This is a genomic window from Rhodobacter maritimus, assembly GCF_058747975.1.
On record NZ_CM179095.1, the window covers coordinates 1 to 113,101 of the forward strand.

Annotated in this window: 100 protein-coding genes, 2 tRNA genes and 1 riboswitch; of the genes, 51 read left to right on the forward strand and 51 right to left on the reverse strand. The window is 66.4% G+C overall.

Features of this window, described 5'->3' with window-relative positions:
• The 5 genes from dnaA to gyrB all read left to right on the forward strand — a co-directional run bounded on the left by dnaA (position 1) and on the right by gyrB (position 6,671).
• Positions 1–1,359: a chromosomal replication initiator protein DnaA gene (gene dnaA, locus AC4PTO_RS00005; RefSeq protein WP_492730700.1), complete on the forward strand. Its 1,359-nt coding sequence runs from the start codon at positions 1–3 to the stop codon at positions 1,357–1,359.
• A 100-nt stretch (positions 1,360–1,459) separates the two neighbouring features.
• Positions 1,460–2,578 carry a DNA polymerase III subunit beta gene (gene dnaN, locus AC4PTO_RS00010; protein WP_492730702.1) on the forward strand — a complete coding sequence of 373 codons (1,119 nt, stop codon included), beginning with the start codon at positions 1,460–1,462 and terminating at the stop codon, positions 2,576–2,578.
• 52 nt (positions 2,579–2,630) lie between these two features.
• Positions 2,631–3,692 (forward strand): DNA replication/repair protein RecF, encoded by a 1,062-nt coding sequence (recF, locus tag AC4PTO_RS00015; protein WP_492730704.1) that lies wholly within the window; start codon positions 2,631–2,633, stop codon positions 3,690–3,692.
• Complete coding sequence (locus tag AC4PTO_RS00020) at positions 3,689–4,126, forward strand: VOC family protein (protein ID WP_492730706.1); 438 nt, start codon at positions 3,689–3,691, stop codon at positions 4,124–4,126. Before recF ends, AC4PTO_RS00020 begins: the two co-directional genes overlap by 4 nt.
• Before the next feature lie 94 nt (positions 4,127–4,220).
• Positions 4,221–6,671: a DNA topoisomerase (ATP-hydrolyzing) subunit B gene (gyrB, locus tag AC4PTO_RS00025; RefSeq protein ID WP_492730708.1), complete on the forward strand. Its 2,451-nt coding sequence runs from the start codon at positions 4,221–4,223 to the stop codon at positions 6,669–6,671.
• 24 nt (positions 6,672–6,695) lie between these two features.
• On the opposite strand, the gene AC4PTO_RS00030 is transcribed toward gyrB, so the two are convergent.
• Together AC4PTO_RS00030 and AC4PTO_RS00035 are read right to left on the reverse strand one after the other, a co-directional pair.
• Positions 6,696–8,285 carry a fucose isomerase gene (locus AC4PTO_RS00030; protein ID WP_492730710.1) on the reverse strand — a complete coding sequence of 530 codons (1,590 nt, stop codon included), beginning with the start codon at positions 8,283–8,285 and terminating at the stop codon, positions 6,696–6,698.
• Positions 8,282–9,910, reverse strand: coding sequence for an FGGY-family carbohydrate kinase (locus AC4PTO_RS00035; protein ID WP_492730712.1), 1,629 nt, complete (start codon positions 9,908–9,910; stop codon positions 8,282–8,284). Before AC4PTO_RS00035 ends, AC4PTO_RS00030 begins: the two co-directional genes overlap by 4 nt.
• Positions 9,911–10,173: 263 nt before the next feature.
• Here AC4PTO_RS00035 and AC4PTO_RS00040 point away from each other — a divergent pair, with 263 nt between their 5' ends.
• Both AC4PTO_RS00040 and AC4PTO_RS00045 read left to right on the forward strand, forming a co-directional pair.
• The gene (locus AC4PTO_RS00040) at positions 10,174–10,545 is read left to right on the forward strand and encodes a DUF488 domain-containing protein (RefSeq protein ID WP_492730714.1); all 372 of its coding nucleotides are present in this window, start codon (positions 10,174–10,176) and stop codon (positions 10,543–10,545) included.
• 43 nt (positions 10,546–10,588) lie between these two features.
• The gene (locus tag AC4PTO_RS00045) at positions 10,589–11,791 is read left to right on the forward strand and encodes an NnrS family protein (protein ID WP_492730716.1); all 1,203 of its coding nucleotides are present in this window, start codon (positions 10,589–10,591) and stop codon (positions 11,789–11,791) included.
• On the opposite strand, the gene AC4PTO_RS00050 is transcribed toward AC4PTO_RS00045, so the two are convergent.
• Complete coding sequence (locus AC4PTO_RS00050; RefSeq protein WP_492730718.1) at positions 11,788–12,777, reverse strand: AraC-like ligand-binding domain-containing protein; 990 nt, start codon at positions 12,775–12,777, stop codon at positions 11,788–11,790. The two genes, AC4PTO_RS00045 and AC4PTO_RS00050, sit on opposite strands and share 4 nt — an antisense overlap.
• A gap of 325 nt (positions 12,778–13,102) precedes the next feature.
• On the opposite strand from AC4PTO_RS00050, the gene capB reads away from it, so the two are divergent.
• From capB to AC4PTO_RS00085, 7 genes are all read left to right on the forward strand, one after another.
• Entirely contained in the window at positions 13,103–14,851 is a 1,749-nt protein-coding gene (capB, locus tag AC4PTO_RS00055; RefSeq protein WP_492730720.1) for a caprolactamase subunit beta, read from the forward strand.
• A gap of 132 nt (positions 14,852–14,983) precedes the next feature.
• Positions 14,984–17,110 (forward strand): caprolactamase subunit alpha, encoded by a 2,127-nt coding sequence (gene capA / locus AC4PTO_RS00060; RefSeq protein ID WP_492730722.1) that lies wholly within the window; start codon positions 14,984–14,986, stop codon positions 17,108–17,110.
• A gap of 1 nt (position 17,111) precedes the next feature.
• Positions 17,112–17,852, forward strand: coding sequence for an ABC transporter ATP-binding protein (locus tag AC4PTO_RS00065; RefSeq protein WP_492730724.1), 741 nt, complete (start codon positions 17,112–17,114; stop codon positions 17,850–17,852).
• Complete coding sequence (locus AC4PTO_RS00070; protein ID WP_492730726.1) at positions 17,852–18,577, forward strand: ABC transporter ATP-binding protein; 726 nt, start codon at positions 17,852–17,854, stop codon at positions 18,575–18,577. Before AC4PTO_RS00065 ends, AC4PTO_RS00070 begins: the two co-directional genes overlap by 1 nt.
• On the forward strand, positions 18,574–19,482 hold the full coding sequence (locus AC4PTO_RS00075; protein ID WP_492730728.1) for a branched-chain amino acid ABC transporter permease: 909 nt from the start codon (positions 18,574–18,576) through the stop codon (positions 19,480–19,482). Before AC4PTO_RS00070 ends, AC4PTO_RS00075 begins: the two co-directional genes overlap by 4 nt.
• A gap of 3 nt (positions 19,483–19,485) precedes the next feature.
• Complete coding sequence (locus tag AC4PTO_RS00080) at positions 19,486–20,553, forward strand: branched-chain amino acid ABC transporter permease (protein WP_492730730.1); 1,068 nt, start codon at positions 19,486–19,488, stop codon at positions 20,551–20,553.
• A gap of 31 nt (positions 20,554–20,584) precedes the next feature.
• Positions 20,585–21,766, forward strand: a complete 1,182-nt coding sequence (locus AC4PTO_RS00085; protein WP_492730732.1) for an ABC transporter substrate-binding protein — start codon at positions 20,585–20,587, stop codon at positions 21,764–21,766.
• A gap of 78 nt (positions 21,767–21,844) precedes the next feature.
• On the opposite strand, the gene AC4PTO_RS00090 is transcribed toward AC4PTO_RS00085, so the two are convergent.
• From AC4PTO_RS00090 to AC4PTO_RS00105, 4 genes are all read right to left on the reverse strand, one after another.
• Positions 21,845–23,140 carry a TRAP transporter large permease gene (locus AC4PTO_RS00090; protein ID WP_492730734.1) on the reverse strand — a complete coding sequence of 432 codons (1,296 nt, stop codon included), beginning with the start codon at positions 23,138–23,140 and terminating at the stop codon, positions 21,845–21,847.
• A 19-nt stretch (positions 23,141–23,159) separates the two neighbouring features.
• Complete coding sequence (locus AC4PTO_RS00095; protein WP_492730737.1) at positions 23,160–23,681, reverse strand: TRAP transporter small permease subunit; 522 nt, start codon at positions 23,679–23,681, stop codon at positions 23,160–23,162.
• Between the two features lie 16 nt (positions 23,682–23,697).
• On the reverse strand, positions 23,698–24,759 hold the full coding sequence (dctP, locus tag AC4PTO_RS00100) for a TRAP transporter substrate-binding protein DctP (protein WP_492730739.1): 1,062 nt from the start codon (positions 24,757–24,759) through the stop codon (positions 23,698–23,700).
• A gap of 211 nt (positions 24,760–24,970) precedes the next feature.
• Positions 24,971–25,987, reverse strand: coding sequence for an aldose epimerase family protein (locus AC4PTO_RS00105; RefSeq protein WP_492730741.1), 1,017 nt, complete (start codon positions 25,985–25,987; stop codon positions 24,971–24,973).
• Between the two features lie 244 nt (positions 25,988–26,231).
• Here AC4PTO_RS00105 and AC4PTO_RS00110 point away from each other — a divergent pair, with 244 nt between their 5' ends.
• Positions 26,232–26,399 carry a hypothetical protein gene (locus AC4PTO_RS00110; RefSeq protein ID WP_492730743.1) on the forward strand — a complete coding sequence of 56 codons (168 nt, stop codon included), beginning with the start codon at positions 26,232–26,234 and terminating at the stop codon, positions 26,397–26,399.
• Here AC4PTO_RS00110 and AC4PTO_RS00115 read toward each other — a convergent pair whose 3' ends face one another.
• Positions 26,400–27,002, reverse strand: a complete 603-nt coding sequence (locus tag AC4PTO_RS00115) for a peroxidase-related enzyme (RefSeq protein ID WP_492730745.1) — start codon at positions 27,000–27,002, stop codon at positions 26,400–26,402.
• Positions 27,003–27,107: 105 nt separating this feature from the next.
• Positions 27,108–27,848: a type I methionyl aminopeptidase gene (map, locus tag AC4PTO_RS00120; RefSeq protein WP_492733685.1), complete on the reverse strand. Its 741-nt coding sequence runs from the start codon at positions 27,846–27,848 to the stop codon at positions 27,108–27,110.
• 184 nt (positions 27,849–28,032) lie between these two features.
• Here map and AC4PTO_RS00125 point away from each other — a divergent pair, with 184 nt between their 5' ends.
• Genes AC4PTO_RS00125 through AC4PTO_RS00135 form a run of 3 tightly spaced genes read left to right on the forward strand, consistent with a single transcriptional unit; the run spans position 28,033 to position 30,447 of the window.
• Entirely contained in the window at positions 28,033–28,761 is a 729-nt protein-coding gene (locus AC4PTO_RS00125; protein ID WP_492730747.1) for a competence/damage-inducible protein A, read from the forward strand.
• Positions 28,762–28,768: 7 nt separating this feature from the next.
• Positions 28,769–29,494 carry a GNAT family N-acetyltransferase gene (locus AC4PTO_RS00130; RefSeq protein ID WP_492730749.1) on the forward strand — a complete coding sequence of 242 codons (726 nt, stop codon included), beginning with the start codon at positions 28,769–28,771 and terminating at the stop codon, positions 29,492–29,494.
• Entirely contained in the window at positions 29,491–30,447 is a 957-nt protein-coding gene (locus AC4PTO_RS00135; RefSeq protein WP_492730751.1) for an OmpA family protein, read from the forward strand. The genes AC4PTO_RS00130 and AC4PTO_RS00135 overlap by 4 nt, the downstream gene beginning before the upstream one ends.
• 6 nt (positions 30,448–30,453) lie before the next feature.
• Here the strand turns inward: AC4PTO_RS00135 and AC4PTO_RS00140 are convergent, their stop codons facing one another.
• Positions 30,454–31,359: a LysR family transcriptional regulator gene (locus tag AC4PTO_RS00140; RefSeq protein ID WP_492730753.1), complete on the reverse strand. Its 906-nt coding sequence runs from the start codon at positions 31,357–31,359 to the stop codon at positions 30,454–30,456.
• A 214-nt stretch (positions 31,360–31,573) separates the two neighbouring features.
• On the opposite strand from AC4PTO_RS00140, the gene AC4PTO_RS00145 reads away from it, so the two are divergent.
• Complete coding sequence (locus AC4PTO_RS00145; protein ID WP_492730755.1) at positions 31,574–33,592, forward strand: oxidoreductase; 2,019 nt, start codon at positions 31,574–31,576, stop codon at positions 33,590–33,592.
• Between the two features lie 11 nt (positions 33,593–33,603).
• Here the strand turns inward: AC4PTO_RS00145 and AC4PTO_RS00150 are convergent, their stop codons facing one another.
• From AC4PTO_RS00150 to serB, 10 genes are all read right to left on the reverse strand, one after another.
• On the reverse strand, positions 33,604–33,960 hold the full coding sequence (locus AC4PTO_RS00150; RefSeq protein WP_492730757.1) for a hypothetical protein: 357 nt from the start codon (positions 33,958–33,960) through the stop codon (positions 33,604–33,606).
• 15 nt (positions 33,961–33,975) lie between these two features.
• Complete coding sequence (locus tag AC4PTO_RS00155; protein ID WP_492730759.1) at positions 33,976–34,749, reverse strand: DUF6478 family protein; 774 nt, start codon at positions 34,747–34,749, stop codon at positions 33,976–33,978.
• A 41-nt stretch (positions 34,750–34,790) separates the two neighbouring features.
• Positions 34,791–35,489 (reverse strand): hypothetical protein, encoded by a 699-nt coding sequence (locus AC4PTO_RS00160; protein ID WP_492730761.1) that lies wholly within the window; start codon positions 35,487–35,489, stop codon positions 34,791–34,793.
• On the reverse strand, positions 35,470–37,203 hold the full coding sequence (gene ilvD / locus AC4PTO_RS00165) for a dihydroxy-acid dehydratase (protein WP_492730763.1): 1,734 nt from the start codon (positions 37,201–37,203) through the stop codon (positions 35,470–35,472). Before ilvD ends, AC4PTO_RS00160 begins: the two co-directional genes overlap by 20 nt.
• A gap of 73 nt (positions 37,204–37,276) precedes the next feature.
• Positions 37,277–37,912 carry an ATP-binding cassette domain-containing protein gene (locus tag AC4PTO_RS00170; RefSeq protein WP_492730767.1) on the reverse strand — a complete coding sequence of 212 codons (636 nt, stop codon included), beginning with the start codon at positions 37,910–37,912 and terminating at the stop codon, positions 37,277–37,279.
• On the reverse strand, positions 37,909–39,576 hold the full coding sequence (locus tag AC4PTO_RS00175; protein ID WP_492730772.1) for an ABC transporter permease: 1,668 nt from the start codon (positions 39,574–39,576) through the stop codon (positions 37,909–37,911). Before AC4PTO_RS00175 ends, AC4PTO_RS00170 begins: the two co-directional genes overlap by 4 nt.
• Entirely contained in the window at positions 39,576–40,763 is a 1,188-nt protein-coding gene (locus AC4PTO_RS00180; protein WP_492730774.1) for an ABC transporter substrate-binding protein, read from the reverse strand. Before AC4PTO_RS00180 ends, AC4PTO_RS00175 begins: the two co-directional genes overlap by 1 nt.
• 3 nt (positions 40,764–40,766) lie before the next feature.
• Entirely contained in the window at positions 40,767–41,381 is a 615-nt protein-coding gene (locus tag AC4PTO_RS00185; RefSeq protein WP_492730776.1) for a CDP-alcohol phosphatidyltransferase family protein, read from the reverse strand.
• Entirely contained in the window at positions 41,378–43,522 is a 2,145-nt protein-coding gene (locus AC4PTO_RS00190) for a dihydrolipoyl dehydrogenase family protein (protein ID WP_492730778.1), read from the reverse strand. Before AC4PTO_RS00190 ends, AC4PTO_RS00185 begins: the two co-directional genes overlap by 4 nt.
• A gap of 104 nt (positions 43,523–43,626) precedes the next feature.
• A complete protein-coding gene (gene serB / locus AC4PTO_RS00195) occupies positions 43,627–44,499 on the reverse strand; it encodes a phosphoserine phosphatase SerB (protein ID WP_492730780.1) in 873 nt (290 codons plus the stop codon).
• A gap of 151 nt (positions 44,500–44,650) precedes the next feature.
• Between serB and AC4PTO_RS00200 the strand changes: the two genes are divergently transcribed.
• The 5 genes from AC4PTO_RS00200 (at position 44,651) to AC4PTO_RS00220 (ending at position 49,805) form a co-directional block, all read left to right on the forward strand.
• The gene (locus AC4PTO_RS00200; protein WP_492730782.1) at positions 44,651–45,799 is read left to right on the forward strand and encodes a phosphoserine transaminase; all 1,149 of its coding nucleotides are present in this window, start codon (positions 44,651–44,653) and stop codon (positions 45,797–45,799) included.
• Between the two features lie 67 nt (positions 45,800–45,866).
• Positions 45,867–47,462 (forward strand): phosphoglycerate dehydrogenase, encoded by a 1,596-nt coding sequence (serA, locus tag AC4PTO_RS00205; RefSeq protein ID WP_492730784.1) that lies wholly within the window; start codon positions 45,867–45,869, stop codon positions 47,460–47,462.
• 84 nt (positions 47,463–47,546) lie between these two features.
• Positions 47,547–48,290: a metallophosphoesterase gene (locus AC4PTO_RS00210; protein ID WP_492733686.1), complete on the forward strand. Its 744-nt coding sequence runs from the start codon at positions 47,547–47,549 to the stop codon at positions 48,288–48,290.
• 94 nt (positions 48,291–48,384) lie between these two features.
• Complete coding sequence (locus AC4PTO_RS00215; protein ID WP_492730786.1) at positions 48,385–49,560, forward strand: acetyl-CoA C-acyltransferase family protein; 1,176 nt, start codon at positions 48,385–48,387, stop codon at positions 49,558–49,560.
• The gene (locus tag AC4PTO_RS00220; RefSeq protein WP_492730788.1) at positions 49,560–49,805 is read left to right on the forward strand and encodes a hypothetical protein; all 246 of its coding nucleotides are present in this window, start codon (positions 49,560–49,562) and stop codon (positions 49,803–49,805) included. Before AC4PTO_RS00215 ends, AC4PTO_RS00220 begins: the two co-directional genes overlap by 1 nt.
• A gap of 12 nt (positions 49,806–49,817) precedes the next feature.
• Here AC4PTO_RS00220 and pbpC read toward each other — a convergent pair whose 3' ends face one another.
• Positions 49,818–51,857, reverse strand: a complete 2,040-nt coding sequence (pbpC, locus tag AC4PTO_RS00225) for a penicillin-binding protein 1C (protein ID WP_492730789.1) — start codon at positions 51,855–51,857, stop codon at positions 49,818–49,820.
• Between the two features lie 3 nt (positions 51,858–51,860).
• Entirely contained in the window at positions 51,861–57,305 is a 5,445-nt protein-coding gene (locus AC4PTO_RS00230; RefSeq protein WP_492730791.1) for an alpha-2-macroglobulin family protein, read from the reverse strand.
• 124 nt (positions 57,306–57,429) lie between these two features.
• On the opposite strand from AC4PTO_RS00230, the gene AC4PTO_RS00235 reads away from it, so the two are divergent.
• Positions 57,430–59,664, forward strand: a complete 2,235-nt coding sequence (locus AC4PTO_RS00235; protein ID WP_492730793.1) for a response regulator — start codon at positions 57,430–57,432, stop codon at positions 59,662–59,664.
• Between the two features lie 155 nt (positions 59,665–59,819).
• On the opposite strand, the gene recQ is transcribed toward AC4PTO_RS00235, so the two are convergent.
• The gene (gene recQ, locus AC4PTO_RS00240) at positions 59,820–61,868 is read right to left on the reverse strand and encodes a DNA helicase RecQ (RefSeq protein ID WP_492730794.1); all 2,049 of its coding nucleotides are present in this window, start codon (positions 61,866–61,868) and stop codon (positions 59,820–59,822) included.
• 3 nt (positions 61,869–61,871) lie between these two features.
• Positions 61,872–62,165 carry a YggT family protein gene (locus tag AC4PTO_RS00245; protein ID WP_492730796.1) on the reverse strand — a complete coding sequence of 98 codons (294 nt, stop codon included), beginning with the start codon at positions 62,163–62,165 and terminating at the stop codon, positions 61,872–61,874.
• 143 nt (positions 62,166–62,308) lie between these two features.
• On the opposite strand from AC4PTO_RS00245, the gene AC4PTO_RS00250 reads away from it, so the two are divergent.
• From AC4PTO_RS00250 to dxs, 9 genes are all read left to right on the forward strand, one after another.
• Positions 62,309–62,845, forward strand: coding sequence for an acyl-CoA thioesterase (locus AC4PTO_RS00250; protein WP_492730797.1), 537 nt, complete (start codon positions 62,309–62,311; stop codon positions 62,843–62,845).
• A gap of 80 nt (positions 62,846–62,925) precedes the next feature.
• Complete coding sequence (locus AC4PTO_RS00255; protein ID WP_492730799.1) at positions 62,926–64,284, forward strand: MFS transporter; 1,359 nt, start codon at positions 62,926–62,928, stop codon at positions 64,282–64,284.
• A 31-nt stretch (positions 64,285–64,315) separates the two neighbouring features.
• Positions 64,316–65,173, forward strand: a complete 858-nt coding sequence (gene mepA / locus AC4PTO_RS00260; protein WP_492733688.1) for a penicillin-insensitive murein endopeptidase — start codon at positions 64,316–64,318, stop codon at positions 65,171–65,173.
• Positions 65,146–66,045 carry an esterase-like activity of phytase family protein gene (locus tag AC4PTO_RS00265; RefSeq protein WP_492730800.1) on the forward strand — a complete coding sequence of 300 codons (900 nt, stop codon included), beginning with the start codon at positions 65,146–65,148 and terminating at the stop codon, positions 66,043–66,045. The genes mepA and AC4PTO_RS00265 overlap by 28 nt, the downstream gene beginning before the upstream one ends.
• Before the next feature lie 84 nt (positions 66,046–66,129).
• Positions 66,130–66,750 carry a queuosine precursor transporter gene (locus AC4PTO_RS00270; RefSeq protein ID WP_492730802.1) on the forward strand — a complete coding sequence of 207 codons (621 nt, stop codon included), beginning with the start codon at positions 66,130–66,132 and terminating at the stop codon, positions 66,748–66,750.
• Between the two features lie 304 nt (positions 66,751–67,054).
• Positions 67,055–67,984 (forward strand): histone deacetylase family protein, encoded by a 930-nt coding sequence (locus AC4PTO_RS00275; protein WP_492730803.1) that lies wholly within the window; start codon positions 67,055–67,057, stop codon positions 67,982–67,984.
• Positions 67,981–68,217 carry an exodeoxyribonuclease VII small subunit gene (locus AC4PTO_RS00280; protein ID WP_492730805.1) on the forward strand — a complete coding sequence of 79 codons (237 nt, stop codon included), beginning with the start codon at positions 67,981–67,983 and terminating at the stop codon, positions 68,215–68,217. The genes AC4PTO_RS00275 and AC4PTO_RS00280 overlap by 4 nt, the downstream gene beginning before the upstream one ends.
• The gene (locus AC4PTO_RS00285) at positions 68,217–69,083 is read left to right on the forward strand and encodes a polyprenyl synthetase family protein (protein ID WP_492730807.1); all 867 of its coding nucleotides are present in this window, start codon (positions 68,217–68,219) and stop codon (positions 69,081–69,083) included. The genes AC4PTO_RS00280 and AC4PTO_RS00285 overlap by 1 nt, the downstream gene beginning before the upstream one ends.
• Positions 69,084–69,101: 18 nt before the next feature.
• Positions 69,102–71,012, forward strand: coding sequence for a 1-deoxy-D-xylulose-5-phosphate synthase (dxs, locus tag AC4PTO_RS00290; protein ID WP_492730809.1), 1,911 nt, complete (start codon positions 69,102–69,104; stop codon positions 71,010–71,012).
• 135 nt (positions 71,013–71,147) lie between these two features.
• Here the strand turns inward: dxs and AC4PTO_RS00295 are convergent, their stop codons facing one another.
• Entirely contained in the window at positions 71,148–72,065 is a 918-nt protein-coding gene (locus AC4PTO_RS00295) for a LysR family transcriptional regulator (protein ID WP_492730812.1), read from the reverse strand.
• A gap of 131 nt (positions 72,066–72,196) precedes the next feature.
• Between AC4PTO_RS00295 and AC4PTO_RS00300 the strand changes: the two genes are divergently transcribed.
• From AC4PTO_RS00300 to AC4PTO_RS00320, 5 genes are read left to right on the forward strand one after another with little or no spacing between them, the layout of a single operon-like run.
• Positions 72,197–73,123, forward strand: coding sequence for a hydroxymethylglutaryl-CoA lyase (locus AC4PTO_RS00300; RefSeq protein WP_492730813.1), 927 nt, complete (start codon positions 72,197–72,199; stop codon positions 73,121–73,123).
• On the forward strand, positions 73,120–73,959 hold the full coding sequence (locus AC4PTO_RS00305; RefSeq protein WP_492730815.1) for a sugar phosphate isomerase/epimerase family protein: 840 nt from the start codon (positions 73,120–73,122) through the stop codon (positions 73,957–73,959). The genes AC4PTO_RS00300 and AC4PTO_RS00305 overlap by 4 nt, the downstream gene beginning before the upstream one ends.
• A 28-nt stretch (positions 73,960–73,987) precedes the next feature.
• Positions 73,988–75,394, forward strand: coding sequence for an aldehyde dehydrogenase family protein (locus tag AC4PTO_RS00310; RefSeq protein WP_492730817.1), 1,407 nt, complete (start codon positions 73,988–73,990; stop codon positions 75,392–75,394).
• Complete coding sequence (locus AC4PTO_RS00315; protein WP_492730819.1) at positions 75,394–77,187, forward strand: thiamine pyrophosphate-binding protein; 1,794 nt, start codon at positions 75,394–75,396, stop codon at positions 77,185–77,187. The genes AC4PTO_RS00310 and AC4PTO_RS00315 overlap by 1 nt, the downstream gene beginning before the upstream one ends.
• Before the next feature lie 22 nt (positions 77,188–77,209).
• Positions 77,210–79,096: a bifunctional sugar phosphate isomerase/epimerase/4-hydroxyphenylpyruvate dioxygenase family protein gene (locus tag AC4PTO_RS00320; protein WP_492730821.1), complete on the forward strand. Its 1,887-nt coding sequence runs from the start codon at positions 77,210–77,212 to the stop codon at positions 79,094–79,096.
• A 14-nt stretch (positions 79,097–79,110) separates the two neighbouring features.
• On the opposite strand, the gene AC4PTO_RS00325 is transcribed toward AC4PTO_RS00320, so the two are convergent.
• The 5 genes from AC4PTO_RS00325 to mbfA are packed head-to-tail and all read right to left on the reverse strand — an operon-like array spanning position 79,111 to position 82,970.
• On the reverse strand, positions 79,111–79,728 hold the full coding sequence (locus AC4PTO_RS00325) for an HAD family hydrolase (RefSeq protein ID WP_492730823.1): 618 nt from the start codon (positions 79,726–79,728) through the stop codon (positions 79,111–79,113).
• The gene (locus AC4PTO_RS00330) at positions 79,725–80,183 is read right to left on the reverse strand and encodes a YaiI/YqxD family protein (protein ID WP_492730825.1); all 459 of its coding nucleotides are present in this window, start codon (positions 80,181–80,183) and stop codon (positions 79,725–79,727) included. Before AC4PTO_RS00330 ends, AC4PTO_RS00325 begins: the two co-directional genes overlap by 4 nt.
• A complete protein-coding gene (gene fghA / locus AC4PTO_RS00335) occupies positions 80,174–81,004 on the reverse strand; it encodes an S-formylglutathione hydrolase (RefSeq protein ID WP_492730827.1) in 831 nt (276 codons plus the stop codon). Before fghA ends, AC4PTO_RS00330 begins: the two co-directional genes overlap by 10 nt.
• Before the next feature lie 20 nt (positions 81,005–81,024).
• A complete protein-coding gene (locus tag AC4PTO_RS00340) occupies positions 81,025–81,945 on the reverse strand; it encodes an AEC family transporter (protein WP_492730829.1) in 921 nt (306 codons plus the stop codon).
• 47 nt (positions 81,946–81,992) lie between these two features.
• Entirely contained in the window at positions 81,993–82,970 is a 978-nt protein-coding gene (mbfA, locus tag AC4PTO_RS00345; protein ID WP_492730831.1) for an iron exporter MbfA, read from the reverse strand.
• A gap of 153 nt (positions 82,971–83,123) precedes the next feature.
• Here mbfA and AC4PTO_RS00350 point away from each other — a divergent pair, with 153 nt between their 5' ends.
• A complete protein-coding gene (locus AC4PTO_RS00350) occupies positions 83,124–83,297 on the forward strand; it encodes a hypothetical protein (RefSeq protein WP_492730833.1) in 174 nt (57 codons plus the stop codon).
• Here the strand turns inward: AC4PTO_RS00350 and trhO are convergent.
• Positions 83,264–84,199 carry an oxygen-dependent tRNA uridine(34) hydroxylase TrhO gene (gene trhO / locus AC4PTO_RS00355; RefSeq protein WP_492730835.1) on the reverse strand — a complete coding sequence of 312 codons (936 nt, stop codon included), beginning with the start codon at positions 84,197–84,199 and terminating at the stop codon, positions 83,264–83,266. The genes AC4PTO_RS00350 and trhO overlap by 34 nt on opposite strands.
• Positions 84,200–84,300: 101 nt before the next feature.
• Between trhO and pncA the strand changes: the two genes are divergently transcribed.
• Entirely contained in the window at positions 84,301–84,909 is a 609-nt protein-coding gene (gene pncA, locus AC4PTO_RS00360; protein WP_492730837.1) for a bifunctional nicotinamidase/pyrazinamidase, read from the forward strand.
• The gene (gene pncB, locus AC4PTO_RS00365; RefSeq protein ID WP_492730839.1) at positions 84,910–86,217 is read left to right on the forward strand and encodes a nicotinate phosphoribosyltransferase; all 1,308 of its coding nucleotides are present in this window, start codon (positions 84,910–84,912) and stop codon (positions 86,215–86,217) included.
• Positions 86,218–86,222: 5 nt separating this feature from the next.
• On the opposite strand, the gene AC4PTO_RS00370 is transcribed toward pncB, so the two are convergent.
• The 7 genes from AC4PTO_RS00370 to dapF all read right to left on the reverse strand — a co-directional run bounded on the left by AC4PTO_RS00370 (position 86,223) and on the right by dapF (position 93,050).
• Positions 86,223–87,695: an inorganic phosphate transporter gene (locus AC4PTO_RS00370; RefSeq protein WP_492730841.1), complete on the reverse strand. Its 1,473-nt coding sequence runs from the start codon at positions 87,693–87,695 to the stop codon at positions 86,223–86,225.
• 40 nt (positions 87,696–87,735) lie between these two features.
• Positions 87,736–88,221, reverse strand: a complete 486-nt coding sequence (locus tag AC4PTO_RS00375) for an NUDIX hydrolase (protein ID WP_492730844.1) — start codon at positions 88,219–88,221, stop codon at positions 87,736–87,738.
• A gap of 4 nt (positions 88,222–88,225) precedes the next feature.
• Complete coding sequence (locus AC4PTO_RS00380) at positions 88,226–89,188, reverse strand: phosphotransferase enzyme family protein (RefSeq protein ID WP_492730846.1); 963 nt, start codon at positions 89,186–89,188, stop codon at positions 88,226–88,228.
• The gene (locus AC4PTO_RS00385; RefSeq protein ID WP_492733689.1) at positions 89,185–90,447 is read right to left on the reverse strand and encodes an aspartate aminotransferase family protein; all 1,263 of its coding nucleotides are present in this window, start codon (positions 90,445–90,447) and stop codon (positions 89,185–89,187) included. Before AC4PTO_RS00385 ends, AC4PTO_RS00380 begins: the two co-directional genes overlap by 4 nt.
• Positions 90,440–90,862 (reverse strand): alternative ribosome rescue aminoacyl-tRNA hydrolase ArfB, encoded by a 423-nt coding sequence (arfB, locus tag AC4PTO_RS00390; protein ID WP_492730848.1) that lies wholly within the window; start codon positions 90,860–90,862, stop codon positions 90,440–90,442. The genes AC4PTO_RS00385 and arfB overlap by 8 nt, the downstream gene beginning before the upstream one ends.
• 92 nt (positions 90,863–90,954) lie before the next feature.
• Positions 90,955–92,214, reverse strand: coding sequence for a tRNA (N(6)-L-threonylcarbamoyladenosine(37)-C(2))-methylthiotransferase MtaB (gene mtaB / locus AC4PTO_RS00395; RefSeq protein ID WP_492730850.1), 1,260 nt, complete (start codon positions 92,212–92,214; stop codon positions 90,955–90,957).
• Entirely contained in the window at positions 92,211–93,050 is an 840-nt protein-coding gene (gene dapF, locus AC4PTO_RS00400) for a diaminopimelate epimerase (protein WP_492730852.1), read from the reverse strand. The genes mtaB and dapF overlap by 4 nt, the downstream gene beginning before the upstream one ends.
• A gap of 260 nt (positions 93,051–93,310) precedes the next feature.
• Here dapF and AC4PTO_RS00405 point away from each other — a divergent pair.
• A tRNA-Lys gene (locus AC4PTO_RS00405) sits at positions 93,311–93,386 on the forward strand.
• Between the two features lie 162 nt (positions 93,387–93,548).
• Here the strand turns inward: AC4PTO_RS00405 and AC4PTO_RS00410 are convergent.
• From AC4PTO_RS00410 to nrdH, 10 genes are all read right to left on the reverse strand, one after another.
• On the reverse strand, positions 93,549–94,601 hold the full coding sequence (locus tag AC4PTO_RS00410) for a dipeptidase (RefSeq protein WP_492730854.1): 1,053 nt from the start codon (positions 94,599–94,601) through the stop codon (positions 93,549–93,551).
• The gene (locus tag AC4PTO_RS00415) at positions 94,598–95,356 is read right to left on the reverse strand and encodes an ABC transporter ATP-binding protein (RefSeq protein WP_492730856.1); all 759 of its coding nucleotides are present in this window, start codon (positions 95,354–95,356) and stop codon (positions 94,598–94,600) included. Before AC4PTO_RS00415 ends, AC4PTO_RS00410 begins: the two co-directional genes overlap by 4 nt.
• 4 nt (positions 95,357–95,360) lie before the next feature.
• A complete protein-coding gene (locus AC4PTO_RS00420; RefSeq protein ID WP_492730858.1) occupies positions 95,361–96,188 on the reverse strand; it encodes an ABC transporter ATP-binding protein in 828 nt (275 codons plus the stop codon).
• Entirely contained in the window at positions 96,185–97,090 is a 906-nt protein-coding gene (locus AC4PTO_RS00425) for an ABC transporter permease (RefSeq protein ID WP_492730860.1), read from the reverse strand. Before AC4PTO_RS00425 ends, AC4PTO_RS00420 begins: the two co-directional genes overlap by 4 nt.
• Positions 97,087–98,139 (reverse strand): ABC transporter permease, encoded by a 1,053-nt coding sequence (locus tag AC4PTO_RS00430; protein WP_492730863.1) that lies wholly within the window; start codon positions 98,137–98,139, stop codon positions 97,087–97,089. Before AC4PTO_RS00430 ends, AC4PTO_RS00425 begins: the two co-directional genes overlap by 4 nt.
• 3 nt (positions 98,140–98,142) lie before the next feature.
• Positions 98,143–99,732: an ABC transporter substrate-binding protein gene (locus tag AC4PTO_RS00435; RefSeq protein ID WP_492730865.1), complete on the reverse strand. Its 1,590-nt coding sequence runs from the start codon at positions 99,730–99,732 to the stop codon at positions 98,143–98,145.
• 236 nt (positions 99,733–99,968) lie between these two features.
• Entirely contained in the window at positions 99,969–100,943 is a 975-nt protein-coding gene (nrdF, locus tag AC4PTO_RS00440; RefSeq protein ID WP_492730868.1) for a class 1b ribonucleoside-diphosphate reductase subunit beta, read from the reverse strand.
• A gap of 75 nt (positions 100,944–101,018) precedes the next feature.
• On the reverse strand, positions 101,019–103,145 hold the full coding sequence (gene nrdE, locus AC4PTO_RS00445) for a class 1b ribonucleoside-diphosphate reductase subunit alpha (protein WP_492730870.1): 2,127 nt from the start codon (positions 103,143–103,145) through the stop codon (positions 101,019–101,021).
• Positions 103,127–103,585 (reverse strand): class Ib ribonucleoside-diphosphate reductase assembly flavoprotein NrdI, encoded by a 459-nt coding sequence (gene nrdI, locus AC4PTO_RS00450; protein ID WP_492730872.1) that lies wholly within the window; start codon positions 103,583–103,585, stop codon positions 103,127–103,129. Before nrdI ends, nrdE begins: the two co-directional genes overlap by 19 nt.
• A 3-nt stretch (positions 103,586–103,588) precedes the next feature.
• A complete protein-coding gene (nrdH, locus tag AC4PTO_RS00455) occupies positions 103,589–103,810 on the reverse strand; it encodes a glutaredoxin-like protein NrdH (RefSeq protein ID WP_492730874.1) in 222 nt (73 codons plus the stop codon).
• Positions 103,811–103,906: 96 nt separating this feature from the next.
• Positions 103,907–104,099: riboswitch (cobalamin riboswitch) on the reverse strand.
• Between the two features lie 102 nt (positions 104,100–104,201).
• On the opposite strand from nrdH, the gene AC4PTO_RS00460 reads away from it, so the two are divergent.
• The 7 genes from AC4PTO_RS00460 to AC4PTO_RS00490 all read left to right on the forward strand — a co-directional run bounded on the left by AC4PTO_RS00460 (position 104,202) and on the right by AC4PTO_RS00490 (position 110,457).
• A complete protein-coding gene (locus tag AC4PTO_RS00460) occupies positions 104,202–104,342 on the forward strand; it encodes a hypothetical protein (protein WP_492730876.1) in 141 nt (46 codons plus the stop codon).
• A 21-nt stretch (positions 104,343–104,363) separates the two neighbouring features.
• On the forward strand, positions 104,364–105,347 hold the full coding sequence (gene phnD / locus AC4PTO_RS00465; RefSeq protein ID WP_492730878.1) for a phosphate/phosphite/phosphonate ABC transporter substrate-binding protein: 984 nt from the start codon (positions 104,364–104,366) through the stop codon (positions 105,345–105,347).
• 62 nt (positions 105,348–105,409) lie between these two features.
• Entirely contained in the window at positions 105,410–106,186 is a 777-nt protein-coding gene (phnC, locus tag AC4PTO_RS00470; RefSeq protein WP_492730880.1) for a phosphonate ABC transporter ATP-binding protein, read from the forward strand.
• A complete protein-coding gene (gene phnE / locus AC4PTO_RS00475; RefSeq protein WP_492730882.1) occupies positions 106,183–106,974 on the forward strand; it encodes a phosphonate ABC transporter, permease protein PhnE in 792 nt (263 codons plus the stop codon). The genes phnC and phnE (AC4PTO_RS00475) overlap by 4 nt, the downstream gene beginning before the upstream one ends.
• The gene (phnE, locus tag AC4PTO_RS00480) at positions 106,971–107,774 is read left to right on the forward strand and encodes a phosphonate ABC transporter, permease protein PhnE (protein WP_492730883.1); all 804 of its coding nucleotides are present in this window, start codon (positions 106,971–106,973) and stop codon (positions 107,772–107,774) included. Before phnE (AC4PTO_RS00475) ends, phnE (AC4PTO_RS00480) begins: the two co-directional genes overlap by 4 nt.
• Positions 107,775–107,785: 11 nt before the next feature.
• Entirely contained in the window at positions 107,786–108,685 is a 900-nt protein-coding gene (locus tag AC4PTO_RS00485) for an HAD-IIA family hydrolase (protein ID WP_492730885.1), read from the forward strand.
• A 119-nt stretch (positions 108,686–108,804) separates the two neighbouring features.
• Positions 108,805–110,457, forward strand: coding sequence for a peptidoglycan-binding domain-containing protein (locus AC4PTO_RS00490; protein ID WP_492730886.1), 1,653 nt, complete (start codon positions 108,805–108,807; stop codon positions 110,455–110,457).
• A 60-nt stretch (positions 110,458–110,517) separates the two neighbouring features.
• Here AC4PTO_RS00490 and ykgO read toward each other — a convergent pair whose 3' ends face one another.
• Positions 110,518–110,643: a type B 50S ribosomal protein L36 gene (gene ykgO / locus AC4PTO_RS00495; RefSeq protein ID WP_013069105.1), complete on the reverse strand. Its 126-nt coding sequence runs from the start codon at positions 110,641–110,643 to the stop codon at positions 110,518–110,520.
• A gap of 67 nt (positions 110,644–110,710) precedes the next feature.
• Positions 110,711–110,785 (reverse strand) — tRNA-Val (locus tag AC4PTO_RS00500).
• A gap of 151 nt (positions 110,786–110,936) precedes the next feature.
• Between AC4PTO_RS00500 and AC4PTO_RS00505 the strand changes: the two genes are divergently transcribed.
• Positions 110,937–111,800, forward strand: a complete 864-nt coding sequence (locus AC4PTO_RS00505) for an N-formylglutamate amidohydrolase (protein ID WP_492730888.1) — start codon at positions 110,937–110,939, stop codon at positions 111,798–111,800.
• Here the strand turns inward: AC4PTO_RS00505 and AC4PTO_RS00510 are convergent, their stop codons facing one another.
• The gene (locus AC4PTO_RS00510; protein ID WP_492730889.1) at positions 111,801–113,072 is read right to left on the reverse strand and encodes a DNA polymerase IV; all 1,272 of its coding nucleotides are present in this window, start codon (positions 113,070–113,072) and stop codon (positions 111,801–111,803) included.
• Positions 113,073–113,101: the final 29 nt, after the last annotated feature.

Below are 113,101 nucleotides of genomic sequence, written 5' to 3' on the forward strand. Positions count from 1 at the left end.
ATGACCGAGGAAACCTGGGGGCGGGTACGCGATGAACTTCTCAAGTCGGTGGGCAAGAACAACTTCACCACCTGGATCGAGCCTCTTCGCCTGAACGGTCTGTCCGACGGCATCATCCGCTTCGACGCGCCCACCAAGTTCATGCGTGACTGGGTGTCGCGGAACTTCTCGGAACATATCCGGCGCGAGCTTGAAAAGCACGGCGTTGCGGTCGAACGGGTCGAGATTCGAGTGCCCGAGAATGCGCCCGCGCCCAAACCCGCCGCGCCGCGCGCCGCAGCGCCCAGGAAACCCGCGCGCGTGGCCGATGCCGGCGATCTGCCCGGTGCGCCGCTTGATGCGCGGTTCACCTTCGACAGCTTCGTGGTCGGCAAGCCGAACGAGCTGGCCCATGCCGCCGCGCGCCGCGTGGCCGAGGGCGGCCCCGTGACCTTCAATCCGCTTTTCCTTTATGGCGGCGTCGGGCTTGGCAAGACCCACCTGATGCACGCCATCGCGCATGAGCTTCAGACCCGCCGGGCCGATCTGCGCGTCCTTTATCTTTCCGCCGAGCAGTTCATGTATCGCTTCGTGCAGGCCCTGCGCGAGCGTCAGATCATGGATTTCAAGGAGATGTTCCGCTCGGTCGACGTGCTGATGGTCGATGACGTGCAGTTCATCGCCGGCAAGGACAGCACCCAAGAGGAATTCTTCCATACGTTCAATGCGCTGGTCGATCAGCAAAAGCAGATCGTCATTTCCGCCGACCGCGCGCCCGGAGAGATCAAGGACCTTGAGGATCGCATCAAGTCGCGTCTGCAATGCGGCCTGGTGGTCGATCTGCACCCGACGGATTACGAATTGCGCCTGGGGATCCTGCAAACCAAGGCCGAGGCCTATCAGGCGCAATATGGCGGGCTGAAGCTGGCCGATGGCGTGCTGGAATTCCTTGCCCATCGCATCACCACGAATGTGCGGGTTCTGGAAGGCGCGCTGACGCGGCTTTTCGCCTTCGCCTCGCTTGTCGGGCGCGAGATCACGCTGGATCTGGCGCAGGAATGCCTGGTCGATATCCTGCGTGCCTCGGACCGCAAGGTGACGATCGAGGAGATCCAGCGCAAGGTGGCCGAGCATTACAACGTGCGCCTGTCCGATCTGATCGGGCCGAAACGTCAGCGCACCATCGCGCGGCCACGTCAGGTGGCGATGTTCCTGGCCAAGCAGATGACGACGCGCAGCCTGCCCGAGATCGGCCGCCGCTTCGGCGGGCGCGACCACACCACCATCATGCACGGTGTGCGAAAGGTCGAAGAGTTGCAGGATGCGGATCAGCAACTGGCCGAAGATATCAACATGTTGCGGCGGCTACTTGAGTCCTGAGCCTTGACGGCCGCGGCAAAGCGGCCGAATGTCCTGAAAAATCTTGAGCCTGAGCGGAAAACTGGTAGTTTTCCGCTCCCGGCATCTTTGGGGGATGGAAATGAAGATCAGCATCGAACGCGCCGCGCTTCTGAAAGCCGTCGCTCAGGCTCAGTCGGTCGTCGAGCGGCGCAACACGATCCCGATTCTGGCGAATGTGCTGATCGAGGCCGAGGGCGACACCGTTTCCTTCCGCGCCACCGATCTGGATATCGAGGTCGTCGACAAGGCGCATGCGCAGGTCGAACGAGCCGGGGCGACGACGGTTTCGGCGGTGATGCTGCATGAAATCGTGCGCAAACTGCCCGACGGGGCGCTGATCCAGCTGTCCGACGATGCCGCCGCGGGGCGTCTGTCGGTGCAGGCCGGGCGGTCGAGCTTCAACCTTGCCACGCTGCCCAAGGAAGATTTTCCGGTCATGGCAAGCTCGGAATACACGGCGAATTTCTCGGCCAGGGCGGCCGAGCTGCGCCGCCTGTTCGATAAGTCGAAATTCGCAATCTCGACCGAAGAGACGCGCTATTACCTCAACGGCGTCTACATGCATGTGGCGCAGGGCGAGGACGGGCCGGCGCTGCGCTGCGTGGCGACCGACGGCCACCGCCTTGCCCGGATCGACGCGGCCCTGCCCGATGGCGCGCAGGGCATGCCCGGCGTGATCGTGCCGCGCAAGACGGTGGGGGAATTGCGCAAGCTTCTGGACGATGACGATGCGCAGATCGCAGTTTCGGTGTCCGAGACCAAGGTGCGGTTCGCAACACCCGCCATCACGCTGACCTCGAAGGTCATCGACGGCACCTTCCCCGACTATACCCGCGTGATCCCGGTCGGCAACACGCGCCGGCTCGAGGTGGACGCGGCCGAGTTCGCCAAGGCGGTCGACCGTGTCGCCACCGTCTCGTCCGAGCGCAGCCGCGCGGTCAAGCTGAGCCTTGACGAAGATCGCTTGGTGCTTTCGGTCAATGCCCCGGATTCGGGGGCGGCCGAGGAAGAACTGGCCGTGGCCTATGGCGACGAGCGGCTGGAGATCGGCTTCAACGCGAAATACCTGCTTGAGATCGCAAGCCAGGTGGATCGTGAGAACGCGGTCTTCCTGTTCAACTCATCGGGCGATCCGACCCTGATGCGCGAGGGCAACGACACCTCGGCGGTCTATGTCGTGATGCCGATGCGCGTGTGACCCCGTTTCGCGCGGGTCGACATTGCGCCGAAAGGGGTGAAGGGACGGGCCCGTGCTGACCGACCTGACGCTTCTGCAATTCCGCTCGCACCGGCGGGTGGGGTTGCAATTCGATCGCCGGCCCGTGGCGATCTACGGGCCGAACGGCGCGGGCAAGACCAACCTTCTGGAAGCTATTTCGCTGTTGTCGCCGGGGCGCGGACTGCGCCGCGCCGCGTCAGAGGATCTGATGCGCCGCGACGAGGCCGTGGGCTGGAAGCTGCGCGCAACCGTGGACGGGCACGAGATTGAAACCAGCGCGCTGCCGGGCCAGCCGCGCGAGGTTCTGGTGGATGGCAAGGTGGCGCGGCAGGTCGCGCTCGGGCGGCTTTTGCGTGTGCTGTGGCTGGTGCCCGCGATGGACCGGCTGTGGATCGAGGGCGCCGAGGGGCGGCGGCGCTTCCTTGACCGCATGACGCTGTCCTTCGTGCCCGATCATGCCGATGCGACCCTGGCCTATGAAAAGGCGATGCGCGATCGCAACCGCCTGCTGAAGGACATGGTGCGCGATGCGCATTGGTATGGCGCGCTCGAGGCCCGCATGGGCGAAGAGGCGCAGCGCATCATGGCCAATCGCGCCCTTGCGCTGGAACATGTCCGCGCCGCGCAGGAGGGTGCCGCGACGGCCTTTCCCGCCGCCACGCTCGGCATCGAAAACCAGGGCCCCGCAGATCTGGCCGCGGCCCTGGCCGAGGGGCGCGCGCGCGACATGGCGGCGGGGCGCACGCTGGAGGGGCCGCATCGCGCGGATCTGGGCGCGGTCTTCGCCGCCAAGGACATGCCCGCCGCGCATTGCTCGACCGGAGAGCAGAAGGCGCTGCTGATCTCGGTCATGCTGGCGAATGCGCGGGCCCTAGCGGGCGAGGGCGTGGTGCTTCTGCTTGACGAGGTGGCCGCCCATCTCGATGCCGACCGCCGCGCCGCACTTTACGACGAGATCTGCGCGCTCGATGCCCAGACATTCATGACCGGCACGGGTGTGGAACTTTTCGACTCGCTCGGGCCGCGCGGCTATTATCTTGAGGTGACCGAGTCCGGTGGAACCTCGGTTGTCCGTGTGGAGGACCGGCCATGAACCATCCCGTGCAGCGCGTGACCCTGATAACCCTTGGCGTGGCCGATCTGGCCCGTGCCCGCGCCTTCTATCACGCGCTTGGTTGGCAGCCTGCGAGCGCGGCCGAAGGCGTGGTCTTCTATCAGATGAACGGGCTGGCGCTTGGGTTGTTCGGGCTGGCCGACCTGGCCAAGGATCAGGGCCGCCCCGACGCGCCCCTTGGCACCGGCGCCGTCACGCTGGCGCAGAATTTCGATACCCGCGACGCGGTGGACCTTGCCTATCGGCGCGCGCTGGGCGCCGGGGCCACGCCGCTCAAGGCGCCGCATGACGTATTCTGGGGCGGGTATTCGGGCTATTTCGCCGATCCTGACGGCCATGTCTGGGAACTGGCGATGAACCCGTTCTGGCCGCTTGCCCCCGATGGCAGCCTGACGCTGCCAGAGAATGCCTGAGCGATGCCGCGTCACCGCTAAATCTTGTGTCTATCGCGTGACATTGCGCGCCCGAGACCCTATAAGACGGCAACAGCAGACAGGACGAGCGGGCATGAGCGACAAGAGCCAGAAGCCGAACGAATACGGCGCAGATTCCATCAAGGTTCTCAAGGGCCTGGAGGCCGTGCGCAAACGCCCGGGCATGTATATCGGTGACACCGATGACGGGTCGGGCCTGCATCACATGGTCTATGAGGTCGTCGATAACGGCATCGACGAGGCGCTTGCCGGCCATGCCGATTTCGTGCGCGTCAGGATTCATGCCGACAGTTCGGTCTCGGTGCGCGATAACGGGCGCGGGATTCCGGTCGACATGCACCCCGAAGAGGGCGTCTCGGCCGCCGAGGTCATCATGACCCAGCTGCATGCCGGCGGCAAATTCAACAATACCGACGAAGGCGGCAATGCCTACAAGGTTTCGGGCGGGTTGCACGGTGTCGGCGTCTCGGTGGTGAACGCACTGTCGGACTGGCTCGAACTGCGCGTCTGGCGCAATGACAAGGAATACTTCGCCCGGTTCGAACATGGCGAATGCACCGTTCATGTGCATGAGGTGGGCGATGCCCCCGGCGAGAAGGGCACCGAGGTGCGCTTCATGGCCTCGTCCAGAACGACAAGCCCCGAGGGCACGTTTTCCAACCTCGATTACAGCTTCAAGACGCTGGAAACCCGGCTGCGCGAGCTGGCCTTCCTGAATTCGGGCGTGCGCATCATTATCGAGGACAATCGCGGCGCCGAGCTGCTGCAAACCGAGCTGTTCTACGAAGGTGGCGTGCGCGAATTCGTGAAATATATCGACCGCTCGAAAAGCGCGGTCATGCCGGAGCCGATCTATATGACCGGCGAGGTGCGCGGCATCGGCGTCGAGGTGGCGATGTGGTGGAACGACAGCTACCACGAAACCGTGCTGCCCTTCACCAACAACATCCCGCAGCGCGATGGCGGCACCCACCTTGCGGGCCTGCGCGGCGCGCTGACCCGGACCATCAACAACTATGCGCAATCCTCGGGGATCGCCAAGAAGGAGAAGGTGGAATTCACCGGCGACGATGCGCGCGAGGGGCTGACCTGCGTGCTTTCGGTGAAAGTGCCCGATCCGAAATTCTCCAGCCAGACCAAGGACAAGCTGGTCTCGTCCGAGGTGCGCCCGGCGGTCGAGAACCTTGTGAACGAGAAGCTGTCCGAATGGTTCGAGGAACATCCCGCCGAGGCAAGGATGATCGTCGGCAAGATCATCGAGGCGGCGCTTGCGCGCGAAGCGGCCCGCAAGGCGCGCGAACTGACCCGGCGCAAGACGGCGATGGATGTGGCCTCGCTGCCCGGCAAGCTGGCGGATTGCCAGGAAAAGGACCCCGCGCTGTCCGAACTTTTCATCGTCGAGGGTGACTCGGCCGGCGGATCGGCCAAGCAGGGCCGTTCGCGCCAGAACCAGGCGGTGCTGCCCCTGCGCGGCAAGATTCTGAACGTGGAACGCGCGCGGTTCGACCGGATGCTCTCGAGCGACATGATCGGCACGCTGATCACCGCGCTTGGCACAGGCATCGGCCGGGACGAGTTCAATCTGGCGAAGGCGCGCTATCACAAGATCATCATCATGACGGATGCGGATGTCGACGGCGCGCATATCCGAACGCTGCTTCTGACCTTCTTCTTCCGCCAGATGCCCGACCTGATCGAGGCGGGCTATCTCTATATCGCGCAGCCGCCGCTTTACAAGGTCAGCCGCGGCAAGTCCGAGGTCTATCTGAAAGACCAGTCCGCGCTTGAGGATTACCTGGCCCAGCAGGGGATCGAGGGCGCGATCCTGCGCCTTGGCAGCGGAGAAGAGATCACCGGCGCCGATCTGGCCCGGCTGGTCGATGAGGCGCGCGTGGTGCGCCGGATCCTTCAGGCCTTCCCGACGCATTATCCGCAGCACATCATCGAACAGGCGGCGATTGCCGGGGCGCTGGTTCCGGGGCGCATCGACGCCGATGCCCAGGGCGTGGCCGACCGGGTCGCCGAACGCCTCGATGCCGTGGCGGTGGAATACGAACGGGGCTGGGCCGGCCGCCCGACGCAGGATCACGGGCTGCGCTTCACGCGTTCGCTGCGCGGCGTGGAAGAGGCGCGCACGCTTGACGGTCCGATCCTGCGCTCGGGCGAGGCGCGGCGTCTGGCAACCCATACCGACTCCTTGCAGGAAACCTATTCCCAGCCCGCGCGCCTTCTGCGCAAGGACCGCGAGCAGGTGATCCATGGCCCGATCGAGCTTTTGAGCGCGATCCTGCAAGAGGGCGAAAAAGGCCTGTCGCTTCAGCGCTACAAGGGCCTGGGCGAGATGAACCCCGAACAGCTTTGGGAAACCACGCTCGATCCCACCGCGCGCACGCTTTTGCAGGTGCGGATCGAGGATGTCGCCGAGGCCGAGGATCTGTTCAGCAAGCTGATGGGCGACGTGGTCGAACCGCGCCGGGAATTCATCCAGCAAAACGCGCTGAGCGTCGAGAACCTCGATTTCTGATCCCCCGCCCACGGGTGCGGGCGGTCAGGTGCCGCAAAGCCAGACCTTGATCCCAAGCTCTTGCGCAAGTGCCGCGCGGGCCGCCATCGCGCGGTCGGCGCCCTCGGCCGAACTGGCATAGACCACTTGGATATGGTTGGCTTTGTGGCGGGCCATCATCTGGTCGCGGCTGACACCGGTCAGTACGGCGTTCATCATCGGCCATTCGCGGTTCGTGCCCTCGGACCGGCGGCGCAGCTCCTCCGGTGGCAGATCGACCGCCTGCCCGCGCCCGATATCCATGTGCAGCGCGCCGCCCTCGATGAAGATGCGCGACCAGATAATCTCTCCTGCGCGGGCGACGCCGCGCAGCGTGCCGCCCCCGGCGGGAAAGAACATGGGCGGCTGGCGCAGGCTTTCCGAACCCGCCCAGCCACCGGGATGGTGCGCGGGGGGCGCGGCGCCCGAAATCTCGAACACCCAGACGAAATCGTCGCGGCTGCCCGAGGCATCCGCCCCGCCCCAGCGCAGGTCGTGCAGCGTGGTCTCGACCGGCTCGCCAAGGGCGCGGTGCAGCCGGTTGATCAGCAGCCCGTCAAGCGCCGCGCATTCGTCCACCTCGTTGAAATGCACGATGGCCCGGCCCGGACGGATGAGCGATCCGTCCGCGCGGGTGACGGGCGGGCGGTCGTCATTGTTCAGCATCCCCTCGACCAGATCCGAGGCGGGCAGAAGATCCTTCAACCCTTGCTGATACTGGATGCCGATCGCCTCGCAGCCGAAGCTGTCGGCCAGCCGCACGGCGGCGACATACATCCGGCACTGGTCGATCACCTGCGCCTCGGTCAGCTCGGTCGCCGGATCGGTCCCCAGGTGGAAGATCATCCCGCGCGCGCGCATCCAGTCAAGAACGGCGCGGCCCTCGGCCTCGGGCACCTGAAGGGTGGCGTGATACAGGGCCGATTGCGACAGCCGCTCCTTGAAGATGCCAAGTGGCATCAGAAGCTCGTCGGGGATGATCGCGTTATACATCCCCATGCAGCCCTCGTCGAAAACGCCAAGAATCGCCTTGTTGCGCCGCAGATCCTGCGCGATCCCGGCAACGGTTGCGCGGTCTTCGGGGGCAAGATCCGCGTGCTCGAAGGGCCGGACATGGCGGGTGTCATGGCGGATCTTTCCGGTTGCAAGCCATTCGTCCAGCCCGGCGGCGAAGAAGGCGTCGTCGAAGCGTTCGGACCAGAGCGTCGCATAGGGCACGCCCGCCTTGGTCAGCGAGCCGTTGAGATTGAGAAGCCCCACAAGCCCCGGCCACTGCCCCGACCAGTTCGCCACCGTCAGGATCGGGCCGCGATGCGAGGTCAGGCCCGGCAGGACATGGTGCGAATATTGCCAGACCGCCTCGGCCACGATCAGCGGCATTTCCGGGTTCAGCGCGGCAAAGATGTCCATGCCCTCGCGCTGGCTGGCGATGAAGCCATGGCCCTCGGGCTTGACGGGATGGGCGCGCATCAGTTCGTGCCCGCGTTCGGCCAGCACCTCGGCCAGCCGGGCCTCCATCGCGGACTGCGCGGGCCAGCATTGCAGATTGGCGCTTTCGCGCAGGTCGCCGCTGGCGACAAGGGCTATCCTGGTCATGTCTCATCCCCTTCCATCAGTGCGACATAGGCGGCGTAATCGGCCTGCATCCGCTTGAAGACGCTGTATTTCCTGTCGTGATAGGCGCCGATTTCGCCGCCGCGCGGGGCGATCACGCGCCCGCCCCCCGCCATGGCGGCCATGGCCTGCGTCAGGCCGGTTTGCGCGCCCGACGCCACTGCGCCCAGCATCGCGCATCCCAGAAGGACCGGTTCCTGCTGGTCGGGAACCACCACCCGGCAGCCGGTGGCATCGGCGTTTTCGCGCAGGAACAGGGCGTTGCGCGCAAGGCCGCCGCTGACCACAAGGGTATCCACGGCGGCGCCGGCGGCCCGCATCGCCTCGATGATCTGGCGCGTGCCATAGGCCAGCCCCTGCATCGCCGCCAGATAATCCAGCGCCAGATCGTCAGGATCGGTGGAAAGGCCAAGCCCCACCAGCGCGCCCTTGCGCCAGGGTTCCGCCAGCGGCGAGCGGTTGCCGTGGAAATCCGGCTGGACGTGGCGCCGTGCGGTCAGCGTTGCGGTTTCGGCCGCCATGCCCGCCAGATGGGATTCGATCAGATCGCTGATGCGCCGTCCCTCGGCCCCGGCCTGCGCGGCCAGGGGACCAGAGGCCCCGTGCCGCGCGATGATCGTATCCAGCAGTGCCCCCGCCGCCGATTGCCCGCCTTCCAGCGCCCAGAGATCCGGCAGCACCACGCCGAAATAGGGCCCCCAGACGCCCGGCACGAACAGCGCCTTGTCGCACAGCGCGATATGGCAGCTCGAGGTGCCGGCAATCACGGCAAGCCGCCGTTCCGGCAGCCCCTCGGCCATTTCGACCCCCAGCGTGCCAAGGGCGCCGGCATGGGCGTCGATCAGGCTGATCGAGACGGCGGTTCCGGGGCCCAGCCCAAGCTCTTGCGCGGCCTGCGGCGAAAGCCCCCCCGCCCGAGTGCCCGGAGGCGCCATTGCCGCACCGATCGCGGCATGGCCGTCGCGCGCCAGATCGCCAAGCCCGATCGCCGCAAGGAACGCGTCGTCCCAGCCTTCGCCGCCCTGGCCCAGATGGCCCAGATAGGTCCATTTGCACACCGTCGAGCAGAGCGAGCGCAGCTCGGTCCCCGTCGCGCGATGCACCAGCCAGTCGGGCAGATCCCAGAACCGGGTTGCCTGCGCCCATGCCTCGGGCCGCTCGCGCTTCAGCCAGCGAAGCTTGGGCAATTCCATCTCGGGCGAGATGCGCCCGCCGACATGGGCCAGCGGCGCACCGCCGATGGCGTTGATCCCGGCGGCATCGGCAAGGGCGCGATGGTCCATCCAGAGCATCACGTCCTGCCCCTCGGCGCCGTCGGGGTCGATGCTGACCGGAACGCCCCCGGCGCCCGAAACCACCAGCGAACAGGTTGCGTCGAACCCGATGCCCCGGATCGCGGATGCCGGCAGGCCAGAGCCTTGCAGGGCGCCCCGCGTGGCCTGGCAGACCGCCGCCCAGATCCCGGCAGAGCTTTGCTGGGCATAGGTATCGCGCGGATGGGTGGCTGCGATCGGGTGGCTGTCGGTGGCCACAAGCCGGCCCGCCGCATCGAATATGCCGGCCCGGGCGCTTCCCGTTCCCACATCAACCCCGAGAAAGTGACTCATCGCCCCACCCGTCAAATTCCAGCCCTTGGCGGGGGCATTGGCCACATGGCCCGGATCCGCGGCGCCGTGCAACCGGCGCGCGCCTGATCCCTTCCCCCCTTCCTGCGGCAGGTTGCCAGATAAACCGCCCCGCTGACCAGCCCCGGTTTTGCGGGCCTTGTGACGCATCGGGCTGCATTGACGCCCCGATAAATAGGTATGTATCATACCTATTGAAGAAGCCGGGCTGCGCCGGCTTCCCGACCGCAAGGGCGCGGAGCATCATGGGCCATCCGATATACCTCGCGCGGGTCTACGATCCCCCTCAGGCAGGGCAGGGCCTGCGCGTGCTGCTTGACCGGCTTTGGCCGCGCGGGATCTCAAAGGCCGTGCTGAAGGCGGATCACTGGCCGAAAGAGCTGACCCCAAGCAATGATCTGCGCCGCTGGCTGCATGCCGATCCGGCCCGGTGGGACGGCTTCGCCCCGCGCTACCGCGCCGAGCTGGCCGCGGTGCCCGATGCGGTGGCCACCTGCCTTGACTGGTGCCGCGCGGGGCCCGTGACCCTGATGACGGCGGCCAGGGTGCCCGAACACAGCCATGTCGCCGTGCTGCGCGATTACCTTCGGGAACGGCTTGCCGGGGGGACCGCATGAGCGACCCGCGCATCCCGGCCCCGCCCCGTCCGATGGTGGCAAGATGGTAAGCTCGACCGAGCGCATGCGGGCCTGGACCGGCCCGGCGATCCTGAGCTTCGGGTTTCGCCCGTTCTTCCTGCTTGCGGCGATCTGGGCAGCCCTGGCCATGGCGCTGTGGATCTTCATGCTGGCCGGGTATGCACCCTTGCCGACGGCGTTCGATCCCTTCGCATGGCATGCGCATGAATTCGTCTTCGGCTACCTTTCGGCGGTGATTGCCGGGTTTCTTCTGACGGCGGTGCCGAACTGGACCGGGCGGCTGCCGATCGTGGGCTGGCCGCTTGCGGGGCTGGTGGCGCTTTGGGTCCTTGGGCGCGTGGCGGTGGCGGTTTCGGCCGGGCTGCCCTGGCTTCCGGTGATGCTGGCCGATGGCGCCATGATCCTTGTCTTGGGGCTGGCCCTGGCGCGAGAGGTCGTGGCAGGCAGCAACTGGCGCAACCTGCCGGTTCTTGGTCTGCTTGCGGTATTCCTTGCCGCGAACGGGCTGTTTCATGCCGAGGCCGCGTCGGGTGCGGCCGCCTCGGACGGCTACGGCCTCCGGCTGGGGCTGGCGGCGGTTCTGATGCTGATCGCGCTGATCGGCGGGCGCATCATTCCCAGCTTTACCCGCAACTGGCTGGCCGCGCGCAAATCCCCTTGGCTGCCGGCCCCTTTCGGCAGGGCGGATCGTGCAATCCTCGGGCTGACGGGGGCGACCCTTCTGTGCTTCGTGCTCTCGCCCGATGCCGCGGCGCTGCCCTGTCTTGTCGCGGGGGGTGCGCATCTGTGGCGGCTGTCGCGGTGGCAGGGGCACCGGACGGGGGCAGAACCGCTCTTGTGGGTTTTGCATGTGGCCTATGCGATGCTGGCGCTTGGCTTTCTGGCTGTGGGCGCGGCGGGGCTCGGGCTTTTGCCGCAGGCCGGGGCCCGTCATGTCTGGCTTGCCGGGGCGATCGGGCTGATGACACTGGCGGTCATGTCGCGCGCAAGCCTTGGCCATGCGGGGCGCCCGCTGCGTGCCGGGCCGGGGCTGAGCGCGGCCTATCTGCTGCTGCTTGCCGGGGTCTGCCTGCGTTTCGCGGCGGGGCTTGCGCCTGGCCAGGCGTGGCTTTTGCATCTTTCGGCAGCGCTGTGGATCATGGGCTTTGCGGGGTTCGCGCTGATGTTCTGGCCGATCCTGACCCGCCCCCGGGACGGCGCCAAGCGCGTGTCGCGCGCCCGCTAGCGGCCTGCGCCGGTCGCGGCGCGTTCGCGCGCCCGCGCCCTGTAGCCCGAGGGCGTGTCGTTGAACGCGGCCTTGAACAGCCGCGAGAACTGCGCCTGATCCGAGAACCCGAAACGATAGGCAATCTCGGCGATCGCCAGAGACCCGGGAAGTTCCAGCAATTCGCGTGCGGCGATCAGGCGCTGCTCGCGGATATATTGCGATACCGTGCAGTTGGCGTCCGAGAACAGCTCGTGCAGGTAGCGCTTCGAGATGCCGCAGGCCTCTGCGATCGTTTCGGGAGACAGATCGCCATCCGACAGCCGCAGGCGGATCACTTCCTGCGCGCGGCGAAGATGGGCCGCGCGCACGGCCGACCGGGCGCCGGTGTCCCGATCCGACTGGGCATCGAGCGTGAGGCAGAGCAATTCGATCAGATGCCGGCCCAAAATCCGCGATATGCTTTCGTCCGATGCGCCGGCCGGGGCAAGCGGCGCATCCTGCATGACCCGCCGCGCCATGGTGGTGAACAGCCCCCCCATCCCTTCGCGCCCGTTGAAGACATGCGCGCAGAACCGATCCGGGTCGCGCAGCTTTTCCGAAAGCGCGGGCCGGGCAACCTTGAGAACGCACAGGTCGTTCGCATCGGCATAAGAGAATCGGTAGGGCTCGTCCCCACGCTCAAGGATGAAACCGCCCGGATCGCAGCGCACCTCGCGCCCAAGCTGGTTGAACTCGACAGGGGCCACGCGGGGGATGGTGATAAGGTATTCCTCGTCCGAACTGCCGCTGATGTGGCCCGGGCGGCGTTCATATTGCATCGGTTCGGTGCGCAGCCGTGACAGCGATACCTGCCCCAGCCTCTGCCGCTCCAGCTGCCCCGAAAAACGGGCGGGATCGCGAAAGCTCAAATGCAGGGGGAAGTACGCCTCCGAGATGACCTCGCTCCAGCGTCCGGCGCGCTTTGGCGGCGAAACATCCTGCGTGCTTTGCGTAATCAATCCCATGCAAACGCTGCTCCCATAGCATTGCTTTTCGATTCGAAGGCCAGCTTTGCGATTCGCGCAAGGAAATTTCGTGCCGATCCACCGATCATGCGCGGATCGGCAAAAAGCCGTGCGCTCAGCGTCAAATCCCGCAGGAAACTGCACGGATTGACAAAAGAGCGCGCCCTGGGATGCAAGCCCGCACCGCCGCCGCGTGGCAGCCTGATGCGATCAAATCAGATGCCGGATAACCGGCACGGTTTCAGGGAGCTGTTCTTCGCACCTGTCCCGACAAGGGGCTGGCCCTGATGACGTGCCTGAACCCGGCCGCCTCAGGGAGTTGCAGATGAGCAAACGCAAGGTCGATCCTATTACCCTGTCCGTCGTGCGCGGCGTGCTGGAAACCACGCAGCGGGAAATGACGCTGACACTGGAACAAACGGCGCGCAGTTCGGTGTTCAACCTTGCGCATGATTATTCCACGGCGCTGTTCAACCACACACCCGAGATGATCCTGCAAGGGCAGGATATCCCGATCCACCTCGGCTCGCTGATCCCGGCGATGAAATCGGTGGCCAGCTTTTTCGAGGGCGACATCCACGAGGGCGACCTGATCTTGCATAACGATCCGGCCTATGGCGGCAGCCATATCATCGACACCTGCATGTATTACCCGGTCTTCTATCAGGGCGAGCTGGTGTTCTGGACGGTCTGCAAGGGCCACCTGACCGATATCGGCGGCCCGGTGCCTGCGGGCTACAACCCGAACGCCACCGAGATCTTTGCCGAGGGGCTGCGCATTCCCCCCGTCAAGCTTTGGGACAAGGGCAAGCCGCGCCGTGACGTGATGAACCTTCTCTTGACCAACATGCGGGCCCGCCGCGATCAGGAAGGCGATTTCAACGCGTTGATCGGTGCTTGCCAGGTGGGCGCGCGCAATCTTCGCAACCTCATGGACAAATACGGCAAGGAGGTGGTTCAGGACTGCATCGCGGAGCTTCTGGACATGGCCGAGGCGCATATGCGCAAGCTGATCGCAGGCGTTCCCGACGGCACCTATACCGGCACCGCCGTGCTTGAGGATGCGGGCCACGGCTTTGGCGATTTCGACATCACGGCTACCGTCACCATCAAGGGCGATGGCTGCCATATCGAGATCGCCTCGCCGCCGCAGGTGCCCTATTTCATCAACAGCTACGAAGGCAACAGCCACTCGGGCGTCTATCTCGGCCTGATGATGTTCGCGCAGCTGCCACCGCCCTATAACGAGGGGCTCTATCGCTGCGTCACCACCGACATGGGGCCCAAGGGCACGCTGTGTAATGCGAAATCCCCCGCGCCGCACATGAACTGCACCACCACGCCCATGGAAACCCTGACTGATGCCGTGCGGCTTGCCTTCGAACAGGCCGCGCCCGACAAGGTTTCGGCCAGCTGGGGGCATGCCAACGGCTGCAACATTGCCGGCTGGGATAAACGCCATGACGAGGAATATGTGACCATGGTGCTGGCCTCGATCATCTCGGGCGCGGGCGCGACGGCCAGCCAGGACGGCTGGCACGCCTGCGGGCCGGAATGCTGCTTCGGCGCGCTCACCTCGGGCGATATCGAGATGCTCGAACACAGCTACCCGATCATCATCCACCGCTATTCGCTGATGGAGGATTCGGGCGGCGCGGGCAAGCATCGCGGCGGCTCGGGCACCTGCTGGGAGGTCGAACCGCTCGACAGCCCGATGACGCTCATCACCTTCGGCGAAGGGCGGCGCATTCCAGCGATGGGCGCAGCCGGCGCGAAGTCGACCATGATCGCACCCAAGGTCGGTCGGCTCGAGGTCACGCGCGGCGGCGAGACCCAGATCATCACCGACAACGTGATCGAAACCATCCACCCGGGCGAACGTGCGGCCAACCGCAATCCCGGCGGCGGCGGCTTCGGAAACCCGTTCGAGCGCCCGGTCGGCAGCGTTGTCGAAGACGTGCGCAATGGCCTTGTCAGCCTGGAGGGCGCCCGGCTCGATTACGGTGTGGTCATTACCGACCAAGACAGCCTGAGCGTCGATCACGCGGCCACCGCGCGCCTGCGCGCTGCCTGATCCTGACCTGAACCGACCCGGCCCCCTCACCTTTGCACAAATATCCTCGGGGGGTCCGGGGGGCAGACAGCCCCCCGCCACTTCGGCCGCCAAGGGCCGGGGCCGGTGTCCCTGAACCCAAAGGAACCCATCATGCAGAACCAATATCGTCTGGGCATCGACGCCGGCGGCACCTTCACCGATTTCATCCTTGCCGACCGCAAGGGCGAGGTGCGCATCTTCAAGGCGCTCTCCACCCCCAAGGACCCGACTGCCGCAATCCGCAACGGGCTTGCCCTGATCGAAGAGGAAACCGGCATTTCGCCCACCCAGATCGTGTCGAACGCGGATCTATGCATCAACGGCACCACCGTTGGGCTGAACGCGCTGATCACCCATAACGGCGCGAAGACCGGCCTGATCGCCACCAAGGGCCACGAGGACAGCATCGAGATCCGCCTTGGCCACAAGGAGGACGGCTATCGCTACGATCCGGAATACCCGCCGGCCACGATGCTCGTGCCGCGCTACCTGCGTCGCGGCGTCAGCGAGCGCGTGATCTCGACCGGGGCGGTCCACACCCCCCTGAACGAAGACGAGGTGCGCGAGGCCTGCCGCCACTTCATCCGCGAGGGCGTGGAATCGGTGGCGATCTCGTTCGTCTGGTCGGTTCTGCATACCGCGCACGAGCTGCGCGCCGCCGAGATCGTGCGCGAGATGATGCCCGATGTGCACCTGACCATCGGCAGCCAGCTTTACCCGCAGGTGCGCGAATATACCCGCACCTCGACCGCGATCGTGAACGCCTATCTTGCGCCGATCCTGCAACGCTATGTGCAGGCCGTGGATGGCTATTTCCAAAGCCTCGGCGCGCGCCAGCCGGTGCGCTACTTCCAGTCGAACGGTGGGCTGGCGCTTGGCCGGATCGTCACCGACCAGTCGGTTTATGCAATCAATTCCGGCCCCGCCTCGGCCCCGCAGGCCGCGCTTTACCTTGGTGCGCCCTGGGATCTGAAGAACATCATCACCGTCGATATGGGCGGCACCAGCTTCGACATCACGCTGACCCGCGACGGGCAGGCCAATGTGTCGAAGAACATCGACTTCCTGCGCTACCGCATCGGCATCCCGATGATCCAGGTCGAGACGCTGGGCGCGGGCGGCGGCTCGATCGGCTGGATCGACTCGATGGGGCTGATGCAGATGGGGCCGCAATCGGCGGGTTCGGAACCCGGCCCGGCCTGCTACGACCAGGGCGGAGACCGCCCCACCACGACGGATGCGAACCTGGTTCTGGGCTATCTCAATCCCGACGGGCTTGTCGGCGGGCGGCTGCCGCTGAACGTTGAAAAGGCGCGCCGCGCGATCCGGACGCATCTGGCCGATCCGCTTGGCATCAGCGTGGAACAGGCCGCGCATGGCATGTTCACCATCGTCAACAACAACATGGTCAACGCCATCCGCCGCGTCTCGGTCGAACGGGGCTATGATCCGCGCGATTTCGTGCTGAACTGCGCGGGCGGCGCGACGGGGGCGCATATCACCGCGCTTGCGCGCGAAATGGGCGTGCGCAAGGTGATGGTGTCGAAGCTTGCCTCGGGGCTTTGCGCCTTCGGCCAGATCCTGTCGGATGTGAAATACAACTACATGGCCCCCGCCCCCGTGCGTCTGGAAGGGGCCGAGGCTGCCGCAAAGCTCGATGGCCTGTTCAACCAGCTCGAAACCCGCGGCGTGGCCGATCTGCGCGGGGATGATTTCGACGACAACCGCATCTCGGTGCGCCGTTCGCTGGACATGCGCTATGTCGGGCAGGTTCACGAATGCACCGTCGACATTGACCCCTTCCCCATCGACGAACCTGCGCTGGAACGGCTGAAGGCCGCTTTCCACGCCCGCCACGAAGAGCTTTACACCTATTGCGAGCCGCATTCCGCCGTCGAGGTGGTGAATGTCGAAAGCGCGATCTCGGGCGCGGTGGACAAGCCCGCGCGGATGACCATCGCCCCCGGAAACGGTGCGCATTCCGCGCTGCGCGGCACGCGCGAGATGATCTTCGATGCGTCGGGCATCCCGCATGAAACCCCCGTCTATGATGGCGCGGCGCTTGGTGCGGGCGACCGGATTTCCGGCCCGGCCGTGATCCAGGAGGTTACCACGACGCTGGTGATCGAACCGGGCTGGCTGGCCGAACTGGATGCGACCGGGGTCTATATCCTGACGCTGGGCCAGGAGGCCGGGCAGCCCCCGGTGCGGGCTGCAGCCGTGACCGAGGATGCCTGACATGGCCCTCGCGCTGGAAAAGGTGGGGGTCGCCTTCGGCGGCTTCCACGCCCTGAGCGACGTATCGCTGTCGCTGGGGCCCGGGCTGGTCACCGGCCTGATCGGACCGAACGGGGCGGGCAAGACCACTTGCGTGAACGTGCTGACCGGGTTTCAGCGGCCCAGCACGGGACGGGTTCTGCTGGCGGCGAGGGATGTTTCGGCGTTGTCCGCGCATCGGCTGCGCCGGGCCGGTGTGGCGCGCAGTTTTCAGGCCGGGCGGCTTTTCGGCGGGCTCGACGTGCTGGACAACCTTGCCGTGACCGGCGTGGGTCTGGGGCAAAGCCGCCACGCGGCCGAGCTTGAAGCGCTGGAGCTTCTGGACTGGATCGGCATCTCCGATCTGCAAAGCCGCGCCGCCGCTGGCCTGCCCTATACCGATGAGCGGCGCGTGGCGATTGCGCGCGCGCTGATGGGCAAGCCGCGCTTCCTGCTGCTGGACGAACCCGCCGCCGGCATGTCCGAGCCGGAGGCCGAGGATCTGGCCGCCCTGATCCGCCGCATCGCAACCGAACTGGGCATCGGTGTCCTGCTGATCGAGCACAATGTGGGCCTTGTGCTGTCGGTCTGCGCCCATGTCGTCGTGCTGGATGGCGGGCGGGTGATCGAGGCGGGCGACCGTGCCGCGATCCTGGCCAGCCGCGCCGTGCGCGAGGCCTATCTGGGCGCCGATCACAACGCCCCCGAACCGGAGGCCGCCTGATGCCGAAGCTGGGAGTTTTCGACCTTTCCGTCCGTTACGGCAAGCTGACCGCGCTGCGCGACGTGTCCTTTCATGTCGCGGAAGGCGCGCGTCTGTTCATCTCCGGCCCGAACGGGGCGGGCAAATCCTCGCTTCTGGGGGCGATCGCGGGCGAGGTGCGCGCGGCGCATGGCCGGATCGAGATGGATGGCGACATTCTTTCGGGCCGCGTCCCCGAGGCGATCGCGCGGCGGGGCCTTTCGATGGTGCCCGAGGGGCGACGCATCTTCCGCGCGCTCAGCGTGCAGGAAAACCTGATGGTGGGCGTGGGCCTGCGCCGGGATCGCAGCTCTGTCCCTGACGACCTGGCAACGATCTACGAGGCGTTTCCTATTCTGGGCGACCGGCGCCATGCCAATGCCGGGGCCCTGTCGGGCGGGCAGCAGCAGATGCTCGCCATTGGCCGGGCGCTGATGACCAATCCCAAGCTGATGCTGGTGGACGAGCCCAGCCTTGGCCTTGCGCCCAAGGTGGTGGACGAGGTCTATGAGCGGCTTTGCGCCTTGCAGGCCCTGCGCGGCCTCACGCTTGTGATCGTCGAGCAAAGCTCGGCCCGCGCGGCCCGCGTCGGCGGACGCATGATCCTGCTGCGAGGTGGACGTATCGCGGCCGATGGCGATGCCGCCGCCTTTGCCGAGCATGATCTGCTGAAGGAAGCCTATTTCGGAGAGGGGGCCGCGGCATGACCTTGCAACTTCTGTTCGACGCCTTGTCGCTTGGCGGGATCTATGCGGTGGCCGCCCTTGGAATCGCGCTGATCTTCGGGGTGATGAAGCTGGTCAATTTCGCGCATGGCCAGTTCATCGCCTTCGCGGTCTTTGCGCTGATCGTACCCTCGACCGATGCGGTCGCGGTGATGGGGCTGGGGGCGGCCCCCGCGCCGATCCTTGTGCCCGCGATCCTTCTGGTGGGGGCGGCGCTTGCCGTGCTGGCCGAGATGCTGGTGTTCCGGCCGCTGCGCAACGCAAGCCCCGTGGCGCTGATGGTGGCCTCTTTCGCGCTTGGCGTGGTGATCCAGAACCTCTTGCTGGTCGGCTATGGCGGGCGGCCCAAGGCCCTGAGCCTATGGCCCGAACTGGGCAGTCCGGTGCAGATCGCCGGGGCGTCGGTTCCGCTGTTGCAGGTGATCGTGATCGGCGCGGTGCTGGCGGTGCTGGCGGCCCTTGCGCTGATGCTGCGCCATACCCGCATCGGCCTTGAGATGCGCGCCGCGGCCGAGGATTTCGGCATGGCCCGGCTTTTGGGCGTGCGGGCAAACGCCGTCATCTCGGGGGCGTTTGCGCTTTCGGGGGCGCTTGCGGCGGCGGTGGCGCTGGTGCTTGTGGCGCAGACCGGCGTGGCCGATGTGCGCATGGGCGGCCAGATCATGCTGGTGGCCTTCATCGCCACCGTGGTCGGCGGCATGGGCAGCCTTGGCGGCGCGGTCGCGGCCGGCTTCGCGCTTGGCGCGGCCTCTGTGGCGTTGCAGGCGCTTTTGCCCGCCGAGGCCCGGCCGTTCCGCGATGCCTTTCTCTACGCGCTTGTCATCCTTGTCCTGCTGTTGCGTCCGCAGGGGCTTTTCGCCGCTGCCAGTGCCAAACCGAGGGTTTGAACCATGACCGATCTGTCGAATACCGATCACCGTGCCCGGCGCCGGGCGGCGATGACGACACCCGTGATCCTGATGGGGGTTCTGGCGCTTTTCGTGGGGCTTGTGCTGCTGTTCGGGGATCGCTCGCTGGCCCGGATGGCCACCGAGACGCTGATCCGTGTCACGCTTGTCGTGGGGTTCTGGATCTTCGTCGGGAATTCCGGCGTGGTTTCCTTCGGGCATGCGGCTTTTGCCTGCGTGGGGGCCTATGTCTCGGCCTGGCTCACGCTGAAGCCCGCGATGAAGACGCTGCTGCTGGACGGCCTGCCCGACTGGGTTGCCGGGGCCGAATGGCCGGTTCCGGGCGCGGCACTTGCTGCGGGCGGGGCGGCGGCACTGGTGGCGCTGATCACCGGGGCGGCGATCCTCCGGCTGTCGGGGATCGCGGCCTCGATCGCAACCTTCGCCTTCCTTGCGATGGTCAACACGATCTGGGCGAACTGGACGCCGGTCACCGGGGGCACCTCGTCCGTCGTGGGGCTTGCGCGCTATGTCGGGCCCGGCGTGGCGTTTGGCTGGGCGGCGGCGGCGATTGCGGTGGCGGCGGTCTACGGCGCCTCGGCCTCGGGCCTTGCGCTGCGCGCCACCCGCGAGGATGAGGTCGCGGCCGCCGCCTCGGGGATCGACCGCTACCGCCACCGCCTGCTGGCCTATACGGTCTCGGCCTTCTTCTGCGGGGTGGGCGGTGCGCTGATGGGGCATTTCATCGGCGTCATCAATCCCGATGCCTTCTATCTGCCGCTGACCTTCGTGATGCTGGCGATGCTGGTGGTTGGCGGTGTCGGATCGCTGTCCGGTGCGGTGGCGGGCGTCCTTGTCGTCTCGGTCGCGGTCGAGGCGCTGGTGCGGCTGGAGCGCGGCTTCACCATCGGTACGGCGCAGTTCGCGCTGCCCGCCGGATCGCAGGAAATCCTGATCGGCATTGCGATGATCCTTGTCCTCATTCTGCGCCCGCAAGGCCTTTTGGCCGGGCGCGACCTGATGCTGCCCATGCGCCGGATCGCGCGGGGCGGCAGTGGCCCGAAAAACTGATCCGAACCAGAAAAACCAACAGGAGAGAACGATGAAACCGAACCGATTGATGATGGGTGTCGTATTGGCGCTTGGCTGGTCGTTGCCCGCCGCAGCCCAGGACGACATCACCGTGGGCTTCGCTATTGCCAAATCCGGCTGGATGGAGGCCTATGACACCCCCGCCGCCACTGCCGCCAAGATCCGCATCGATGAGATCAACGCGGCCGGCGGGTTGCTGGGCCGTCAGATCCGCGTGGTCGAGGCCGATACCCGCACCGACCGGGCCGAGGCCGCGAAGGCCGGGCTTCAGGTTCTGGACGATGGCGCCGACATGATGGTGGTGTCCTGCGACTACGATTTCGGCGCCCCCGCGGCGCTTGCCGCCGAGGCCGAGGGCATGAACAGCTTTTTCCTGTGCGCCGAGGATGTGAAGGCCGGGATCCAGGGCGTGGGGCCGAACAGTTTTTCGTCCTCGGTGCTGGCCCCGGTGCAGGGCGCGACGATGGCCGAATGGTCCCATGGCCGGCGCGACGCCCGCACTGCCTATGTGCTGGAGGATACCTTCATCGAATACAACAAGGGGATCTGCACCGGGTTTGAATGGATGTTCCCGCGCCTTGAGGGGGCAACGATCGTCGGGCGCGATACGTTCAAGAACGACGATGCCTCGATCGCCAGCCAGATCACCCGGATCAAGGAGCTGGGGGCAGAGCCGGATGTCATCATGCTTTGTTCGGTGATGCCGGGCGCCGCGGCGGCGGTGCGCCAGCTGCGTGCGGCCGGGGTCGGCTCGCTGATCCTCAACGGCTCGGCTGTGGATGGGTCCTACTGGCTTGACGCGGTGCCGGATCTGTCGGGCTTCGTGCTTCCGGTCCAGGGCTCGATCCATGGCGACGACCCGCGCCCCGAAGTCGAGGCCTTCAACCAGGCCTATCAGGCCGCCACCGGCGCCCGCCCGGCCAGCCAGTATGCCTATCCCGGCTATGTGCTGATCGACCTTTGGGCCAAGGCGGTCGCGCGCGCGGGCGATCTGGACGGGGCCGCGGTCACGGCCGAGCTGGAGAAGATGCGCGACGAACCCACGACCTTCGGCCCGCGCAGCTTCACCGATGCGCTGCACCACCAGAACACCGCCCTGATGCAGATCGTCGAGATCACTGGCGGCACACCCGCAAGGGTGGACGAATGGACCCTCTCCGAGCCCGTCCCGCTGGACGTGCTGCTCAACTGAGGGGCCGGTGCCGTCGCCCGCTCCCCTGGGTGGCGGCACCATTTTCGACAGCGCCCCGCGATACGGGGCGCGCGTGCCTCAGACGCCCACCAGCTTCGAGGGCAGCCAGGTCGACACTTCGGGGAAGAGCGCGATCAGCGCCAGCGTCAGCAGTTGCAGGATGATGAACGGCACCACGCCCCGGCACATCTGGCCATAGGTCATGTCGGGGGGCGCGATGGATTTCAGGTAGAAGATCGAAGAGGCCATCGGCGGCGTCAGGTAGCTGGTCTGGATCATCACAAGGACCATGGTCGCAAACCAGACCGGGTCGATCCCGGCGGCCCGGATGAAGGGCGTGAACAGCGGCACGCAGATCAGTACATTCGCCGTCCAGTCCAGCACGAAGCCCAGAACGAAAACGACCAGAAGGAAGAAGACGATCATCCCGGTCTGGCCAAGGCCCGCGCCCTCGATGAACTGACGGATCATCCGCGCGCCGCCATTGGCCGCGAACACGCCCATGAACATCGTGCCCGCCGCCACGATCAGAAGGATCATGGCCGAGATCCGCACCGTGATCTTCAGCGATTCCTGCAACATCCCGGTGCTGAAACGGCGATTCACGATGCACAGAAGAAGCGCGCCGGCCGCGCCCACCGCCGCCGCCTCGGTCGGCGAGGCGATCCCGGCAAGGATCGAGCCCAGCACCGCGAAGATCAGCGCGAAGACGGGAACGAGCGTGACCAGCGTGGCGCGCAGCTTTTCGGCCAGGCCGACCTCGTCCTCGATCTGCGCGGCCGTGTCGGCCTCGGCCGGGCGGATCATGCCCTGAAGCGCGATATAGGCCAGGAACAGGCCCACCATGATCAGGCCCGGAAACATCATGCCCGCCAGAAGCTTGCCGACCGAGATCTGCGCAAGCGAGGCATACATGACCGCGATCACCGAGGGTGGGATCATCGTGCCAAGCGATCCGCCCGCGCAGATCGTGCCCGCGATCAGCCGGTTGTCGTAGCGCGCGCGCTGCATCGCGGGAATGGCCATCATGCCGATCATCACCTCGACCGCGCCGACGACACCCGCGGCGGCGGCAAAGATCGCCCCCATGGCGATCGTGGCAAGCGCAAGACCCGCAGGCAGGCGGCCCAGCCACATGTTCATGACCCGGAAAAGCCGCTCGGCGATGCCCGACCGCTCCAGAAGCGCGCCCATCAGGATGAACATCGGAATCGCCGACAGGATGAAATTCGTCGAGGCCGAGTAGAACGATCCGTAAAGCTGGTTGAAGGCGGCCGGGCCAAAGGCGACAAGGCCGGCCCCGACGGATACGATCACCAGCGAAAACGCGATCGGCAGGCCAAGAAGGATAAGCGCGAAAAGGGCAGGGAACATCAATCCGGCGGTCAGCATCTCAGGCCTCGAGTTTGAAGGCGTCGTCCTGACGCGGCGTGGTGAGGGCGCGGATCCCCTCGGCGGCCAGTTGCAGCGCAAGCGCGCCAAGGCCGATGGTCAGGGCCGAATAGAAGGGCCACATCAGCGGTGCCCAAGGGCTGACGGTTTCGACCTCCTGGGTCAGGTAGGCGCGCCAGGCCCGCCCCCCGGCCACCATGGCCAGCTTGGTGAAGATCGGGCACAGCACCAGAAGGAAGGCAACCCCGTCGATCCAGCCGCGCAGCCGCGCGGGCAGGCGCGCGGACAGGAAGTCGATGCGCACATGGGCATCCTCGCGCAGCGCCTGCGCGGCACCCAGCACGAAAAGCACGCCGGTGCTCATATAGGCCACGTCGAAGGCCCAGAGCGTCGGCGCGCCAAGGGCATAGCGCGCCACCACCTCATAAAGCATGGAGGCGATCAGGATCAGGACCATCAAACGCGAGACAAGTCCGAATGCGGCGGAAATCCCGTCCGCAACCGCAAGAAAGACCCCTTTCATGATCGCCCCCGCCGTCTTAGTTGCCGTTGCGGATGAGGTAACCGCTTTCGGTGGTCCAGCGATCCTCATAGGCCAGATAGTCGGCAAGGATCTCGGCCATCTGGCCGTTGCCCGCCTCTTTCTGTGCCTCGGCGGTCTTCTTGATCCAGTCGACCCCGGCTGCCGAAAGCTCTTGGGCGAAGGCCGGGTCAAGCTCGATTACCTCGGCGTTGCTGGCGCGGAACGTTCCCATGGCCTTCATGTCCTGATCGTAGAAATGCAGCAGGCTTTGCAGGGTGGTCAGTTCGGCCGCGGCCTCGATCTTGGGCTTGAGCGCATCGTCAAGCTGGTCCCAGGTCTCCTGCTTCATCACCACTTCCCACAGGAAGGTCGGCTGGTGCACGCCGGGCGTCACGATATAGGGCGCGGCTTCGTGGAAACCTTCGGGCAGGTTGCCCGAGGGCGGGCCCCATTCGATCGCGTCGACGCCTTTGCGTTCCAGCAGGGTGTAGATCTCGCCCGGCGGCACGACGGTCGGCACCGCGCCGAAATAGTCGCGCATCACCTCGGCCCAGGGGCCCGAGGTGCGGTATTTCAGGCCCTTGAGGTCTTCGGCGTTTTTGATCGGTTTGTTGGCATGGGCCATGATCTCGGATGAGCCGATCCCCACGACCAGGGATTTCATGCCCTCCGCGGCCCGGATCTCTTCAAGCTTTTCCTTGCCGCCACCTTCGTAGATCCAGGTGGAATAGGCTTCGGGGCCCATGCCGCCGGGGAAGCCGGCGAAGATCGCGTTGATCGGGTTCTGGTTGACCAGATAGCTGGGGGTCGAGTGGCCCGCCTCGACGATGCCGTCGCGCACGCCGTCATAGACCTGAAGCGCGGGAACCAGGATGCCCGCGCCGAAGGGCTGGACCTCGACCGCGCCATCGGTCAGCAGATCGACGTTATCGGCGAAGCGCACCAGGAAATTCTCGTAATAGGGCGAACCCTCGGGCACCGAGGTCGGAACCCGCCAAGTCACATCCTGCGCCGAAGCGGCGAAAGCCAGCATCGAGGCCGCACCGGCCAGGCTCAGCAATTTCGAAGGGTAGTTCATTCAGTCCTCCTGTGTCGGTTTGTCGCATGCCCGCTTCTTGCGACGGTTTCTGATTCTTATCGTAGACGCGAAAAATCTTTTTTGTCGACAAGAAAAATACAAACATGCGAGAGCGAGGTCGGGTGTCTTTCCGCCATGCAAAGCTCCGTTCGGGCCGGGTCGCGGCGGACAATTCCTTGAAAGTCGGGTGAAAAATCCGGGGGCTGGGGCACTAGCCGGCCGTGAAGCGCAGGGCAAGGCGGTGGCGATATCTTGCGCCGGGATGCAGAACGGTGCCGGGAAAATCGGCACGATTGGGGGCGTCTGGCCATGCCTGAGGCTCCAGGCAAAGCGCGCAATGCGCCTGAAGGCCCGGAAGGGGCGGCCGGTTGGCGGTGTAAAGCTGAAGCCCTGGCTGATCCGAGATCACGGTCATTGCGCGGCCCGAACCGGGGTCCGACAGGCGGGCCACCGGGCGCGGCGTGCCGTCTGCGGGATCGGGGCAGAAGTTATGGTCATAGCCGCCCTGTGCCGCCAGCCACGCGGCGGCGATGTCCTGCCTGACCGGCTTTGCCACGCGAAAATCGAAGGGGGTGCCGGAAACCGGGCGCGGCGGGCCATCGGGGATGCCGTCGGCGCGGATCGGCAGGTAATGCCCTGCCGCGATCGACAGGCGATGATCCAGCACGGAGCCGCCCCCGGCAAGGTTGAAATAGCCATGGCTCGTCAGCGAAACCGGGCAGGGCTGGTCGCATACGGCCCCGTAGCGAAGCGAAAGCGTGATCCCCTGCGCATCCTCGGACAGGTCGAACCGCGCGGTTGCGTCCAGTGCGCCGGGAAAGCCCTGATCGCCATCGGGGCTGTGCAGCCCGAGGGTCAGCGACAGCGGATGTTCCTGCACCTCCAGAACCGTCCAGATGCGCCTGTCGAAGCCCTCCGCGCCGCCGTGCAGCGTGTTCGCGCCGTCATTCGCATCCAGCAGGACGGTGCGCCCCTCCAGCACGAAGCGCGCCTTTGCGATGCGATTGGCATAGCGCCCGATCGACGCGCCAAGAAGGCTGCGCCCGGTCAGGTGCGCGGCGGGGTCGTCATGGCTCAGCAGGATGTTGGCCAGATGGCCGTGGCGATCGGGGGTCTCGATCCGGTGCAGCGTGGCGCCGATGCTCAGCACCGTCGCCGAGGCGCCGGAGGGCAGGGCAAGGCGGATCGCCTCGGCGCCGCCCGGCAGGGGGCGGCGGGTCACGCCCATGGCCCGCCCCCCGCCGGGCAATCCCGCCCGGCCTTGGGCCCCGCCCGTCGATATGCCCCTGTCCGCACCGTTCACCCCCCGTTTCGCATGGTATAGCCCGCGCAGGGCGCAGCTCACCATGCAAATCGACGCCTGCCTTCGGGGTGCGACCTATGGCGCGGCCTGCCCGTCCGCTCTGGACAAGGCCCCCGGCGCCTGAAATCCTATGCCCATGCGGCAAGGTGCCGTGGAATTGCGAGATGGCATGATCGATTTCCAGAACCCGCTTCTGCGCCCCCTCTGGGTGCGGATCCTGATCGTGGCGGTCCCGCTGATCCTGTCGGCGACGGCCTTTGCGACGGGCTGGGTGTTTCTTGGCGCCGGGCTCGGGCTTGTGGGCGGCTTCGTCTTTCGCCGGCTGTTCCTGCCCTGATTACGCAGCAGGGTCCGGCCCGCGCGCCGGCAGATCGCGGCCGAGCGTGTAGAATTCGTCATTGGGCCGCAGCGAGGCCATGTTGGCGATCCGGTTCGACATCCCAAAGAAGGCTGAGATCGCGCCGATATCCCAGATGTCCTCATCGGTGAAGCCGTGCCCGCGCAGGGCCGCGTGATCGCTGCCTTCCACCGCCCAGGCGGAAAGCGAGACCTTCATGGCATAGTCGAGCATGGCCCGCTGGCGCGGGGGGATGTCGGCCTTGCGATAGTTGATCGCCACCTGATCCGCGATCAGCGGATCTTTCGCGCGGATCCGCAGGATCGCCCCATGCGCAACGACGCAATACTGGCACTGATTGGCATTGCTGGTGGCAACCACGATCATCTCGCGCTCGGCCTTGGTCAGGTTGCCGGGCTTTTCCATCAGCGCATCGTGATAGGCGAAGAAGGCCCGAAATTCGTCCGGGCGGTGGGCCAGGGCCAGAAACACATTCGGCACGAAGCCAGACTTTTCCTGCACCGCGACGATCCGGTCCCGGATGTCCTGCGGCAGGCTGGCCAGATCGGGCACGGGAAAGCGGCTGATGGGATGGGTCGACATGGGGCCTCCTCTTCGGTCGGGTCCGCCCCCGTTTTCCTGCGGGGGATGCGGGGGGTCCGATAGGGATACCCCGATCCCGCCCGTCCTGTCAGGCCTTTTCGCGCCCTAGCCCCAGGTCGGGTGGAACCGCCCCGCGGGGCTGGGCGTGAAGATCTCGCAGCCATCGGCGGTGACGCCCACGGAATGCTCGAACTGGGCCGAAAGGGACTTGTCGCGCGTGACCGCGGTCCAGTCATCGGCGAGCACCTTGGTTTCCGGACGGCCAAGGTTCACCATCGGCTCGATGGTGAAGAACATGCCCTCTTCCAGAACGGGGCCCGAACCCGCGCGGCCATAATGCAGAACGTTCGGCGGCGCATGGAACACGCGGCCAAGGCCGTGGCCGCAGAAATCGCGCACCACGCTCATGCGGTGGCCTTCGACGAATTGCTGGATCGCGTGGCCGATATCGCCGAAGGTATTGCCCGGGCGCACCATCTCGATCCCGCGCATCAGCGCGTCATGCGTGACCTGGATCAGCCGCTCGGCCTTGCGCGACAGGTTGCCCGCCACATACATGCGCGAGGTATCGCCGAACCAGCCGTCAAGGATCACCGTCACGTCGATATTCAGGATGTCGCCGTCCCTCAGCACCTTCGCGCCCGGAATGCCGTGGCAGACCACATGGTTCACGCTGATGCAGGACGCATGCTGATAGCCGCGATAGCCGATGGTGGCCGATGTCGCGCCCAGTTCCCCGACCCGGTTGCGGATGAAATCGTCCAGCACGGCCGTGGTGACGCCGGGTTCCACCAGCGGCGCAACCTCGTCAAGGATCCGCGCGGCCAGATGGCCCGCGGCCTGCATGCCCTCGAAATCTGCCGCATCGTGGATGCGGATGCCGTCTTTGGTCAGGCGGCCACGGTTGTCGTCCACGGTCAATCTCCTGCGCTTGCGGGCCCTAGATAGTCACAAATCGCCGCCTTGGCCAGTGCCGGGCTTTTCGTGCCCTGCCGCAGGCAATATAGGGGATGTGTAACAGGAGACTGCCATGCCCAACCCCACCGCCGCGATCCTCATCATCGGAGATGAGATCCTGACCGGCCGCACGCGCGAGGGAAATGCCCATTACCTTGCCGGGGAACTGGCGAAAGCCGGCATAGACCTGCGGGAAGTCCGCATCGTCGGCGACGTGCATGCAACCATCGTGGCGGCGGTCAGGGAATTGTCGGGGGGGCATGACCATCTGTTCACCTCGGGGGGGATCGGGCCCACGCATGACGATATTACCGCCGATGCCGTGGCCGAGGCTTTCGGCGCCGAGATCGGCGTGCGCGAAGATGCCCGCGCGATCCTTGCCGCGCACTACGCCGCCCGCAACACCGAGTTCAACGCGGCGCGCCTGCGCATGGCCCGCATCCCCGAGGGCGCGCGGCTGATCGAGAACCCGGTATCCGCCGCGCCGGGGTTCTCCATCGGCAACTGTCATGTGATGGCCGGAGTTCCCGGCATCTTTCAGGCCATGGTCGCCTCGGTCCTGCCCGGCCTGAGTGGCGGGCTGCCGCTGGTCAGCGCAAGCTGGCGCGTGATGGTGCCCGAGGCGTCCCTTGCCGCGGAACTGGGGCAGATCGCCGGGGCCATGCCGGATCTTTCGCTGGGCTCCTATCCCTTCGTGGCCGATGGCGCCTATGGCACCAACCTCGTGGTGCGCGGAACCGATCCTGCCCGCGTGGCCGAGGGGCTGGCCCGGCTGCGCGCCGCTTTTCCGGAAGGAGACTGATCGCATCATGTCCGAACATGCCCCGATCTTCGAGGTGATCGACACGACCTGGCCCGCCGCGCGGCATGAGATGGCGGGGGGGTTCAAGGTGCGCTTCGGCGCGGGCGGTGGCAGCCGCGCCAGTTGCGCCAGCCTTGAGGTGCCGCTCGACGCCGCCGATATCGCCGCGGCCGAGGCCGCCCACCGCACGGCCGGGCAGGTGCCGAAATTCATGGTCCGCCCCGGAGAACAGGCGCTGGACGATGCGCTGCACCGGCGGGGCTACAGCCTGTTCGATCCGGTCACGATCTATGCCGCGCCGGTCGACCGGATCGCGGATGCCGTGCCCCCCGTGACGGCCTTCATGCATTGGCCACCGCTTCAGATCGTGCGCGACCTCTGGTCCGAGCTGGGCATCGGCCCCGCGCGCCAGGCCGTGATGGAGCGCGCGGCAGAGCCCCGGTCCGCGGTGCTGGGCCGCATGGGGGACAGGGCGGCGGGGGCCATGTTCGCCGCCATCCACGGCGACACGGCCATGCTGCACGCGCTTGTCATCCTGCCGGAGATGCGCCGCAAGGGGCTTGCCCGTGTAATGATCGTCGAGGCCGCGCAATGGGCGGCCGCGCAGGGTGCTGCGCGCATCGCCCTTGTTGTCACGCAGGCCAACCAGGCCGCAAACCCGCTTTACCGCAGCATGGGGTTTGAGGCGATCGGCGCCTATCATTATCGTCTGGCGCCCGGAGAGACCTCTTGATCCGCGGGCTTTTGCTGGCGCTTGCGCTATGCGCCGGGGGGGCGCAGGCTGCGCGTGCCTTCACGCCCGATCTGCCCGCCAATGCCGAACAGACCGCCGCCACCTCGAGCACAGGTGCGGCCTACCGGCTGCCGGTCGGCCCGTGGACCGCTTCGGATTTCGCGCGGCAGATGCTTGAGGGCGCGCGCACCGACCGCGCCTGGCGCCTTCCGGCCAACAGCCAGAGCCCGACGCAGATCCTTGTGCAACTGCGCGCGCAGATCGCCGCCGCGGGCTACGAGATCCTTTTCGAATGCGAGACCGATGCCTGTGGCGGGTTCGATTTCCGCTATGAGGCCGAGTTTCTGCCCGAGCCCGCGATGCATGTCGACCTGGGCGATTTCCGCTTTCTTTCGGCGCAGAAGGGGCAGGACTACCTGGCGCTGATGGTCAGCCGCTCGTCCGAATCGGGTTTCGTGCAACTGACGGAAGTGTCGGCAGGCCTGATGGCCCCCCCCGCGCCCACCGCGCCCGCGCCGGACGACCTGACCGCCGCGCCGGTGGCCGTGGGCGGCGGGGATCTGACGGCGGAACTGCTGGCACAGGGTCACGTCGCGCTCGACGATCTGACCTTCGAAAGCGGCGCGGATACGCTGGGCGGTGCGGAATTTGCCTCGCTCAGGGATCTGGCGGCCTTCCTGCACGCTACGCCGCAGGCGCGGGTCACGCTGGTCGGGCACACCGATCTGGAAGGCGGGCTGGCGGGCAATGTCGCGCTGTCGAAACGCCGCGCCGAGGCGGTGCGCAGGCGCCTGATCGAGGCGCATGGCATCGCGCCCGCGCAGATCGGGGCCGAGGGGGCGGGCTGGCTTGCCCCGCGCGCGTCGAACCTTACGCCCGAGGGGCGGATGCGCAACCGCAGGGTCGAGGTGATCCTGACCGCCGCACCCCAGGCCGAAGCCGGGGCGGAATAGGGCCGCTTACCAGTTGTCCGGGCCCTTGTCGGCGAAGGTTTCGGCCAGAAAGTCGATGAAGGCGCGAACCTTGGGCTGCGTGAAGCGACCCGGCGGATAGACTGCATAGATCCCCAGCGTTTCCATCGGCAGATCGGGGATCGCCTCTTCCACGAGGCCCTGTTTCATTGCATCGGCGTAAAGGAACGAGGGCAGATAGGCGATGCCCAGCCCCGCGATCGCCGCATGCAGCAGCGACTGGCCGTCATTCACCGTCAGCCATCCCGCCGAGCGGACCTGGCGCCGCTCGCCCGAGGGGGCGGTCAGCTTCCAGACATTGCCGTTCGACTGGTTCGAGTAATGCAGCAGCTTGTGCTCGTTCAGGTCGTCGATCTTCATCGGATGGCCGAAGCGCTGGAAATACGACGGAGAGGCAATCATCCGGCGCGAGGTTTCCGTCAGCTTGCGCGCGCGCAGGGTGCTGTCCTCAAGCTCTCCGACGCGGATGGCCATGTCGAACCCTTCTGAGATCAGTTCGACATAGCGGTTGTTGAGCACCATGTTGACCGTGATTTCGGGATATTCCTGCAGGAAATCGCCCAGCACCGGAGATAGCAGGTTGACGCCGAAATCCGTCGCCACCGAGATCCGCAAAAGCCCCGACGGCGCGCTTTGCATCGAGGTGACAAGCGCGTCGGCCTCGCCCGCGTCGTTCAGGACGCGCCGCGCCCGGTCATAATAGGCCAGGCCGATCTCGGTCGGCGAAACCCGCCGCGTGGTGCGGTTCAGAAGGCGCGCGCCCAGACGTGCCTCAAGCGCGGAGACATGCTTGGACACGGCGGATTTGGAAATCCCCATCTTCTTGGCAGCATCGGTGAAGCCGCCTTGATCCACGACCGTGGCGAAGGCCTCCATCTCTGTCAGGCGATCCATTGTAAGACCTTTGTCAACATTTAAGCAGCTTCCCAAGGTATCGGCGGCAAATCAGGCGCAATTGGGGCCGGGGCCGGACAATACCGGGGAATTCGCAGGCCTTGTCCCGAATGAGGCAACAGCCCGGCACCCGCCGCCAAAGGGGAATGACGCGGCGTTCGGCGTGACACGGCCCGGCCCGCGCGCCACATTGCCACCAGCCAGGGAGGATCGAATGCACCCTTATCCCCATATGTTGTCGCCTCTTGCCTTGGGGCATGTCACGCTGAAGAACCGGGTTCTGATGGGCTCCATGCATACCAACCTGGAAGAGACGGGGGACTGGAACCGGGTGGCCGAGTTCTATGCCGCGCGGGCACGGGGGGGCGTGGCGCTGATGGTCACCGGGGGTATGGCGCCCAACCGCGAGGGCGGGGTGTTTCCCGGCGCGGCGGGCCTGTTCAGCGATGCGGACATGGCAAACCACCGTCTTGTCACCGACCGCGTGCACAAGGCGGGCGGGCTGATCGCCATGCAGATCCTGCATGCGGGGCGCTATGCCTACGGGCCCGATTGCGTTTCGGCCTCGGCGGTCAAATCCCCGATTTCGCCTTTCGTTCCGAAGGAGCTGGACGAAGAGGGGATCGAAAAGCAGATCACCGATATCGTCACCGCCGCCACGCGCGCCCGCGACGCAGGCTATGACGGGGTCGAGGTGATGGGCTCGGAGGGGTATTTCCTCAACCAGTTCCTCGTGCGCCATGTCAACAAGCGCACCGACCGCTGGGGCGGCGCCTATGAAAACCGCATGCGCCTGCCGGTCGAGGTGGTGCGCCGCGTGCGCGCGGCCGTGGGGCCGGATTTCATCGTGATCTACCGCATCTCGCTGATCGACCTTGTTCCCGACGGATCGAGCTGGGACGAGGTGGTCACGCTGGCCCGCGCGATCGAGGCGGCGGGGGCGAGCCTGCTCAATACCGGGATCGGCTGGCACGAGGCGCGCGTGCCCACCATCGCCACTTCCGTGCCGCGCGCGGCCTTCGCCTGGCTGACGGCGCGGCTGCGCCCCGAGGTGGGTATTCCGGTCATCACCTCGAACCGGATCAACACGCCCGACCTGGCCGAGGAGATCCTGGCGCGGGGGCAGGCGGATATGGTCTCGATGGCGCGGCCGTTCCTTGCGGACCCGGATTTCGTGGCAAAGGCCGCATCGGGCCGCGCGGACGAGATCGCGCCCTGCATCGCCTGCAACCAGGCCTGCCTTGACCACACATTCCAGGGCAAGATTTCAAGCTGCCTTGTCAATCCGCGCGCGGGCTTCGAGACCGAACTGGAGATCGTGCCCGCCGCCGCCCCGCGCAGCGTTGCCGTCGTGGGGGCCGGCCCCGCCGGCATGAGCGCCGCGATCACCGCCGCGATGCGCGGCCACCGGGTCACGCTGTTCGACCGCGCCGCGCAGATCGGCGGGCAGCTGACCATGGCGCGGGTCATTCCCGGCAAGGAAGAGTTCCACGGCCTGACGGACTGGTTCGCCACCATGCTGGAGCGCAGCGGCGTCACGCTGCGTCTGGGCGAAACGGCCGATGTCGCGCAGCTTGACGGGTTCGACGAGGTGATCGTCGCCACCGGTGTTGCGCCGCGCGATCCCGCGATTCCGGCAAGCGGCGGGCAGGTCGTGTCCTATATCGACATCCTGACCGGGGCGGTTACTGCCGGGCCGCGCGTGGCGGTCATCGGTGCGGGCGGCATCGGTTTCGACGTGGCCGAATTCCTGACCCAGTCCGGCGAAAGCCCGACCCTGCATCCCGCGGAATGGAGGCGCGAATGGGGCGTGGGCGATCCCGCGCAGACGCCGGGCGGCCTGACCCCGCCGCAGCCCGAGGCGCCGGCACGGCAGGTGACGCTTTTGCAGCGAAAGCCCGGCAAGCCCGGAAAGACGCTTGGCAAGACCACCGGCTGGATCCATCGCGCGGCCCTTGCGGCGAAGGGCGTGAAGATGATCAGCGGGGTGAATTACGAATGCATCACCGCCGAGGGCCTGCATGTCAGCTTCGGCGAGGCGCGTGAAAACCCGACCCTGATCGAGGCCGATACCGTGGTGATCTGCGCGGGCCAGCTGTCCGAGCGCGGGCTGGCCGACCGGCTGATCGCCGCGGGGCGCAAGCCGCATGTGATCGGCGGCGCCGATGTCGCCGGAGAGCTGGATGCGAAACGCGCCATCAACCAGGGAACGCGGGTGGCCGCCGCGCTTTAGGCCCCGTGCGCTCAGGCGCCGGTTTCGACGCAATGGCGCCGGAAGGCGCGCTTGAGCATGTCAAGCTCGGCGCGCAGAAGGTCGACCTCGGCGCGGATGTCATCCTCCAGCGGCACGCCGGTGACGATGGTGAACTGGCCCACACGCGTGCCGCTTCCCTTTTGCGCGACAAGGAAGGTCTGCACGCCGTCGCTCAGCAATTCCGCCGGGATCGGCAGTGACAGCCGCCAGCGGTTGCCCTGCTGCGGCTCGACCGTCAGGCCGGGCAGTGGGCTTTCCAGATGCGAAACCTCGATCTCGGGCCTCGTATCGGCAAGGATCACGGCCTCCCAGTTCCCGGCCCGGATGCGTGACATATGCAGCTTCATCGTGGCTTCCTTCGCTCAGAGTTCGGCGCGGGGACGGCGTGAGAAGGTCAGATCGCGCAGCACGATCTGGTTCATCTGCGGGCCTTCGAAGATCAGGTCGACCCAGGCCTTTTCCACCCGCTTTTCGTTCATCCGGGTATAGGCAAGGTCGAATTCGACCCAGCTTTCGCCCATGCCCTGGGGCAGTTCGCGCACCACCTGCTCGGTATTGGGGCCGTGCTTGATGTTCAGCCGGCAAAAGATCTCGAGCGGTTTTTCAAGCTCGACCGTCATATCAAGCCGCACCAGATGGCTTTTGCGCAGCCCGCTGAGCGCGGAATCGGGCAGATCCAGCACCAGCGACAGGAAAGAGCCGTCGAAGCGGAACACGTCAAGGCGCAGCCCGAAGGGGGCAAGGTCTTCGGCGCGGGTATTGCGGATCTGGCGAAGGGTCAGCTCGGATACCTTGCAATCGTGAAACAGGGTCGCTTCCTGGCCCAGCCGGGCGCGGCTTTCGGCGGCGGCGATGCCCGCGGGTGCGATCGGGCCGCGCCACAGTTCGGGCCGCCATGCCCAGTCGGTTCCAAGCGGGCGCGGGATGCTGTCCGCGCCGATCACCGGCAGGGTCAGGCGCGCATCGGCGACATGCAGGACGCGGTTCAACTCGCGCCGGATCTGCCGGGCGTCGCTGCGCAGCTGGCGCAACTCGGCCAGATCGAGGCCGTGCGCCGCGCGCGCCGCCCGCGACCAGCGTGACAGCGCACGCCTGAGCGCAAGGCGGTCCAGAAAGGAATTCGGGGTCTTCGGCATCTTTACCTGTTCGTCCGGCGCCTGATCGGTCCGGGCAACAGTTAGCGCGGAACGGCGGGTTTCGCAAAGCCCCCTGTGGGCGCATGCCGCACCTGGTTCAGTGCGCGGATCTGTGCGGCGAATTGCCGAAGGATCTGCGCCTGCGTTTCCGGATCGGTCGGCCGGTCCTTCAGCGGCAGCACCGCGATGGACAGGATCCGCCCGTTCACGGCGGTGATCGCACGCCAATAGGCTTCGGCCACGGCCGCACCGCCCATCGGGGCGCTGTCGCTCAGGTGCAGCAAAAGCAACTCTTCCTCCTGGCGGATGTCCAGCACCTCCACCGTGTCGGCATGGCCGTCGCGGCTGAGCGCCGCCCGCCCGGCATCCGAGCGGAAGAACTCGGTCATTTGCGGGTAGCTTTCGGACAATGCGCCGACCTCGGCCCCGGCGCTGACCGCGGCGGTCAGCACGACGGGATGGGCCGGGACCGGGTCCGACGCATTGCCCGAGAGCGCCGCGCAATTGCCAAACAGCACGAAGGCAGAGGCGCCGTCGTCGCGCAGCGTGCTTTGATCCACGCAAAATCCCTGCGGCGCGCCAAGGGTCAGCGCGCGCCCGGCCACCGCCACGGTGCGCGGCGCGGCGGGGTTCAGGCCAAGCCCCGCAGGCATCACGCAGGCCGACAAAAGCCCCGAAAGAACCAGTGCCGCTGCCGCGGCTCGTGCGCCGCTGCGTGCGCTATTGATCCATGTAGACATGTGTTTCCGCCTTCGCCCCGGGATGCGTGACCGCGCCGAAGCGCGTGGGTCCGGCCAGGCGCGCATATTTCCACAGCGCGCCCGAGCCGTAATTCGTGGGCCGCGGGCCGGGCCAGTCGGCCTTGCGCGCGGCAAGTTCGTCTTGCGACAGGGCCACCGAAATCTCGCCCCGGATCGCGTCGATGGTGATCATGTCGCCATTGCGCAGCAGGGCGATCGGCCCGCCATGCGCCGCCTCGGGTCCGACATGGCCGACGCAAAAGCCGCGCGTCGCCCCGGAAAACCGGCCATCGGTGATCAGCGCGATCTTCTTGCCCATGCCCTGACCCGACAGGGCGGCGGTGGTGGCCAGCATCTCGCGCATGCCGGGGCCGCCCGAGGGGCCTTCGTTGCGGATCACGATCACCTCGCCCTCCTTGTAGTCGCGCCGCTGGACGGCGGCGAAGGCCTCTTCCTCGCTTTCGAAGACGCGCGCGGGGCCGGTGAAGACCTGTGCCTCGGGCGCGATGCCCGCAACTTTCACGATTGCGCCTTCGGGGGCAAGGTTTCCTTTCAGCCCGACCACGCCGCCCGTCGCGCTGATCGGCGTTTCAACGGGATGGATCACGCGGCCATCGGCCTTGCGCGTGATCTGGTCCAGCTCTTCGCCAAGGCTGCGCCCCGAGACGGTGATGCAGTCCTCGTGGATCAGGCCGGCCTTGCGCAATTCCTTCAGCACCACGGGCACGCCGCCTGCCTCGTGCAGGTCCTTTGCGACATACTCGCCGCCCGGGCGCAGGTTCACGAAATAGGGCGTGTCGCGGAAGATGTCGCAGACATCGAAGAGGTCGAAGTCGATCCCGGCCTCATGCGCGATGGCGGGCAGGTGCAGCCCCGCATTGGTCGACCCGCCGGTGCAGGCCACGATGCGGGCGGCGTTTTCCAGCGATTTCCGCGTCACGATATCGCGCGCGCGGATGTTCCTTTCGATCAGCTCCATCACCGCCTGCCCCGAGGCATCGCCATACTGGTCGCGGCTTTCGTAAGGCGCGGGCATGCCCGAACTGTTGAGCAGCGCCAGCCCCATCGCCTCGGAGACGCAGGCCATGGTATTGGCGGTATACTGCCCGCCGCAGGCCCCCGCCGAGGGGCAGGCGACACGTTCCAGCACCGCAAGTTCGGCATCGCTCAGCCGTCCGGCCTGATGCTGGCCCACGGCCTCAAACACGTCCTGCACCACGACATCGCGGCCGTCGAGCTTGCCCGGCAGGATCGAGCCGCCATAGATGAACACGCTGGGCACGTTCAGCCGCACCATGGCCATCATCATCCCCGGTAGGGACTTGTCGCAGCCCGCAAGGCCCACCAGCGCGTCATAGCAATGCCCGCGCATCGTCAGTTCGACCGTATCGGCAATGGCATCGCGCGACGCGAGGCTGGAGCGCATCCCCTCATGCCCCATGGCGATGCCGTCGGTGACGGTGATGGTGGTGAATTCGCGCGGCGTGCCGCCGCCTTTCTTGACGCCCATCTTCACCGCCTGCGCCTGCCGGTTCAGCGCGATGTTGCAGGGCGCGGCCTCGTTCCAGCAGGTCGCCACGCCGACCCAGGGCTGGTGGATCTCTTCCTCGGAAATGCCCATCGCGTAGAAATAGGAACGGTGCGGCGCGCGCGCGGGGCCCTCGGTGACATGGCGGCTGGGAAGGCGGGACTTGTCGAAGCGGTGCTGGGTCATGCGGGGCCTTTCGGGGTTGCGGATCGGTCCGGACGCGGCAGGGGCGGCCAGACTGCCATAATTCCGCCCCCTGTCAAAGCGTGACGACCGGTCCCTGCGCCGCGCGGGCATCCTCTGCGTCATGCGTGACCAGCAGGGCGGGGATGTTTTCGCGCCGGACATGCTCGAAGACGAAGCCGCGGATTTCGGCGCGCAGCGCGGCATCGAGCCTGGCGAAAGGCTCGTCGAGCAACAGCGCGCGGGGCCGGGCCAGCAGCGCGCGCATCAGCGCCACGCGCGTGCGCTGCCCGCCCGAAAGGGTGGCCGGGTCACGGGCGGCAAATCCCGCAAGCCCCGCCCGCTCCAGCGCCTGTTCGACCGCTGCGCGCCGTGCCGCCTTGCCCCGCAGGTCCGGGCCCAGGCCGAAGGCAAGATTGTCGCCCACCGACAGGTGCGGAAAAAGATGCGCGTCCTGAAACAGCATGCCCACGCGGCGCTGCTCGGCCGGAAGGGGCAGAAGATCGATGCCGTCCAGCGTGACGCCGCCCGTCGTGACGAAACCGCGCGGCAGGTGGCCACCGATAAAGTCCAGAAGGCTGGATTTTCCGATGCCCGAGGCCCCCATCACCGTGCTGACCGCCCCCGGCGCCACGGTCAGGTCGAGCGGCGCAAAAAGCGGCTGCGTGCCCCCCGGCGGAACAAGCGTGACATGCGACAGGATCAGGCTCATCGGGTAAGTTCTCCGGCAAGGGCGCGGCGGTTGCGGTGCAGGGCGCCCGGCACCGCGATGGCCAGCATGAATGCCGCCAGCGGCAGGATCGCCTGAAGCACGGCATAGACCCCCACGACCCTGCGGTCGGCGCTGGAGGAAAGCGCCACGGCCTCGGTCGTCAGCGTGGCGATGCGCCCCGCGCCCATGAACAGCGTGGGCACATATTGCGCGACAGAAACCGAAAAGCCGATCGCTGCGGCGGTCAGGATCGGGCGCAGCAGGACCGGAAGCTTGACCGCCAGAAGCCGCCGCCATGGTCCCGCGCCAAGCGCCGCGGCCGAACGGATCAGCCCCGGTTCCAGCGCGCGCCAGGGGCCCGACAGCGCCAGCAGCATGTAGGGAAAGACGAAAATGAGATGCGCCCAGATCACGGTGCCGCGGCCCGGCGGAAGGCCCAGATGCAGGAAGGCGATGTTGAGGCCCTGGAGAAAGCCGATCTGCGGGATCAGAAGCGGCGCCGCGACCAGCGCGGTCAGCGGCAGGCGCCGTCCGGCGCGGTCTTCGGCCTCAAGCCAGGCGATGGCCAGCAGGGCGCCAAGCGCCACGACCGCCGCCCCGATCCAGAGCGTTTCCAGCGTGGCGGCGCCCCAGCCCCGCCCCGTCCAGTGCCGCAGCGACCATGTCTCGGGCAGCGCTGCGGGAAAGGGCCAACGCCAGGCCAGCGACCAGAGCATCAGCACCAGAAGCGATCCGCCCGCCAGCCCCGCGCCAAGTGCGCCCGCCAGCCGCACCGCCCCTTGCGGCAGGACCCCGCCGCGCCGTCCGCGCCGCAGCTCGGCCCGGCCGATGCGGGCAAGGGCGCGTTCGGCCAGGTGCCACAGCCCGATCCCGCAGGCGACGATGCCAAGCTGCATCACCGCCGCCGCCGAGGCCGGCAGCGCCATCGCCGGATCGGGGGCCATGTAGCCGCGCAGGATCCAGACCGACAGCGTGGGCGGGTTGGAAGGCCCCAGGATCAGCGCCATGTCCACGACCGAAAGGGAAAACGCCAGCACCACATAGACCGGCAGCCGGATCAGCGGGTAAAGCTGCGGCACGATCACCCGCACCCAGACCGAGGCCGGGGAATGGCCAAGCGCCCGCCCCGCCGCCATATGCGCCGCCACCGGCACGCGCGACAGCGCGGCAAGGGTGATCAGCATGAGAAACGGCACCTCCTTCAGCGCAAGGCCGAGGATCAGCGCCAGCCCCGCCGGATCGCCCGTCGTGGCAAAGGCGGGCGGGGTGGTCCAGCCCGTGGCCCATGGGCTGATCAGCCGCACGATCCAGCCCGAGGGCGCGATCAGGAAGGCCAGCCCGATGGCAAGCGCGGCATGCGGCACCGCCAGCAGCGGCGCGATCAGGCGCATCCGGCGCCCGCCATCGTGCGCCAGCCCCTGTGCAAGCGCAAGCGCCAGGCCAAGCGACAGCGCGGTTGCGCCCAGGCCCGTCCACAGCGTCAGCCGCAGGCCGGTCGCAAAGCCGGGGGCGGCGAATGCGGCGGCCCAGGGGGCGGTGCCCAGCCCGGCCTGCCCGATCGCGGGCATCCAGCCGAACCCTGCCAGAAGCGTGAAACCCAGCCCCGCCACGATCGGCCCGCCGATCCCGAGCGCAACCGCAAGGCCGACCAGCCGCCCCGCCATCACGGCGTGTAGCGTGCAGCCCAGTCCCCGGTCAGGCGGGTCATCCAGCTGGGATGCGGTTCCGGCAGGGTGGGGCCCAGATCGTCCAGCGCGGGCAGGGCGGGGGCGGTGGGCAGGGCCGCGAAGGCCGCCCGTGCCGCCTCGTCCAGCCGTGCCGGATCAAGCACCGGGAAAGAACCGAGCACCGTGATATCCTGCATGCGCGCCTGCGTGGCGGGGTCCAGCAGGAAATCGGCCACCACCATCGCCCCTTCCCGATGCGCCGCGTTATAGGGAATGGCCACGAAAGAGACATTCCCGATCGTGCCGCCCCCGGGCACGAAGACGCGCGCGCTTTCGGGCAGAAGCCCCTGTTCGATCAGGGCGGCGGGGGCGGCGGGATCGAAGAACATGGCGATGTCGATCTCGGCATCGTTGAGCATCTGCGCCTGCACGGATTCGTTCTCGGGGAAGGCGGTGCCTTCGCGCCACATATGCGGGCGCAGCGCGTCATACCATTGCCAGAGCACGTCCGCGGCAACGGCATAGCTTTCCTCGGTCACCGGGGCCTGAAGCGCGGCGGGATCGGGGGCCAGTTCGACCAGCGCCTGCTTGAGGAAGGTGGCCCCCATGAAGTTCGAGGGATGCGGATGCGTCATCCGGCCCGGATGCGCGGCGGCCCAGTCGACGAAACCGGCCATGCTTGCGGGCGGGGTGACGCGGGCACTGTCATGGGCGAAGACGAATTTCGCAAGCCTCCAGGGCGCCTCCAGCCCCTCGACCGGAACGGTGAAATCCAGCGCGGCCGGGGCGCCGGGCGACAGATCGACGAAGCGGGCATTGGGCAGGTCGGCCACGAAGGGGCCATGCAGCAGCCCCGCCTCTTTCATCGCAAGAAAGTTCGGGCCGTTGATCCAGATCAGGTCGACCGCGCCGCCCTCGTCCCGGCCGGCGGCCTTTTCGGCGATGACGCGGCTGAGTGCCTCGGCGGTGTCGGTCAGCTTCACCTGCTCGACCGTCACGCCGTAGCGCTCCTGCACCTGCTGGCCGACCCAGGCGATGAAATCGTTCGTGCGCGGATCCCCGCCCCAGGCGTTCCAGTAGACGGTCTGCCCGCGCGCGGCCGCCAGCACCCCGGACCAGTCGGCAAGGGCGGGGGTGCTGGCGGCAGAGGCGGCGCAGGCAAGGGCGGCAAGCATCAGGCGCATGGGTCATCCTTCATCCGAAAATGCCCGCCAGCCCATGTGCCAGCGGGTCAGGGTGGTCACCGCGCAGGCGGCGGCGAAAACAAGGGCCAGTATCGGAAAGGCCGAGGGCACAAGGCAGATCGCCACGAAGAAGGCGATCGTCTCTGCCCCTTCGGTCAGCCCGCCGAGATAGTAGATGCCCTTGGCGGGATAGCCGTGCGACACGATCCCGCGCCGCGCCGCGATCACGGCGAAGGCCAGGAAGGAAGACCCCGTTCCCACGAAAGAGGCGATCAGGACCGCCGCGGGCAGCGCATTCGCGGCCGGATCGGACAGCGCGAAGCCAAGCGGCACCAGCGCGTAGAACAGGAAGTCCAGCGCCGTATCCAGAAAGGCGCCGCGATCCGTTGCACCCACGATCCGCGCCACCGCGCCATCCAGCCCGTCGGCCAGCCGGTTGAGCAGGATGAACACAAGCGCCGCGCCATGCGCCCCGAAGGCAAGCGCGGGCAGGGCGCAAAGCCCCAGCACGAAGCCCGCGATCGTGATCTGGTCGGCGCGCAGGCCAAGGGCGGCCAGCCGCTGTGCGGGCGGGTGCAGCAGGCTGCGTTGCAGCGGCAGGATCATCGCGTCGATCATCCGCGCCTCCAGCCGTGAAACCGTTCCAGCAGCGCAAGCGCGCGGGCGCTGACATGGGCACGGCGCCATTCCCCCGCGGCGTATTTGTTCGCCTCGGCCAGTGTCGGATAGATATGGATCGTCGAGAGGATCTTGTTCAGCCCCAGCCCCTGTTTCATTGCCAGGACGAATTCGGCCAGCAGATCGCCCGCCTGTTCGCCCATGATCGTGACGCCAAGGATCCGATCCTTGCCGGGGGCCGTCAACACCTTGACGAAGCCCCGGGCGGTGCCGTCGGCGATCGCGCGGTCCAGATCGTCGATGCCGTAGCGCGTGACCTCATGGGCGATGCCCTGCGCACGGGCCTCTGTCTCGTTCAGGCCGACGCGGGCGATCTCGGGCTCGGTGAAGGTTGCGGCGGGGATCACGCGGTTATCGGCCCGGACTCGCCAGAACGGCGCGAAAAGCCCGTTCACCGTGGCAAACCATGCCTGATGTGCGGCGGCATGGGTGAACTGATAGGGGCCGGCCACATCCCCGGCGGCCAGGATGTTGGGGTAAAGCGTCTCAAGGTAGTCGTTGGTTTCCACCACCCGCGCGGCCGGGATGCCCAGCTCTTCCAGCCCATAGCCGTTCAGGCGGGCGGCGCGGCCGACAGCCACGATCACCTCGTCGAAGGGGATGCGGAAGGGGGCACCGCCCTCGGGCTGCACCTCGATCCATTTGCCGCCATCGGTCCCGAAGCCAAGCGCGCGGTGGCCGGTCAGGACGCGCACGCCCTCGGCCTCCAGCGCGGCGCGCAAGGCGTCCGAGACCTCTGGGTCTTCGCGGATCAGAAGGCGGGGGGCCATCTCGACCTGCGTCACGCGCGATCCCAGCCGCTGGAACGCCTGCGCCAGTTCGCAGCCGATCGGCCCGCCGCCCAGCACCACGAGCCGCGCGGGCGCGTGGTCCCGGTCTGCCAGCCGCTCCCACAGCGTGTCCGAGCTGAGCGCGCCCACCTCCCCGATCCCCGGCAGGGGCGGCATCACCGGCGCGGCGCCAGTCGCCAGCACGATGGCGCGCGCGGTCAGCCGCTGCACGCCGTTCTCGCCCGTGATCTCGACCGTCCAGGGATCGACAAGGCGGGCCGTGCCGTGCAGCACCTCGACGCCCATCGCCCGATACCGCTCTGCGCTGTCATGCGGGGCGATGTCGGCGATGACGCGCTGCACCCGCGCCATGACCGCGCGGAAGGAAAAGGCAGGCTCGGCCGGGGTCAGCCCGTAGCGGTCGGCATGGCGCATCTGATGGGCCACGCGCGCCGATTTCAGCAGCGCCTTCGAGGGGACGCAGCCGTAATTGAGGCAATCGCCCCCCATCCGGTGCCCTTCGATCAGCGTGACGCGGGCCTTGACCGCCGCCCCGATATAGGCCGAGACAAGCCCCGCCGCGCCCGCTCCGATCACGATCAGGTTGCGGTCGAAACGGGCCGGGCGGGTATGGCCCGCATAGGCACGACGGCGGCGTATCGCGCCCATGATTCCGCGCGCGATCCATGGAAACAGCGCCAGCAGCGCGAACGCCCCCAGAAGGCCGGGCGAGACGATGCCCGAAAGGCCCTGCAACCGGCCAAGCTGCGTGCCCGCATTCACATAGACGGCCGTGCCCGCCAGCATCCCGAGCTGGCTGACCCAGTAGAAGCGGCGCGCGGGCATCCGCGTCAGCCCCATCAGCAGGTTCAGCGCGAAGAACGGCACCACCGGGATCAGCCGCAGCGAAAACAGGTAGAAGGCCCCGTCGCGCGCCAGCCCGCGCTCGATTGCCGCGGCACGGGCGCCGAGGCGCTGGCTGACCCAGTCGCGCAGGAAGAAACGCGCGGCAAGGAAGGCCAGCGTCGCCCCGATCGTGGAGGCGAAGGACACAAGCACCAGCCCGCCCCAGAAGCCGAAGACCGCCCCCGCCGCCAGCGTCATCCAGACTGCGAAGGGCAACGACAGCGCGGTGATTGCGACATAGGCCAGAAAGAACGCGCCTGCGAACACGCCGGGATGGGCCGTGCGCCATGCCTGCACCCGATCCAGAAGGGCGCGCAGCCCGGCCAGATCCAGCGCATCGCGGCTGACCCAGACCAGCACAAGCACCGCAAGCGCGATCAGGGCGAAAAGCATGGGTTTGCGCATCGTCTTTTCTCTCATCTGGCCGGCCCTGTGCTTGTGGGACACGGGCCAAGTCGTGCGGGCGTGCGGAATTGTTACGCGCAACCCGGTGCGGGCAAGCCGCCCGCTCAGACGAATTCGTCGATGCGATAGCCCTGAATGTAAAGCAGTGCCGTCAGATCGCCGTGGTTGATGCGGATGTCGCATTGCGCCGCGACGCTGGGTTTGGCGTGCAGTGCAACCCCGGCCCCGGCCAGCCCGAGCATGCCCAGGTCGTTCGCGCCATCGCCTACCGCCATCACCGCCATATGCGGCAGGCCGCGCTGCGCCGCGATCTCTTCCAGCGCCTGCACCTTGGCCGCGCGGCCAAGGATCGGGCGGCCGACCTCGCCCGTCAGGTGGCCATCCGCGATCAGCAGGGTATTGGCGCGGTTCTCGTCGAACCCGAGGCTGTGCGCCACATGGCCGGTAAAGGCCGTGAACCCGCCCGAGACCAGCACGCACCACGCGCCATTGGCCTTCATCGTGCGAAGCAATGCGTGCCCGCCGGGCATGAAGGTGATGCGTTCCGCGATCACCCGGTCGATGACGCTTTCGGGCAGGCCCTTCAGAAGGCCCACGCGCTCGGTCAGGGCGCCTTCGAAATCCAGCTCTCCGTTCATCGCGCGGGCGGTGATGTCCTTCACGCGCGCGCCCACGCCCGCCACATCGGCCAGTTCGTCGATGCATTCCTGCTCGATCATGGTCGAATCCATGTCGGCGATCAGCATGCGCTTGCGCCGCCCCTCGCTGCGCTGCACGACCAGATCGACGCCGATGCCTTGCAGGCCCTGCCACACGTCCCAGCGGTTTTCGGGGATCTCGGGCAGCGAGAATTCCGCCGCGACGCCGGGGTTGAGCCATTCCGCCGCGCCCCCCGCCCATGCATCGCGCAGCGATTCTACGGTAACCCGGTCAAGCCCGGCGGTTTTCGGAGAGGTGAGCAGGGTCGCTGTGAACATGAAAGTTTCCGATAGTGGAGGCGCGTGTCGCATTTGTGTTCCGATGCGGCGCATTATCGCAATTTTCCCGCTTGTGCCAGAGCGTGAGGGGCCGTATTTGCGGCAGCGGGACACCCCTCCCCAACGAGGGGCGTTTATCTGGAAGGATACCATGACCGACAAGACGACCCCGGCCGCGCGGCCGGCCAATCCGCGTTTCTCTTCGGGCCCCTGCGCGAAGATCCCCGGTTTCTCCCTCGACATGCTGTCCGATGCGCCTCTGGGCCGGTCGCACCGCGCTGCCGTGGGCAAGGCCAAGCTGAAAGAAGCGATCGAGCTGACGCGCGAGGTCCTCGGCGTTCCGGCCGATTATCGCATCGGCATCGTGCCCGGTTCGGATACCGGCGCGGTCGAGATGGCGATGTGGTCCCTGCTGGGCGCCCGCCCGGTCGAGATGCTGGCATGGGAGAGCTTCGGCGAAGGCTGGGTGACCGACGTGGTCAAACAGCTCAAGCTCGACGCGACCGTGAAGAAGGCGGGCTATGGCGAGATCGTGGATTTCTCCACCGTCGATTTCGACCGCGACGTGGTCTTCACCTGGAACGGCACCACCTCGGGCGTGCGCGTGCCCGATGGCGACGCGATCCCGGCGAACCGTGCGGGCCTGACGATCTGCGACGCGACCTCGGCGGCCTTTGCCATGGACCTGCCCTGGGACAAGCTCGATGTGGTGAGCTTCTCGTGGCAGAAGGTGCTGGGCGGCGAGGGCGCGCATGGCGTGCTGGTCCTGTCCCCCCGCGCGGTGGAGCGGCTGGAAAGCTACACCCCCGCCTGGCCGCTGCCCAAGATCTTCCGCATGACCAAGGGCGGCAAGCTGATCGAGGGGATCTTTGTCGGCGAAACGATCAACACGCCCTCGATGATGGCGGTCGAGGATTATCTGGTCGCGCTGAAATGGGCCAGGGGCGTCGGCGGGCTGAAAGGCCTGATCGCGCGGGCCGAGGCGAATGCCGGGGCCCTGTGGGACTTCGTGGCCGCCAGGCCCTGGATCGCGAATCTCGCGGTTGATCCGGCGACGGCCTCGACCACCTCGGTCTGCCTGAAATTCACCGACGATCGCATCAAGGATGCGGGCGCCTTCGCCAAGGCCGTTGCCAAGCGCCTTGAGAAGGAAGGCGTGGCGCTGGATGTCGGCGCCTATCGCGATGCCCCGGCGGGCCTGCGGATCTGGTGCGGCTCGACCATCGAGACGTCCGATGTGAAGGCGCTTCTGCCCTGGCTCGAATGGGCCTTCGAGGCCGAAATCGCGGCGCAAGCCTGATCCGGAACGGCAGGGCGGCCGATGCCGCCCGCCCCATCAACCCCCATTTTGCACAGGAGCCCAAGAGATGGCCCCCAAGGTTCTCGTATCCGACAAGCTTTCGCCGACCGCCGTCCAGATCTTCCGTGATCGCGGCGTCGAGGTGGACTATCTGCCCGATCTCGGGAAGGACAAGGAAAAGCTGGCCGAAGTCATCGGTCAGTATGACGGCCTGGCGATCCGCTCGGCCACCAAGGTGACCGAAAAAATCCTGGAGAAAGCCACCAACCTGAAGGTGATCGGCCGCGCCGGGATCGGTGTCGATAACGTCGACATTCCCGCAGCCTCGAAAAAGGGCGTGATCGTGATGAACACGCCGTTCGGCAACTCGGTCACCACGGCCGAGCACGCGATCGCGATGATGTTCGCGGTGGCGCGGCAACTTCCCGAGGCCTCTGCCTCGACCCATGAGGGCAAGTGGGAAAAGAACCGCTTCATGGGCGTCGAGGTCTTCAACAAGACCCTGGGCGTGATCGGCGCGGGCAATATCGGCTCGATCGTGATCGACCGTGCACTGGGGCTGCGGATGAAGGTTCTGGCCTATGATCCCTTCCTGTCGGAAGAGCGGGCCAAGGCCATGGGCGTGACCAAGGTGGAGCTGGACGAGCTGCTGGCCAAGGCCGATTTCATCACGCTGCACGTTCCGATGACGGAAAAGACGAAGAACATCCTGTCGCGCGAGAACCTTGCCAAGACGAAAAAGGGCGTGCGGATCGTCAACTGCGCGCGTGGTGGCCTGATCGACGAAGAGGCCCTGGCCGAGATGCTGAAATCGGGCCATGTCGCGGGCGCCGCGCTTGACGTGTTCGCGGTGGAGCCGGCGACGGAATCGCCGCTTTTCCATCTGCCCAATGTCGTGGTCACGCCGCATCTGGGCGCCTCGACCACCGAGGCGCAGGAAAACGTGGCACTTCAGGTGGCCGAGCAGATGTCGGACTACCTTCTGACCGGCGCGGTGCAGAACGCGCTCAACATGCCCTCGGTCACGGCCGAGGAAGCCGCGGTCATGGGCCCCTGGGTCAAGCTGGCGGGTCATCTTGGTGCCTTCGTGGGCCAGATGACGGATGAACCGATCCAGGCGATCAACATCCTATACGACGGCGTGGTTACGGAAATGAACCTGCAAGCGCTGAACTGCGCCGCCATCGCGGGCGTCATGCAGGCCACCAACCCGGATGTGAACATGGTCTCGGCCCCGATTCTGGCCAAGGAGCGCGGCGTGAACATCGCCACCACCACGCAGACCAAGTCGGGCGTGTTCGACGGCTATGTCAAGCTGACCGTCGTGACCGCCGCGTGGGAACGCTCGATCGCGGGCACGGTGTTCTCGGACGGCAAGCCGCGCTTCATCCAGATCAAGGGCATCAACATCGACGCCGAGGTGGGCGCGCATATGCTTTACACCACCAACAAGGACGTGCCCGGCATCATCGGCACGCTGGGGGGCACCCTTGGCAAGCACAATGCCAATATCGCCAACTTCACCCTTGGCCGCACCAAGGAGGGGGGCGATGCGATCGCGCTTCTCTATCTTGATGCGCCGCTCAGCGAGGCGCTTCTGTCCGAGCTGAAGGCGACGGGCCTGTTCCAGCAGGTCAAGCCGCTGGAATTCGAGGTCGCCTGATCTCGAACCTGCCACCGGAATGGTGTAGCATTTCGGCCTCTGCCCCCACCGGGGGCGGGGGTCATTTTCTGAAAAGGGGGCATGATGCGCAGCTATGCCATCGGCGACATCCACGGCCAGCTTGCGCTTCTGCTTGAGGCGCATGAGCTGATCGCGGCGGACCGGGCCGCGCATGGCGGGGCCGATGCGGCGCCGGTCGTGCATATCGGTGATCTGGTCGATCGCGGCCCCGACAGCGCCGGTGTGATCGAGTTTTTGCGCGCAGGCCAGGCCGAAGGGCAGGATTGGATCGTGCTGAAGGGCAATCACGACCGCATGTTCTCGGGTTTTCTCGATGACCCATGGGCGCGCGATCCCGGCCTGCGCTCCGAACTCGGCTGGCTGCACCCCCGGCTGGGCGGCGCGCAGACGCTGAAATCCTTCGGGCTGCGCGAACCGGGCAACCGCCCGCTGGACCAGGTGCACCGCGAGGCGCTTGCCGCCGTTTCTCCGCAGGTGCGGGACTGGCTGAGGGATCTGCCCGTATCGTTCCGGCGGGGTGAGGCGGTCTTCGTGCATGCCGGCATCCGCCCCGGCCTTGCGCTTGCGCAGCAGGAAGAGAACGACCTGCTCTGGATCCGCGACGTATTCCTCAACGACACGCGCGATCACGGCTTTCTCGTGGTGCACGGGCACACCGCTATCTCGCGCGCGCGGCATTACGGGAACCGGCTGAACATCGATTCATCGGCCGGCTATGGCGGGCCTCTGTCCACCGTGGTGATCGAGGGGCGTGATGCATGGCTTCTGGGCTATGACGGCCGCAAGCCCCTTCTGCCCGAGGGCTGAGCCGCCTTGTTACGTCCCGTCATGCGGAACTGTCCGGCTGGCGCGGGGCGGGGGCAGGCGCTAGGCTTGCGCATCTGCATCTCTGGGGGAAATCATGTCCGATATCGTCATCCTCTCCGGCGCGCGCACCGCGATCGGTGCCTTTGGCGGCAGCCTCTCGGGGTTCGCGCCGATCGACCTTGCCACTTTCGCCGCCAAGGCCGCGCTGGAACGCGCGGGCCTTGCCCCCGAACAGGTGGGGCAGGTGGTGTTCGGCCATGTCATCAATACCGAACCGCGCGACATGTATCTGTCGCGCGTGGCCGCCATTCAGGCGGGTATCCCGGTGGGCACCCCGGCGATGAACGTGAACCGGCTTTGCGGTTCGGGCGCGCAGGCGATTGTCTCGGCGGCGCAGATGCTGATGCTGGGGGATGCCGATTTCGCCGTGGCGGGTGGCGCCGAATGCATGAGCCGCGCCCCCTACATCCTGCAACAGGCGCGGTTCGGCCAGAAGATGGGCGATGTGCGCGCGCTTGACATGATGACCGGCGCGCTGAGCTGCCCGTTCGGCACCGGCCATATGGGCGTGACGGCGGAAAACGTCGCGGCCGAGCATGACATCAGCCGCGCCGCGCAGGACGAATTCGCGCTGGAAAGCCAAAGTCGCGCCGCCGCCGCCATCGCCGCGGGCCATTTCCGCGAAGAGATCGTCCCAGTCGAGATCGCCTCGCGCAAGGGCACGGTGGTGTTCGACACGGATGAACACCCCAAGCAGACGAGCCTTGAGGCGCTGTCCGCCCTGAAGCCGGTGTTCCAGAAGGGCGGGTCGGTCACGGCCGGCAATGCCTCTGGCATCAATGATGGCGCGGCGGCGCTGGTTCTGGCGCGGGCCGATGCGGCCAAGGCCGCCGGGCTTGTGCCGCAGGCGCGAATTCTGGGCTATGCCCTGGCCGGGGTGCGCCCCGAAGTCATGGGCCTTGGCCCGATCCCCGCGGTCGAGGCGCTTCTGGCGCGCACCGGCCTGTCGGTTGCGGATTTCGACGTGATCGAATCGAACGAGGCCTTCGCCGCGCAGGCCCTTGCGGTCAGCCGCGCGCTCGGCTTCGATCCGGCGCGGGTGAACCCCGATGGCGGCGCGATCGCGCTTGGCCATCCGGTGGGCGCGACCGGGTCGCTGATCACCGTCAAGGCGCTTCATGCCCTGCGGCGCACCGGCGGGCGGCGCGCGCTGGTCACCATGTGCATCGGCGGCGGGCAGGGGATCGCGCTTGCCATCGAGCGGATCTGATGGCCTTTGCCCCCGAGGACCGGGCCGCCCTTCTGGCCGCGCCCCTTGTGGGCCCCACCGTCCTGCAACGCTTCGAAGAGATCGGCTTCGGCTCTCTCGAGGCGCTTGCGGGCGCGCAGGCCGAGGATCTTTGCCGCCTTGTCGCGGCGCATCTGGGCACGACCTGCTGGGCCAACGCGCCGCGTGCGCGCCAATCGGTCGAGAATGCGATCGCGGCCGCGCAGGCCCGCCTTGCCGGGCGCTAGGGCCGCGCCGCGCTAATCGCCGATGCGGACCTGCGCACTGGCCGAGCGCCCTTTCGCATCCAGCACCGTCAGGGTGACGAAGCCCTGACCGGGCATCGTCAGGACGGTGTCGCGGCTGCGGATCGCAACCGCCACGGGGGCGCCGTTCGCCAGCCATGTGAAGGGCGCGGCCCCCCCTTTCAGCTTGACCGCAAGCGCGCCATCGGGCGCCGCAATCCGGGCGCCGTCGGGCGGGAAGGCCAGTTCGGGCGCATCGGCCTCGGGCCGGGTAAAGGCGGCCTCGCGCGGGCGGAAGCGCTGCAAGGGCGGCGGCAGTTGCGCGTTCGAGACCAGCAGCGTGGCCGGGGGCGGCGGCGGCAGGGGATCGCGGCCGGGTTTGGCGCGCCCGAACAGCTCGAACAGGATCGGGGCGGCCAGATCGCCGCCGAAGGCGCCGGGCACGGCCGTGCCATCGGGCCGGCCCAGCCAGACCCCGCCGACATGGCGCCCGTCGAAACCAAGCGCAAGCGCGTCGCGGTGGCCATAGCTCGTGCCGGTCTTGTAGGCGATCCGGCCCGGCGCCGCGCCCGGCGGGGGCGGCACATGGGCAAGGATGTCGGCCACCTGCCAGGCCGCGACCGGGCCGAAAAGCCGCCCCTCGGGCATCTCCGCGCGCCCCGGCTCGGCCGAGATCCGGATCGGCCGGCCCATCCGCGCAAGCGCCGCATAGCCCTGCACCAGCCCCTCGAGGCTGACGCCAAGCCCGCCAAGGCTGATGGCAAGGCCGGGGCTGTCGCCGGGCAGGCGGGTCTCAAGGCCCGCGCGCCTCAGCGTCGCCATCAGCCGCGCGGGGCCAAGCGCCTCGGTCAGGCTGACCACGGGGATGTTCAGCGACAGGCCCAATGCCTCGCGCAGGGTGACGGTGCCGCGAAAGCGGCGGTCGAAATTCTGCGGATGCCAGCCGCCGAAAGCCAGTGGCCGGTCCTCGATCAGGGTTTCGGGATGGGCAAGCCCGTCATCGAAGGCCAGGGCATAGACAAAGGGTTTCAGCGTTGATCCGGGCGAGCGCAGCGCCTGCGTCATGTCGACAAAGCCCGCGCGCGCGTCATCGGCCCATGCGGCGGCACCGACATGGGCAAGGATCTCTCCGGTCCGGTGATCGGCCAGGATCATCGCGGCCGAAAGCCGCCCGCCCTGCCCGGCCACCGCGCGCGCGGCGAGCCGTTCGGCGGCGCGTTGAAGCGCCGGGTCGATGGTGGTGGCGATGCGCGCGCCGGGGGGCGCCGTGCGGGCCAGCCGCGCGGCCAGATGCGGGGCAAGCGCGGGAAAGGCGCGGGCGGCGGCGGGAACCGGCTCTTGCAGCGCCGCCGCCGCACGCTCCGGCGTGATGGCCCCCCTGCGCGCCAGCCGGGCCAGAACCCGCGCGCGGGCCGCCTGCGCCCGTTCGGCAAAGCGGTCGGGGCGGCGCGCCTCGGGCGATTGCGGCAGCGCGATCAGCAGCGCGGCTTCGGCCGTGGTCAGGCGCCGGGGCTCCTTGCCGAACCATGCCAGCGATGCCGCGCGCACCCCTTCGATATTGCCGCCATAGGGCGCCAGCCGCAGATAAAGCCCGAGGATCGCGGATTTCCCCAGCCGCCGTTCCAGTGCAAGCGCCACGCGCGCCTGCCGGATCTTGCCCGAAAGCGTGCCGGTGGGGCCTTCTTCCAGCAGCCGCGCGACCTGCATGCTGAGCGTCGAGGCGCCCGAGACCACCCGGCCGGCGCGCGCCGATTGCCAGCCCGCGCGCAGCACCGCCAGCGGGTCGATCCCGGCATGGGAATAAAAGCGCCGGTCCTCATAGGCGATCAGCAGGTCGATGAAACCCGGATCGACGGGGCCGGGCGCCAGCCGCCAGCGGCCATCGGCCACGGGGAAGGCACGCAGAAGGCTTCCGTCGCGGGCCAGGACCTCGGACCCGGTGGCCACGTCCAGCGGCGGCAGATCGGTGCGCGCGACCCAATCGTCCAGCGCATCGCGCCCAAGCGCCGCCAGAAACAGCGCAAGCACAAGGGCGAAGGGCGCAAGGCGACGCATCGCCTATTCGATCACGATCCGGCCCGTCGCAGTCTGGGCGCGGTAATCGGGGCGATACATATTCTCGACGCTGGCGGCCGGGTGATGGAAGCTGCCCGGGCTGACCGCACGCACGATATAGGCCAGCCGGAAGGCCCGTCCCTCGCGCCAGTCCAGCGCGGCAAGGAAGCGGTCCTGCCGGAACTCGGTCATGCGGGTATCCTCTTCGACCGACAGCCAGTCGAGCGCGGCGATATCGCCCGCGCGCAGCAGGTTGGGGTTGTCGATCTCGAAGCCCGCGGGCAACGGGTCGGACACCAGAAGCCGCCCCGCGCCCTTGCCATGCGGCGTGACCTCAAGCACCGTCACAAGCCGGCTGCCCTGCGCAAGGCGCGACGGATCGACCGCCACACCCTCGGGCGTGTAATAGCTGCGTGTGATCGTATAGCCCTTGCCGCCCGCGGGTTCCGGCGTTTCGGGAACGCCGGTCGTGGTCAGCGTCAGAACCTGCGCCCGGTCGGAATTGTTGGCGATGGCCAGCGGGTCCGCCGCCCGGCTGTCCGTCACCCGCATCACGGGGGTCTCAAGGGCCACACCGTTCAGCGTGACCCCCTCGGCGCCGGGACGGTCGATCAGGGCATGGGCGGCCATCAGCGTCCATGCCGCTTCCTGCGTGGACAGCCGCCGCCGCGCGAGGCTGTCGGCAAGCGTCCCCCCCACCTGATCGAGCGCGATCGCATCCGACCCCGCCTCGGCCGCAAGCGCCAGAACCGCAGCGCGGTCGCGCAGGGTGGTGCCGTAATCGGCGCGCCAAAGCTGGCCCTCGTCTTGCGGGGCGGCGCCCATCATGCGGGCCGCACGGGCGAACATCGCATCCGCCCGGCCCTGATCGCCGTAAGAGGCAAGCGCCGCCCCAAGTTGTGCCGCCGCAAGGGGCGTTGCGAAATCATCGCCCTTCACATCGGCGTAATAGCGCAGATCGCCCACCGCCGCCGCCCCCTCGCGGGCCAGCACCATCAGCGCATAGGCGATGGCGACCCCGCCGCCATTGCTGTCATCGTCGAAATCGGGGGCATAGTTCACCCGGTTGCGCAGGTTGTCGAGCGCGCTGCGCATCGCCCCGGCGGGGATCGCATAGCCGCGCAGTCCCGCCCGGCTGAGGAAATCGGTGACATAGGCATCCAGCCACAGATCGCCCGACCCGGCCGACCACAGGCCAAAGCCGCCACTGGAATCCTGATTGGTCAGAACCCCGGTGATGGCCGTGTCGATGCGCGCGCGCAGATCGTCGGGGCCGGCCAGCCCCATCGCCCCGGCCACCGCGTCGAAATACAAAAGCGGCAACGCCTTCGAGGTGATCTGCTCGGTGCAGCCATAGGGATAGGCATCAAGCGCCGCAAGCAGCGCGGCCGTGTCGAAGCGTGCCAGCGGGCCGATGGCCAGAACCGTCTGCGCGGTGCCCGGCACGAGGCCCGCAAAGGCCTCCTGGTCCAGCACGAAGGTCGCGCCCGCGGCAAGATCGAAGCGCGACTGGCGCGCCACGGGCGGATCGTTTCGCTCGACCGGAACGGCGAGGTGCTTTTCCAGAAGCCTGCCGTCGGGCGTGGTCAGGGCGATGCGGATCTCTTCCAGCCCTTCACCCGCGCCGGCCCTCAGCGGGACAAAGAGCGTGGCCTTGCCCCCCTCGGCCAGGTCGACACCCGAGGGCACATCGCCAAGCACCAGCCCGTCGGACGAGACATCAAGCCCCATCCGCCCCGCGGGTCCGCTGGCGTGGACGATCTCCAGCAGCACGCGGGCGCTGTCTTGTGGCGCAAGGAAGCGCGGGACCGAGGCGGTCACCACCACCGGGTCGCGCACCAGAACATCGGTGCTGGCCTGTCCCACGGCGCTGTCGGACCATGCCACCGCCATCAGCCGCACCGTGCCGTTGAAGGCGGGCAGCGCGAATTCGGTGCGTGCATATCCGTCCGGACCGACGACAAGCGGGCCCGAGAAATAGGCCACCAGCTCTTCGGTCGGGGGCGGGGCCTGCATTTGCAGACCGCGCGCGGCATCGCCGCCCGAGCGGATGATGCCCTCGGCGCCGGTCTGCCCGTCGATCAGCCGACCATAGATGTCGCGCAGCCCGACGCCAAGCCGGCGCTGCCCGAAATAGTGGTTGGCCGGGTCGGGTGCCTTGAAGGCGGTCAGGTTCAGGATCCCCAGATCCACCGCCGCGATGGTGACATGGGCGGTTTCGCCTGCGGCGACGCCCTCGACCTTCAGCGCGACGGGCAGCGTGGCGCGCGGCTCGGCCTCGGGCGCGATGTCGAAGCCTACGGCAAGCCGGCGCGCGCCGGGGTCCAGCGCGGCATGGGCAAGGCCAAGCGCGCGGTCGGGCGTGCGCTCGGCCGCAGCACCCGCCATCGGGCGCAGGACCGAGGCGGTGACATAGGCGCCGGTGCCCCATTCCTCGGTCACGGGCAGGTCGATCACGTTCTCGCCCGCCTGGACGGGCACGGTCTTCAGCGCGATCACGCGGTTCGACAGCACCGAGACGATGGCCACCCCGTCCGTCGCCGGAACCAGCCGCAGCCTTGCGGTCTCGCCCGGCCGGTAGGCGGGACGGTCGAGCGACAATTCCAGCCGGTCGGGGCTGGCCAGCGTGTCGGCGGGCGCATACCAGCCCGCATCGAACGCGACCGAGCCTGCCGCCATGCCCGGCCCCTCGACCACCAGCTCGTAGCGGCCCCAGCGGACCCCGGCGGCGATCTCGGCGGGCAGGGTTCCGTCCAGCGCCAGCTCGCCTTCGGCGATGCGGCTGCGGCGAGTGACCGGCTCCCAGTTCCATGAGCCGTAGAGCGAATACCACTGATAGCGCGTCTCGATCCGGTTCAGCACCCAATGCGCCTGCATCGGCACGGGCGCCGCATCGGGGCCAAGCGCGATGATCTGGAACCGCGCCTCGGCGCCCTCGGATACCGTGTCGTCCGCGAAAAGCGGCCGGATCCCGATCACCGGCCCGGCGGGCAGGATGACGCGCGTCAGGCTGCGCTCGACCGGCCGGCCAGAGCCTTCGCGCAGGCGCACCGACAGGCGTGCCTCCAGCGGGCGGGCGGCCTCTTCTGCGCCCATCTCGGGCAGGATGGCGGACAGGCTGGCCTGGCCCGCGGTATCGGTGCGGGTCTCGGGCAGCGTCTCGTAGCGCGGCGAGAACGGTTCGTCATGGCGGCCGAAGCGAAAGCCCTCGTGCCCCGGAACGCCCTGGGCGGCGGCAAGGCGCAGATCGCCCTCGGCGGCCAGATCGGCCCCCGGCGCGCCGAACAGGTAGCGCGCCGCGATCCCCACGGCCGGCAGGTCGCCCGCGGCCAGCGGGCCTTCGGGCATCGAGAGGTTGAAGTCGATCCGCTCGGGCAGGAAATCCTCGACCAGAACCCGCGCCGAGGCAAGCGGCGCAGCCTTCACATCGGCCAGCACATCCAGCCGCCATGTGCCGCGCGGGGCGCTGCCCGCGACGGGGAAGGCCACGACATGGCCGCCCGCGCCCGCCTCTTGCGTCAGGGTCCGGGCATATTCCACCCCGTCGGGACGGATCAGCACGGCCGTCAGCGGCAGGCCCGAAAGCGCGCGCATCCTGCCGTCACGGGCAAGGATCGTGGCATGGACGGTCTCTCCGGCCCGGTAGGCGCCGCGATCGGTGGTCAGGAACACGTCGATCGGGGGCGCGGGGGGCAGGCCCTCGACCCCGCGATCCGACAGGTCGAATTCGGCATCGGCCAGCGACAGGAAGGCCATGTCCTCGCCCTGCGACACGCTCAGAAGCGCCGGGGCCGCGCCACCGCTGCCACCCACAAGGCCCGCCTCGAAGCGCGCCACGCCCTCGGCATCGGTCTGCGCCTGCGCCAGAACCGCATTCGCCCGAGAGATCACCTCGACCGTCACGCCCGCGCGTGCGGCGGCATCCGACAGGCCGCGCACCACCACCGTCAGCCCGTCGGTTCCCGAATAGCTTGAAACGCCGAGGTCCGAGATCACGAACCACTGCATCGCGGGCGGATTGTCATAGGTTTCCGCGCCGGGGATCGAGGCCTGAAGCGCATAGATCCCGGCGCCGAGCGGGCCGGTCACTTCCTGGATCGGCAGGCGGGTGGTGATGTCGCGGTTGATCTCGGAGGCGACCTCGGCCGAACCCGTCCAGACCTCTTCGGCCATGCGGTCGGTGAAATACTCCGCCGCCCAGTAATCGAGCGAGCGGGCGAAGTAATCGTCGCGCATCGCGGCCACGAGGTTGCGGTCAGAGATCCGCAGCAGGCGCAGGTCCAGCCGGTCGGCATTGACGGTCTGCACCGGAAGGCCCGCATCGGCCGTGCGCGGCAGAACGTAGGCGCGGCCCGGAAAGCTGACGGCGGGGCTGCGGTCGCGCATATAGGCGGTGATGGTGACATCCTTCGCCATCGCCTCGCCCCCGGCCGAGGGCAGCCCCTCGCGGAAGGTCAAGGCATAGCGCGCGCCGTGCTTCAGGCCGGTGACGCAAAGCTGGTTCGCCTCGGCCTCGACGGCAAGGCCGGGCTCGGGCAACTGCACGAAGCTTGCGTAATCCACGCCCGACCGCACGAGATCGTCGGAAAAGACCGCGCAGATACGCGGATCGGCCAGATCTGATTCCACCTGATGCTCGGTGATGCGAAAGCCGTATCGGGCGATCGCATCGTCAAGGGCGGCGGCAATATCCTCGCGTGGGGAAAGGCGTTGGGCCAGCCGCAGCGCGGGCACCATGTCCTGCGTGCGGCCGGTGCGCTCGGCCGCCCCGGAAAAGACCAGAAGCGCCTCGGCCTGCGCCGCGGCGCCCGGTGCACGCAAATAGCCGTTGAGGGCGGCCGATGCGGCCCGCGCGGCACTGGCACGGCGGTCATTGCCGGCGGCGGCCAGCGTCAGGCGGGCATATTCCAGCCATTGATCGGCACTGTCCCCAAGGTTCAGCAGCGCCCCTTGCAGCCGTACCGCGCCTGCCATGTCGCCCCGCTGGCGCGCCGCGGCCACGGCCGTTTGCAGATCGGCCTCGGACCAGTCGCCGGTCATGTGATCGCGGCCAAGCGCACGGGCCATGGCGAAGGCGCCCGACAGCGCGCCGGGCGGCAGGAAACCCAGATCGGCGGCGCGGGCGCGCGCGCGATCCCCGGCCCCGGCGGCCGCGGCGCGCAGATAGGCCGAATAGGCCCCCTGATAGGCCGAGGCCCCGCTGACCCCCGCCTTGGGAAAGCACGAATTGTTGCGCGCATTGAAGGTGAAGGCCTCGCATTCCGGATTGGCCAGGCACGCCGCCTCGCAGGCCTCGAGCGTGGTATCGAAAAGCTGTGCCAGATCCCGCCCCGCAAGATCGAGCCCCTCGGTGAAGATCGCGCGCCGGGGCGGCACCAGCGCATCGTCCTGCGCATGGGCAGGGGCGGAAAGGCAAAGCGCCAGGAGGGCGGAAAGGATCGCACGCATTGAAAAAGACCTCCTGTTTGCGGGGGCGGAAAAGGGGCGCGGCCATCTTGCGCCAATTAAGCCTTACTTCACACCGTTTTGCCAACCTGCCGCGAATTGCGGAGGAAGGGAACCGGTGGCGGACATGGCAACCAACATCGCCGACAAGCTTGCGCAGGAACGCCGGGCCCGCCTGGCGGCCGAACGCCTGCTGGACCAGAAGCGGCGCGAGCTTTTTGCGGCCAACCAGCAGCTTGCCCTGCATGCGCAGGCCCTGTCGGACGAAATCGTGCAGCAGCGCCAGGGCCTGCAACTCGCGCTGACCGAGGCCGAATCGCTCAAGGGCGAAAACTCGCGCGTGAGGGGCGATCTGGAGCGCGCCCATTCGGTTGCGCGCATCGCGCAGCGCAGGCTCTGGGATGCGCTCGAAACCATCCGCGACGGGTTCGCGGTGTTCGATGCGGACCTGCGACTTGTTGCGGCGAATCGTGCCTACCTGTCCTTCTTCAAGGGCGAAATCGCGGTAGTTCCGGGGGTCAGCTACGATGCGGTCCTGCGGCTGATCGCGGCGCATGGCATGGTGGAGATGCAGGGCCGCGACGCGCCGGACTGGCACCATGAAATGGTGGCCCGCATCCGCAGCACGCAGATCCCGCCCTATGTCCTGCGCACCGCCGACGGGCGCCATATCAGGCTGATCGACCGATGGGCGGCAGCCGGCGATCTGGTCTGCCTTGCCCAGGACATCACCCCGATCATCGCCCGCGAGGCCGAACTGGAAGAGGCCCGCCGCAAGGCCGAGGCCGCAAGCCGCGCCAAATCGGCCTTCTTTGCCAACATGAGCCATGAGATCCGCACCCCGATGAACGGCGTGGTGTCGATGGCCGAGCTTCTGGCGCAGACCGACCTGACCGAGGATCAGCGCCTGTTCGCCGAAACGATCCGCTCTTCGGGTGATGCGCTTCTGACGATCATCAACGACGTGCTGGACTATTCGAAGATCGACGCCGAACGGCTGCGGCTTTACCCCGAGGCCTTCGATCTTGAGCGGTGCCTGCACGAGGTGATGATGCTCCTGCGGCCCTCGGCGCAGGAAAAGGGCGTGACGCTGATGATCGACTACGACATGTTCCTGCCCACGCGGTTCGTGGCCGATCCGGGGCGGATGCGGCAGATCGTGACGAACCTGCTCGGCAACGCGGTCAAGTTCACCGCCGCCGGGCATGTCCTTGTGCGCGTCGTCGGGTTCGAGAAGGCCGACGGGCGCCATGAGCTGCATGTGTCGGTCGAGGATACCGGAATCGGCATCGCGCCCGACCATGTCGAGGAGATCTTCGGAGAGTTCAATCAGGTCGAATGCGAGGCCAGCCGCCGGTATGAGGGCACCGGGCTTGGCCTTGCGATCACGCGGCGGCTGGTCGGGCTGATGGGCGGCACCCTCTGGGTCGACAGCGAGCCCGGAAAGGGCTCGTGCTTCGGATTTCGGGTCGTCGTGCCGGTGGCCGAGCCGGCGGACCCGATCGGCCAGCCGACCCCGCCGATCACGCTGCGCCGCGCGTTGGTGGTGGATGAGCTGCTGATCAACCGCGTGATCCTGGAACGCCAGCTCGAGACCTACGGCCTTGAGGTCGCCCTATGCCATTCCTGCGCCGAGGCGGCCCGGCTTCTGGATCAGGGGGCGACGTTCGACGTGATCCTGGTCGATACGGACACGTCCGGGGTGGGCGGCGCGGGCCTTGCGACGAAGCTGCACGAGATGGGGCAGGATATTCCGGTCCTTCTGCTTGGTGCCGGTGACGGCGGCGCCGAGGGCGGCATGGCCGACGGGCGCATGATCGGCCTGCACAAACCCGTCCTGCGGTCGGACCTGTTCCGCGCGCTTCAGGCGCTCTCCGCGCCCGAGGGGCCGGTCCAGCCCCCCGCCGCGCTTCCCGCCCCGCCCCTGCCCACGCCGCCGTTGCGCGCGATGCGCATCCTTGCGGCAGAGGACAACCGCACCAACCGGCTTGTCCTGCGCAAGATGGTGGAGGATTTCGATATCGAGCTGCATTTCGCGGATAACGGGCAAGAGGCGGTGGCGCTGTGGCGCAGCATCCGGCCCGACCTCATCTTCATGGATATCTCGATGCCGCGAATGGATGGCCGTGCGGCTGCGCGGGCGATCCGCGACGAAGAAAGGCGGCTTGGCGGGCATACCCCGATCTGTGCGCTAACGGCCCATGCGATGGACGATGATCACGCAGAGATCATGGCCGCGGGCATGGATCAGTGCCTGACCAAACCGCTGCGCAAAAGCGCGATCGCGGCCCGGATCGAGGAACATCGCCCGCCCGATGCGCGCCCGCCGCTTCCCGCCCCGGACCAGGCCGCGGCCCCATAAAACCCAAGCCAGATGCGTGATGGTGCGATTGGGACGGCAGCGAGACAAGTGCGTGCCGTCTTCTCGTATCGGATCGAGATATTTCCTAAGCGTTTGATCTTGTTGACGTGTTGCCCGACAAGGATGCGCTGCCGACAGATCGCCGGATCAAGCGCCTAGTCTTCGCAGATGACCGCAAGGAACGCCTCGGCAAAGCGGTCGAGCTTGGGGCCCGTCAGCCCGGTCAGCCGCTCCAGCTCCGCGCGGCTGCGCGGGCGGGCCTCGGCGATCCGGCGCAGCGTCGCGGGGCTGCAACTCAGCAGACGTCCGGTGCCGTCATCGCCGCGCGCCAGTTGCTGCTGCGTGTCGAGAAGGCGGTCGAAAAGGCTGCCAGCCGCGCGTCCGGCCAGTTTTCGCCGCGCGGGATGCATCGGCGCCGGGGCCCCCGCGATCACCGCCAGAAACGCCGCGCCATAACTTTCGAGCTTCTTCGCGCCGACCCCGTTAATCCGCGCCATCGCATCCAGCGTATCGGGGCGGGCTTGCGCCATCTCGATCAGGGTGCGGTCGGGAAAGACCACATAGGCAGGCACGCCGGCGGCCTCGGCAAGGGCGCGGCGCTTGGCCTTGAGCGCCGAAAGCAGCGGCGCGTCCTCCTCGGCCACGAGGGCGCGGATCGCGGGGCGGGCGGTGGCCTTGCGGATCAGGTCGCGGCGCAGGGTGATCTGCGCCTCGCCGCGCAGGATCGGGCGCGCGGTTTCGGTCATCACCAGCGCGCCGTGGCGCGCCGCGTCGGGGCGGATCAGGTCATGGCCCATCATCTGGCGAAACACCGCCTGCCATTGCGCGCGCGACAGATCGCGCCCCACGCCGAAGGTGGGCAGCGCGTCATGGCCGCGGGCGGTGATCTTGTCGGTGGCATTGCCCAGAAGGATCTCGATCAGGTGGCCCGCGCCGAAGCTTTCCTCGGTGCGCAGCGCGGCCGAAAGCGCCTTGCGCACGGCCTCGGTGGCGTCGAACAGCTCGGGCGGGGTGTCGCACAGATCGCAGTTCCCGCAAGGCCCGGTCGCCTCACCGAAAAAGGCCAGAAGACGCTGGCGGCGGCAGCCGGTCGCCTCGGCCAGGCCCAGAAGCGCATTCAGCCTTGCGTGATCGGCGGCCTTGCGGTCGGGGGGCGCGAGGCCCTCGTCGATCTGCGCGCGGCGCAGGCGGATATCGTCGGGGCCGTAAAGCGTGAGGGTTTCGGCGGCCGCACCGTCGCGCCCGGCGCGGCCGATCTCCTGGTAATAGCCCTCGATCGACTTGGGCAGGTCGGCATGGGCGACCCAGCGGATGTCGGGCTTGTCGATCCCCATGCCGAAGGCGATGGTCGCCACCACGATCAGCCCGTCCTCGCGCTGGAATCGCGCCTCGACCACGCGGCGGTCCTCGGGGTCCATGCCGCCGTGGTAGTGGCAGGCCGGATGGCCGTCTTCCTGAAGCGCGCGGGCAAGGGTTTCGGTCTTGGCGCGGGTGGCGCAATAGACGATGCCCGACTGCCCGCGCCGCGCGGCGGCAAAGCCCAGGATCTGGCGGCGCGGCTGGTCCTTCGGCTCGAACGCGAGGTGGATGTTCGGCCGGTCGAAGCCGCGCAGGAAGGTTTCGGGCGGGGTGCCGTCGAACAGCCGGGTGACGATCTCGGCGCGGGTTTCCTCGTCCGCGGTGGCGGTGAAGGCGGCCAGCGGCACGCCAAGCGCCTGGCGCAGCGCGCCGATGCGCAGATAGTCGGGGCGGAAATCATGGCCCCACTGGCTGACGCAATGCGCCTCGTCCACGGCGATCAGGCTGACGCCCGCGCGCCGCAGCAGGCCCAATGCCGCACCCGAGGCCAGCCTTTCGGGCGCCATGTAAAGCAGCTTCAGCCGTCCCTCGTCGATGGCGGCGAAGACCTCTTCGGTTTCCTCTTCGGTATTGCCCGAGGTCAGCGCGCCGGCCGCCACCCCGGCCGCGGCAAGCGCGCGGACCTGGTCGCGCATCAGCGCGATCAGCGGCGAGATCACCACCGTCACCCCGTCGCGGCACAGCGCCGGCAGCTGGAAGCACAGCGACTTGCCCCCGCCCGTCGGCATGATGGCCAGCGTATTGCGCCCCGCGATGACGGCGCGGACGATCTCTTCCTGGCCGGGGCGGAAGCTTTGGAAACCGAAGACCGACGCCAGAAGCGCCTCGGGCGCGGGCGGGGGCATCGCTCAGTATCCGTAGAAGAAGCCTGCATTGTTGATCAGCGCGCGCTGCGCGATGATGATCACGATGAAGGCGACCAGCGGCGCCAGGTCCAGCCCGCCGGTATTGGGCAGCATGCGCCGGATCGGGCTGTAGATCGGCTCCAGCAGGTTGTTCAGGCCATACCAGATCTGGGCGACCAGCGGCTGGCGGATATTGAGCACCTGAAAGTTGATCAGCCAGCTCAGGATGATATGGGCGATCATGATGAACCAGACGACATTCAGGATCAGGTTCAGCGCCTGAAACAGCGTGATCATGCAATACCTCCGCGCAGCAATCCGCACAGAGGTATGCCAGACGCGGCGCGCTTGCAACCGCAAGCCGCCCGCGGCCGTGCCGCAACGTTCAAGGTTGACGCCACCTGCGCGGCATTGCACCCCGGTTCCAGCAGGAGGTCGCCATGTATCCGATTGTCCGTCTGGTCAAGGAAACGCTGAAGTTTCGCAATGCGCCGCCATTGCCGATCCTGGGCACCCATGTGTCCCATCACATCTGCTGGCCTTGGGATATCGACCCGTGGATGGAGCTGAACAACGGCCGCACGCTGACCCTGTTCGACCTTGGCCGGATTCCTCTGGTCCTGCGCACCGGGCTGGTCGGGGTGTTGCGCAGGCAGGGCTGGGGCATTGCGGTGGCGGGCAACACCACGCGCTATCGCCGCCGGGTCCGGGCCTTCCAGCGCGTGGAGATGCGCAGCCGTTGCATCGGCTGGGATGCGCGGTTCATCTACATGGAGCAAAGCATGTGGCGCGGCGGGGAATGTTCCAGCCACATCCTGATCCGTGCCGCCGTCACCGGCAAGAACGGCATCGTCCCCCCGGCCGAGGTGCTGCGCGCGATGGGGCAGGACCCGCAGGGCCCCGAGCTGCCCGGCTGGGTGCAAAGCTGGATCGCGGCCGATGCCGAAAGGCCGTGGCCGCCCCTGGCCGGGGCGTGATCTCAACCCGCGCTTGCATCGGCCCGCGGTTTCGGGCTTGATCGCCCGAAAGGCCGCACAGGCGGCCGCAAGGGGGCCTGATGGTAAGCGCGCGCAAACGGATCTGGGGCTGGTATTTCTTCGACTGGGCCAGCCAGCCTTACAACACGCTGCTGATCACCTTCATCTTCGCCCCTTACATGAAAGAACTGCTCGGATCGGGCAGTGCGGCGCAGACGGTCTGGGGCTACGGTATCGGGCTGACGGGGCTTGCGATCGCGGTGATGGCGCCGTTCCTGGGGGCGGTGGCCGACAAGTCCGGCGGGCGGATCGGGTTCATCTGGATCTTCTCGGCGATGTATGTGGCCGGGGCCTGGGGGCTTTGGTATGCGGTGCCGGGCGATTTCAGCCTGACCTTCATCATGCTATCCTTCGCCATCGGCATGATCGGGATGGAATTCGCCACGACCTTCACCAACGCGATGCTGCCTGACCTGACCAGCCGCGACCAGATGGGGCGGGTTTCGGGCTCGGGCTGGGCGTTCGGTTATCTTGGGGGGATGCTGGCGCTGATCGCCATGCTTGCGCTTTTCGCCGAGAATGCCAGCGGCAGGACGCTGATCGGGATCAGCCCGATCCTTGGCCTCGACCCCGATCAGCGCGAGGGCACGCGCGCCGTGGGGCCGCTGGTTGCGCTGTGGTATGCCGTCTTCATGATCCCGTTCTTCCTGTGGGTGCGCGAAAGGCGCAGGCCCGACGCGGTTCCAGTCCGCAGCGCGATGCGCGGGGCCTGGCCCGAGCTGCGCCAGACATTGGCGCGCCTGCCCTCGAACCGCAGCCTGTTCAGCTTTCTTCTGTCCTCGATGTGCTACCGCGATGCGCTGAACGGGATCTATACGTTCGGCGGGATCTATGCGGCGGGGGTTCTGGGCTGGTCGATCATCCAGATCGGGTTGTTTGGTATTCTGGGCACGATCACTGGCGCGACCTTCGCCTGGCTTGGCGGCAAGGCGGATGACCGCTTTGGTCCCAGGGCGGTCATCATCTTTTGCGTCGTCGCGCTGACGCTTGTCGTGGTGGGGGTGGTGTTTATCTCACGCGAAAGTGTATTCGGAATTGCGGTCGGGGCGAACAGTGCCTTGCCGGATATCGCTTTTTTCGTGATGGGCGGGCTGATCGGCGCGGGTGGCGGGGCGGTGCAGTCGGCCAGCCGCACGATGATGGTGCGTCAGTCGGAACATGACAAAATCACTGAAAGTTTCGGGCTTTACGCGCTGACCGGCAAGGCCACCGCTTTTATCGCGCCGCTGTCCATCGGCTGGATGACACAGGTCTCGGACAACCAGGCCATCGGCATCACGCCGATTATCGCACTTTTCCTTCTGGGCCTGGTTTTGCTAGCCTGGGTCAACCCCGATGGACGCCCGCCGAAGGAGAAGACGACGGATGTTTTTGCATAAGCTTGTTTCTATTGCCGTCTTGCTGGTGGGGATGGGCGCGGGGCAGGTCCAGGCAGAGCAGTTGGCCCGTCACCTGTTCGGCGGCCATGCGCGCCCCTCGCAGCAGGCGCCCGCGCCGATCGGGTTCTATTCCAAGGGATGTGCGGCGGGGCTTGTGGCGCTGCCCGAAACCGGCCCGACATGGCAGGCGATGCGGCTGTCGCGCAATCGCAACTGGGGCCAGCCCGAGATGATCGCCTTCCTTCAGGATCTGTCGGTCGCCGCCACGCGGATCGGCTGGCGCGGGCTTTATATCGGCGATATCAGCCAGCCGCGCGGCGGCCCGATGACGGGCGGGCATGCCAGTCACCAGATCGGGCTGGATGCCGATATCTGGATGCTGCCCCCCCAGCGGCTGGACCTGAGCAGGGCCGCGCGCGAAAAGATCAGCTCGATCTCGATCCGCACCGCGGACCAGACCCGCGTCAATTCCAACTGGACGCCGCAGCACAAGGCGCTTTTGCGCGCCGCGGCGCTGGACCCGCGGGTGGACCGGATCTTCGTTGCCGCGGCCGCCAAGATCGACATGTGCAACTCCACCCCGCGCGGCGACCGGGGCTGGTTGCAGAAGATCCGCCCGATCTATGGGCATAACACGCATTTCCATGTGCGCCTGAAATGCCCACCCGGCGCGGGCGCCTGCGAAACGCAGACACCCTCGGTCGCCGAGCTGTCGAAGGGGCGCGACGGCTGCGACGAGACGCTGAACTGGTGGGTGACGACCTACCTTGAGGAGTTGCGCAACCCGCCCAAGCGCGCCAAGCCGAAGGGGCCGCCGCCGCGCAATGCGAAAACCTACACGCTTTCCGATCTGCCCGGGCAATGTCGCAACGTGCTCGCCTCGCGCTGACGGCGCTTGTCGGGGGGCTGGCCGCGCTTGCGCTGCCTGCCGGACCCGCCCCGCGCGCGGTCTATCTTGGCAGTTATGTCTGGAACGAACCCGCCCCCGAATTCGGCGGCTTCTCGGGCCTTGAGATCGACGCGGAGGGCACCGGCTTCACCACCGTATCAGATCGCGGCACGCTGTGGACCGGGCGGCTTTTGCGCGATGCCGGCGGACGGATTGTCGGGGTGAGTGATGTGGACGGCCCCGTGCGTCTGCGCGACAGCAAGGGAAAGCGGCTCAAGGGGCGCACCGCCGATGCCGAGGGGCTGGCCGTCGCGCGCGATGGCACGCGCTACATCTCGTTCGAGGGCATCCACCGCGTCGCGCGCTACCCGAAAGGCAGGGACGTGGCAGAGCTGATGCCCCGGCCCGAGGCGTTCAAGGCAATGCAGCTGAACTCTTCGCTCGAGGCGCTTGCGATCGACGGGGAGGGCACGCTTTACACCCTGCCCGAGCGGTCGGGGGCGACGGACCGGCCCTTTCCTGTCTACCGGTTCCGCAACGGCGCATGGGATCAGCCCTTCAGCATCCCGCGCGACGGGGCTTGGCTGGCCGTGGGCGCCGATTTCGGCCCAGACGGGCGGCTTTACCTGCTGGAGCGCGATTTCTGGGGCCTTCTGGGTTTCCTCACCCGCGTGCGCGTATTCGACCTGCGCGGTGACCGTCTCGAAGGCGGAGAGGTTCTGGTGCAGACCGGCGCCAGCCGGCACGACAACCTCGAAGGCATTGCGGTGTGGCGCGACGCGGGCGGGGCGATCCGGCTGACGCTGATCTCGGACGACAACCAGCGGTTTTTCCAGCGTACCGAATTCGTCGAGTATCGCCTGACCGATTGACACAAGGGGCGGCAGGGCGTAAGTGCGCCGCGTCCGCGCCCTATGCGGGCCAAGTCTCCGCAACCTTGTCAAAACGGATATCGCATGACCCGTCATCTTCCCGGCATTCTTGCCATGGCCGCGATCGTCGTGGCCTCGAACATCCTTGTGCAGTTCCTGTTCGGCCAATGGCTGACCTGGGGCGCTTTCACCTATCCCTTCGCCTTTCTCGTCACCGATGTGATGAACCGCGTCTATGGCCCCGCGGCCGCGCGCCGCGTGGTTGCCGCCGGTTTTGTCGTGGGAGTCATCTGTTCGCTGATCGGCACGCAGATCGTGGGCGAGTTCGGCCCGCTGGTCACGCTGCGCATCGCCCTTGCCTCGGGCAGCGCCTTCCTTGTGGCGCAGCTGATGGACGTGGCCATATTCGACCGGCTACGCGCGGGGCGCTGGTGGCGCGCGCCGCTGGTCTCGACGCTGGTCGGGGCCTCGCTCGATACCGCGATCTTCTTTTCGGTGGCCTTTTCGGCCGCGCTGATCTGGATCGAGCCGGCCAATGACGTGTCCTGGGCCAATGAGGCCGTGCCGCTTCTGGGCGCGGGTCCGCTGCTGCCGCTTTGGGTTTCGCTGGGGGTTGCGGACTGGCTTGTCAAACTTGTGCTGTCAATTGCGGCACTCGTGCCGTTCAGGGCGCTTGTCACAAAACTATCGCCAAGGGTTGCGTAAAAGTTTTTGACAAACACAAAATATGTGGCAGCCTGTGGATAACGGCAACGCAGTGAAAGGAGGTGGTCCAGTGTCTAGAGTGATATTGGAGAGAGGTGTTGGGACAGTCAGGGGGGCCGTGGCCTGAGGGCAAACCCTAAGGTAAAGAACCTTGGCTGGGACGGCGGATCGACCAGACCCTAACCGGACCATCTCCGTAGATCTCGGGGGCCGCTCGTCAGAGCGGCCCTTCTATTTTGCGCCGGGCCCGATCCCCCGTGCCGCGATGCTTGCCGACCTGCCCGGCAGGCCGTAGCCTGCGCCCATGACAACGCTTTATTTCACCCATGACGCCGGGCTGGCGCATCTGACGCCGGCGGGCCATGCCGAACAGGTCGCGCGGTTGCGCGCGGTCCACGCCGCGCTTGATGCACCTGCCTTCGCCGCGCTGGAGCGCCGCACCTGCCCCCTGGCCGACCCGGCCGAGGTGTTGCGCTGCCACCCGCAAGACCATCTGGACCGGATCGGCCAGCCCGTGGCGGAAGGAGAGGTCGTGCAGCTTGATCCCGACACGTTCCTTTCGCCCGGCTCGCTCGAGGCCGCGCTTCGCGCCGTTGGCGGGGTGAATGCGGCGGTGGATGCGGTTCTGGCGGGTCAGGCGGGCAATGCCTTCGTGGCGATGCGCCCGCCGGGCCATCACGCGGAAACCACCCGGCCGATGGGGTTTTGCCTGTTCGGCACGGCCGCGATCGCGGCGAAACGCGCGCTGGACCATCACGGGATTGCCCGCGTGGCCGTGCTGGATTTCGACGTGCATCACGGCAACGGCACGCAGGATCTTCTGTGGAACGAGCCGCGCGCCTTCTTCGCCTCGACCCATCAGATGCCGCTTTATCCCGGCACCGGCGCGGCCGGGGAAACCGGCGCGCATGGCCAGATCGTGAACGTCCCGCTTGCCCCCGGATCGAACGGCGCCGAGGGGCGGGCGGCGTGGGAGGCCATCTTGCAGCGCGCCCGCGCCTTTGCGCCCGAACTGGTCATCGTTTCGGCGGGATTCGACGCCCATCTTGCCGACCCGCTGGCCGGGCTTGAATGGCACGAGGACGATTTCACCGCCATCACCCACGCAATCTGCGACATGGCGGCGGATTGTGCCGCGCCGGTGGTCTCGACACTCGAAGGGGGATATGATTTGGAAGCCCTTGGGCGCAGTGTTGCGGCCCATGTGGCGGTGTTGATGGAGCGGGGCGGATGAGCGAAATCCAGGACATGAGTTTCGAGGACGCGATGAAAGAGCTGGAGCAGGTGGTCAGCCAGCTTGAGCGCGGCGAGGTGCCCCTCGACAAGTCCATCGCGCTTTACGAACGCGGTGCCGCGCTCAAGGCGCATTGCGCGCGGCTGCTGAAGGCCGCCGAAGAGCGGGTCGAAAAGATCACTCTGGGCGAGAACGGCCAACCGTCGGGCACCACCCCTGTCGAAGGTCTTTGATGTTTCCCGACCGGCTTTCGCAGGTTCAGTCGAAGGTGCAGGCCGCGATCGACGCGGCACTGGATGCGCTGCCCCCGGGGCCGTTGCGCGACGCGATGCGCTATGCCGCGCAGGGCGGCAAGCGCCTGCGCGCCTTTCTGGTGCTGGAAAGTGCCGCGCTGCACGGGATCGGCGACGATCAGGCCATGCCGGCCGCGGCCGCGGTGGAACTGCTGCATGCCTACAGCCTTGTGCATGACGACCTGCCCTGCATGGATGACGACGATCTGCGCCGCGGCCAGCCCACCGTGCATGTGAAATGGGACGAGGCGACGGCCGTCCTGGCGGGCGATGCGCTTCAGACCCTTGCCTTCGATCTGTGCTGCACCCCTGCGCTTGGGCCCGCCGACCGGCGCATCGCCCTTGTGGCGGCTTTGGCGCGCGCGTCGGGTGCCGCAGGGATGGTGCATGGGCAGATGCTTGATATCGCGGCGGAAACCGCCGAAGCGCCGCTTGACCTTGCGCAGATCACGGCATTGCAGGCGGGAAAGACGGGTGCGCTGATTTCCTTTGCCGCACAGGCGGGCGCGGTTCTGGCGGGGGCCGATCCCCGGCCGCTTGCCGCCTATGCCGCAGCCCTGGGGCTTGCCTTTCAGATCGCCGATGACATCCTTGACGTGGAAGGCTCGGAAGAGCTGGCCGGCAAGCGCCTTGGCAAGGATGCACAGGCGGGCAAGGCCACCTTCGTGTCGCTTCTGGGGCTGGAGGGCGCGAAGGAACGCGCCGCCGCCCTTGTGGCCGAGGCCGAGGCCGCGCTTGCCCCCTATGGCGCGCGGTCGGAAAACTTGCGGGATGCGGCGCGTTTCGTTATTGCGCGGCAGATGTAAACCGCCCTTGGAGGGCAGATGGACGCGAAGCCGAAAACCCCGATCCTCGACCGTGTGAAGCTGCCCTCGGACATGAAGGCGCTGAGCGACCGCGAGCTGAAAAGCCTTGCCGACGAATTGCGCGCCGAAACCATCGCCGCGGTCTCCGTCACCGGCGGGCATCTTGGCGCGGGGCTTGGCGTGGTGGAACTGACTGTGGCGCTGCATGCGGTTTTCGATGCCCCGCGCGACAAGATCATCTGGGATGTCGGCCACCAGTGCTACCCCCACAAGATCCTGACGGGCCGGCGCGACAGGATCCGCACCCTGCGCAGCAAGGGCGGCCTGTCGGGCTTTACCAAGCGCTCCGAAAGCCCCTATGACCCGTTCGGTGCGGGCCACAGCTCCACCTCGATCTCGGCCGGGCTCGGCTTTGCCATGGCACGCGAGCTGGGCGGCGATCCGGGCGACGCGATCGCAGTGATCGGCGATGGCGCAATGAGCGCGGGCATGGCCTTCGAGGCGCTGAACAATGCAGGCCACCTGGGCAAACGGCTTTTTGTGGTGCTGAACGACAATGAGATGTCGATCGCGCCGCCGGTCGGTGCGCTGTCAAGCTATCTCACGCGGCTTTATACCGAAGGCCCGTTCCAGGATCTGCGCGCCGCGGCCAAGGGGGCGGTCAGCCTCTTGCCCGAACCGTTTCAGGAAGGCGCGCGCCGGGCCAAGGAAATGCTCAAGGGCATGGCCGTCGGCGGAACCCTGTTCGAGGAGCTGGGCTTCACCTATGTCGGCCCCGTGGACGGGCATGATCTCGACCAGCTCCTGCCGCTTCTGCGCACGCTGAAGGCGCGCGCTACCGGGCCGATGCTGATCCATGTGGTGACGAAGAAGGGCAAGGGCTATGCCCCGGCCGAAAAACGCGCCGACAAGGGGCACGCGACCGCGCGCTTCGACGTGGTGACGGGCGCGCAGGTCAAGACGCCGACGAACGCGCCGTCCTATACCAGGGTCTTCGCCGAAAGCCTGATGCGCCTGGCAGAGACCGACGACAAGATCGTTGCGGTTACCGCCGCGATGCCGGACGGCACCGGGCTCAACCTTTTCGCAGAGCGATTCCCGCGCCGCTGCTTCGATGTGGGGATCGCCGAGCAGCACGCCGTGACCTTCTCGGCCGGTCTTGCCGCGGGCGGGATGAAACCCTTCTGCGCGCTCTATTCGACCTTCCTGCAACGCGGATACGATCAGGTCGTGCATGACGTGGCGATCCAGCGCCTGCCGGTGCGCTTTGCGATCGACAGGGCCGGGCTGGTCGGGGCCGATGGCGCCACCCATGCCGGCGCCTATGACGTGGCCTTCCTTGCCAACCTGCCCGGTTTCGTCGTCATGGCCGCCGCGGACGAGGCCGAGCTGGTTCATATGGTCGCCACCGCCGCCGCGCTGGACGATCGTCCCTCGGCCTTCCGCTATCCGCGTGGCGAGGGCTCGGGCGTCGAGATGCCGGAAACCGGTACCCCCCTCGAGATCGGCCGCGGCCGGATCATCGCCGAGGGCGGCCGGGTTGCGATCCTGTCCTTCGGAACCCGCCTGGCCGAGGTTCTCAAGGCGCGCGAAGCGCTTGCCGCACGCGGCCTTGCCCCGACGGTGGCTGATGCGCGCTTTGCAAAACCCCTCGACCGCGACCTGATCCTGCGCCTCGTGCGGGAGCATGAGGCCTTGATCTGTGTCGAAGAGGGCGCGGTCGGGGGCTTCGGCTCGCATGTCGCGCAATTGCTCTCTGACGAGGGCATCTTTGACCGCGGGTTCAAGTTCCGCTCGATGGTCCTGCCCGACACTTTCATCGACCATGCGTCGCCCGAAGACATGTATGCCGCCGCCGGCATGAACGCCCCGGAAATCGAGGCGAAAGTGCTCGAGGTTCTGGGCGTCGTCGTGGCGAAACGCGCCTGAGCGTGCGTTTGCGCCCAGCCGGGGACGCTCCGCGGGGGATATTTATTTCTCTGAAGAAACGATGCGCGCTTTTTCAGAGCCTCAAATATCCCCGCCGGAGGCTTCCGAGCCCGCCGCTTCGAAACCTGCTGGGTTTCATGCGGGCCTTTGGCCTAGGCGCGAAAGCGTGACCTTTTCCATTTCCATCTGCAAATGCTTGATCAATGCGTCTGCAAAGATCGAGCGAGGCGCTTCGGCGCTGACGATCGCGTAATTGCGGAAAGTCACAGGTTTTGCCAAGGGGCGGATGACGACCCCTGGCAAGACCTGATCGAGAACGGAGAACGCGTCGATCACGGCAGCGCCAAGTCCCTGACCGACAAGCGCGATCAAGGTTTGGCCGAAGCGCGCCTCGATCGAGAAATCCACTGCAAGGCCCGCGTTCTCGAAGGGGCGTGCAAGAATTGCGCCATATGGGTCGGTTCGGGCTATGCCAATTATCGGAAAGGTTGCGATATCCTCAATGGCAACCTCAGTCTCTGTTTCCAGCGGATGGCCTGCCGGGATAAGCGCGACCAGTTGGTTCGTGCCGATCGGTTTGGAAATCAGGCTCGGGTGATCGATCTTGTAGGAGTTCGCCACAAGTTCGCCCCTCTGCAGAAGCAAGTAGTCGATTGATTCCTCGATCTTCACCTGGTTGATGGTCATCCTGAGGTCAGGGAACGCGTTCTTCAGGCGGCGCACGGCCAGTGGCAGGACCCGCTGGCCGATGGAGGGGACCGAGGCGAAGGCGAAAAGCCGGTTCTCGCCGCGCTTCAGCATTTTGATCGAATCCTGAAGATGTTCGACCTTCGAGAAGACCTCGTTGATCTGGCTGAAGATGCCACGGGCATCGTCTGTCGGGGCGAACCGGCCATGGGCGCGCGAGAAAAGACGAAGGCCGAGCTGGCTTTCGGTGTGTTTCATGACCCGGCTGATGCCGGGCGCGGAAATTCCCAGCAGTTCCGCCGCGCCCTTGACGGTTCCGGTAAGCAGGATCGCCCGGATGATCTCGATCTGGCGAAGGGTAAGCATGGGTCCGGTCCAATTGGCTATGCTTCATAAATTAACATTTAGGCAACTACTACGCCAATACTGATATTCGACGTTATGATTTGTAATGCGTATTTTCCTTCAAGCCCCGTTGCGGGCAAGGGAGGAACGCAATGTTTGACCTTCAGGGTGATGTCCTGATCGAGGACGAGTTCCTTCGCGACGGTTTGCAGAACGAAAAGCACCTGTTCTCTGTGGAACAGAAGCTGGATTTTCTGGCCGCGATAGAGGCGGTAGGCGTCCGGCGTATCCAGGTGGGCAGTTTCGTGCATCCCAAGTGGGTGCCGCAGATGGCCGATACCGATGTGCTTTTCGAACGGATCACGCCCCGGGCCGGCGTCACCTATTCGGCTCTTGTGTTGAACAAGGCAGGGCTTGAGCGGGCGCTTGGTGTTGGCGTGAAGCATCTGTCGATCTCGATCTCGGCCTCCGAGACGCATTCGATGAAGAACACCAACCGCACCGTGGACGAGGCGCGCGCCGCCATCAGGCCGACGATCGAGCGCGCCTTGTCGGAAGGCGTGCAGGTGCGTGCGGGGATCCAGTCCGCGCTGGGCTGCGGCTTCGAAGGCCGGATCGACCCTGCCCGTGTCGTCGATATCGCGCGCAGCTTTTCCGATCTGGGTGTGGACGAGATCAATGTCGCCGATACGGCGGGTCTTGCGAATCCCGCGCAGGTCTTTGCGCTGTGCCGCAGGCTGCGTGACGTGGTTGCGCCGGGGATCGGACTGTCGCTGCATTTGCATGACACGCGGGGGTTGGGCCTGGCCAACATGCTTGCCGGGCTTCAGGCTGGGGTCCGCACCTTCGATGCAGCAATGGGTGGACTTGGCGGTTGCCCGTTCATTCCGAAGGCCGCGGGAAATATCGCAACCGAGGATGCGGCGTTCCTTTGCGCCCAGATGGGTCTGGAAACGGGAATCGACTGGAAGGCCTTCGCCGGACCTGTCGCCAGGGCGGAGGCGTCGCTTGGGCGGGTGCTGCCCGCCAAGGCCAGTCACGTATTGCTGCCGCCTTGGGAAATGGAGGTCGTGGCATGACCCATCGCTTTGCGCTTTCCTATCTGACGGTGCCGGGCGTCACGCCGCCGGAGCAGACCTATCTGGCCGCGCGCGCAGGCTATGACATGGTCAGCTATCGCTTGTTCCACCTTGGTGTCGCGGGCGAGCCCGACGTCGACCCGGTTTCGCCGCAGATCATCCGCGAGACGAAAGCGGCGCTTGCCGCGACGGGGCTTGCGTGCTTCGACATCGAGCTGATGCGCATCCTGCGCTCGATCCAGCCCAGGGATTTCGTGCCCGCCTTCGAGGCGGGGGCGGAACTGGGGGCCAGACAGGTTATCTGCTCGGCTTGGACCGATGTGCGCAACGACCGAGCCTTCATTGTCGAGCGGTTCCAGGAAATCTGTGATCTGGCGCGGCCGTTCGGCCTGACCGTCAACCTTGAATTTCCCGCCTTCTCCCGCCTTTCGTCGCTGGATGACTGTGTCGAGATCCTGGAGTTGTCGCGTGCGGCCAACCAGGGGCTTCTGGTCGATACGCTCTACATGCATTTCAACAAGACGCCGCTTTTTGCGCTCGAACGTGTGCCGGAAGAGTGGATCAACTTCATGCATATCTGCGATGCCGACGACGTGGCCTATACCAAGGACGCGATGATCCATACCGCCCGCGATGCGCGGCTTTATCCGGGCGAGGGGGCGATCGACTTTTCGGCGATCAGCTACATGTTCCCCGACCTGCCGCTTGCGATCGAATTGCCGAATGCCGCGCGATCTGCGGCCTATGGCCACGAGGAACACGCCCGGCGCTGCGTTGCTGCCGCCCGCGCCGTCCTGAATCCTGGAATGCAATCCCGAAATGGAACGAAGGGCTGAAAGGCCCGTCGAGAGGAGGAAACAGCTTATGGCCCGTGATCTTACGGACAACGAAATCGCGACGATCGACGAGATGGTCGCCCGCGCCCGCAAGGCGATGGAGCAGATCGCCAATTGGGATCAGGCGCAGGTCGACCGGCTTGCACGCGCGATCGGCTGGCATTGTGGCAACGAAAAGACCTTCGTTCGCATCGCGCAGAAGGGGGTCGACGAAAGCGGTATCGGCGATCGTGCTGGTCGTGCGGGCAAGCGGTTCAAGGTGCTTGGTGTCCTGCGCGATGCGTTGCGTGGAAAATCGGTAGGCATCATCGAGGAGGACAAGGCGAAGGGCCTGACCAAGATTGCCAAGCCCGCCGGTGTCATCGCCTCGCTGATCCCCACGACGAATCCCGAGCTGACCCCGCCGGTGACCGGCATCTATGCCGCCAAGTGCAAGGACGCAGTGATCTTCTCGCCGCATCCGCGCGCCAAGGAGACCACGAACGAGATGGTCGAGGTAATGCGCCATGCCTGCCGCCTGGTCGGTGCGCCCGAAGACCTCTTCCAATGCGTGCGCAAGCCTTCCATCCCGGGCACGAACTACCTCATGGCGCAATGCGACCTGACGTTGGCAACCGGCGGCAAGCCGATGGTGCAAGCCGCCTACTCCTCGGGCAAGCCCGCCTATGGCGTTGGCGCCGGCAACTCGACCATGGTGATCGACGAGACCGCCGACATTGCCGAGGCCGCCGCGAATTCGCGCCAGTCGAAGATGTCGGATTTCGGGTCAGGATGCTCGGCCGATGGCAACCTTGTCATCGTCGACGCGGTCTATGACCAGATGAAAGCCGCGCTGATCGCCGAGGGTGGCTATTTGTGCTCGCCCCAGGAGAAGGAGTTGCTGAAGAAGGCGCTTTGGAACGACGATGGCTCGCGCAAGATCGAGACGGTGGCCGTCGCCGCAAAGGTGATCGCCGATGTCGCCGGGTTTGACCTGCCCGAAGACCGGAAGTTTCTGATGGTCGAACAGGATCAGATCGGGCCGGACCACTTCTTCAGCAAGGAGAAGCTGTCGGTCACCATGGCGCTTTACCGCGCGAAGGATTTTGACGATGCGCTGCGCATGGTGCGCGAGATCTACGAGGTCGGCGGCAAGGGCCATTCCTGCGGCATCTACTCCTTCGACGAAGACCGCATCCTGCGTCACGCGCAGAACGCACCGGTCAGCCGCGTGATGGTGCGCCAGCCGCAGTCGAAGGCCAATGCGGGCAGTTTCTCGAACGGCATGCCGATGACCTCGTCACTGGGCTGCGGCATCTGGGGCGGCAATATCACCAACGAGAACGTGAGCCTGAAGCATTACATGAACGTCACCTGGGTGGCGCGCCCGATCCCGGAGGACCGGCCTTCGGACGCAGAGCTGTTCGGCGAGTTCTACAACACGGAGGTGCTGTGATGCCCCGCGACCTGACCGGCAACAAGGATCTGATGGCCCCCCAGATGGTGCGCTATCTGGAGGCGCGCGGGGTCGAGCATATCTTCGGCCTGTGCGGGCACACCAATATCGCCGTGCTGTCGGCACTGGCGAATTCGAAGATCAAGTTCGTGAACGTTCGTCACGAACAGATCAGCGCCCATGCGGCCGACGGTTATGCCCGTGTGACGGGCAAGGCCTCGGTCCTCTTGTCGCACCTGTCGCCCGGCCTGACCAATGCCGCGACGGGTGTGGCCAATGCCGCACTCGACTGCATTCCCATGGTGGTGATCGCGGGCGATATTCCCAGCTACTACTATGGCCGCCATCCGCACCAGGAGGTGAACCTGCATGCCGATGCCAGCCAGTACGAGATCTACCGCCCCTTCGTGAAGCGTGCCTGGCGGGTCGATACCGCCGAGTTGCTGCCCGAGATCCTGGAAAAGGCCTTCCTTCTGGCGGAAAGCGGCCAGCCCGGCCCGGTGCTGGTGAACGTGCCGATGGACATCTTCTCGGCCGAGGTCGATGTCGCGCTATGGGACCGGCTGAAAGCCAACACAAAGGCGCTGACCAAGCCCTCGATCGATGACGAGACCGCGCGGGCGATCATCTCTCGCCTCGCCGATGCGCAATCTCCGGTGATCTATGCCGGCGGCGGCGTGGCATTGGCGCGGGCCTATGACGAGCTGGTCGAATTCGTCGATCACATGCAGATCCCCGTCACCCATTCCCTGATGGGCAAGGGCGTGGTGCCCGACGATCATCCGCTGGTCCTTGGCATGACCGGCTTCTGGGGGATGAAGTTCACCAACGAACAAACGCTGGGCGCGGACTGGATCCTTGGCCTTGGCACCCGCTTCAAGGAGGCGGATTGTTCCAGCTGGTATCCCGAATACACCTTCAACATCGGTGAGGGCGGCTCGAAGCTTATCCATATCGACATCGAACCGCAGGAAATCGGCCGCAACTACCCGACCGAGATCGGCGTGGTCGCCGATCTGAAATCCGCGCTGAAGGTGCTGAACCGGGTGGCGAAGGAAATGCTGCCGGGCGGGCGCAAGGCCAAAGGCCTTACCGAGAGGATCGCTGCCGAGCGCAAGGCGTTTGCCGAGAAGAACAGCGCGATGCAGACCTCGGACGCTTTCCCGATGATGCCCGAGCGTATCCTGGCCGAGCTGCGTGCCGCGATGCCGCGCGATGCGATCCTGACCTCGGATGTGGGCTGGAACAAGAACGGTGTGGCGCAGCAGTTCGACATCCTGACGCCTGGCTCGATCCTCATTCCTGGCGGTTTCGCGACGATGGGCTTCGGGCCGCCTGCGGCCCTTGGTGCCAAGATCGCGGCACCCGGCCGTGTGGTGATCTCGCTGGTCGGTGACGGTGGCTTCGGGCAGAACCCGGCCATGCTTGCCACCGCGGCGGAAGAGAGGCTTGGCGTTGTCTGGGTCATCATGAACAACAACGCCTACGGCACCATCGCCGGGTTGCAAAAGGCCAATTACGGACTGACCCACGGCACGGTCTTCCCGAAGGCGGCAAGCCCGATGGAACAGACACCGGACTACGCCACGATCGCACGCGCCTATGGTTGCGAAGGCGTACGCATCGGATCGGCCGCCGAGTTCCGCCCCGCGCTGGAAGCCGCGATCGCCAGCGGACGACCGACGGTCATCGACGTGGCGATGATCAACAACCCCACGCCGACCTCGGGACACTGGAACATCCTGGACATCTATTCGCCCGAGGGTAACGCGGGCCATGTGTCCACGGACTAGTCAGTAACAGAAAGGGCTGCATATGAAGACCTCTATCGCGACCATATCCATTGCCGGAGATCTGCGCGACAAGCTGACCGCCATCGCCAAGGCCGGTTTCGACGGGGTGGAGATCTTCGAGCAGGACTTTGTCATCTATGACGGCGCCCCCCGCGATGTGGGCGCGCTTGTCGCCGATCATGGGCTGAAGATCGACCTGTTCCAGCCCTTCCGCGATTTCGAGGGACTGGCCGGTGCCGCGCGGCTTCGGGCCTTCGATCGGGCGGAACGCAAGTTCGACCTGATGGAAGAACTGGGCACCGACCTGCTTCTGGTCAGCTCGACCACCAGCCCCGAGGCCCTGGGCGGCATCGACCGGATCGCGGCTGATTTCGGGGAGCTGGGCGAAAGGGCCGCAAAACGGGGCCTGCGGATCGGCTATGAGGCGGTTGCCTGGGGCCGCCATGTGACCGATTTCCGCGATGCCTGGGAAGTGGTGCGCCGCGCAGGCAACGCCAATGTCGGGCTGATCCTCGACAGCTTCCATACGCTGGCCGCCGGCGTCGACCCCGAGCCGATCCGCGCCATTCCGGGTGACCGCATCTTCCACGTCCAGTTTTCGGATGCGCCGATGATCGGGATGGACGTGCAATACCTGTCGCGGCATTTCCGCTGCATGCCCGGCGAGGGCGACTTGCCGGTGCTTGATTTCGCACGGGCGGTCATGGCGACGGGCTATGCCGGGGCGATGAGCATTGAGATCATGAACGACCAGTTTCGTGGTGGCGTGCCACGGATCATTGCCGCCGACGGGCATCGTTCGCTGATCTATCTGATGGACCAGGTGCGCCGGGCCGAGCCCGACCGGCGGACGGATCTTCCGGTTCTTCCCCCGCGGTCGCGTGCCGAAGGGATCGAGTTTGTCGAGTTCACAGCAAACCCGGCCGAGGCCGAAACCCTTGGAGCCATGCTGCACGAGCTGGGTTTCAGCAGGACCGGCCAGCATGTCTCCAAACAGGTGAGCCTGTGGCAGCAGGGCGATATCAAGCTTGTCATCAATTGTGAGCAGGAGGGTTTTGCCCATTCGGCCTATGTCATGCACGGCACCAGTGTCTGCGATATCGGGCTTATGGTGGGCGATGCCGCGGCAACGGTCGAACGGGCGCAGGCGCTTGGCGCGAACGTCTTTCGTCAGAGCCACGGCGCGGAAGAGTTCGACATCCCTGCCGTTCGGGGCGTGGGTGGTTCGGTGCTCCACTTCCTTGACCGAACCTCGGAACTGGCCGAGGTCTGGAGCAGGGAGTTCAAGGCAACCGCAGGGCGCGTCGGGGGGGCGGGACTGACCCGGATCGACCATATCGCGCAGACCATGAACTACGACGAGATGCTGACCTGGACCCTGTTCTACCAGTCGATCTTCGATGTGGACCGGACGCCCATCGTCGATGTGGCCGACCCCGGCGGGCTGGTGCATTCGCGGGCGATACAATCGCCGGACGGCAAGCTTCGGATCACCATGAACGGGGTTGAGACCCACCGCACCTTTGCCGGCCGTTTCATGGCCGACAGTTTCGGGTCTTCCGTGCAGCACATCGCCTTCGCGACCGACGATATCGTCGCCACTTCCGAACGGTTGGCGCAGTCGGGGTTCAAGGCGTTGCCGATCTCTGAGAACTACTATCTCGATCTCGTCACGCGTTTCGATCTGGAGAATGCGTTCGTCGCGGTCCTGCGCAGCCATAACCTGCTTTATGACGAGGATCGCAGCGGAGCCTATCTACAGCTTTACTCGCCGCCCTACGGAGAGGGGTTCTTTTTCGAGATCATCGAGCGGCGGGGCGCTTATGCCGGATACGGGGCGGCAAATGCCTCATACCGGACGGCCGCCCAGAAGCGGCTTACCCGGCCCGATGGCGTCCCGCGCAGGTAAACGCGCCGCAGGCCTCAGCCCGCCGCGTCCCGCGCAAGAAGCCCCTCGGCCACAAGGCGGTCGGCGAAACCCGCGGGCCCGGTGAAGTGATGGGTTTGCCAGCCGCGGGCCCTTGCGGCCGCGATATTGTCGGCCCGGTCGTCGGTGAACAGCAGCGCGGCGGGCGGCAGGCCGCAATCCTCTTCGACCATCTCGTAGATCCGCGCCTCGGGCTTGATCACCCCCATATGGCCCGAGACATAGGCACGGTCGAATTCAAGCAGGAAGGGATAGAAGCCGGTGGCATAGGCAAAGCTCTCGATGCCGAAATTGGTCAGTGCGAAGACGGGCACGCCGCGGGCCTGAAGGGCCTTCATCAGCCGCAGGGACTGCGGAATGACGGGGGCGGCCATGCTGATCCAGTCGTCATACCACAGGCGGATCCGGTCGCGCCATTCGGGGTAACGCTCGGCCCATTCGTAGATCGTGTCGCGGAAGGGGCCGCCACGGTCGATCACGTCGTTCATGCCGTGCAGGTCGACCTCGGCGAACATGCGGGCGCGGTCGGCCGGGTCCATCAGCGTGTCATAATGCCGTTCGGGTTGCCATTCGATCAGCACGTTTCCGATGTCGAAGATGACCGCCTGGATCATTTGACCTCTCTTTGTGCGGCGCGCGCCACCCGGTCGAGCGCGTCGAGAAAGCGGGCGCGATCGGCCTTGCCGAAGCTTTTGCCGCCGCCGGTGCGGAACGGGTCCGCGCTGCGCAGATCCGCCATCAGGTCGCGCGTGGCCAGAACGTTGCCGATATTGGCGGGGGTCAGCACCTCGCCGTCATGCTTGAGCACGCGGGCGCCGGCCGCGACGCATTTCGCGGCTAGGGGGATGTCGCCCGTCACCACCACGTCGCCCGGACCGGCCCGCTCGGCGATCCATTTGTCGGCCTCGTCCGGGCCCTGGGGAACATAGACCATTTCCACCAGCGGGTTGGCCGAGGGGCGCAGCCCCCCGTTCGAGACGATCAGCAGGCGGATGCCAAGCCGGGTCGCCACGCGTTCGGCCTCGGCCTTGACCGGGCAGGCATCGGCATCGAGATAGATCACCGCCAAAGCGCCTCGGCATGGAAGGCGACATGTTCGGCGATGAAGCTGGTCACGAAGAAATAGCTGTGATCGTAGCCTTGCTGCATGCGGAAGGCGCCGGGCTGGCGCCGGGCGGCCATGGCGGCGGCAAGCGCCTCGGGGCGGAGCAGGTCGAGGAACTGGTCCTGCGCGCCCTGGTCGATCAGCACCTCGCCGTCGAAGCCTTCGGTCTGCATCAGATGGGTGGCGTCGTGGGCCAGCCATGCGCCCTCATCCGGGCCAAGATAGGCCGCAAGCTGTTTGCGGCCCCAGTCCGAGCGTGTCGGCTGCGCGATCGGCGCGAAGGCCGAAACCGAGCGGTAGCGCCCCGGCAGCCCCATCGCCAGCGTCAGCGCCCCGTGCCCGCCCATGGAATGGCCGGTGATGGCCTGCCGGTCCTCGTCGATCGGGAAGGCGGCGGTGACGATGCGAGGAAGCTCCTGAGCCACATAGTCCCACATGGCGAAATGCGGCGCCCAGGGCGCCAGGGTCGCGTTGACGTAGAACCCCGCACCCTGGCCCAGATCATAGGCGTCGTCATCGGCCACGCCCTCGCCGCGCGGCGAGGTGTCCGGGAAGATCAGCGCAAGACCATGCTCGGCCGCCCAACGCTGCGCGCCTGCCTTGACCATCGCGTTTTCATGCGTGCAGGTCAGGCCCGACAGATACCACAGAACCGGCACCGGGCTGCGATCGGCCTCTTCGGGCAAAAACAGGCCGAAGGTCATCTCGGTTCCGGTGGCCTCGGAGCGGTGGGCATAGACACCCTGGACGCCCCCGAAGCAGCGGTTCTCGGAAATCGTGCGCATCGCAGTATTCTCCTGTTCGTTCAAAGCGTTGTGACCCAGGCAATCACCGCCGGAATCGTGACGATACTGAGGGCGGTGGAAATCAGGATCGAGGCCGAGACACGGCGCGGCGCGACCCCGTAATGGCTTGCCAGAATATAGACATTTCCCGCGACGGGAAGGGCCGCGGCGGCGATCATGACCCCGGCTGCGAACGGGTCGACATCGAAGATCCACAGGCTGGTTGCCGCAACGGCCAGCGGATGCAGGACAAGCTTTGCGAAAGACAGCCACAGCGCGGGGCGCATCTGGTCGGCGCTGCGTTCGGCCAGCGATGCCCCGATGGCGAACAGCGCGCCGGGCGTGGCCGCGGCGCCCAGAAGGGTGACCAGTTCCAGCAATGGGGCGGGCATGGGCAGGTGCAACCCCGCCCAGGCAAGTCCCGCCACCATCGACACGATCATCGGATTGCTGACAACCCCGGTGATCAGCGGCCGCGCCGCGATGCGCCCGTGCCGCGCGCCCGTCACGAGCAGCGTGACGATCGAGGCGAAGACAATCAGATCGACCGCAAGCACCATCAGGACCGGCCCTGCCGCCTGCGCGCCCAGCAGCGCAACCAGCATCGGCACGCCCAGAAAGCCGGTATTGCCGGTCATACAGGTATGGGCCTCCATCGCGGCCTCGGCCATCGGAAGGCGGCGCAGGCGCGCGGCAACGATGCCGATCAGCCAGACCAGCGCCGAGCCCGTCAGGTAGGCCAGCATGAAGCTTCGGTCGAACAGCTCTTCCAGCGGCAGCGTGGCGGTAAAGCGGAACAGCATCGCCGACAGCGCGAAATAGAACACGAATTTCGTCAGCCAGGCCGTGGCTTCGGCCGGAAAGAAGCGGATGCGCCCGGCAAACCAGCCAAGCCCGATCAGGCCGAAAAAGGGGAGGGTCTTGAGAAAGATCGCCAGCATGCGCCTTGGCTAGCACGCCGCCGGGGCAGGCGAAAGCGGGATACCGCCTAGCCGCCGCCGATCAGCGCGCCCGCCGCAAAGACCAGTGCGCCCCCCAGAACCACCTGCAGGGCCGCGCGCAGGAAGGGCGTTTCCATGAACCTGTTTTGGATCCAGGCGATCGCCCAAAGCTCTACGAAGACCACGATCATGGCGATCGTGGTCGCTGTCCAGAATTCGGGGATCAGGTAGGGCAAGGCGTGCCCCATCCCGCCCACGGTCGTCATGATCCCCGATGCGAGCCCGCGCTTGATCGGGCTGCCGCGGCCCGACAGCACGCCATCGTCATGCGCGGCCTCGGTGAAGCCCATCGAGATCCCCGCCCCGACCGAGGCCGCGGCCCCCACCAGGAAGGTGGTCCAGGTATCCTGCGTGGCAAAGGCGGTGGCGAAGATCGGCGCCAGCGTCGAGACCGAGCCATCCATGAGGCCCGCAAGCCCCGGCTGTACCCAGGTCAGGATGAATTGCCGATGCGCCGCGCGATCCTCTTCCGAGCGGGTATCCTCGTCCAGATGCTTTTCGGCAAGCTCTTGCGCGCGAGTTTCGTGGCCCAGTTCAGCCGCGGCCAGATCGCCCAGAAGCTTGCGCGTGGCCGCGTCCGAGGTGCGCTGCGCCGCCATCGTGTAAAAGCGCCCGGCATCGCGCTCCATAGCCTCGGCCTCGGCGCGGATGGTATCGAGCGGCAGGTTCTCGGCCAGCCAGACCGGCTTGCGGGCATAGAAGCCCGCGACATGTTCGCGCCGGATCAGCGGGATTACTTCGCCAAAGCGTTCTCGGTGCCGCTCGATCAGGCGGCGGCGATGCTCGTCCTCTTCTTCGGCCATGCCGTCGAACACCTTTGCCGAGGCCGCATAGTCTTTGCGCAGGCGTTCGGCATATTGTCGATAGATGCGCGCGTCGTCCTCTTCCGAGGAGATGGCAAGCGCCAGAACCTCTTGTTCGGTCAGGTCCGAGAAGCGGCGGCGTGAGGCAATTCCTGGGATCATGTGGCACCTTTTGGAATGGTTCTAAAATAGCCGTGCGGCCGGAAAATGCAACCGCGACAAAATGAACCGGTCGGTTCACTTATCGCTTGCGAATCTGAACTGATCGGTTCATATTCGAAAAGTGAACAATATGGTTCATTTTGGAGATATGCCATGAAACGTATTCTGCTTGGCCTCGCCCTTGCTGCAACGACTGCCGCTCCGACGCTGGCCGGGGGCATTGCCTTCGATCTTCCGCGCCTGAGCTTTCCGGGGCAAGGTGGGGAAGTGACGCGGGCCTGCTCTGATCTGGTTCAGTCTTCGGCTTGTGCCGATACCGCCGAATGATGGCGCCCCAGATGCGCCTCGCCGCGGCTGGCGGCCAGGCGCATCTGATGCTCGCGCTCGCGGAACCGCGCGCGGTCGGCGGGTGAATATTCGTCGATGCAATGCGGGCAGGACACGCCCCGTTCGTAATCCGGGCTGGCCTTGTCCTGGGCCGAAACCGGCCGCCGGCAGGCATGGCAACTGTCGTAATCGCCCTGCTGCAATCCGTGACGCAGGCTGACCCGCCCGTCGAAGACGAAGCAGTCGCCCTGCCAGAGGCTGTCTTCCTCGGGGATGACCTCAAGGTATTTCAGGATGCCGCCCTTCAGGTGGTAGACATCTTCGATCCCCTGGCTCAGCAGGTAATTGGTGGATTTCTCGCAGCGGATGCCGCCGGTGCAGAACATCGCCACGCGCTTGTTGTGAAAGCGATGGGCGTTTTTCTGCCACCAGTCGGGAAATTCGCGGAACGAGCGGGTCTTGGGGTCGATCGCGCCTTCGAATGTGCCGATGGCGACCTCGTAGTCATTGCGCGTGTCGATCACCACGACGTCGGGGGCCGAGATCAGCGCGTTCCAGTCCTGCGGCTGGACATAGTGGCCAACGGCCGCGCGCGGATCGACATCGGGCTGCCCCATCGTCACGATCTCGCGCTTGAGGCGGACCTTCATGCGTCCGAAGGGCATTTCGGCGGCGGTGCTTTCCTTCCAGTCCAGATCGGCGCAGCCCGGCAGCGCACGGATATGCGCCAGCAGCGCGTCGATCCCCGCGCGCGTCCCGGCCACGGTGCCGTTGATCCCCTCGCGCGCAAGCAGCAACGAGCCGCGCAGGCCCTGCGCCCCGGCCAGCGACAGAAGCGGTGCGCGCAATGCGGCGGGGTCGGGAAAGCGGGTGAAGTGATAAAGCGCGGCAACGATGAACATGGCCACTGCCTACGCCGCGCAAGGCCCTGCCGCAAGCCTGCACGTTGACGCGGTGGCCCCCAACCCCTACCCATATGGCACAGCCGAAACCGGAGAATGCCATGCGCCCCGAGACCGAAGCCCTGATCGTCGTCGACCTGCAAAACGATTTCTGCCCCGGCGGGGCACTGGCGGTCGATGGCGGGCACGAGATCGTGGGCCGGGTGAACGAGCTGATGGCGGACTATTCCGTCAAGGTTCTGACACAGGACTGGCACCCGGTGGATCACACCTCTTTCGCGGGCAATCATCCGGGGGCCCAGCCCTTTTCGGTGACCGAGATGCCCTATGGTCCGCAGGTGCTGTGGCCCACGCATTGCGTTCAGGGAACGGCCGGCGCGGCCTTTCATCCGGGCCTGATGACGGACCCGGCCGACCTGATCCTGCGCAAGGGGTTCCGCAGCGCGATCGACAGCTATTCGGCCTTTTTCGAGAATGACCACGCGACCGCCACGGGGCTTGAGGGCTATCTGCGCACGCGTGGGGTGACCGACCTGACCTTCGTGGGCCTCGCGCTTGATTTCTGCGTGGCCTGGTCGGCCATCGACGCGGCGAAGCTGGGATTCTCGGTCCGCGTCATCGAGAGTGCGTGCCGCGCGATCGACCTTGACGGATCGCTGGCCGATGCGCGCCGCTCCATGCAGGATGCCGGCGTGGTTCTGGAGGGCTGAATGGTCGATATCGCCACCCGCGTCTATAACCACAAGTGGAAGATCGATCCGATCGTCCGGTCGCTGATCGACACCGATTTCTACAAGCTGCTGATGTGCCAGTCGGTCTTTCGCAACAAGCCCGACACTTCGGTCACCTTCAGCCTGATCAACCGCACCAGGTCCATCCGCCTGGCCGACATCATCGACGAGGGCGAGCTGCGCGAACAGCTCGATCACGTCCGCGGCCTGCGCCTGACGCGCGGCGAAAGCACCTGGCTGCGGGGCAATACCTTCTACGGCAAGCGCCAGATGTTCCGCCCCGATTTCATGGAGTGGTTCGAGAATTTCCAGCTGCCGCCCTATCATCTGGAAAAGCGCGACGGTCAGTATGAGCTGACATTCGAAGGCAAGTGGCCCGAGGTCATGCTGTGGGAAATTCCCGCGCTTGCGATCCTGATGGAGTTGCGCGGCCGTGCCGTGCTGAAGGATCTGGGCCGGTTCGAGCTTCAGGTGCTTTATGCGCAGGCGATGACCCGCCTTTGGGAAAAGATCCAGTCCCTGCGGGAAATCGGCGGGCTCAAGATCGCGGATTTCGGCACGCGCCGGCGCCATTCCTTCCTGTGGCAGGACTGGTGCGTGCAGGCCATGCTGGAGGGGCTTGGCGATGCCGCGCGGGGCGGCGCCTTCACCGGCACCTCGAACTGCCTGATCGCCATGCGCCGCGACATTGAGGCGATCGGCACCAACGCGCATGAACTGCCGATGGTCTATGCCGCGCTTGCCGATACCGAAGAGGATCTGCGCCAGGCGCCCTACAAGGTTCTGGCCGACTGGCATGAAGAGCATGACGGCAATCTGCGCATCATCCTGCCCGACACCTATGGCACCGAGGGCTTCCTGCGCCACGCGCCCGACTGGCTTGCCGGATGGACGGGGATCCGCATCGATTCGGGCGATCCGGCGGAAGGGGCCGAAACCGCGATCCGCTGGTGGAAATCACGCGGCGAGGACCCGCGCCAGAAGCTTGTGATCTTCTCGGACGGTCTCGACGTGGACAAGATCCGCGAGCTGCACGAACGCTTTGCCGGGCGCGTCAAGGTCTCGTTCGGGTGGGGCACGCTTCTGACCAACGATTTCCGCGGCCTTGCCCATGAGTACGGGCTGGCCCCGTTCAGCCTTGTGTGCAAGGCAGTTTCGGCGGAGGGGCGGCCCACGGTGAAGCTGTCGGACAACCCGGCCAAGGCGATGGGTCCGGCGGCCGAGATCGCGCGTTACAAGCGTGTCTTCGAGGTCGAGGACCAGAGGGCGATCCCGGTCGAGGTCTGAGTGCCTCAGCCGCCCATCGCGTTCAGGACAAGATAGAGCACCGCCGACAGCAGTGCCGAGGCGGGCACCGTCACCACCCATGCCGCCGCCACGGTCAGGAAATGCGACCGGCGCACCAGCTTGCGGCGCGACCGCTCTTCCGGGGGGACGGGCTTGCCCTTGCTCAGCCCCAGTTTGCGTGCGCGGCGCTCGGAATGCCATTCGCGGAAAAAACCCACGCCGAAGATCGCGCCCACCGCGATATGGGTCGAAGAGACCGGCAGCCCCAGCCACGAGGCCACGATCACCGTGATCGCCGCGGAAAGCGCGACACAATAGGCCCGCATCGGGTTCAGCTTGGTGATTTCAGAGCCGACCAGGCGGATCAGCTTCGGCCCGAACAGCACCAGCCCGACCGAGATCCCGAGCGCGCCCACGATCATCACCCAGGTCGGGATGTCGACATTCGTGGCGATGTCGCCTGCCTCGATCGTGTGGACGATGGCGGCCAGCGGACCGACCGCATTGGCCACATCGTTCGCGCCATGCGCAAAGGACAAAAGCGCCGCCGAAACCACAAGGGGAACCCCGAACAGCTTCCGAAGGGATTTCTTGCGGTTCTCCATGCCTTCCGACTGCCGCCGGATCATCGGAACCGAGGCGAACCACGAGGCGATGCCTACTCCAAGCCCGATCAGCACCGCCTCTGCCAGGCCGATATCGACGATACGCTTGAGGCCCTTGATCGCAAGATAGGCCGCAAAGGCCCCGGCCATGATGCCGATCAGGATCGGAACCCAGAACCGCGCGGCCGCGATCTTGTCCTCGACATACATGATCTTGGCCTTGATCAGCGCCAGGAACGCCGCCGCGATCATCCCCCCAAGCACGGGCGAAATGACCCAGCTTGCCGCGATTGCACCGATTGCCGGCCAGTTCACCGCACCGAAGCCAGCCGCCGCGATGCCCGCGCCGACGACCCCGCCCACGATCGAATGCGTGGTCGAGACCGGCGCGCCAAGCGCCGTGGCAAGGTTCAGCCAAAGCGCCGCGGCCAGAAGTGCCGCCATCATCGCCCAGATGAATTGCGCGCTGCCGGGCACAGCATCGGGGGCGAGGATACCGGTCGAGACTGTCTTGACCACATCGCCCCCCGCAATCAGCGCGCCCGCCGTCTCGAAGGTTGCGGCGATGATAAGCGCGCCGCCAAGGGTCAGCGCATTGGCCCCGACCGCCGGCCCCATGTTGTTGGCCACGTCATTGGCGCCGATATTCAGCGCCATATAGGCCCCGATGACCGCGGCTGCGATCACCAGAAGATTGACTGGCTGGATCCCCATCAGCATCGCTGCGGCCACTCCGGCCAGCACGATGAAGGCAAGCGCGATGCCCGGCGCCACAAGCGGGCGGGAAACGAACTGCGTTGCCTCCTCAAGCCGGCCGATCTTGCGAAGATCCTTGTCGAGGGTCTTCCACTGGTTCACTGGACGCTTGGGCATTGTCACGCTTTCGTCATGCGTTTGTTACTCTGGCGGCGGGTTAGCGGTTTCGCCCTCGGGAAACAACCTTGGAATCCGGCGTCAGCCCTTCAAGAAGCCGTTTTAGCCCTTCTTCCTGCACTTTTGCCGCAGCTTTTGCCGGCTCCAGCCAGACCCGCTCGCGCCGGCCGGCCTCGGGATAGCTTTCCGCCTGGGCCGAGGTATGCACGGCGAAGATGCGCACCTCGCATTGTTTTGCCAGCCCACCCTCTCCGATCTTGTCATAGACGAAACTGCCGATGGGCTTGGGGTCGGCCCGCCCGGTGATCCCGGCTTCTTCCCAGGCTTCCTGAAGCGCGGCCCCCGCCAGCGACCGGCCACGCATCGGCCAGCCCTTCGGGATGATCCAGCGCCCGCTGCCAAGCGATGTGATCAAAAGCACCTGGGGCCTGCCGCCCCGCTGACGCAGGCAAAGCGCCCCCACCTGAAGATGGGGCGGGCGCCGGCCAAGAAGCCCGGCAAGGATTTCCCGAAGCCGTTCGATCATCGCGTCATTCCCATGGGCTGGTATCGGCCATAACATGATGCGCCATGCGCACCGCGCGCGCGGCATAGAACCCAATCCGCGGATCGCCCTCGGGCGCGCGGCTCACGATCCACCCGGCCGAGGCAAAGGCCCGCAGCGCCACGAAAAGCGGCAACAGGCGCAGCTGGTCGGCCTCAAGGGGCCGGGCGCTGCGATAGCCCCCGATCAGCGCCGTGACCAGTTGTGGCAGTGCGGGTTCGTCAAGATTTTGCAGCAGGGCCGATCCCAGATCGTAAAGGCGAAAGCCGATGCCGCAATCGTCAAAGTCGATCAGCGCAAAACCTTCATCGGTGGCCAGCACGTTTTCGCGCAGAAGATCGGCGTGAATCGCGCCGCGGTCGCGGGCCGCGCCGATCCGGTCGCGCAGCCGCGCGCGCGCGGCCAGAAGCAAGGCCCGCCCCTCTTCGTCCAGCGCGGGGTTCTCCCAGAACCGTCCCCAGAGCGGGCGGGCACCCAAAAGCCCCTCTTCGTCCCAGTGCGGCCGGTTGAAACCCGCAGGCAGGCTATCCGCATCTGTGGTGTTATGCAGCCGTGCGGCAAGCGCGCCCAGCCCGTGCATCAGCGCCGCACCCTCCGGCCCAAGCGCGTGTTCGGCGGCCCCGAGCGGCACCCCCTCAAGCCACTCGACGCAGGAAACGATGCGGTTTCCCGCCCGCGCCGTCAGCCGCCCGTTGATCGCCCGCACCGGGCGCGGCGCAGGAAAGCCCCGCCCGGCAAGCGCCGCACACCAGTCCAGCTCCGATTCGATCGCCGCCCGGCTCTGATAGCCCGGCCGGTGCAGCCGCAGCGCGGCGCGGGTGCCATCGCGCAGGCGGACCTCGAAGATGATGTTCTCGCGGTTCTTGACCATGCGCGGCGGCGCCTCCGCATTGCCCCAATGGGCAAGCGCGGTCTGCGCCATGGCATGGGCGGTCCGGTCGGTCGTCATGCGGGCATTCCTTTCAGAACCCGGCCCAGCACCTGCGCCAGAAGGGCCGCGTTCTCCGATGAAAACGGCATGGGCGGGCGGATCTTCAGGATATGCTGCGCCCGCCCGACCCGGCCCAGAAGTACCCCTTCATTCTTCATCGCTTCCACGACACGGCCGCAAAACGCGCCGGCCGGCCGGCCGTTTTCCACAAACTCCATACCGACGAAAAGGCCAACGCCCCGCACATCGGCGATGAGGGGGTGTTCCAGCCCGCGCAAAAGCGCCAGAACCTCGGCCCCGACCCGCTGCGCATTCCCGACCAGGCCCTCGCCCTCGATCACGTCGAGAACCGCCGCCGCCGCCGCGCAGGACACCGGATTGCCGCCGAACGTGTTGAAATAGCCGAACGCGTTGCGGAAGGCCGCCATCACATCGGGCCGCGTGACCACGGCGGCAACCGGATGGCCATTGCCCATGGGCTTGCCAAGCGTGACCACATCGGGTGCGAAACCCAGGAAATCATGGCCCCACCAATGGCTGCCCACACGGCCGAATCCGGGCTGCACCTCATCGCACAGGATCAGCCCGCCGGCGCGGCGCACCATCTCGACGGTGGGGGCCAGGAAACCGGGCGTGATGCCGGGCGTGCCTTCGTTGGCAAAGATCGGGCACAGCATCAGCCCGGCAAACCCATGTCCCGCCGCCTCCAGTTCGGCAATCGCGCGGGCGACGGATTCGGCAAAGGCCTCGGGCTGCGCGGCCAGGCTGCCGCCAAGAGGCACAAGGCTGTCGGGCGCGGGCACGCGGCGCACATGGGGCGGATAGCCCCCGATCGGCGGACGCCGCGTCGACAGATGCGCCACCGCGGTCGTGTTGCCGTGATAGGTATTGTCGGTGGCGATCAGCCCGGTCTTTCCCGTCACCGCCTGCGCCATGCGCAAAGCGATGTCATTGGCCTCCGAGCCCGTGCAGACCATGATCAGTTGCCGCAGATCATGGCCGAACTTCGCCACCAGCCTCTCGCCATACTCCAGAATCCCCTCATGCAGATAGCGCGTATGGGTATTGAGCGTCGCCGCCTGCCGGGCGATGGCCTCAACCACATGGGGATGGCAATGGCCGACATGGGCCACGTTGTTGTAGCAATCCAGATAGCGCCGCCCATCGGCATCCCACAGCCACACCCCCTCGCCGCGCCGGATATGCACGGGGCGCTCGTAGAAGGTCGGCACATTCGGCCCCAGCAGGGCGGCGCGACGCGCAAGAAGATCAGTCATCATCCACCACTTTCCCCCGCAGCGCCTTTACCGCGCCCCGCTCGGCCTTGGCCTTCAGCCGCCGCCGCTTTGCCCCAAGGGTGGGCTTCGTGGCCACCCGCCGCTTCGGCGCAACCAGCGCCGCGCGGATCATCCCGGCCAGCCGCTCGCGCGCGATCTCGCGGTTGCGCGCCTGGCTGCGCGTCTCCTCGACCCGGATCAGGACCGCCCCCTCCGCCGTCCAGCGCCGCCCGGCCAGCCGTTTCAGCCGCGCCTTCGCCGCCCCCGTCAGATGCGGCGAGCGTTCCGCCTCGAAGCGCAACTCCACGGCGGTGGACACCTTGTTCACGTTCTGCCCGCCCGGCCCCTGCGCCCGGGTGAAGCTCTCGCTCAGCTCCCATTCCGCGATGACGACCGTGTCGTTGATCCGCAACATGCCGACAAGCTAGCGGCCCCGGCGCAAAACGAAACCCCCTGCCTTCTTCAGAGCGAAAATATCCCCGGGGGTGCGGGGGCAGCGCCCCCGCCTCAGGCCAGAAGGCGCGCGCCGTCCTGCCCTGCGATCCGCGCGCTCAGGATCGTGCCTTCGGGCATGTCGCGCGCAAAGGCCACCTCGGTGAAGAACTCGGTCCGGCCGATCCGCGTGCCCTCGGTCAGGATCACGCGCTCCTGTCCGACCTCGGCCTGCAAATGGCGCAGCAGGGCCGCCTCTCCGGCCGCGCGCAGGCGTGCGGCGCGCTCCTTGATCAGGGGGCCGCGCACGGCCGGCATGCGCGCCGCGGGCGTGCCCTTGCGGGCCGAATAGGGAAACACATGCAGGAAGGTCAGCCCGCAATCCCCGACCAGCTTCAGCGAGTTCTCGAACATCGCCTCGGTCTCGGTCGGAAAGCCTGCGATGATGTCGGCCCCGAAGACGATGCCGGGGCGCAGCCGCCGGACCTCTTCGCAAAAGGCGATCGCATCGTCGCGCAGATGGCGCCGCTTCATCCGCTTCAGGATCATGTCGTCGCCATGTTGCAGGCTCAGATGCAGATGCGGCATCAGGCGCGGCTCGGTCGCGATGGCCAGCATCAGGTTCTCGTCCGCCTCGATACTGTCGATCGAGGAAATCCGCAGCCGCGCAAGATCGGGCACCAGCCGCAGGATGCGCATCACCAGATCGCCCAGGCGCGGCGCGCCCGGCAGATCGGCGCCCCATGAGGTCAGGTCGACCCCGGTCAGCACCACCTCGTTGAACCCGCGTCCGACCAGCCTCTTGATCTGCTCGACCACGACACCCGCGGGGACCGAGCGCGAATTGCCCCGCCCGAAGGGGATGATGCAGAAGGTGCAGCGGTGATCGCATCCGTTCTGCACCTGCACATAAGCCCGGTGCCGGCCGAACCCGTCGATCAGGTGGCCGGCGGTCTCGCGCACCGACATGATGTCGTCGACGCGGACCTTCTCGGTCTCGCCGATCAGGTCGGGCGTGCGCAGTCCGGTCCATGTCTCGGCCTGCATCTTCTCGTGGTTGCCGATGACGCGCGTCACTTCGGGCATCGCGGCAAAGGTCTCGGGCTCGGTCTGGGCGGCGCAGCCGGTGACGATGATCGCGGCGCCGGGGTTTTCGCGCGACAGGCGGCGGATCTCCTGCTTGGCCTTGCGCACGGCCTCGGCGGTGACGGCGCAGGTGTTCACGACCACGGCGTTCTCAAGCCCGGCCGCGGCCGACAGCTCTTTCATCGCTTCGGTCTCATAGGCATTGAGGCGGCAGCCGAGCGTGGCGAAAACGGGCGGTTTGACGTTCATGTGCGGGCCAGGAATTCCGGGGTCAGAACCCCGTCGAAGACATGGGCGACCGGGCCGGTCATCCACACCCCGTCCTCGCGCCAGTCGATCCAGAGCGTGCCGCCATCGACATCCACCACCACCTGCCGCCCGGTCAGCCCGCGCAGATGCGCGGCCACCGCCGTCGCGCATGTCCCCGAGCCGCAGGCAAGCGTGATGCCCGCCCCGCGTTCCCAGACGCGCATGCGCAGCCGGTCGGGGCCGGTGAGGCTGGCAAACTCGACATTGGTCGCCTCGGGGAAAAGTGGATCGTTCTCGATCCGGGTTCCCCGCCCGGCGACATCGACGGCCTCGGCATCGGGCACGAAGAACACGCAATGCGGGTTGCCCATGCCGATGGCGACCGGATCGCCCTCAAGCGGCAGGTGGGCGGTTTCCATGGCGCGCGCAAGCGGGATCTGCGCCCAGTCGAAAAGCGGCGCGCCCATGTTCACGCTGACAAGCCCGTCCGCGCGCCGCTGCGCCGCCAATGTGCCACGCGCGGTGCGCAGCACCACCGAATCCTTGTCCAGCCGGCGCATCATCCAGTCCGACACGCAGCGCGTGGCATTGCCGCAGGCATCGGCACGGGTTCCATCGGAATTCCAGAATTCAAGCCCGAAATCCACCCCGGCATCGTTGCAGATCACCGCCAGCTGGTCGAATCCAACCCCGCGATTGCGGTCCCCCAGCGCGCGCGCAAGCGCGGGCGTGACCGGATCGTCGCCCTGCCGGGCGTCGATCACGACGAAATCGTTGCCAAGCCCGTGCATCTTCATGAAGTGCAGGCCGGCAGAGGGAATCTGCGCGCTGTCCATGCCGCGCGATATACGCCCGGATGCGGGTTTTTTCCAGAGCCCAGATTTTTCACAAGATTAGGCCTTGACCCGCCCTTTCTGGATTTATAGAGAAGCCCCCTGTGACGGCCCCTTGGCCGGGCGGTTAAAACGACCGATCCGATCAGCTGGCCTTCATGATCCTGCTCGCGGATGCGCACGCAAAAACCGGGCGGGAAAAGACAGACGAAGACCTGCGGGGCCGCGAAAGTCGCCTTGAAACAGGTTCTTGGAAGAGATGTGGGCCGTTAGCTCAGTTGGTAGAGCAACTGACTTTTAATCAGTGGGTCGCAGGTTCGAATCCTGCACGGCTCACCACTCTCTCGCTCGGCAATCCCGATGTGCAAGACCGTGGCGCGTTTTCGTGCCAAGTGCGTGCCGTTGCCTGACGCCGCTCTTGGCGGTACTGGTTTCCCGGCACGATGCGCCATGATCGCACACCGCGATTCGATGATCGTCCGGCGTCCGTGGTGGGACGGTTCAGCGGCCCCAGGTACGTTCCAGAACTGCAAGCCAGTTGCGATGCGCGATCTTGGCCACGAGGTCTTCGCCATAGCCATGCGCGCGCAATGCGTCCAGAAGCCGGGGCAATCCTGCGGCATCCTTCAGGTCCGAAGGCATGGTCGCGCCGTCGAAATCGGAACCAAGGCCCACGCGGTCCTCTCCGAGGATGCCGATCAGGTGGTCCAGGTGACGCAGGAACGGATCCCAACCCGCGAAGGGTGCGTTCAGGCCGTCTTCGCGCAGGAAGCCCGAGGCATAGTTCAGTCCGACCATGCCGTCGCGCTCGGCGATAAGGGCGAGCTGACGGTCGGTCAGGTTGCGCGAACTGGGGCAAAGCGCGTGGGCGTTGGAATGCGTGGCGACAAGCGGCGCATCCGATATGGCCGCGATATCGTCGAAGCCCTTTTCGTTGAGATGGCTGAGGTCCAGCATGATGCGCAGCGCATTGCATTCGCGCACCAGATCCTTGCCCGCGGGCGTCAGCCCCGCGCCGGTATCGGGGCCGGAGGGGAAGGCGAAGGGCACGCCATGGCCGAAGGCCGTGGGCCGCGACCAGACGGGGCCAAGGCTGCGCAGCCCGGCCGCATGCCAGAAATGAAGCGCATCCAGATCGGCGCCGATCGGCTCGGCCCCTTCGAAATGCAGGACGGCCGCGATCTGTCCCGCGGCGATGGCTGCGCGGATATCCCCGACCGACAGGCAGATCTTCAGATGGCCGGTCCGCTCCATCCAGCGCAGATGGCCGACCATCGCCATCGCCACCGGAAGCGCGTCGTTCAGCGGAATCCCGGCGGGCAGGGGCAGGCTGTAGGGCGGGTTGCGCATGATGGCGTCGAAATCGGGGTCGTCATGCGCGACGGGCGACGGGATATAGACGGCGAAGAACCCGCCCGCGAACCCGCCCGCGCGCATGCGCGGCAGGTCCAGATGACCCTCGCCCATATCGGTCAGCCAGGTGCGTTCGCGCGCGGCGGGATCGCGCAGCAGGCGCAGCAGGAAATCGTTGTGGCCGTCGAATACCGGTGTCATGCCGCATCCTCGCGTGTAAAGCCGACCGAAGCCTTCAGCAGCCGGCGGGTGTAATCGGTGCCGGCGGCGCGGGCGCGCAGCGCGTCACGGGTCAGCTCTTCCACCGCCTGCCCGTGCTGCATGACCAGAAGGCGTTCGCACATATGCGATACCACCGCCAGATCGTGACTGACCAGAACATAGGTCAGCCCGCGTTCCGCGCGCAGCCCGTCAAGCAGGTTCAGCACCTCGGCCTGGATCGAGGCATCGAGCGCCGAGGTCGGCTCGTCCAGCAGCAGGATCTCGGGCTCAAGGATCAGCGCGCGGGCGACCGCCACGCGCTGACGCTGCCCGCCCGACAGTTGATGCGGATAGCGAAAGCGGAACCCCTGCCCAAGGCCCACATCGTCAAGCGCGCGGGCGATGCGTTCGTCGCGCCGGTCGAACCCCTGGATCGCCAGCGGCTCGGACAGGACGGAATCGACCGTGTGGCGCGGATGCAGCGAGGCGTAGGGATCCTGGAACACCATCTGCACCCGGCGGTAGAAACCCGCGTCGCGCGGCCGGGGGAGGGGCTGGCCGTCAAGGGCGATGCGTCCCGCGCTGGTCGGGGCCAGCCCGCAGATCGCGCGCAGCACGGTGGATTTGCCCGAACCGCTTTCGCCCACGATTCCGTAGCTTTCGCCCCTGGCGACATCGAAGGACACGCCGCGCACGGCTTGCACGTCCTCGGCCCCGGTGCTGAAGGTGACTTCAAGGTTTTCGACAGTCAGCATTCGTCTACTCCGCCCATGAGGCTTCGCGGTTCAGCACCGGCAGGGGGCGGCGGTCGCCGTCGATCTGCGGCAGGCAATTCAGCAGGCCCTGCGTATAGGGATGGCGGGCCTGCCCGAGATCGGCGGCGCGCAGTTCCTCGACCACGCGGCCGGCATACATCACCAGAACCCTGTCGCAGAAGCTGCTGACCAGCCGCAGGTCGTGGCTGATGAAGATCAGCCCCATGCCGCGTTCCGACACCAGCTTGTCGAGGATGCGCAGCACCTCGATCTGGATCGTCACGTCCAGCGCCGAGGTCGGCTCGTCCGCGATCAGAAGGTCGGGGGCCGAGACCAGCATCATCGCAATCATCACCCGCTGCCCCATGCCGCCGGACAATTCGTGCGGATAGGCGCGGAAGACACGCTCGGGGTCGCGGATCTGGACGGCCTCCAGCATCTCGAGGGCGGCGCGCCGTGCCTCGGCGCGCCCTGCGCCGTGGATGCGCAGCACCTCCATCAGCTGCTTGCCCACCGCCATCACGGGATTGAGCGAGAATTTCGGGTCCTGCATGACCATCGACATGCGCTTGCCGCGTAGCCGCCGCCAGTCGCGCGCGGACAGGCTGCGCAGGTCGGTCCCGTCGAATTCCAGCCGGTCGGCGCTTGCCCATCCGGGGGCGGGCGTCAGGCCCAGAAGCGCGCGTCCGGTCTGCGACTTGCCCGAGCCGCTTTCGCCAACGATGCCCAGCCGCTCGCGCCCCAGCGTGAAGCTGACGCCGCGCACGACCTCGGAGGGGCCCTGGCGGGTGGGGAAGGTGACGCGCAGGTTCTCGACGGCAAGCAGGCTCATTTGCGTCCTTTCGGGTCCAGTACGTCGCGCAGGCCGTCGCCCAGCAGGTTGAAGCCAAGCGAGACGACGAAGATGGCCAGCCCCGGCATGGTGGCGACCCACCATTGATCCAGCAGAAAGCGCCGCCCGCCCGCGATCATCGCGCCCCATTCGGGCTGTGGCGGTTGCGCGCCAAGGCCCAGAAAGCCCAGCCCCGCCGCCGTCAGGATGATCCCCGCCATGTCCAGCGTGACCCGGATGATGACCGAGGACATGCACAGGGGCACGATATGCTTCCAGATGATGCGCAGCGAGGATGCCCCCTGAAGCCGGGTCGCGGCGATGAAATCGCTGTTGCGGATGGTCAGCGTCTCGGCGCGTGCAAGGCGGGCATAGGGCGGCCATGAGGTGATGGCGATGGCGATGATCGCGTTCTCGATCCCCGGCCCGAGCGCGGCCACGAAGGCAAGTGCAAGGATCAGCCGGGGAAAGGCCAGCACGATATCGGTCAGGCGCATCAGGACGGTATCGACCCAGCCGCCGAAATAGCCCGCGGTGGTGCCGACCAGAAGGCCGATCGGCGTGGCGATCAGCGCCACCAGCGCCACCACCATCAAGGTCAGCCGCGTGCCGTGGATCAGCCGCGACAGGATATCGCGGGCCAGATCGTCGGTGCCCAGAAGGTGGCCAGGCGACAGAGGCGGCAGAAGCCGCTGGGTGTTCAGATCGCCCCCGGTGACGGGGTTATAGGGCGCCAGCACATCGGCCAGTGCCGCGATGACGATCAGCGCCAGCACGATGCCAAGGCCCACCATCGCCAGCCAGTTGCCGCGAAACGCCAGCCAGGTGCGATAGCCCTGTCCCAGCCGGGCCTGCCGGCGCGAGGCGGGTTGTTCCGATAAAAGCCATTCGCGCGTGCTCATGATGTCCTCCGCACCCGGGCGTCCAGCATCGAGTAAAGCAGATCCGACAAGAGGTTCAGCCCCACGAAGATTGCCCCGATCACCAGCGTGCCGCCCAGCACCGCGTTCATGTCGGCGTTTTGCAGGCTGTTGGTCAGGTATTGGCCAAGGCCGGGCCATGCGAAGACCGTCTCGGTCAGCACCGACCCCTCGAGCAGCCCCGCATAGCTGAGCGCGATCACCGTCACCAGCGGCACAGCGGCATTGCGCAGCGCCTGAAGCCAGATGATGCGCCATTCCGGCACGCCCTTGACGCGTGCGGTGGTGATATATTCCTGCCCCAGCTCGGCCAGCATGAAGCTGCGCGTCATCCGGCTGATATAGGCCATCGAGAAATATCCCAGAAGCGTGGCGGGCAGGATGATATGCGACAGCGCGTTGCCGAAGGCATCCCATGCGCCCTGCGTCGCGGTATCCCAAAGGTATAGCCCGGTCTTTGGCGTGAAGGCATATTCATAGGCGATGTCGATGCGCCCCGGCCCCGCAACCCAGCCCAGCTTGGCGTAGAATACCAAAAGCCCCAGCAGGCCCAGCCAGAAGATCGGCGCCGAATAGCCCACAAGCCCCAGAACGCGCACGACCTGATCGACAAGCCGGCCCTGTCGCACCGCCGCCCAGACCCCCATCGGAATGCCCGCCAGTGTGCCGATGACGATCGCCACAGTGGCCAGTTCCAGCGTTGCAGGAAAAACCCGCGCGATATCGTCGATGATCGGTTTCTTGGTCAGGAAAGAGGTGCCGAAATCGCCCGCCAGAACCTTCTTCAGCCAGATCCAGAACTGTTCCCACAGCGGCTTGTCCAGCCCGAGCTCAAGAAACACCCGATCATAGACCGATTGCGGCGCGCGATCTCCCACCACCGCCAGCACCGGATCGACCGGCACGATGCGCCCGATCATGAAGGTCACGATCAGAAGGCCCAAAAAGGTGGCCAGAACCGTCAGGACCAGTCTGCCCGTCCGTTTCAGCCAGAGGGCGCCGCGGCGCCCCCTGTTGGTTTTGTTTGCCATGTCTTACTTGGTCACATGCGCGAAGGAGTTGTCGTTGAACGACGGGCCGACGATGAAGCCCTCGACGTTGTTGCGCATGCCCAGGACCTCGATCTCCTGGAACATGATGACGAAGGGCGAGGTCTCCTGGCTTTCCTTCTGAAGCGCCAGATACATCTCGGCGCGCTTGTCCGGATCGCTTTCCAGCACGGCGGCATCGGCGGCCTTGGTCATCTCGGGGATGTCCCAGGCGTTGCGCCATGCAAGCGGCTTGGAGGCCGCGTCATCCGCGTTGTCGGGATTGCGCGCGAAGGTATCGGCATTGGTGTGCGGATCCTGATAGTCCGGCCCCCAGCGGCCGATATAGATATCGTGGTTGCGCGCGCGATACTTGGTCAGCGTCTGCTGCCCGTCGCCGGGGATCAGTTCCAGCGTGATCCCGGCCTCGGCCATGGTTTGCTGGATGGCCTGGCCCATCGCGGTGATCTCGGGGGTGTTGCGGGTGTCCATGGTCACGGTGAACCCGTCGGGCACGCCCGCCTCGGCCAGCAGCTCCTTGGCCTTCTCGACATTCAGGCTGAACGGGTTGTCATTCAGCGCACCAAGGAAGCCCTCGGGCAGGAAGGCCTGATGGACCTTGACCTTTCCGGCCATGATCGTGTCGGCGATGGTCTGGTAATCGACCAGGTATTTCATCGCCTGCCGCACCTCGGGCTTGCCGAGGAACTCGTTCTTCTGGTTCATGCCAAGATAGTAGATCGAGCCCTTGACCCCGCTGTCGATGCGGATGTCGGCATTGCCCTCAAGCGCCTTGATATCCTCGGCCGCAAGGTTGCGCGCGATGTCGATATCGCCCTTTTCCAGAAGCAGGCGCTGCGTCGCGGTTTCGGGAATGTGGCGATAGATGGCGCGGGCCATGGGGGCAGCCTCGCCCGAATAGTTCGGGTTGCGTTCCAGCACCACGACCTCGTTGGCGCGCCAGTCGCGGATCGTAAAGGGGCCAGAGCCGGCATAGTTCGTCTTCAGCCATTCATAGCCGAAATCGCCATTCGCCTCGTGCTCCATCACCAGTTTCTTGTCCACGACCATCGCCACGGTCGCGGTCAGGCAATACAGCACCAGCGTGGGCGCATAGGCCTGATCCATTTTGAAATCGAAGGTCATCGGCCCGGTCTGCACGACCATCTCATCGACATTGTCGGCGTTCAGCCCGAACTGGGTCAGGATGAAGGCGGGCGATTTATCAAGCTTGACCGCACGCACCAGCGAAAACACCGCGTCTTCGGCGGTGATCGGGTTGCCGCTGGCGAAGCTGCGCCCTTCGCGCATGGTGAAGCTGATGGTCTTGCCATCCTCCGAGATCGTCCAGCTTTCCGCGGCCTTGCCGAAAATGTCCGACACATCCTTCGGGTCATAGCCGATCAGCGTCTCGTAGCTGTTGCCCGCAATCTCCGAGGCGGTGAATTCGAAGATCTCGGCAGGATCGAGCGTGATGATGTCGTCGATCGACCAGGCCTGGATCAGGGTGTCTGCCGGGGTCTCGGCCCGCAGGGGCATGGACCCGATGAGCAGGGCGGCAATCGCGCCCGAAGCCAGTAGTCGTTTGTGGAACATGGGGTTTCCTCACTGTTGGCGTGGGTGGCGCCCGGGGCGCCCCGGAGGCGGGTTGATCCCCGCCTCTCGATGCTGTGATTAACTACTTGGTCAAATTTGGAGTCAAGCGCCGAGCATCGGCCTTTTTCACGAATCTGCATTCCCCTTGCAGAAGTTCCGCCGCTCGGGGCCTGCCCGCCCGGAATTCGGGCAGGCCCCCATTGCGGATGCGCGGGGCTGGCCTGACGTGGAAGGGCTCAGAAATCCCAGTCCTCGTCCTCGGTGGCGACGGCCTTTCCGATCACATAGGATGACCCGCTGCCCGAGAAGAAATCGTGGTTCTCGCTGTCGGGGCTCAGCGCGGCCAGGATCGCGGGATTCACCTCCGAGGCCTCGGGCGGGAACAGGGCCTCGAAGCCAAGGTTCTGCAAGGCCTTGTTGGCGTTGTAATGCAGAAAAACCTTCACATCCTCGCTCAGCCCGATGCCGTCATAAAGCTCTTCGGTATATTGCGCCTCGATCTCGTAAAGCTCGAACAGCAGGGCGAAGGCATAGTCCTTCAACGCCTGCCGCTCCGCCTCGGGGCGCGCCTCCAGGCCGCGCTGGAATTTGTAGCCGATGTAATAGCCATGCACCGCCTCGTCGCGGATGATCAGGCGGATCAGATCGGCGGTATTGGTCAGCTTGGCGCGGCTCGACCAGTACATCGGCAGATAGAAGCCCGAATAGAACAGGAAGCTTTCCAGAAACACGCTTGCGATCCTGCGCTTCAACGGATCGCCCCCCGGCGCATAGGTTTCCAGGATCGCGCGCGCCTTGGCCTGAAGATGCGGGTTCTCCTCGGACCAGCGAAATGCCTCGTCCACCTCCCTTGTCGAGCACAGCGTCGAAAAGATCGACGAATAGGACCGCGCATGCACCGCTTCCATGAAGGCGATGTTGCTCAGCACCGCCTCTTCATGCGGGCTCAGCGCATCGGGCATCAGCGAAGGCGCCCCGATCGTGTTCTGGATCGTGTCCAGAAGGGTCAGCCCGGTGAATACCCGGATCGTCAACTGCCGTTCGGCATCGGTCAGCGTGCCCCAGCTGGGAATGTCGTTCGACAGCGGCACCTTTTCAGGCAGCCAGAAATTCGCCGTCAGCCGGTTCCAGACCTCCAGATCCTTGTCGTCGGACAGCCGGTTCCAGTTCACCGCCCGCGGCACCGTCACCACCTTCGCAATATCCTTCATCGCGGCCCCTTCCTTCATCTTCGCGGAAATATCCTCCGGGGGTGCGGGGGTGGAAAACCCCCGCGTCCATCCCTCTCACAGCGCGCAGGACACGCAGCCCTGCACCTCGGTTCCGGCAAGCGCCGCCTGACGCAGCCGGACGTAATAGATCGTCTTGATCCCCTTCTTCCACGCATGGATCTGCGCGCGGTTGATATCGCGGGTCGAGGCCTCGGCCGGGAAGAACAGCGTCAGGCTTAGCCCCTGGTCGACATGCTCGGTCGCGGCCGCATAGGTGTCGATCAGCGCCTCCGGCCCGATCTCGTAGGCGTCGCGGTAATAGTCGAGATTGTCGTTCGTCATGTAGGCGGCGGGGTAATAGACGCGCCCGATCTTGCCTTCCTTGCGGATCTCGATCTTCGAGACGATCGGATGGATCGAACTGGTCGAATTGTTGATATAGCTGATCGAGCCGGTGGGCGGCACGGCCTGAAGGTTGCGATTGTAAAGCCCGTCGCGCATCACCGCCTCGCGCAGCGCCGCCCAGTCGGCGCGGGTCGGCAGCTCGATCCCCTCGAAAAGCGCCGCCACCTTCGCACTTTGCGGCAGCCAGTCGCGCGTGACGTATTTCTCGAAGAACGACCCGTCTGCATAGGTGCTGTCGGCAAAGCCGCGAAAGCGTTCCCCCTTTTCGCGCGCAAGCGCGTTCGACGCCCGAAGCGCGTGATGGCATATCATCGCAAAATAGACCGAGGTGAACTCGATTCCCTCGGGGCTGCCGTAATGGATGCGCTCGCGGGCAAGGAACCCGTGCAGGTTCATCTGGCCAAGCCCGATCGCGTGGCTTTCGTCATTGCCGCGCCGGACCGAGGGCACGCAGTCGATGGCCGACATTTCCGACACGGCGGTCAGCGCGCGCACCGCCGTTTCCACCGTCCGTCCCGGCGCCTTGCCATCCATCACCTGCGCGATGTTGAGCGATCCGAGATTGCACGAGATATCCGTGCCAAGATGGCGATAGCCCAGATCCTCGTCGAATTCCGATGCCTCGTTGACCTGAAGGATCTCGGAGCACAGGTTCGACATGTTGATCCGCCCCGCAATGGGGTTCAGCCGGTTCACCGTGTCCTCGAACATGATGTAGGGATAGCCCGATTCGAACTGGATCTCGGCCAGCGTCTGGAAGAAGGCGCGCGCGTTGATCTTCTTCTTGCGGATGCGCCTGTCGTCGACCATCTCGTCGTAGGTCTCGGTGATCGAGATTTCCGACAGCGGCCGGCCATAGACCCGCTCCACGTCGAGCGGAGAGAACAGATACATATCCGCGTTTCTCTTGGCGAGTTCGAAGGTGATGTCGGGTATGACCACGCCAAGGCTCAGGGTCTTGATGCGGATCTTCTCGTCGGCATTCTCGCGCTTGGTATCCAGAAAGCGCAGAATGTCGGGGTGATGGGCGTTCAGGTAAACCGCCCCCGCGCCCTGCCGCGCGCCCAGCTGGTTGGCATAGGAAAAGCTGTCCTCCAGAAGCTTCATCACCGGGATCACGCCCGAGGACTGGTTCTCGATGCCTTTGATCGGGGCGCCGTATTCGCGGATATTGCTGAGCAGAAGCGCCACCCCGCCGCCGCGCTTGGACAGTTGCAGCGCCGAATTGATGCCCCGCCCGATCGATTCCATGCTGTCCTCGAGGCGCAGCAGGAAGCACGAGATCAGCTCTCCGCGGTTCTTCTTGCCGGCATTGAGGAAGGTGGGCGTGGCGGGCTGGAACCGGCCCGACAGGATTTCCTCCATGAAGGACATGGCCAGCCCCTCATCCCCGCGTGCAAGCGCAAGCGACACCATCACCACGCGGTCCTCATAGCGTTCGAGGTAGCGCTGCCCGTCGCGCGTCTTCAGCGTGTAGGAGGTGTAATACTTGAACGCGCCAAGGAAGGTCGGGAAGCGGAACTTGCGGGCATAGGCCGCATCCCAGATCCTGCGCTGGAAGTTCTTCGAATACTGGTCAAGGACTTCGGCCTCGTAATAGCCCTCATCCACCAGATAGCCCAGCTTCTCGTCCAGCGAGTGGAAGAACACCGTGTTCTGGTTCACATGTTGCAGGAAATACTGCCGCGCCGCCATGCGGTCGGCATCGAAGCGGATTTTCCCCTCGGCATCGTAAAGGTTCAGCATCGCGTTCAGTGCGTGGTAATCCTGCACACCGTTCAAGGCATCGTCGAGCATGGCGCGTTCCCCAGTTTCTCCAGACCCGCGCGCAGGCGGGCGATATCCGTCTCGAACCCCGCCAGTTCGAACTTGCAAAGCAGCGGGACATTGCATTTGCGGGCGATGATGTCGCCCGAGATGGCGTAAAGCGTGCCGAAGTTGCGGTTGCCCGACCCGACCACCCCGCACAGAAGGGCGCGCCGGGCGGGATCGTTCAGGAAGCGGATCACCTGTTTGGGGACCGCCCCGTTCCCCGCGCCATCGGCATAGGTGGGGCAGATCAGGACATAGGGCCGCGCGGGTGCGGGCATCGGCTCCCCGGCCCGAATCGGGATGCGCAGGGCCGGAAGGCCAAGCCGCGCGACGAAGCGCTGCGTATTGCCCGAGCGGGAGGAGTAATAGACGATCCCCGGCCCGCCCGCCGCAGCGGGGGGCCCTGCAACCGGATCCGCACCCATCGTTCAGCCCAGGCGCGAGATCATGTCGGGACGAAAGCCCGACCAGTGATCCGTGCCCGCCACCACCACGGGGGCCTGCCGGTAGCCAAGCCCGGTGACGTGATCCATCGCGGCGTCATCCTCGGTCAGGTCGACGATGTGATAGGAAATGCCCCGCGCATCCAGCGCGCGGGTGGTGGCGGTGCATTGCACGCAGGCGGGTTTGGAATAGACGGTCACGCTCATCTCGGTCCTCTCGTTCTGTGCCTGAAGTCGAGGACGCGAAGGCGGAAAGGGGCGAAAGCCGGTCCGCTTCAACACGCCCCCGAACCCTCCGTTCGTGGTCATTGTCATGCTGCGGCAGGTCTCCTGACTTCGCGGGTCATCGCTTGGCCGGCCTTCCCGGAACGGTTTGTCCCAGTGGCATGTTCAGCCTTGCTCGCCGCTTACAGTTGCGGGGGCAGCGCCGGAATTTCACCGGCTTCCCTCTTAGCCACCGACACGAGTCGATGGAACCGAAGCAACACTATATAGATAGGGATGCACCATCGCTGTCAATATGCTGTGGTTGCGCCGGGCAACCTTATGCGGATACGGGCGCCATGTGCGCGCTTTCGGTAGGTATCCGGCCCGGGATATGGCTGACCTGCCCGGCGGGATGGCCGGTTTTGAAAAAATGCAGTCAAAGATTGTGACTCTGGAAAATATGATACAAGCTTGGCGTTCCGGTGCAGGCTTTGCGCTTGTCATCCGCATGGCCGACAGCACCTGTGCATGAGTTTCGGAGGAGGAGACGATAATGCCCAGAGAAACTATTTTCGGCGTCACGCTTGTGGCGGCGGGCGTGCTTTTGGCCGGCCCGGTCCTGGCGCAGGGCGATTGCCCCAACCGTGGCGATCTTGATGCGATCTATTGCGATGCGGATGGCGACATGGTTGCCGATGCGCCGACCGATGCGGGCCAGTTGAAAGACCCCGGCACGCTGGTCTTCGCTTATACGCCGGTGGAGGACCCGGCGATCTACGAAGATATCTGGCAGCCGTTCATCGACCATCTCGAAACGGTTACCGGCAAGGACGTGCAGTTCTTCGCGGTGCAGTCGAACTCGGCCGAGGTCGAGGCGATGCGCTCGGGCCGGTTGCATATCGCGGGTTTCTCGACCGGGCCGACGCCCTATGCGGTGAACCTTGCCGGCGCAGTGCCCTTTGCGATCATGGGCTCGGATGATGGGCGCTTCGGCTATACGCTGCAGGTCTATACGCAGGCGGACAGCGACATCAAGGAAATGCCCGACCTGGCGGGCAAGCGGGTGGCGCATACCTCGCCCACCTCGAATTCGGGCAACCTTGCGCCGCGCGCGCTGTTTCCCGCGCTCGGGGTCGAACCCGACAAGGATTACGAGGTGAGCTATTCGGGCAGCCACGACCAGTCGATGCTGGGGGTGGTCGCGGGGGATTACGATGCCGCGCCCGTGGCCTCGGAAGTGGTCGAACGGATGGCCGAACGCGGGCTTTACGACCCGGCCGAGGTGCGCATCGTCTGGGAAAGCGATCCGTTCCCGACCACCTCTTACACCTATGCGCATGACCTGACCCCCGAACTGAAGGCGAAGATCGAAGAGGCGTTCTTCTCGTATGATTTCGCCGGAACCGCGCTGGGCGAGGAATTCCAGGGCGTCAGCAAGTTCATCCCCATCACCTATCAGGACCAGTGGGCCGTGATCCGCCAGATCCAGGCCGCCAATGGCGTGCAGTATACGCCCGAGGGCCTTGCAGCCGAGTGATCGGCCAAATCACGGACAACCCGGCCGGAAACGGCCGGGTTCAGGCATGAGGGCGCATCTGGATGTTGAAGATCACCAATCTTGTGAAACGCTACGGCGATGGCGAACCGGTGCTGAAGAATCTCGACCTGACGATCGAGGGGGAAAGCGTCGTGTCGATCATCGGCTCGTCGGGGGCGGGCAAGTCGACGCTGTTGCGCTGCATCAACCGGCTGGTCGAACCGACCTCGGGCAGCATCGTCCTGAACGGCACCGAACTGACAAGCCTGCGCGGACGCGGGCTGCGCGCGGCACGGCGCAAGATCGGCATGGTGTTCCAGGGCTTCAACCTTGTTGATCGTCTGACGGTGATGGAGAACGTCCAATCCGGCCGCCTTGGCTATATCTCGACCTGGGCGGCGGTGATGCGGCGCTATCCCACGGCGGATATCCGCCGCGCCTATGAACTGATGGAGCGGGTCGGCATCGCGCATTATGCCGACAAGCGCGCCGATGCCCTTTCGGGCGGCGAGCGGCAGCGCGTGGGCGTCGTCCGCGCGCTGATGCAGCAACCCGAAATCCTTCTTGCGGACGAGCCGACGGCCTCGCTCGATCCCAAGACATCCGAGCAGATCATGGGCCTTCTGCGCGACCTCTCGCGCGAGCTGCGCCTGCCGGTGGTGATCAATATCCATAACGTGCACGAGGCAAAGGCCTATACCGACCGGATCGTCGGTATGCGCTACGGGCGGATCATCTTCGATGACCTGCCCGGCGCCCTGGACGAGGACGCGATGGAGCAGATCTATTCCGGAAGCCCCGCCGCCGACCGCGCCGGCGCCATGCAGGCCGCGTCATGAGCACGGCGCGCGACACCTGGCGCCGCCCGCCCTTCATCGCCAACCCGCTGCTGCGCTGGGGGCTTTATCTTGGCGTGGCGGTCTATGTCGTCTGGGTCGTCGCCACTCTGCCGGTGGACTGGAACCGCATCAGCGAGGGGCTGACCCGCGCCGGGCGCATCTTCGGCGGCGCCTTCCCCCCCAGCTTCGAGCGCAGCGGCCTTTTGATCGACGGCTTTCTGGAAAGCCTGAAGATCGCGGTTCTGGCCACCGCGATCGGGGTTCTGGTCTCGATCCCGATCGCCTTCACGGCGGCGCGCAACGTGGCGCCGCTGCCGGTGTTCTATCTGGGCCGCGCGCTCATCATCCTTGCGCGCAGCTTCCATCCGGTGATCGTGGCGATCATCTTTGTGAAGGCCGTGGGCTTTGGCCCCTTTGCGGGCGTGCTGACGCTGATCGTCTATTCCATCGGCTTCGTCGCCAAGATGCTGGCCGAGCGCATCGAAGAGATCGACTTCGGCCAGGTGGAGGCGATGCGCGCCGCCGGTGCCCCCTATCTGTCGACGTTGGTCTACGCGATCTTTCCCCAGATCATGCCGCGCCAGATCGGGCTGACGATCTATCAGCTTGACAGCAACCTGCGTGCCTCGGCCGTGGTGGGGATCGTCGGGGCAGGGGGGATCGGCTCCACGCTGGCCAATGCCTTCGGGCGCTATGATTACGACTTTGCGCTTGCCATCACCATCGTGATCGTCGGGGCCATCCTGATCTCGGAAGGTGTCAGCGGCCAGATCAGGAAGCGGCTATGACGAAACCCGCCCCCATGCGCGACGACTGGACGCGCTTCACCCTTGCGCAGCGCATGCAGCGCTATGCGATCTTTGCCGCCTCGGCGCTGGTCATCGGCTGGTCGATCTCGTCGATCGACGTGATCTGGGCCTGGGTCTGGGACGCGCCCGAGCAGATGGGCGATCTGTTCGTGCGGATGTATCCACCCGATCCGTCCAATCTACGGCGCATCCTTCAGGTGTTGTGGGAAACGGTGAACATCGCCACCATCGCCACCGCCATCGCGGTGATCGTGTCCTTGCCGGTGGCCTATCTGGCGGCGCAGAACACTACGCCCAACCGGGCCACGCTGTGGCTTGGGCGGCTGATCCTTGTCACCTCGCGTTCGGTCAACACGATCATCTGGGCGCTGTTGTTCGTGGCGATCTTCGGGCCCGGCGTCGTGGCCGGGATCGTGGCGATCATGTTCCGCTCGGTCGGGTTCGTGGGCAAGCTTCTGGGCGAGGCCATCGAAGAGATCGACAAGCGCCCGGTCGAGGCGCTGGAGGCCACGGGCGCCTCGCGCTTCAAGGTTATCGCCTATGCCATCGTGCCGCAGGTCATGCCCACCTTCTGGGCCGTCAGTATTCTTCGCTGGGACATCAACCTGCGCGAATCCACCGTTCTGGGCCTGGTCGGTGCGGGCGGCATCGGGATCGTGCTGCAAGGCGCGATCGACACGTTCAACTGGCGCGAGGCGGCAACCATCCTGATCGCGATCCTCCTTCTCGTGATCGTGGGCGAGGTCATCTCGGCCTTCCTGCGCCGCCGGATCCTGTAGGCGTGGCGGGGATGGCGGACGGGCTTTGGGCCTTCGAGGCCTATCAGGCGGTGCGCGGGCGTCTGCCGCAGGCCCGCTTTGGCGGCCCGCCGGTCCGGGCCGCGACGCTGGAGGCGGTGGCCGCACCTTTCGATCTGATCCTGCTTGATGCTTACGGCGTGCTGAACGTTGGGGAAACGCCGATCGCGGGGGCGGCCGACCGCATCGCGGCGCTGCGCCGGGCGGGCAAGGCGGTGATGGTGGTGTCGAATTCGGCCGGCTATCCCAAGCGGATGATGATGCAGCGCTATGCCCGGCTGGGTTTCGATTTCACCGAGGCCGAGGTCACCACCAGCCGTGAGGCGCTTTTGCACCATCTGGCCGGGATGCACGCGCGCCGATGGGCGATGATGCTGAACCCCGCGCAGGGGATGGAAGAGCTTGAGGCGTTTGATTGTGCGTTTCTGGCCGACGATCCGGCGGGATATGCACGCGCCGAGGGGTTTTTGCTGATCGGCTCGGACGGCTGGACCGAGGCGCGCCAGGCGATGCTTGAAGGGGCGCTGCGTGCCCGCCCGCGTCCGGTTCTGGTGGGCAATCCCGATATCGTCGCGCCGCGCGAAACCGGCCTCTCGCGTGAGCCGGGGCATTTCGCGCACCGGCTGGCGGAACTGGCCGGGGTGACCCCGGTCTTTCTGGGCAAGCCTTTCGCCGACATCTTCCGCCTTGCCCTGTCGCGTGCGCCCGCCCCGCCCGATCCGGCGCGGGTGCTGATGGTGGGCGACACGCTGCATACCGACATCCTTGGCGGGCGGCAGATGGGCTTTGCCACCGCCCTTGTCACCGATTTCGGCGCGCTTGCCGCGATGGATGTCGATGCGGCCATCGCGCGATCGGGCATCGTGCCGGATTTCGTCATCAACCGAATCTAGGCCCCCGGTGGCGGGAACAAAGGCAATCGTGCGCCTCGGGCGGACCGGTCACCCCGTTCCGGGCCAAGGGAACCGGGTGGCGAGGTTTGTCGTTTCCTTGCCAGATGACGGAGGACGCAATGCGAAGACTTCTTATGACAGGCGCGGCGCTTGCCGCGCTTTCGCTGCCGGCGGCAGGGGCCGATCTGGCTTTGCTGCTGGCCAATCAGGATTATGCGACCCTGCCCGATGCAAAGGACAAGGTTCTGTCCGACGATTTGCGCGGCGCATTCGAGGCAGCGGGTTTCACCGTTCTGTCAGAGGATGACGCCGATCGGGGCGAGGTGCAGGCCCGCCTGATCCGCTTCATCTCCGAGGCCCCGGAAAGCGAACGGCTGGTCGTGGTGCTGTCGGGGTATTTCCGGCATTCGGACCGGGAAAGCTGGCTTGTGCCGGTCGAGGCGAAGACCGCCGATTTCGCGGAAATGCTTGAGCGCGGGCTGCCGCTTTCGGCGGTCCTGACGATTCTGGCGGGTCATCCCGGGAAGGCGCTTCTGGTGCTTGGAGCGGTTGATACGGAGGATACGGAAGGGGTGGAGGGCCTGGTGATGCCGGGCCTTGGCGCACTTGAAATCCCTCAAGGTGTAAGTGTTCTAAGCGGCACGCCTGCAGAGGCGGCCAAGTTCCTGAGCGGTGATTTTTTGCAACCCGGTGCCGCGCTGGATCTTGCGGCGGGGCAGGCGGGGCTGCGTGCAGCGGGCTTCCTCCCGGCCGGCCATGCGCTGATCGCGGCGGCGCCGGGGGTGGCTGCAACCTCTCCGCCGCCGCCCGCCGATCCCGAGCAGGCCTATTGGGATCTGGCAGAGCGTGAAGATACGATTGAGGGGTATCAGCTTTACTTGGAACGCCATGCCAAGGGGGTGCATGCCGATCAGGCCCGCGCCAGGATCGCCGCGATAAAGGCCGAACCCGAACGCGCGGCCAAATCTGCCGAAGACGCGCTGAACCTGTCGCGCGACCAGCGGCGCGAGATCCAGCAGAACCTGACCGTGCTCGATTTCGACCCCAGGGGGGTGGATGGAATATTTGGCCCCGGCTCGCGCGCCGCTATTGCGCGTTGGCAGGCGGCCGAGGGTTTCGAAGCCAATGGTTTCGTGACCCGTGAACAGATCACGCGCCTGTCCGCGCAGGGCGAAACCCGCGCCGCTCAGCTGGAGGCCGAAGCCGCCGAACGCCGCGCCGAGCAGGAGCGTCAGGATCGGATCTATTGGGAACAGACTGGCGCGGCTGGAGACGAAGCGGGGCTTCGGGCCTACCTTAAGAAGCATCCCGACGGGGCCTTCGCCGATCTTGCGCAGGAACGCCTTGCGGTGTTCGAGGCCGAGCGGCGCGAACAGGCCGAGGCGGCCGACCGGACCGCCTGGGACAATGCGGTGAAGCTTGATACCGTTGCGGGCTACCGCGATTACCTTGCGGCGACCGGCGCGGCCGCCTTCCGCGAAGAGGCCGAGGCGCGCATCGCAGCGCTTGAGACCGAAGCGGCCGGTGCCGCCACGATCGAACAGGCGCAGGCCGGGGAAGATGCGCTCAACCTGCCCGGCGTGGCGCGCACGCTGATCGAATCGCGCCTGGCGCAACTTGGCCTGAAGCCGGGCAAGGCCGACGGGACGTTCGACGAGGATACGCGCCGCGCGATCCGCCGCTACCAGCATTCCGGCAACCTTCCGGTGACCGGCTATCTGGACCAGGCCACCGTGGCGCAACTTCTGGCGGGCAGCATCGGGTTGCGCTGAACATGAAAAGGCCGCGGCGGTTTTCCCGGCGCGGCCTGTTCGATCACTGGCTCGAAGCGCTTAGCCCTGGCGGGCCTTGAAGCGTTTCTGCGTTTTGTTGATCACATAGACGCGGCCCTTGCGGCGCACGATCTGGCAATCGCGATGACGCTGCTTGAGCGAGCGGAGCGAGTTACGGACCTTCATCGGTCTTCTCCTATTCGCGGCGCGCGTGCGCCTTGAAACCTGTGTCCCCTTTCGGGAACGGTGAAAATGGTGGGCGGTACTGGGATCGAACCAGTGGCCACTACGATGTCAACGTAGTGCTCTACCGCTGAGCTAACCGCCCACGCCGTCTGATTCCGCCTTGCCCAAATAACAAGGACGCGGGCGGAACCGCGTCGGTCTGGCGGTCTATAAAAGGAGTCGGCGCACCTTTCAAGAGGGTATTGGCCTGAAAACAATTCGGTGTAGAGTCCCGACAAAGCGCAGGATTTCCATTGGCCAGTTCCTTGATCGACCCGCCTTTCCAGTTGTTCCTTCCCGATCGCCCGGAAGCGGGGGTCGTCTTCGCCTCGCCCCATAGCGGGCGGGACTATCCGGCGGACCTGCTGCGGCGCACGACGCTGGACGCGTTGCGGCTGCGCTCGTCCGAGGATGCCTTTGTCGACCTGCTCCTGCGTTCGGCGCCCGGATTCGGCGCGCCGCTGATTGCCGGGCGGGTGCCGCGGGCCTTCGTCGACCTGAACCGGGGCGCGGATGAGCTTGACCCCGCGCTGATCGAGGGGGTGCGCCCCAGGCTTCTCAATCCGCGGGTGGCGGCGGGGCTGGGGGTGATCCCGCGCGTGGTGTCCGGCGGGCGGGCGATCTATTCGGGCAAGATCCCGCTGGCCGAGGCCGAGGCCCGGATCGCGGGTTATTGGCGCCCCTATCACGACCGTCTTGCCGCCCTGATGGAGGCCGCGATGCGGCGTTTCGGGCAGGCCGTCCTGATCGACATGCATTCCATGCCGCACGAGGCGCTTGACGGGCTTGGCCCCGACCGGCCCGAGGTGGTTCTGGGGGACCGCTACGGCTCCAGCGCGGCGCCGGGCGTGATCGCGCAGATCGAGGCCGCCTTCCTGGCCGAGGGGTTCCGCGTGCGCCGCAACGCGCCTTTCGCGGGGGCCTATGTCACCCAGACCTATGGCTGCCCCGCGCGCAACTGTCACGCAGTGCAGATCGAGATCGACCGCGCCCTTTACATGGACGAGGCACTTGTGCGTCCGCTGCCCGGTTTCGATGCGTTCGAAGAGCGTCTGTCGCGGGTTCTGGGGCGCATGGTTGCGGGGCTGCGCGGCACGGCGCGGCTTGCGGCCGAGTGATCAGCCCTTGCCGGACGGGCCAAGGCCGCGCCCCTTGATGATGGCATCCTTGCCGAATTTCGCGCGAATCCGGTCCACGGCGCGTTCGGCCCCGGCCCGGCGCGGTGCCGCCGGGTCCAGCAGATCGCCGATCGGGTCGTGATCGGCGGCGGGGCCCAGCTCTGAAAAGCCGATTCCGATCAGGCGGAAGGGCCCCGGCTCGGTGATCCCGGCCAGAAGGTCGGTGCCCGCGCGAAACAGTGTGTCTGCAAGCTGCGACGGCTCGTGCAGCCCGTGCTGGCGCGTCATGAGCGAGAAATCCGCGCGCCGCAGCTTGAGCGTGACGGTGCGCCCGGCAAGCCGCTTGGCCTTCATCCGCGCCGAGACGGTTTCGCACAGATGCCAAAGCTGGGCCGCAAGCGCCTCGCGGTCGGCGATGTCGGTGTTGAATGTCGTCTCGTTCGAGACCGATTTCATCGGCGCATCGGGCAGGACACGGCGCCCGTCCTGCCCATGCGCAAGCTGCCACAGCCGTTCGCCCTGCGCCCCGAAGCGCCGGATCAGGCTGCTGCGGTCCTGGCGCCGGATGTCGGCGAGGGTGCGGATCCCGGCCTGCGCAAGGGCGGCCTGCGTTGCGGCGCCCACGCCCCACAGGATGCGCACCGGCTGATCGCGCAGGAAGGCCTCGGTATCGGACTGGCCGATCACGGAAAATCCGCGCGGCTTGTCCAGGTCGGAGGCGATCTTGGCCAGGAACTTGTTATGCGACAGCCCGACCGAGGCCGTGACCCCGATCTCGGTTTCGATCCGCCGCACCAGCCGTGCCATCGACAGCGCGGGCGGCGCATGATGCAGCCGCCCGGTGCCGGTCAGGTCCAGAAAGGCCTCGTCCAGCGAAAGCGGCTCGATCAGCGGGGTCAGCTCGGCCATCAGCGCGTGGATCTGGCGCGAGACGGCCGTGTAATGCGCCATGCGCGGGCGGATCACCACCGCCTCGGGGCACAGCTTGAGCGCCTTGAACATCGGCATGGCCGAGCGCACGCCCGAGATCCGCGCCACATAGCAACAGGTCGAGACCACGCCGCGCGTGCCGCCCCCCACGATCACCGGGTGCGGCGACAGGGCGGGGTCGTCGCGCTTTTCGACCGAGGCATAGAAGGCATCGCAATCCAGATGCGCGATCGACAGGGTGAAAAGCTCGGGATGGGCAAGGATGCGCGGGCTGTGGCATTGCGGGCAGCGCGCGGGCGCATCGTCAAGGCAGGCAAGGCAATCGCGGCAAAGGGCGGGCATGGGGCACCGGGCGCTGGACTGCCCCGGTT

Coding starts and splice junctions, on each gene's coding strand:
- AC4PTO_RS00340 (WP_492730829.1), bottom strand. CDS start 81,945: ATGCTGGCGATCTTTCTCAAGACCCTCCCCTTTTTCGGCCTGATCGGG.
- AC4PTO_RS00035 (WP_492730712.1), bottom strand. CDS start 9,910: ATGAGTCACTTTCTCGGGGTTGATGTGGGAACGGGAAGCGCCCGGGCC.
- capA (WP_492730722.1), top strand. CDS start 14,984: ATGCAGAACCAATATCGTCTGGGCATCGACGCCGGCGGCACCTTCACC.
- AC4PTO_RS00230 (WP_492730791.1), bottom strand. CDS start 57,305: ATGCGTGCGATCCTTTCCGCCCTCCTGGCGCTTTGCCTTTCCGCCCCT.
- AC4PTO_RS00145 (WP_492730755.1), top strand. CDS start 31,574: ATGCACCCTTATCCCCATATGTTGTCGCCTCTTGCCTTGGGGCATGTC.
- AC4PTO_RS00080 (WP_492730730.1), top strand. CDS start 19,486: ATGACCGATCTGTCGAATACCGATCACCGTGCCCGGCGCCGGGCGGCG.
- nrdH (WP_492730874.1), bottom strand. CDS start 103,810: ATGAGCGTGACCGTCTATTCCAAACCCGCCTGCGTGCAATGCACCGCC.
- AC4PTO_RS00070 (WP_492730726.1), top strand. CDS start 17,852: ATGCCGAAGCTGGGAGTTTTCGACCTTTCCGTCCGTTACGGCAAGCTG.
- AC4PTO_RS00190 (WP_492730778.1), bottom strand. CDS start 43,522: ATGCGCAAACCCATGCTTTTCGCCCTGATCGCGCTTGCGGTGCTTGTG.
- AC4PTO_RS00215 (WP_492730786.1), top strand. CDS start 48,385: ATGTCCGATATCGTCATCCTCTCCGGCGCGCGCACCGCGATCGGTGCC.
- AC4PTO_RS00510 (WP_492730889.1), bottom strand. CDS start 113,072: ATGCCCGCCCTTTGCCGCGATTGCCTTGCCTGCCTTGACGATGCGCCC.
- map (WP_492733685.1), bottom strand. CDS start 27,848: ATGCAGGCCGCGGGCCATCTGGCCGCGCGGATCCTTGACGAGGTTGCG.
- AC4PTO_RS00285 (WP_492730807.1), top strand. CDS start 68,217: ATGTTTCCCGACCGGCTTTCGCAGGTTCAGTCGAAGGTGCAGGCCGCG.
- AC4PTO_RS00125 (WP_492730747.1), top strand. CDS start 28,033: ATGCCCAACCCCACCGCCGCGATCCTCATCATCGGAGATGAGATCCTG.
- trhO (WP_492730835.1), bottom strand. CDS start 84,199: ATGTTCATCGTTGCCGCGCTTTATCACTTCACCCGCTTTCCCGACCCC.
- AC4PTO_RS00485 (WP_492730885.1), top strand. CDS start 107,786: ATGGCGGACGGGCTTTGGGCCTTCGAGGCCTATCAGGCGGTGCGCGGG.
- AC4PTO_RS00315 (WP_492730819.1), top strand. CDS start 75,394: ATGCCCCGCGACCTGACCGGCAACAAGGATCTGATGGCCCCCCAGATG.
- nrdF (WP_492730868.1), bottom strand. CDS start 100,943: ATGAAGGATATTGCGAAGGTGGTGACGGTGCCGCGGGCGGTGAACTGG.
- AC4PTO_RS00295 (WP_492730812.1), bottom strand. CDS start 72,065: ATGCTTACCCTTCGCCAGATCGAGATCATCCGGGCGATCCTGCTTACC.
- AC4PTO_RS00040 (WP_492730714.1), top strand. CDS start 10,174: ATGGGCCATCCGATATACCTCGCGCGGGTCTACGATCCCCCTCAGGCA.
- AC4PTO_RS00050 (WP_492730718.1), bottom strand. CDS start 12,777: ATGGGATTGATTACGCAAAGCACGCAGGATGTTTCGCCGCCAAAGCGC.
- mepA (WP_492733688.1), top strand. CDS start 64,316: ATGGGCGCGGGGCAGGTCCAGGCAGAGCAGTTGGCCCGTCACCTGTTC.
- AC4PTO_RS00380 (WP_492730846.1), bottom strand. CDS start 89,188: ATGACGACCGACCGGACCGCCCATGCCATGGCGCAGACCGCGCTTGCC.
- fghA (WP_492730827.1), bottom strand. CDS start 81,004: ATGCGCACGATTTCCGAGAACCGCTGCTTCGGGGGCGTCCAGGGTGTC.
- AC4PTO_RS00200 (WP_492730782.1), top strand. CDS start 44,651: ATGACCGACAAGACGACCCCGGCCGCGCGGCCGGCCAATCCGCGTTTC.
- AC4PTO_RS00420 (WP_492730858.1), bottom strand. CDS start 96,188: ATGAGCCTGCTTGCCGTCGAGAACCTGCGCGTCACCTTCCCCACCCGC.
- nrdE (WP_492730870.1), bottom strand. CDS start 103,145: ATGCTCGACGATGCCTTGAACGGTGTGCAGGATTACCACGCACTGAAC.
- AC4PTO_RS00435 (WP_492730865.1), bottom strand. CDS start 99,732: ATGTTCCACAAACGACTACTGGCTTCGGGCGCGATTGCCGCCCTGCTC.
- dnaA (WP_492730700.1), top strand. CDS start 1: ATGACCGAGGAAACCTGGGGGCGGGTACGCGATGAACTTCTCAAGTCG.
- capB (WP_492730720.1), top strand. CDS start 13,103: ATGAGCAAACGCAAGGTCGATCCTATTACCCTGTCCGTCGTGCGCGGC.
- dctP (WP_492730739.1), bottom strand. CDS start 24,759: ATGAACTACCCTTCGAAATTGCTGAGCCTGGCCGGTGCGGCCTCGATG.
- AC4PTO_RS00085 (WP_492730732.1), top strand. CDS start 20,585: ATGAAACCGAACCGATTGATGATGGGTGTCGTATTGGCGCTTGGCTGG.
- AC4PTO_RS00415 (WP_492730856.1), bottom strand. CDS start 95,356: ATGCTGACTGTCGAAAACCTTGAAGTCACCTTCAGCACCGGGGCCGAG.
- pncB (WP_492730839.1), top strand. CDS start 84,910: ATGGTCGATATCGCCACCCGCGTCTATAACCACAAGTGGAAGATCGAT.
- mtaB (WP_492730850.1), bottom strand. CDS start 92,214: ATGAACGTCAAACCGCCCGTTTTCGCCACGCTCGGCTGCCGCCTCAAT.
- AC4PTO_RS00110 (WP_492730743.1), top strand. CDS start 26,232: ATGATCGATTTCCAGAACCCGCTTCTGCGCCCCCTCTGGGTGCGGATC.
- AC4PTO_RS00255 (WP_492730799.1), top strand. CDS start 62,926: ATGGTAAGCGCGCGCAAACGGATCTGGGGCTGGTATTTCTTCGACTGG.
- AC4PTO_RS00385 (WP_492733689.1), bottom strand. CDS start 90,447: ATGACTGATCTTCTTGCGCGTCGCGCCGCCCTGCTGGGGCCGAATGTG.
- AC4PTO_RS00320 (WP_492730821.1), top strand. CDS start 77,210: ATGAAGACCTCTATCGCGACCATATCCATTGCCGGAGATCTGCGCGAC.
- dxs (WP_492730809.1), top strand. CDS start 69,102: ATGGACGCGAAGCCGAAAACCCCGATCCTCGACCGTGTGAAGCTGCCC.
- AC4PTO_RS00325 (WP_492730823.1), bottom strand. CDS start 79,728: ATGATCCAGGCGGTCATCTTCGACATCGGAAACGTGCTGATCGAATGG.
- AC4PTO_RS00250 (WP_492730797.1), top strand. CDS start 62,309: ATGTATCCGATTGTCCGTCTGGTCAAGGAAACGCTGAAGTTTCGCAAT.
- AC4PTO_RS00090 (WP_492730734.1), bottom strand. CDS start 23,140: ATGTTCCCTGCCCTTTTCGCGCTTATCCTTCTTGGCCTGCCGATCGCG.
- pbpC (WP_492730789.1), bottom strand. CDS start 51,857: ATGCGTCGCCTTGCGCCCTTCGCCCTTGTGCTTGCGCTGTTTCTGGCG.
- AC4PTO_RS00175 (WP_492730772.1), bottom strand. CDS start 39,576: ATGGCGGGGCGGCTGGTCGGCCTTGCGGTTGCGCTCGGGATCGGCGGG.
- AC4PTO_RS00210 (WP_492733686.1), top strand. CDS start 47,547: ATGCGCAGCTATGCCATCGGCGACATCCACGGCCAGCTTGCGCTTCTG.
- AC4PTO_RS00185 (WP_492730776.1), bottom strand. CDS start 41,381: ATGATCGACGCGATGATCCTGCCGCTGCAACGCAGCCTGCTGCACCCG.
- AC4PTO_RS00105 (WP_492730741.1), bottom strand. CDS start 25,987: ATGGGCGTGACCCGCCGCCCCCTGCCGGGCGGCGCCGAGGCGATCCGC.
- recQ (WP_492730794.1), bottom strand. CDS start 61,868: ATGCCCCCGCCCGCGCCCGAGGCGCTTCTGGCGTCGGTCTTCGGTTTC.
- AC4PTO_RS00160 (WP_492730761.1), bottom strand. CDS start 35,489: ATGTCTACATGGATCAATAGCGCACGCAGCGGCGCACGAGCCGCGGCA.
- AC4PTO_RS00150 (WP_492730757.1), bottom strand. CDS start 33,960: ATGAAGCTGCATATGTCACGCATCCGGGCCGGGAACTGGGAGGCCGTG.
- AC4PTO_RS00280 (WP_492730805.1), top strand. CDS start 67,981: ATGAGCGAAATCCAGGACATGAGTTTCGAGGACGCGATGAAAGAGCTG.
- AC4PTO_RS00045 (WP_492730716.1), top strand. CDS start 10,589: ATGGTAAGCTCGACCGAGCGCATGCGGGCCTGGACCGGCCCGGCGATC.
- AC4PTO_RS00130 (WP_492730749.1), top strand. CDS start 28,769: ATGTCCGAACATGCCCCGATCTTCGAGGTGATCGACACGACCTGGCCC.
- pncA (WP_492730837.1), top strand. CDS start 84,301: ATGCGCCCCGAGACCGAAGCCCTGATCGTCGTCGACCTGCAAAACGAT.
- mbfA (WP_492730831.1), bottom strand. CDS start 82,970: ATGATCCCAGGAATTGCCTCACGCCGCCGCTTCTCGGACCTGACCGAA.
- AC4PTO_RS00490 (WP_492730886.1), top strand. CDS start 108,805: ATGCGAAGACTTCTTATGACAGGCGCGGCGCTTGCCGCGCTTTCGCTG.
- AC4PTO_RS00370 (WP_492730841.1), bottom strand. CDS start 87,695: ATGCCCAAGCGTCCAGTGAACCAGTGGAAGACCCTCGACAAGGATCTT.
- AC4PTO_RS00065 (WP_492730724.1), top strand. CDS start 17,112: ATGGCCCTCGCGCTGGAAAAGGTGGGGGTCGCCTTCGGCGGCTTCCAC.
- AC4PTO_RS00115 (WP_492730745.1), bottom strand. CDS start 27,002: ATGTCGACCCATCCCATCAGCCGCTTTCCCGTGCCCGATCTGGCCAGC.
- AC4PTO_RS00155 (WP_492730759.1), bottom strand. CDS start 34,749: ATGCCGAAGACCCCGAATTCCTTTCTGGACCGCCTTGCGCTCAGGCGT.
- AC4PTO_RS00020 (WP_492730706.1), top strand. CDS start 3,689: ATGAACCATCCCGTGCAGCGCGTGACCCTGATAACCCTTGGCGTGGCC.
- serA (WP_492730784.1), top strand. CDS start 45,867: ATGGCCCCCAAGGTTCTCGTATCCGACAAGCTTTCGCCGACCGCCGTC.
- AC4PTO_RS00235 (WP_492730793.1), top strand. CDS start 57,430: ATGGCAACCAACATCGCCGACAAGCTTGCGCAGGAACGCCGGGCCCGC.
- AC4PTO_RS00305 (WP_492730815.1), top strand. CDS start 73,120: ATGACCCATCGCTTTGCGCTTTCCTATCTGACGGTGCCGGGCGTCACG.
- AC4PTO_RS00275 (WP_492730803.1), top strand. CDS start 67,055: ATGACAACGCTTTATTTCACCCATGACGCCGGGCTGGCGCATCTGACG.
- AC4PTO_RS00140 (WP_492730753.1), bottom strand. CDS start 31,359: ATGGATCGCCTGACAGAGATGGAGGCCTTCGCCACGGTCGTGGATCAA.
- AC4PTO_RS00350 (WP_492730833.1), top strand. CDS start 83,124: ATGAAACGTATTCTGCTTGGCCTCGCCCTTGCTGCAACGACTGCCGCT.
- AC4PTO_RS00265 (WP_492730800.1), top strand. CDS start 65,146: ATGTCGCAACGTGCTCGCCTCGCGCTGACGGCGCTTGTCGGGGGGCTG.
- AC4PTO_RS00095 (WP_492730737.1), bottom strand. CDS start 23,681: ATGAAAGGGGTCTTTCTTGCGGTTGCGGACGGGATTTCCGCCGCATTC.
- ykgO (WP_013069105.1), bottom strand. CDS start 110,643: ATGAAGGTCCGTAACTCGCTCCGCTCGCTCAAGCAGCGTCATCGCGAT.
- AC4PTO_RS00220 (WP_492730788.1), top strand. CDS start 49,560: ATGGCCTTTGCCCCCGAGGACCGGGCCGCCCTTCTGGCCGCGCCCCTT.
- phnD (WP_492730878.1), top strand. CDS start 104,364: ATGCCCAGAGAAACTATTTTCGGCGTCACGCTTGTGGCGGCGGGCGTG.
- AC4PTO_RS00410 (WP_492730854.1), bottom strand. CDS start 94,601: ATGACACCGGTATTCGACGGCCACAACGATTTCCTGCTGCGCCTGCTG.
- serB (WP_492730780.1), bottom strand. CDS start 44,499: ATGTTCACAGCGACCCTGCTCACCTCTCCGAAAACCGCCGGGCTTGAC.
- AC4PTO_RS00075 (WP_492730728.1), top strand. CDS start 18,574: ATGACCTTGCAACTTCTGTTCGACGCCTTGTCGCTTGGCGGGATCTAT.
- AC4PTO_RS00430 (WP_492730863.1), bottom strand. CDS start 98,139: ATGGCAAACAAAACCAACAGGGGGCGCCGCGGCGCCCTCTGGCTGAAA.
- phnC (WP_492730880.1), top strand. CDS start 105,410: ATGTTGAAGATCACCAATCTTGTGAAACGCTACGGCGATGGCGAACCG.
- phnE (WP_492730882.1), top strand. CDS start 106,183: ATGAGCACGGCGCGCGACACCTGGCGCCGCCCGCCCTTCATCGCCAAC.
- AC4PTO_RS00030 (WP_492730710.1), bottom strand. CDS start 8,285: ATGACCAGGATAGCCCTTGTCGCCAGCGGCGACCTGCGCGAAAGCGCC.
- AC4PTO_RS00460 (WP_492730876.1), top strand. CDS start 104,202: ATGGCTGACCTGCCCGGCGGGATGGCCGGTTTTGAAAAAATGCAGTCA.
- AC4PTO_RS00425 (WP_492730860.1), bottom strand. CDS start 97,090: ATGAGCACGCGCGAATGGCTTTTATCGGAACAACCCGCCTCGCGCCGG.
- arfB (WP_492730848.1), bottom strand. CDS start 90,862: ATGTTGCGGATCAACGACACGGTCGTCATCGCGGAATGGGAGCTGAGC.
- AC4PTO_RS00270 (WP_492730802.1), top strand. CDS start 66,130: ATGACCCGTCATCTTCCCGGCATTCTTGCCATGGCCGCGATCGTCGTG.
- AC4PTO_RS00180 (WP_492730774.1), bottom strand. CDS start 40,763: ATGCGCCTGATGCTTGCCGCCCTTGCCTGCGCCGCCTCTGCCGCCAGC.
- AC4PTO_RS00300 (WP_492730813.1), top strand. CDS start 72,197: ATGTTTGACCTTCAGGGTGATGTCCTGATCGAGGACGAGTTCCTTCGC.
- dnaN (WP_492730702.1), top strand. CDS start 1,460: ATGAAGATCAGCATCGAACGCGCCGCGCTTCTGAAAGCCGTCGCTCAG.
- AC4PTO_RS00170 (WP_492730767.1), bottom strand. CDS start 37,912: ATGAGCCTGATCCTGTCGCATGTCACGCTTGTTCCGCCGGGGGGCACG.
- nrdI (WP_492730872.1), bottom strand. CDS start 103,585: ATGGGTGCGGATCCGGTTGCAGGGCCCCCCGCTGCGGCGGGCGGGCCG.
- phnE (WP_492730883.1), top strand. CDS start 106,971: ATGACGAAACCCGCCCCCATGCGCGACGACTGGACGCGCTTCACCCTT.
- gyrB (WP_492730708.1), top strand. CDS start 4,221: ATGAGCGACAAGAGCCAGAAGCCGAACGAATACGGCGCAGATTCCATC.
- AC4PTO_RS00245 (WP_492730796.1), bottom strand. CDS start 62,165: ATGATCACGCTGTTTCAGGCGCTGAACCTGATCCTGAATGTCGTCTGG.
- ilvD (WP_492730763.1), bottom strand. CDS start 37,203: ATGACCCAGCACCGCTTCGACAAGTCCCGCCTTCCCAGCCGCCATGTC.
- dapF (WP_492730852.1), bottom strand. CDS start 93,050: ATGGACAGCGCGCAGATTCCCTCTGCCGGCCTGCACTTCATGAAGATG.
- AC4PTO_RS00310 (WP_492730817.1), top strand. CDS start 73,988: ATGGCCCGTGATCTTACGGACAACGAAATCGCGACGATCGACGAGATG.
- AC4PTO_RS00375 (WP_492730844.1), bottom strand. CDS start 88,221: ATGATCGAACGGCTTCGGGAAATCCTTGCCGGGCTTCTTGGCCGGCGC.